This window comes from Lysinibacillus sp. NPDC048646, assembly GCF_050272295.1.
GTDB lineage: Bacteria > Bacillota > Bacilli > Bacillales_A > Planococcaceae > Lysinibacillus.
In genome coordinates this window covers 1-115,343 of the sequence record NZ_JBNNLZ010000008.1, presented here as the reverse complement: position 1 = coordinate 115,343, position 115,343 = coordinate 1, and the positions used below count along the sequence as shown (strand labels likewise).

General features: G+C 36.6%; 107 protein-coding genes, 6 pseudogenes and 1 riboswitch (1 of these 114 running past the window's edge). Of the genes and pseudogenes, 43 read left to right on the top strand and 70 right to left on the bottom strand.

What is annotated here, in order from left to right:
- The 7 genes from ACQKII_RS11350 to ACQKII_RS11320 form a co-directional block, all read right to left on the bottom strand.
- A protein-coding gene (locus ACQKII_RS11350) for a M48 family metallopeptidase (protein ID WP_427459374.1) crosses the window boundary here: on the bottom strand, positions 1 to 206 show its beginning. 1,105 nt of this gene lie to the left of the window's left edge; the window shows 206 of its 1,311 coding nt (coding positions 1–206); the start codon lies at positions 204 to 206; its stop codon lies beyond the left edge, outside the window.
- Positions 207 to 828: 622 nt separating this feature from the next.
- A complete protein-coding gene (locus ACQKII_RS11345; RefSeq protein ID WP_427459256.1) occupies positions 829 to 1,638 on the bottom strand; it encodes a hypothetical protein in 810 nt (269 codons plus the stop codon).
- A complete protein-coding gene (locus ACQKII_RS11340; RefSeq protein WP_427459254.1) occupies positions 1,622 to 2,293 on the bottom strand; it encodes a hypothetical protein in 672 nt (223 codons plus the stop codon). Before ACQKII_RS11340 ends, ACQKII_RS11345 begins: the two co-directional genes overlap by 17 nt.
- Before the next feature lie 149 nt (positions 2,294 to 2,442).
- A complete protein-coding gene (locus tag ACQKII_RS11335; protein ID WP_427459252.1) occupies positions 2,443 to 2,724 on the bottom strand; it encodes an MBL fold metallo-hydrolase in 282 nt (93 codons plus the stop codon).
- The gene (locus tag ACQKII_RS11330) at positions 2,717 to 4,378 is read right to left on the bottom strand and encodes an ABC transporter permease (RefSeq protein WP_427459250.1); all 1,662 of its coding nucleotides are present in this window, start codon (positions 4,376 to 4,378) and stop codon (positions 2,717 to 2,719) included. The genes ACQKII_RS11335 and ACQKII_RS11330 overlap by 8 nt, the downstream gene beginning before the upstream one ends.
- Before the next feature lie 245 nt (positions 4,379 to 4,623).
- Positions 4,624 to 5,655, bottom strand: coding sequence for an ABC transporter substrate-binding protein (locus tag ACQKII_RS11325; protein ID WP_427459248.1), 1,032 nt, complete (start codon positions 5,653 to 5,655; stop codon positions 4,624 to 4,626).
- On the bottom strand, positions 5,652 to 6,617 hold the full coding sequence (locus ACQKII_RS11320) for an ABC transporter ATP-binding protein (protein ID WP_427459373.1): 966 nt from the start codon (positions 6,615 to 6,617) through the stop codon (positions 5,652 to 5,654). Before ACQKII_RS11320 ends, ACQKII_RS11325 begins: the two co-directional genes overlap by 4 nt.
- Positions 6,618 to 6,754: 137 nt before the next feature.
- Here ACQKII_RS11320 and ACQKII_RS11315 point away from each other — a divergent pair, with 137 nt between their 5' ends.
- The 4 genes from ACQKII_RS11315 to ACQKII_RS11300 all read left to right on the top strand — a co-directional run bounded on the left by ACQKII_RS11315 (position 6,755) and on the right by ACQKII_RS11300 (position 10,034).
- On the top strand, positions 6,755 to 7,660 hold the full coding sequence (locus ACQKII_RS11315) for a LysR family transcriptional regulator (protein ID WP_427459246.1): 906 nt from the start codon (positions 6,755 to 6,757) through the stop codon (positions 7,658 to 7,660).
- Between the two features lie 246 nt (positions 7,661 to 7,906).
- Positions 7,907 to 8,362, top strand: a complete 456-nt coding sequence (locus tag ACQKII_RS11310) for a PTS sugar transporter subunit IIA (protein WP_143997951.1) — start codon at positions 7,907 to 7,909, stop codon at positions 8,360 to 8,362.
- Positions 8,362 to 8,625 carry a PTS sugar transporter subunit IIB gene (locus ACQKII_RS11305; protein ID WP_427459372.1) on the top strand — a complete coding sequence of 88 codons (264 nt, stop codon included), beginning with the start codon at positions 8,362 to 8,364 and terminating at the stop codon, positions 8,623 to 8,625. Before ACQKII_RS11310 ends, ACQKII_RS11305 begins: the two co-directional genes overlap by 1 nt.
- A 140-nt stretch (positions 8,626 to 8,765) precedes the next feature.
- The gene (locus ACQKII_RS11300; RefSeq protein WP_427459244.1) at positions 8,766 to 10,034 is read left to right on the top strand and encodes a PTS ascorbate transporter subunit IIC; all 1,269 of its coding nucleotides are present in this window, start codon (positions 8,766 to 8,768) and stop codon (positions 10,032 to 10,034) included.
- An 85-nt stretch (positions 10,035 to 10,119) separates the two neighbouring features.
- On the opposite strand, the gene ACQKII_RS11295 is transcribed toward ACQKII_RS11300, so the two are convergent.
- Together ACQKII_RS11295 and ACQKII_RS11290 are read right to left on the bottom strand one after the other, a co-directional pair.
- Positions 10,120 to 10,272, bottom strand: coding sequence for a hypothetical protein (locus ACQKII_RS11295; protein WP_427459243.1), 153 nt, complete (start codon positions 10,270 to 10,272; stop codon positions 10,120 to 10,122).
- A 204-nt stretch (positions 10,273 to 10,476) separates the two neighbouring features.
- Entirely contained in the window at positions 10,477 to 11,817 is a 1,341-nt protein-coding gene (locus ACQKII_RS11290; RefSeq protein WP_427459242.1) for an NAD(P)/FAD-dependent oxidoreductase, read from the bottom strand.
- Positions 11,818 to 11,945: 128 nt separating this feature from the next.
- Here ACQKII_RS11290 and ACQKII_RS11285 point away from each other — a divergent pair, with 128 nt between their 5' ends.
- A complete protein-coding gene (locus ACQKII_RS11285; RefSeq protein WP_427459240.1) occupies positions 11,946 to 12,083 on the top strand; it encodes an ORF6N domain-containing protein in 138 nt (45 codons plus the stop codon).
- Positions 12,084 to 12,197: 114 nt separating this feature from the next.
- Here ACQKII_RS11285 and ACQKII_RS11280 read toward each other — a convergent pair whose 3' ends face one another.
- From ACQKII_RS11280 to ACQKII_RS11265, 4 genes and pseudogenes are all read right to left on the bottom strand, one after another.
- Positions 12,198 to 16,172 carry a S8 family serine peptidase gene (locus ACQKII_RS11280; protein ID WP_427459238.1) on the bottom strand — a complete coding sequence of 1,325 codons (3,975 nt, stop codon included), beginning with the start codon at positions 16,170 to 16,172 and terminating at the stop codon, positions 12,198 to 12,200.
- Positions 16,173 to 16,619: 447 nt separating this feature from the next.
- A pseudogene (locus tag ACQKII_RS11275) lies at positions 16,620 to 16,858 on the bottom strand (response regulator); the annotation flags it as partial.
- A 17-nt stretch (positions 16,859 to 16,875) separates the two neighbouring features.
- The gene (locus ACQKII_RS11270; RefSeq protein ID WP_427459236.1) at positions 16,876 to 17,445 is read right to left on the bottom strand and encodes a glycoside hydrolase family 73 protein; all 570 of its coding nucleotides are present in this window, start codon (positions 17,443 to 17,445) and stop codon (positions 16,876 to 16,878) included.
- Positions 17,446 to 17,911: 466 nt separating this feature from the next.
- On the bottom strand, positions 17,912 to 18,790 hold the full coding sequence (locus ACQKII_RS11265) for a LysR substrate-binding domain-containing protein (protein ID WP_427459234.1): 879 nt from the start codon (positions 18,788 to 18,790) through the stop codon (positions 17,912 to 17,914).
- A gap of 104 nt (positions 18,791 to 18,894) precedes the next feature.
- On the opposite strand from ACQKII_RS11265, the gene ACQKII_RS11260 reads away from it, so the two are divergent.
- Positions 18,895 to 19,662 carry a sulfite exporter TauE/SafE family protein gene (locus tag ACQKII_RS11260; protein WP_427459232.1) on the top strand — a complete coding sequence of 256 codons (768 nt, stop codon included), beginning with the start codon at positions 18,895 to 18,897 and terminating at the stop codon, positions 19,660 to 19,662.
- A gap of 504 nt (positions 19,663 to 20,166) precedes the next feature.
- On the opposite strand, the gene ACQKII_RS11255 is transcribed toward ACQKII_RS11260, so the two are convergent.
- Positions 20,167 to 20,535, bottom strand: a complete 369-nt coding sequence (locus ACQKII_RS11255) for a hypothetical protein (RefSeq protein WP_427459230.1) — start codon at positions 20,533 to 20,535, stop codon at positions 20,167 to 20,169.
- A gap of 382 nt (positions 20,536 to 20,917) precedes the next feature.
- On the opposite strand from ACQKII_RS11255, the gene ACQKII_RS11250 reads away from it, so the two are divergent.
- Positions 20,918 to 21,706: a hypothetical protein gene (locus ACQKII_RS11250; RefSeq protein ID WP_427459228.1), complete on the top strand. Its 789-nt coding sequence runs from the start codon at positions 20,918 to 20,920 to the stop codon at positions 21,704 to 21,706.
- Between the two features lie 729 nt (positions 21,707 to 22,435).
- Here ACQKII_RS11250 and ACQKII_RS11245 read toward each other — a convergent pair.
- From ACQKII_RS11245 to ACQKII_RS11225, 5 genes are all read right to left on the bottom strand, one after another.
- Entirely contained in the window at positions 22,436 to 23,188 is a 753-nt protein-coding gene (locus ACQKII_RS11245) for an ABC transporter ATP-binding protein (RefSeq protein ID WP_427459226.1), read from the bottom strand.
- Entirely contained in the window at positions 23,185 to 24,249 is a 1,065-nt protein-coding gene (locus ACQKII_RS11240) for an iron chelate uptake ABC transporter family permease subunit (RefSeq protein WP_427459224.1), read from the bottom strand. Before ACQKII_RS11240 ends, ACQKII_RS11245 begins: the two co-directional genes overlap by 4 nt.
- The gene (locus tag ACQKII_RS11235) at positions 24,246 to 25,262 is read right to left on the bottom strand and encodes an ABC transporter permease (protein WP_427459222.1); all 1,017 of its coding nucleotides are present in this window, start codon (positions 25,260 to 25,262) and stop codon (positions 24,246 to 24,248) included. The genes ACQKII_RS11240 and ACQKII_RS11235 overlap by 4 nt, the downstream gene beginning before the upstream one ends.
- 19 nt (positions 25,263 to 25,281) lie before the next feature.
- The gene (locus ACQKII_RS11230) at positions 25,282 to 26,313 is read right to left on the bottom strand and encodes a siderophore ABC transporter substrate-binding protein (RefSeq protein WP_427459220.1); all 1,032 of its coding nucleotides are present in this window, start codon (positions 26,311 to 26,313) and stop codon (positions 25,282 to 25,284) included.
- Positions 26,314 to 26,715: 402 nt separating this feature from the next.
- Entirely contained in the window at positions 26,716 to 27,396 is a 681-nt protein-coding gene (locus ACQKII_RS11225) for a response regulator transcription factor (RefSeq protein WP_427459218.1), read from the bottom strand.
- Positions 27,397 to 27,844: 448 nt separating this feature from the next.
- Between ACQKII_RS11225 and ACQKII_RS11220 the strand changes: the two genes are divergently transcribed.
- Positions 27,845 to 29,242: a hypothetical protein gene (locus tag ACQKII_RS11220; protein ID WP_427459216.1), complete on the top strand. Its 1,398-nt coding sequence runs from the start codon at positions 27,845 to 27,847 to the stop codon at positions 29,240 to 29,242.
- 115 nt (positions 29,243 to 29,357) lie between these two features.
- Here ACQKII_RS11220 and ACQKII_RS11215 read toward each other — a convergent pair whose 3' ends face one another.
- The 7 genes from ACQKII_RS11215 to ACQKII_RS11185 all read right to left on the bottom strand — a co-directional run bounded on the left by ACQKII_RS11215 (position 29,358) and on the right by ACQKII_RS11185 (position 35,634).
- Positions 29,358 to 30,689: an arsenic transporter gene (locus ACQKII_RS11215; protein ID WP_427459371.1), complete on the bottom strand. Its 1,332-nt coding sequence runs from the start codon at positions 30,687 to 30,689 to the stop codon at positions 29,358 to 29,360.
- Between the two features lie 327 nt (positions 30,690 to 31,016).
- Positions 31,017 to 31,370, bottom strand: a complete 354-nt coding sequence (locus ACQKII_RS11210) for a GntR family transcriptional regulator (protein WP_427459214.1) — start codon at positions 31,368 to 31,370, stop codon at positions 31,017 to 31,019.
- Between the two features lie 36 nt (positions 31,371 to 31,406).
- Positions 31,407 to 33,005, bottom strand: coding sequence for a hypothetical protein (locus tag ACQKII_RS11205; RefSeq protein ID WP_427459212.1), 1,599 nt, complete (start codon positions 33,003 to 33,005; stop codon positions 31,407 to 31,409).
- Complete coding sequence (locus ACQKII_RS11200) at positions 32,995 to 33,696, bottom strand: ABC transporter ATP-binding protein (protein ID WP_427459210.1); 702 nt, start codon at positions 33,694 to 33,696, stop codon at positions 32,995 to 32,997. Before ACQKII_RS11200 ends, ACQKII_RS11205 begins: the two co-directional genes overlap by 11 nt.
- Positions 33,697 to 33,714: 18 nt before the next feature.
- Entirely contained in the window at positions 33,715 to 34,494 is a 780-nt protein-coding gene (locus ACQKII_RS11195; RefSeq protein ID WP_427459208.1) for an ABC transporter permease, read from the bottom strand.
- The gene (locus ACQKII_RS11190) at positions 34,491 to 35,399 is read right to left on the bottom strand and encodes an ABC transporter ATP-binding protein (RefSeq protein ID WP_427459206.1); all 909 of its coding nucleotides are present in this window, start codon (positions 35,397 to 35,399) and stop codon (positions 34,491 to 34,493) included. Before ACQKII_RS11190 ends, ACQKII_RS11195 begins: the two co-directional genes overlap by 4 nt.
- A complete protein-coding gene (locus ACQKII_RS11185) occupies positions 35,380 to 35,634 on the bottom strand; it encodes a PLDc N-terminal domain-containing protein (protein ID WP_427459204.1) in 255 nt (84 codons plus the stop codon). Before ACQKII_RS11185 ends, ACQKII_RS11190 begins: the two co-directional genes overlap by 20 nt.
- A gap of 186 nt (positions 35,635 to 35,820) precedes the next feature.
- Between ACQKII_RS11185 and ACQKII_RS11180 the strand changes: the two genes are divergently transcribed.
- The 4 genes from ACQKII_RS11180 to ACQKII_RS11165 all read left to right on the top strand — a co-directional run bounded on the left by ACQKII_RS11180 (position 35,821) and on the right by ACQKII_RS11165 (position 38,117).
- Positions 35,821 to 36,360, top strand: a complete 540-nt coding sequence (locus ACQKII_RS11180) for a helix-turn-helix domain-containing protein (protein ID WP_427459202.1) — start codon at positions 35,821 to 35,823, stop codon at positions 36,358 to 36,360.
- Positions 36,361 to 36,463: 103 nt separating this feature from the next.
- Positions 36,464 to 37,324: a YitT family protein gene (locus tag ACQKII_RS11175; RefSeq protein WP_427459200.1), complete on the top strand. Its 861-nt coding sequence runs from the start codon at positions 36,464 to 36,466 to the stop codon at positions 37,322 to 37,324.
- An 87-nt stretch (positions 37,325 to 37,411) separates the two neighbouring features.
- Positions 37,412 to 37,708 (top strand): LysR substrate-binding domain-containing protein, encoded by a 297-nt coding sequence (locus tag ACQKII_RS11170; protein WP_427459198.1) that lies wholly within the window; start codon positions 37,412 to 37,414, stop codon positions 37,706 to 37,708.
- Positions 37,709 to 37,814: 106 nt separating this feature from the next.
- The gene (locus tag ACQKII_RS11165; RefSeq protein WP_427459196.1) at positions 37,815 to 38,117 is read left to right on the top strand and encodes a hypothetical protein; all 303 of its coding nucleotides are present in this window, start codon (positions 37,815 to 37,817) and stop codon (positions 38,115 to 38,117) included.
- A 259-nt stretch (positions 38,118 to 38,376) separates the two neighbouring features.
- Here ACQKII_RS11165 and ACQKII_RS11160 read toward each other — a convergent pair whose 3' ends face one another.
- From ACQKII_RS11160 to ACQKII_RS11145, 4 genes are read right to left on the bottom strand one after another with little or no spacing between them, the layout of a single operon-like run.
- Entirely contained in the window at positions 38,377 to 39,897 is a 1,521-nt protein-coding gene (locus ACQKII_RS11160) for an ATP-binding protein (protein ID WP_427459194.1), read from the bottom strand.
- Positions 39,881 to 40,582, bottom strand: coding sequence for a response regulator transcription factor (locus ACQKII_RS11155; protein ID WP_427459192.1), 702 nt, complete (start codon positions 40,580 to 40,582; stop codon positions 39,881 to 39,883). Before ACQKII_RS11155 ends, ACQKII_RS11160 begins: the two co-directional genes overlap by 17 nt.
- A 35-nt stretch (positions 40,583 to 40,617) precedes the next feature.
- Positions 40,618 to 41,232 (bottom strand): DedA family protein, encoded by a 615-nt coding sequence (locus ACQKII_RS11150; protein WP_427459190.1) that lies wholly within the window; start codon positions 41,230 to 41,232, stop codon positions 40,618 to 40,620.
- Entirely contained in the window at positions 41,232 to 41,810 is a 579-nt protein-coding gene (locus ACQKII_RS11145) for a class I SAM-dependent methyltransferase (RefSeq protein WP_427459188.1), read from the bottom strand. The genes ACQKII_RS11150 and ACQKII_RS11145 overlap by 1 nt, the downstream gene beginning before the upstream one ends.
- Before the next feature lie 297 nt (positions 41,811 to 42,107).
- Here ACQKII_RS11145 and ACQKII_RS11140 point away from each other — a divergent pair, with 297 nt between their 5' ends.
- From ACQKII_RS11140 to ACQKII_RS11110, 7 genes are all read left to right on the top strand, one after another.
- On the top strand, positions 42,108 to 43,010 hold the full coding sequence (locus ACQKII_RS11140; RefSeq protein ID WP_427459186.1) for a hypothetical protein: 903 nt from the start codon (positions 42,108 to 42,110) through the stop codon (positions 43,008 to 43,010).
- 91 nt (positions 43,011 to 43,101) lie between these two features.
- Positions 43,102 to 43,545 carry an ABC transporter permease gene (locus ACQKII_RS11135; RefSeq protein ID WP_427459370.1) on the top strand — a complete coding sequence of 148 codons (444 nt, stop codon included), beginning with the start codon at positions 43,102 to 43,104 and terminating at the stop codon, positions 43,543 to 43,545.
- A gap of 213 nt (positions 43,546 to 43,758) precedes the next feature.
- Positions 43,759 to 44,637, top strand: coding sequence for an ABC transporter ATP-binding protein (locus ACQKII_RS11130; RefSeq protein WP_427459184.1), 879 nt, complete (start codon positions 43,759 to 43,761; stop codon positions 44,635 to 44,637).
- Between the two features lie 23 nt (positions 44,638 to 44,660).
- A complete protein-coding gene (locus tag ACQKII_RS11125) occupies positions 44,661 to 45,371 on the top strand; it encodes an ABC transporter permease (RefSeq protein WP_427459182.1) in 711 nt (236 codons plus the stop codon).
- A gap of 61 nt (positions 45,372 to 45,432) precedes the next feature.
- Positions 45,433 to 45,876 carry a response regulator transcription factor gene (locus ACQKII_RS11120; protein ID WP_427459180.1) on the top strand — a complete coding sequence of 148 codons (444 nt, stop codon included), beginning with the start codon at positions 45,433 to 45,435 and terminating at the stop codon, positions 45,874 to 45,876.
- A 61-nt stretch (positions 45,877 to 45,937) separates the two neighbouring features.
- Positions 45,938 to 46,339, top strand: coding sequence for a hypothetical protein (locus tag ACQKII_RS11115; RefSeq protein ID WP_427459178.1), 402 nt, complete (start codon positions 45,938 to 45,940; stop codon positions 46,337 to 46,339).
- Positions 46,336 to 46,611, top strand: coding sequence for an FtsX-like permease family protein (locus ACQKII_RS11110; RefSeq protein WP_427459176.1), 276 nt, complete (start codon positions 46,336 to 46,338; stop codon positions 46,609 to 46,611). The genes ACQKII_RS11115 and ACQKII_RS11110 overlap by 4 nt, the downstream gene beginning before the upstream one ends.
- 107 nt (positions 46,612 to 46,718) lie before the next feature.
- Here the strand turns inward: ACQKII_RS11110 and ACQKII_RS11105 are convergent, their stop codons facing one another.
- The 6 genes from ACQKII_RS11105 to ACQKII_RS11080 form a co-directional block, all read right to left on the bottom strand.
- The gene (locus tag ACQKII_RS11105; protein ID WP_427459174.1) at positions 46,719 to 47,831 is read right to left on the bottom strand and encodes an HBL/NHE enterotoxin family protein; all 1,113 of its coding nucleotides are present in this window, start codon (positions 47,829 to 47,831) and stop codon (positions 46,719 to 46,721) included.
- Between the two features lie 22 nt (positions 47,832 to 47,853).
- Positions 47,854 to 49,098 carry an HBL/NHE enterotoxin family protein gene (locus ACQKII_RS11100; protein ID WP_427459172.1) on the bottom strand — a complete coding sequence of 415 codons (1,245 nt, stop codon included), beginning with the start codon at positions 49,096 to 49,098 and terminating at the stop codon, positions 47,854 to 47,856.
- Between the two features lie 57 nt (positions 49,099 to 49,155).
- Positions 49,156 to 50,475, bottom strand: coding sequence for an alpha-helical pore-forming toxin family protein (locus ACQKII_RS11095; RefSeq protein ID WP_427459170.1), 1,320 nt, complete (start codon positions 50,473 to 50,475; stop codon positions 49,156 to 49,158).
- Between the two features lie 1,052 nt (positions 50,476 to 51,527).
- Positions 51,528 to 52,571, bottom strand: coding sequence for a Fic family protein (locus ACQKII_RS11090; protein ID WP_427459168.1), 1,044 nt, complete (start codon positions 52,569 to 52,571; stop codon positions 51,528 to 51,530).
- Positions 52,572 to 53,016: 445 nt separating this feature from the next.
- Positions 53,017 to 53,481 carry a DUF523 domain-containing protein gene (locus tag ACQKII_RS11085; protein ID WP_427459167.1) on the bottom strand — a complete coding sequence of 155 codons (465 nt, stop codon included), beginning with the start codon at positions 53,479 to 53,481 and terminating at the stop codon, positions 53,017 to 53,019.
- A gap of 961 nt (positions 53,482 to 54,442) precedes the next feature.
- Positions 54,443 to 55,645 carry a YbfB/YjiJ family MFS transporter gene (locus ACQKII_RS11080; RefSeq protein ID WP_427459165.1) on the bottom strand — a complete coding sequence of 401 codons (1,203 nt, stop codon included), beginning with the start codon at positions 55,643 to 55,645 and terminating at the stop codon, positions 54,443 to 54,445.
- 114 nt (positions 55,646 to 55,759) lie between these two features.
- Here ACQKII_RS11080 and ACQKII_RS11075 point away from each other — a divergent pair, with 114 nt between their 5' ends.
- The 3 genes from ACQKII_RS11075 to ACQKII_RS11065 all read left to right on the top strand — a co-directional run bounded on the left by ACQKII_RS11075 (position 55,760) and on the right by ACQKII_RS11065 (position 58,753).
- Positions 55,760 to 56,650 carry a LysR family transcriptional regulator gene (locus ACQKII_RS11075; protein ID WP_427459163.1) on the top strand — a complete coding sequence of 297 codons (891 nt, stop codon included), beginning with the start codon at positions 55,760 to 55,762 and terminating at the stop codon, positions 56,648 to 56,650.
- A gap of 259 nt (positions 56,651 to 56,909) precedes the next feature.
- Positions 56,910 to 57,221, top strand: coding sequence for an ArsR/SmtB family transcription factor (locus tag ACQKII_RS11070; RefSeq protein WP_427459369.1), 312 nt, complete (start codon positions 56,910 to 56,912; stop codon positions 57,219 to 57,221).
- A 365-nt stretch (positions 57,222 to 57,586) separates the two neighbouring features.
- Complete coding sequence (locus ACQKII_RS11065) at positions 57,587 to 58,753, top strand: MFS transporter (protein WP_427459161.1); 1,167 nt, start codon at positions 57,587 to 57,589, stop codon at positions 58,751 to 58,753.
- A gap of 107 nt (positions 58,754 to 58,860) precedes the next feature.
- Here the strand turns inward: ACQKII_RS11065 and ACQKII_RS11060 are convergent, their stop codons facing one another.
- The gene (locus ACQKII_RS11060) at positions 58,861 to 59,199 is read right to left on the bottom strand and encodes a winged helix-turn-helix transcriptional regulator (protein ID WP_427459159.1); all 339 of its coding nucleotides are present in this window, start codon (positions 59,197 to 59,199) and stop codon (positions 58,861 to 58,863) included.
- 132 nt (positions 59,200 to 59,331) lie between these two features.
- On the opposite strand from ACQKII_RS11060, the gene ACQKII_RS11055 reads away from it, so the two are divergent.
- Positions 59,332 to 59,964, top strand: coding sequence for a nitroreductase family protein (locus ACQKII_RS11055; protein WP_427459157.1), 633 nt, complete (start codon positions 59,332 to 59,334; stop codon positions 59,962 to 59,964).
- Positions 59,965 to 60,125: 161 nt separating this feature from the next.
- On the opposite strand, the pseudogene ACQKII_RS11050 reads toward ACQKII_RS11055, so the two are convergent.
- Positions 60,126 to 60,317, bottom strand: a pseudogene (locus ACQKII_RS11050) (transposase); the annotation flags it as partial.
- 348 nt (positions 60,318 to 60,665) lie between these two features.
- Here ACQKII_RS11050 and solA point away from each other — a divergent pair.
- Entirely contained in the window at positions 60,666 to 61,784 is a 1,119-nt protein-coding gene (gene solA / locus ACQKII_RS11045) for an N-methyl-L-tryptophan oxidase (protein WP_427459368.1), read from the top strand.
- 197 nt (positions 61,785 to 61,981) lie between these two features.
- Here the strand turns inward: solA and ACQKII_RS11040 are convergent, their stop codons facing one another.
- The 8 genes from ACQKII_RS11040 to rpoN form a co-directional block, all read right to left on the bottom strand.
- Positions 61,982 to 63,961 carry a hydantoinase B/oxoprolinase family protein gene (locus ACQKII_RS11040; protein WP_427459155.1) on the bottom strand — a complete coding sequence of 660 codons (1,980 nt, stop codon included), beginning with the start codon at positions 63,959 to 63,961 and terminating at the stop codon, positions 61,982 to 61,984.
- Positions 63,962 to 63,985: 24 nt separating this feature from the next.
- Entirely contained in the window at positions 63,986 to 66,010 is a 2,025-nt protein-coding gene (locus ACQKII_RS11035; protein WP_427459153.1) for a hydantoinase/oxoprolinase family protein, read from the bottom strand.
- A 549-nt stretch (positions 66,011 to 66,559) separates the two neighbouring features.
- Positions 66,560 to 67,957: an aldehyde dehydrogenase family protein gene (locus ACQKII_RS11030; RefSeq protein ID WP_427459151.1), complete on the bottom strand. Its 1,398-nt coding sequence runs from the start codon at positions 67,955 to 67,957 to the stop codon at positions 66,560 to 66,562.
- Between the two features lie 11 nt (positions 67,958 to 67,968).
- A complete protein-coding gene (gene ald, locus ACQKII_RS11025; protein WP_427459149.1) occupies positions 67,969 to 69,096 on the bottom strand; it encodes an alanine dehydrogenase in 1,128 nt (375 codons plus the stop codon).
- Positions 69,097 to 69,099: 3 nt separating this feature from the next.
- Positions 69,100 to 70,431, bottom strand: a complete 1,332-nt coding sequence (locus ACQKII_RS11020; RefSeq protein ID WP_427459147.1) for an aspartate aminotransferase family protein — start codon at positions 70,429 to 70,431, stop codon at positions 69,100 to 69,102.
- Positions 70,432 to 70,684: 253 nt separating this feature from the next.
- Entirely contained in the window at positions 70,685 to 72,331 is a 1,647-nt protein-coding gene (locus ACQKII_RS11015; protein ID WP_427459145.1) for a sigma-54 interaction domain-containing protein, read from the bottom strand.
- Between the two features lie 295 nt (positions 72,332 to 72,626).
- Positions 72,627 to 74,045: an amino acid permease gene (locus ACQKII_RS11010; protein ID WP_427459143.1), complete on the bottom strand. Its 1,419-nt coding sequence runs from the start codon at positions 74,043 to 74,045 to the stop codon at positions 72,627 to 72,629.
- A gap of 445 nt (positions 74,046 to 74,490) precedes the next feature.
- Complete coding sequence (gene rpoN, locus ACQKII_RS11005; protein ID WP_427459141.1) at positions 74,491 to 75,828, bottom strand: RNA polymerase factor sigma-54; 1,338 nt, start codon at positions 75,826 to 75,828, stop codon at positions 74,491 to 74,493.
- Positions 75,829 to 76,140: 312 nt separating this feature from the next.
- On the opposite strand from rpoN, the gene ACQKII_RS11000 reads away from it, so the two are divergent.
- The 5 genes from ACQKII_RS11000 (at position 76,141) to ACQKII_RS10980 (ending at position 81,388) form a co-directional block, all read left to right on the top strand.
- Positions 76,141 to 77,295 (top strand): acyl-CoA dehydrogenase family protein, encoded by a 1,155-nt coding sequence (locus ACQKII_RS11000; protein WP_427459139.1) that lies wholly within the window; start codon positions 76,141 to 76,143, stop codon positions 77,293 to 77,295.
- Positions 77,292 to 78,374, top strand: coding sequence for an acyl-CoA dehydrogenase family protein (locus ACQKII_RS10995; protein WP_427459137.1), 1,083 nt, complete (start codon positions 77,292 to 77,294; stop codon positions 78,372 to 78,374). The genes ACQKII_RS11000 and ACQKII_RS10995 overlap by 4 nt, the downstream gene beginning before the upstream one ends.
- On the top strand, positions 78,367 to 79,173 hold the full coding sequence (locus ACQKII_RS10990; protein WP_427459135.1) for an enoyl-CoA hydratase/isomerase family protein: 807 nt from the start codon (positions 78,367 to 78,369) through the stop codon (positions 79,171 to 79,173). The genes ACQKII_RS10995 and ACQKII_RS10990 overlap by 8 nt, the downstream gene beginning before the upstream one ends.
- A gap of 259 nt (positions 79,174 to 79,432) precedes the next feature.
- Positions 79,433 to 80,575, top strand: a complete 1,143-nt coding sequence (locus ACQKII_RS10985) for a CaiB/BaiF CoA transferase family protein (RefSeq protein WP_427459133.1) — start codon at positions 79,433 to 79,435, stop codon at positions 80,573 to 80,575.
- A 45-nt stretch (positions 80,576 to 80,620) separates the two neighbouring features.
- A complete protein-coding gene (locus ACQKII_RS10980) occupies positions 80,621 to 81,388 on the top strand; it encodes an IclR family transcriptional regulator (RefSeq protein WP_427459131.1) in 768 nt (255 codons plus the stop codon).
- Positions 81,389 to 81,662: 274 nt separating this feature from the next.
- Here the strand turns inward: ACQKII_RS10980 and ACQKII_RS10975 are convergent, their stop codons facing one another.
- The 4 genes from ACQKII_RS10975 to ACQKII_RS10960 are packed head-to-tail and all read right to left on the bottom strand — an operon-like array spanning position 81,663 to position 85,181.
- Entirely contained in the window at positions 81,663 to 82,226 is a 564-nt protein-coding gene (locus ACQKII_RS10975) for a 5' nucleotidase, NT5C type (RefSeq protein ID WP_427459129.1), read from the bottom strand.
- A gap of 15 nt (positions 82,227 to 82,241) precedes the next feature.
- Positions 82,242 to 83,327, bottom strand: coding sequence for an FAD-dependent monooxygenase (locus ACQKII_RS10970; RefSeq protein ID WP_427459127.1), 1,086 nt, complete (start codon positions 83,325 to 83,327; stop codon positions 82,242 to 82,244).
- On the bottom strand, positions 83,324 to 84,433 hold the full coding sequence (gene ribD, locus ACQKII_RS10965; protein WP_427459125.1) for a bifunctional diaminohydroxyphosphoribosylaminopyrimidine deaminase/5-amino-6-(5-phosphoribosylamino)uracil reductase RibD: 1,110 nt from the start codon (positions 84,431 to 84,433) through the stop codon (positions 83,324 to 83,326). The genes ACQKII_RS10970 and ribD overlap by 4 nt, the downstream gene beginning before the upstream one ends.
- Positions 84,434 to 84,449: 16 nt before the next feature.
- Positions 84,450 to 85,181 (bottom strand): GTP cyclohydrolase II, encoded by a 732-nt coding sequence (locus ACQKII_RS10960; RefSeq protein WP_427459123.1) that lies wholly within the window; start codon positions 85,179 to 85,181, stop codon positions 84,450 to 84,452.
- Between the two features lie 274 nt (positions 85,182 to 85,455).
- On the opposite strand from ACQKII_RS10960, the gene ACQKII_RS10955 reads away from it, so the two are divergent.
- The 4 genes from ACQKII_RS10955 (at position 85,456) to ACQKII_RS10940 (ending at position 89,471) form a co-directional block, all read left to right on the top strand.
- Positions 85,456 to 86,091 (top strand): TrkA C-terminal domain-containing protein, encoded by a 636-nt coding sequence (locus ACQKII_RS10955; RefSeq protein WP_427459121.1) that lies wholly within the window; start codon positions 85,456 to 85,458, stop codon positions 86,089 to 86,091.
- 322 nt (positions 86,092 to 86,413) lie between these two features.
- Positions 86,414 to 87,613 (top strand): quaternary amine ABC transporter ATP-binding protein, encoded by a 1,200-nt coding sequence (locus ACQKII_RS10950; RefSeq protein ID WP_427459119.1) that lies wholly within the window; start codon positions 86,414 to 86,416, stop codon positions 87,611 to 87,613.
- A complete protein-coding gene (locus ACQKII_RS10945; RefSeq protein WP_427459117.1) occupies positions 87,606 to 88,460 on the top strand; it encodes an ABC transporter permease in 855 nt (284 codons plus the stop codon). Before ACQKII_RS10950 ends, ACQKII_RS10945 begins: the two co-directional genes overlap by 8 nt.
- 138 nt (positions 88,461 to 88,598) lie before the next feature.
- Positions 88,599 to 89,471, top strand: coding sequence for a glycine betaine ABC transporter substrate-binding protein (locus tag ACQKII_RS10940; RefSeq protein ID WP_427459115.1), 873 nt, complete (start codon positions 88,599 to 88,601; stop codon positions 89,469 to 89,471).
- A 50-nt stretch (positions 89,472 to 89,521) separates the two neighbouring features.
- Here the strand turns inward: ACQKII_RS10940 and ACQKII_RS10935 are convergent, their stop codons facing one another.
- From ACQKII_RS10935 to ACQKII_RS10925, 3 genes are all read right to left on the bottom strand, one after another.
- Positions 89,522 to 89,836 carry a DMT family transporter gene (locus ACQKII_RS10935; protein WP_427459113.1) on the bottom strand — a complete coding sequence of 105 codons (315 nt, stop codon included), beginning with the start codon at positions 89,834 to 89,836 and terminating at the stop codon, positions 89,522 to 89,524.
- Positions 89,836 to 90,177, bottom strand: coding sequence for a DMT family transporter (locus ACQKII_RS10930; protein ID WP_143997889.1), 342 nt, complete (start codon positions 90,175 to 90,177; stop codon positions 89,836 to 89,838). The genes ACQKII_RS10935 and ACQKII_RS10930 overlap by 1 nt, the downstream gene beginning before the upstream one ends.
- Positions 90,178 to 90,743: 566 nt before the next feature.
- Positions 90,744 to 90,841: riboswitch (guanidine-I (ykkC/yxkD leader) on the bottom strand.
- 30 nt (positions 90,842 to 90,871) lie between these two features.
- Entirely contained in the window at positions 90,872 to 92,011 is a 1,140-nt protein-coding gene (locus tag ACQKII_RS10925; RefSeq protein WP_427459110.1) for a PstS family phosphate ABC transporter substrate-binding protein, read from the bottom strand.
- A 135-nt stretch (positions 92,012 to 92,146) separates the two neighbouring features.
- On the opposite strand from ACQKII_RS10925, the gene ACQKII_RS10920 reads away from it, so the two are divergent.
- On the top strand, positions 92,147 to 92,620 hold the full coding sequence (locus ACQKII_RS10920; protein WP_427459109.1) for a YbaK/EbsC family protein: 474 nt from the start codon (positions 92,147 to 92,149) through the stop codon (positions 92,618 to 92,620).
- 349 nt (positions 92,621 to 92,969) lie between these two features.
- On the opposite strand, the gene ACQKII_RS10915 is transcribed toward ACQKII_RS10920, so the two are convergent.
- The 4 genes from ACQKII_RS10915 to ACQKII_RS10900 form a co-directional block, all read right to left on the bottom strand.
- Positions 92,970 to 93,920: a rhodanese-related sulfurtransferase gene (locus ACQKII_RS10915; RefSeq protein ID WP_427459107.1), complete on the bottom strand. Its 951-nt coding sequence runs from the start codon at positions 93,918 to 93,920 to the stop codon at positions 92,970 to 92,972.
- Positions 93,921 to 94,049: 129 nt separating this feature from the next.
- On the bottom strand, positions 94,050 to 94,286 hold the full coding sequence (locus tag ACQKII_RS10910) for a 4Fe-4S dicluster domain-containing protein (RefSeq protein WP_427459105.1): 237 nt from the start codon (positions 94,284 to 94,286) through the stop codon (positions 94,050 to 94,052).
- On the bottom strand, positions 94,286 to 94,798 hold the full coding sequence (locus ACQKII_RS10905; RefSeq protein WP_427459103.1) for a YwhD family protein: 513 nt from the start codon (positions 94,796 to 94,798) through the stop codon (positions 94,286 to 94,288). Before ACQKII_RS10905 ends, ACQKII_RS10910 begins: the two co-directional genes overlap by 1 nt.
- A 546-nt stretch (positions 94,799 to 95,344) precedes the next feature.
- Positions 95,345 to 96,388, bottom strand: a complete 1,044-nt coding sequence (locus ACQKII_RS10900) for a DUF418 domain-containing protein (RefSeq protein ID WP_427459101.1) — start codon at positions 96,386 to 96,388, stop codon at positions 95,345 to 95,347.
- A 373-nt stretch (positions 96,389 to 96,761) separates the two neighbouring features.
- On the opposite strand from ACQKII_RS10900, the gene ACQKII_RS10895 reads away from it, so the two are divergent.
- From ACQKII_RS10895 to ACQKII_RS10885, 3 genes and pseudogenes are all read left to right on the top strand, one after another.
- On the top strand, positions 96,762 to 96,944 hold the full coding sequence (locus ACQKII_RS10895; RefSeq protein WP_427459099.1) for a hypothetical protein: 183 nt from the start codon (positions 96,762 to 96,764) through the stop codon (positions 96,942 to 96,944).
- Between the two features lie 36 nt (positions 96,945 to 96,980).
- Complete coding sequence (gene tnpB / locus ACQKII_RS10890) at positions 96,981 to 97,304, top strand: IS66 family insertion sequence element accessory protein TnpB (protein ID WP_427459367.1); 324 nt, start codon at positions 96,981 to 96,983, stop codon at positions 97,302 to 97,304.
- Positions 97,305 to 97,328: 24 nt separating this feature from the next.
- Positions 97,329 to 98,340: pseudogene (locus ACQKII_RS10885) on the top strand (IS66 family transposase).
- 428 nt (positions 98,341 to 98,768) lie between these two features.
- On the opposite strand, the gene ACQKII_RS10880 reads toward ACQKII_RS10885, so the two are convergent.
- The 5 genes from ACQKII_RS10880 to ACQKII_RS10860 form a co-directional block, all read right to left on the bottom strand.
- Positions 98,769 to 99,020: a hypothetical protein gene (locus ACQKII_RS10880; protein WP_427459097.1), complete on the bottom strand. Its 252-nt coding sequence runs from the start codon at positions 99,018 to 99,020 to the stop codon at positions 98,769 to 98,771.
- A gap of 16 nt (positions 99,021 to 99,036) precedes the next feature.
- Entirely contained in the window at positions 99,037 to 99,831 is a 795-nt protein-coding gene (locus ACQKII_RS10875; RefSeq protein WP_427459096.1) for an SAR2788 family putative toxin, read from the bottom strand.
- 10 nt (positions 99,832 to 99,841) lie between these two features.
- Positions 99,842 to 100,600, bottom strand: a complete 759-nt coding sequence (locus tag ACQKII_RS10870; protein ID WP_427459095.1) for a S8 family serine peptidase — start codon at positions 100,598 to 100,600, stop codon at positions 99,842 to 99,844.
- A gap of 620 nt (positions 100,601 to 101,220) precedes the next feature.
- The gene (locus ACQKII_RS10865) at positions 101,221 to 101,448 is read right to left on the bottom strand and encodes a hypothetical protein (RefSeq protein ID WP_427459093.1); all 228 of its coding nucleotides are present in this window, start codon (positions 101,446 to 101,448) and stop codon (positions 101,221 to 101,223) included.
- Positions 101,449 to 101,848: 400 nt separating this feature from the next.
- Entirely contained in the window at positions 101,849 to 102,157 is a 309-nt protein-coding gene (locus ACQKII_RS10860) for a holin (protein ID WP_427459091.1), read from the bottom strand.
- A gap of 198 nt (positions 102,158 to 102,355) precedes the next feature.
- On the opposite strand from ACQKII_RS10860, the gene ACQKII_RS10855 reads away from it, so the two are divergent.
- Together ACQKII_RS10855 and ACQKII_RS10850 are read left to right on the top strand one after the other, a co-directional pair.
- On the top strand, positions 102,356 to 102,658 hold the full coding sequence (locus ACQKII_RS10855; RefSeq protein WP_427459089.1) for a PadR family transcriptional regulator: 303 nt from the start codon (positions 102,356 to 102,358) through the stop codon (positions 102,656 to 102,658).
- Positions 102,655 to 103,098 (top strand): hypothetical protein, encoded by a 444-nt coding sequence (locus ACQKII_RS10850; protein WP_427459087.1) that lies wholly within the window; start codon positions 102,655 to 102,657, stop codon positions 103,096 to 103,098. Before ACQKII_RS10855 ends, ACQKII_RS10850 begins: the two co-directional genes overlap by 4 nt.
- Positions 103,099 to 103,562: 464 nt before the next feature.
- On the opposite strand, the pseudogene ACQKII_RS10845 reads toward ACQKII_RS10850, so the two are convergent.
- The 3 genes and pseudogenes from ACQKII_RS10845 to ACQKII_RS10835 form a co-directional block, all read right to left on the bottom strand.
- A pseudogene (locus ACQKII_RS10845) lies at positions 103,563 to 104,626 on the bottom strand (transposase).
- A 147-nt stretch (positions 104,627 to 104,773) separates the two neighbouring features.
- Positions 104,774 to 105,115 (bottom strand): DMT family transporter, encoded by a 342-nt coding sequence (locus ACQKII_RS10840; RefSeq protein ID WP_427459085.1) that lies wholly within the window; start codon positions 105,113 to 105,115, stop codon positions 104,774 to 104,776.
- Positions 105,116 to 105,151: 36 nt separating this feature from the next.
- Positions 105,152 to 105,472 (bottom strand): DMT family transporter, encoded by a 321-nt coding sequence (locus tag ACQKII_RS10835; protein WP_427459083.1) that lies wholly within the window; start codon positions 105,470 to 105,472, stop codon positions 105,152 to 105,154.
- Positions 105,473 to 105,586: 114 nt separating this feature from the next.
- Here ACQKII_RS10835 and ACQKII_RS10830 point away from each other — a divergent pair, with 114 nt between their 5' ends.
- Positions 105,587 to 106,438 carry a LysR family transcriptional regulator gene (locus tag ACQKII_RS10830; protein WP_427459081.1) on the top strand — a complete coding sequence of 284 codons (852 nt, stop codon included), beginning with the start codon at positions 105,587 to 105,589 and terminating at the stop codon, positions 106,436 to 106,438.
- Between the two features lie 496 nt (positions 106,439 to 106,934).
- On the opposite strand, the pseudogene ACQKII_RS10825 reads toward ACQKII_RS10830, so the two are convergent.
- Together ACQKII_RS10825 and ACQKII_RS10820 are read right to left on the bottom strand one after the other, a co-directional pair.
- Positions 106,935 to 107,350, bottom strand: a pseudogene (locus ACQKII_RS10825) (MFS transporter); the annotation flags it as partial.
- A gap of 120 nt (positions 107,351 to 107,470) precedes the next feature.
- Complete coding sequence (locus tag ACQKII_RS10820; protein ID WP_427459079.1) at positions 107,471 to 108,247, bottom strand: class I SAM-dependent methyltransferase; 777 nt, start codon at positions 108,245 to 108,247, stop codon at positions 107,471 to 107,473.
- A 275-nt stretch (positions 108,248 to 108,522) separates the two neighbouring features.
- Here ACQKII_RS10820 and ACQKII_RS10815 point away from each other — a divergent pair, with 275 nt between their 5' ends.
- Positions 108,523 to 111,741 (top strand): collagenase, encoded by a 3,219-nt coding sequence (locus ACQKII_RS10815; RefSeq protein ID WP_427459077.1) that lies wholly within the window; start codon positions 108,523 to 108,525, stop codon positions 111,739 to 111,741.
- 381 nt (positions 111,742 to 112,122) lie between these two features.
- Positions 112,123 to 112,389: a Parvovirus coat protein VP1-like protein gene (locus ACQKII_RS10810; RefSeq protein WP_427459075.1), complete on the top strand. Its 267-nt coding sequence runs from the start codon at positions 112,123 to 112,125 to the stop codon at positions 112,387 to 112,389.
- Positions 112,390 to 112,468: 79 nt separating this feature from the next.
- Here ACQKII_RS10810 and ACQKII_RS10805 read toward each other — a convergent pair.
- Positions 112,469 to 112,963: pseudogene (locus ACQKII_RS10805) on the bottom strand (GrpB family protein).
- Positions 112,964 to 113,166: 203 nt separating this feature from the next.
- Here ACQKII_RS10805 and ACQKII_RS10800 point away from each other — a divergent pair.
- Positions 113,167 to 113,697 carry a GNAT family N-acetyltransferase gene (locus ACQKII_RS10800; RefSeq protein WP_427459073.1) on the top strand — a complete coding sequence of 177 codons (531 nt, stop codon included), beginning with the start codon at positions 113,167 to 113,169 and terminating at the stop codon, positions 113,695 to 113,697.
- A gap of 102 nt (positions 113,698 to 113,799) precedes the next feature.
- Here ACQKII_RS10800 and ACQKII_RS10795 read toward each other — a convergent pair whose 3' ends face one another.
- Both ACQKII_RS10795 and ACQKII_RS10790 read right to left on the bottom strand, forming a co-directional pair.
- The gene (locus ACQKII_RS10795) at positions 113,800 to 114,663 is read right to left on the bottom strand and encodes an AraC family transcriptional regulator (protein ID WP_427459365.1); all 864 of its coding nucleotides are present in this window, start codon (positions 114,661 to 114,663) and stop codon (positions 113,800 to 113,802) included.
- A 230-nt stretch (positions 114,664 to 114,893) separates the two neighbouring features.
- On the bottom strand, positions 114,894 to 115,196 hold the full coding sequence (locus tag ACQKII_RS10790; protein ID WP_427459071.1) for a hypothetical protein: 303 nt from the start codon (positions 115,194 to 115,196) through the stop codon (positions 114,894 to 114,896).
- Positions 115,197 to 115,343: the final 147 nt, after the last annotated feature.

The following is a 115,343-nucleotide window of genomic DNA, read 5'->3' as shown; positions in this document are numbered from 1 at the left end:
GCCACAAAGAATAGGAAATTTCGTATTTTCGAATATTCACCACTTAAGTATAGTTCTCGCTCAGACATAAACATTGCTGGATCCGCAACTGTTCCTTTTAATGCTTGTGGTATTGTGCCATCACCGCCATGAAAAATATACCAATACATACAAAGAACATACACTCCAAATAGTAATAGCGCGACAATGCCCATTTTTTTCGCTATGTCATTTCCTCCTTGCTCCATGCTAAGTTCGTCCTATAGTAAGTGTAAGCTAAATTGAAAAAGTTAGAACAAATTTTTCCCGTGTTTTTATTTCCCTCATACACCATGCCACAATTTTATTGCTAGGAATGTTTATAGTCTCTCTTTACGACATCAGATTTATTACGGGACAAGTGATACTTTTAAATGAACCCGTTGATTTCCGCTGCGGCGGACGCTTTTCGCAGGCATAGCTTCAGTCGCCTCGTCGCTACGCTCCAACATAGGCTCGGGTCAGCTGCCATAACGCTCGGCTACAAGCAACTTTCGCTCGGGTCAGCTGCCATGAATTTGAAGAAATTCGCTACTTGGACATTGGCGAAATTACAAACAGTGTAAGCAGTGCTCATAAAAGACACTGACTTTACAAACGAATACGTCATTTGAATGAAATTTACAGAAAAAATCAAGAGGTTACGGGAATGATCAGCATTCCCGTAACCTTTTGTCTTCAATTCAGAAAGGAGCTTTATAAAAAGCTCCCTCGTCAATTCCCTTGGAGAAAATGCTAAAAATAAATTCATAAAAAATCGTTTTGTTCAGAGCATTTACAGTCATTCCCATTGAGAAAGCTCTACATGCTTTACTTGTCCATTACAAATGCAGTTTTCCCACGCTGATCGGCACTTAAATAGCCTGCCGCTAGTAAATGATCATGCCATACTTTTTCAATGATAGCAGCTTTGGAAGCATCGTTTTCTTTCGTAGATAGTTCCACCATGACTTCTCCTTGATAGTTCCAAACTTCAATATCTGCCTCATAGCCTGCATAGCTGCCTTTATACGTTGTCGCTTTTGCAGGACCATAAACGACAGCCTGTGATAATGTGTTGGTATACCATGCTTCCGAATCCCAATTTAAAATTTTCTTCGGAACATTTTCTAAAACTAATTTCTTAGCAGCACTTGTATCCACTGTCTCGTATGAAACTTTAGACGTTGCCTTTAACGATTCTTTTCGACTTATTGCGAACGTACGATTGCCACCCTTAATATCCATTTCAAATTTGTAGTTAGACTCCGTGCCCGTAAATCCATGATTTGCTGTGATGGCAAGTGCCTCTTCAAGCGATGTATTTAGAAATCTTTTTTTATACGTAATATCCATTTTATTGCTATCCTTATAGACACGTAAGCGGTTGTTATAGTCTGCACTTAAAAAATCCTTATTCGGTGTATCGAAGTAGTAAATTTTCACTTCATCTTTTTTAGTCGCAGTGAAAGTATTGAAGATGTTAGATTCATTGAATAGCTCCGATTTAATATTATATTTAATCTCATGACCAGGTTCGATTGCTGCTTTCGCCTGTGTGACACCCATCACGCCAATGCTGAGTAATACCACACCGATTAGGCTTAGTTGCAGGGCCAATTTCTTAACAAGATTCATCATACATGTCATCCTCATTTCCTATGATTGTTAAAAGTGTCGTTTCTTTCGTTGTTAACTGACTGTGAAAATAGATGATTCTATGCGCGTTTATTTTCTTTGAAAGCGCTATGATATCATGATAATCAGGATGTGTTTTGTAAAAAAACTGCATCGCTCGATCTTGCGCTAATTGTTGAACATAACTGCCTTTCTTACAGTAGCCAGTAAAGATGACAATGGCTGTTGGCAATTCGAAAAGTAGCTTCGATATTGCTGATTCGTCACGCTCGGGGATAAAATAGATAGCATTATCACCCACTGCCTTGTTCTGCAAGCAATCGTTCTTAAATGATTTCAAGATTGTGTTATACGAAGAAGACAACACATTTTCCGGCGCATCGTTATAATCTTCAAAAAAGGATAAGAATTCATTGTCTACACGCACTTCTCTTGCCGTATGCTGAAAAAGATAAACAGCAATATCCGCGGTTTTCCCTGAAAAAGAAGAGGGAAAAATAATTGAGCAACTTTGATTGGCATTGATAAAATCAGTTATTTGCTGCAACACTGCTACATTTTTTATCCGTTTCTCAATATGTCCGCTATCTATAAATGCTACATCATACGCCATCCCATCCTCTTTAGGAAGAGTAGCCTTTACTAGATAGGAATCCACAACATAATCTCCTGAGAAAAATATCACCTCCTCTAAAAATCGAATTTTGTACCACACACTCCCTATTAGATGACCACTATAACCCCATTGAAAGGAAAGACTATCGCTAATCGTTATCCAATTGCCAATGGACTCTGGCTGAAAAATTATTATATTCTCATAAGTTGTTGCGCTGTCATTTTACTCATGAATAACTGTCCGGTATAGCCCCACTTCTCAAGTAATGGGAGAGCACCCACATGATCAATATGTGAATGAGAGATAAACACAGCTTCTAGCTTGGCCACATGGGCTTGAGTTAAATCAGGGGAAGATTTTTCATGATTATTCATCACACCACAATCGAGTAGAATGGCACGCCCCTCTTTTTCGAGATAAAAGCAGTTGCGCCCATACTCCCCAACTCCCCCTAAAATTTCTACTTTAAGCACTTGCCTGTCCTCCCCGTTTTTGAAGCCAATCTAATACAAACATGAAAATGACGGTCATAGCGACTGTAATCACTGCAACAGCCATTCCTACGCCAACGTTTCCTTGCTCAAATTGACTGTAGATAAATGTTGCCCCCGTCTCAACTGAGGGTGGTAAAATGAGTAACCCTGCTACTAGCTCACGCATCGAAATTATAAAGGTCATCATCATGCCAGTAAGTATTCCCTGCATTAATAATGGGATTAAGATAAAGCGATACATATTCCAACTGCTACGCCCAAAAATAGCGGCCGATTGAAAAATAGATTGATCTAACTGTGATAAAGACGATTTTGTATACTGCACAGAATAGGGTAAGAAAAGCACACAATACGTCACAACTACCATTGCCTTCGTATTATAAATAGTCGCTGGTAACCAAGGTGCATTCCAGAACATAATTAAACCGACGACAAAGACAATTCCTGGTATGATATTCGGCATTAGACTAAAGAAATCTAACACTTGCTGCTTTTTCGTTTCTCCCTTTTTAATATACAGCGCGATAAATAATCCAAGAATCGCCGTAACGATAGCTGTCAGTATTGAGAAAACAATACTATTTAGAAATGCTGATAATCCCGCGCTTCCACTTGTAAACACCGCCTGATAGGACGCAAAACTGAAATTGCCTGCACTCAAACCATTCCCTCGAACTTTTTGCAATGATGTCACAATAATGGAAAAGTACGGAATAGCAATCGAAAATAGCAGCACCATTCCTACAAATAGCCATGACCCTAGCTTGATATACCACTTATCTTTAATCTCGCGAACAGCAGGGGTTTTACCAGAAAGCACGCTATATGTATACTTGCGTCCTATGAGATTTTGAAAATACCAGATAACTAGACACACGGAAAGTAAAAACAAAGAAAGTGATGTCGCCATACTTATATCTACCGGCCATCTTGAAAGGTAAGAGTGGATTTCTGTCGTAAAAACTTGAAAACCAATGCGACTTCCAAATGTTGCGGGCGTCCCAAATTCCGCTAAGGTTTTGATGAAAATCAGCAATATTCCTAGAACATAACTGGAAACCAGTAAAGGCAAGACAACCTTTGTCCAATTTCGCCAAGGGTTACGTCCGAAAATAAGTGCAGCCTCTAAAAACGAACCATTGATTCTTAGTAATGTATTTTTCAACATTAAATATAAAAAAGGAAACAGATGTAGACTCATAATCATGACCATTCCAAATAAGGAGAAAAAGGTATTGGACATCCATGTTGCACTCGGCATTAACTGCTGTAAAAAGCCATTATTCTGCATAAACAGTATCCATCCCATAGAGCCAATATAAGGTGGTGTCATAAAAGGAATCGTTAGGATAATATCTAACCAATCAAATTTATGTAAACTCGTTTTTGTGCGAATCAATGCCATTGGTAATGCTAGTATCGTCGTTCCCAAAATAACTAAAATACCTAATAATAAAGAATTGCCCAGAGTATGCCACAATCGATCATTGTCAAACATTCTATTAATCTGCGAAACATCTAAATGCCCATCATGGACAACTGTATAATAGACAATAGCTATTAATGGCGCGATAGCAAACGTTGCGACAATCGTCAGTAATGCTCCAAATGTGCGTCTGCCTTCCATTATCATTGTTGCGTCATTCCTTCCTCCATTCCTTGCAAGAGTATGCTATTAAAATTTTGCTACAAAAAATCCGCTCTCTTTCCACAGGCGATTCGCAAGCCTCCTCGATGTTATAGCTTCTGAGGGATATCGTATAGCCCGCTGTTCCGCAGGCGTATCGCGAATTTTTAAAAAAGATATAAAGCATACTTCTATTAGGAATACTTATACTTATTTTTCAATGATGCTTTTAGACACGCTCCATTGGCCTCTTATCGAAAAATATCATTAAATTTCGTTAAAATATCCAATTGCTTTGCTTCTGCACCTTTCCAGTTCACAGGTAATTGTGGAATTTCAGCTAATGCTGCACGGTCTTTTACAGGAATTTCGTTATTGCCGGGTAGTAAGTAAGCATCTGTGACAAGTTTTTGCCCTTCATCTGACAGTAAGAAATTCACGTAAGCTTTAGCACCTTCAGTATTCTTAGCCTCTTTCATAATGCCTACCGCTCGTGGACTTACAACTGTGCCACTTTGCGGATAAACAATTTCTACTGGCTCACCACTAGCTTTTGCTTTATAGGCCATATAATCAACACCTGAGATAGTTGCATTTTTGTCCCCCGTAATCACCGCATCTAGCGCTTCCTTATTTGCCCCATTGACTTGTAGACCATTCTTCTTCCATGATTGAATCGTATCCCAAGCAGATTTTTCTGCCTCCGCATAGCCGAAAAGGAAATCTACAGCAGAGCCTGACAAACTTGGGTCAGGGATATTAATCTTATCTTGCCATTCCGATTTTGCTAAATCCGCCCACTCTATCGGAGCTTCTTTCGTATTTTTCGTATTGTAAGCAATCCCTAATGCAGATGCACTATAGCCATAGTAATAGCCTTCCGCATCCGACCAATCGCGATTAATTTTAGTTGCATTTTCAGCATCTTTATAGCTCTGCAGCTGATCTGATTCTTTTAATCCGTCCATTGATGCAACAGAAGCTAGTACAACCACATCAGCCACAGGATTATTTTTTTCTGCTTCTAAGCGAGATAAAATTTTTCCAGTCGTTCCTTGAAACATTTCTATTTTCATGCCTGTTTTTTCTTCAAAGGCTTGCTGAATATTTGCAGCCAAACCATCTGGTCCAGCAGAATAGACCGTCAGCGTTTGAACTTCCTTCGGCTTTGCATTTGCCGCATCATTATTGACACTTTCCGTTGATTGATTATTTCCACAACCGGCTAATGTTAATGCCAAAAGAATTCCTGCAGTTGCTAGTAATTTGCAACGTATTTTCACTGTAAACCCTCCAATTGATAAATTTGTTTTTTATCTACAAAAACTTCAAGCTGCTTGCCATGTTCGAGCGGCATAGCTTCATAAAAACTCCATTGCATGCCTTCTACCTGTGCCTGCACTAAATAACGATCTCCAACAAAGGTACTTTTCACAATCATTGCTTGTTTTGCAATGGTTCCAGGGTGTTGTTGTCTCGATACCCCCTCTGGTCGCACAATGCAGCTACCTTTATCCAACCAATTTACTTTTCCAATAAAATCCGCAACATACGGTGTTGCTGGAGCATGATAGATTTCCTCCGGAGAACCAATTTGCGCAATTCTTCCTGACTCCATCACAATTATTTGATCTGACATCGTCATTGCCTCTGTTTGATCGTGTGTCACAAAAATCGCCTGGCAATCTAGTTCATGAATAATATGCATAATTTCATCTTGCATTTTCTCTCGTAGCACTGCGTCTAAAGCGGATAATGGTTCATCAAATAGAATTAGCTTTGGATTTGTGGCCAGTGCTCGTGCCAATGCTACCCGTTGCTGTTGTCCACCTGATAATTCTCCCGGTTTACGTTTTTCAAAACCCTCCATGTTCACCAATCGCATGACATATGCTACCCGCTCTGGGATTTCTATTTTTGACACGATGCCCTTTAAACCAAAAGCGATGTTCTGGAAAATGGTCATATGCGGCCACAGGGCAAAATCTTGAAAAACCATGGCGATATTGCGCTTATTGGGTTTCACATTTTTACGTAGCTTAGAAGAATAAATGATTGTGTCATCAAATGCGATTTCACCATTTGTTGGTTTTTCAAGACCTGCTAGTATTTTTAATAATGTTGTCTTTCCACAACCTGATTGTCCTAATATGGTAATGAACTTACTGTCTAATTCCACATTAATGGGCCACAGTGCTTGAGACTGTCCATATTTTTTCTCTATATTTGTCATTGAGATTTTCATCATATCCTCCTCGTCTATCTCTACTATAAATTCCAGATATTTAGAAAATATTAACCTACTATTAATATGTCGTTAAAAAAAATCTAATAAACTAAAGCAAATGCAATACTTTATCTAATTTACTTTAGGAGGCTAAAATGAAACATCTAAAATTACAGGCATTTTGCTTACTCGTAGATTTAAAAAAACTAGCACCTGTCGCTAAAGAGCTTGGGATCACGCCACCCACAGTATCCTTTCATATTCGCTCGATTGAAGATGAATACGGCGTGCGCTTATTTCGTACAAATGCTGGCGGCTATCGCTTAACAGAAGCGGGTGAAGGGCTCTATCACTATGCACGCCAAATTGTGCAATTACAAAATGATATGGATCGCTTTGTTGAAAATCTATTGGCTGGCAATATTGGCTCCATCCGACTAGGTGCAAGCGGACTACCTGCGCATATTTTTATGCCTGAAATCATCCACCATATTTCCACCGCTTATCCTGATATACGAATTTCTCTAGAGGTAAAAACAGCACCTGAGATCGAAAATATGGTGGCTCTTCAGGAGCTCGATTTTGGTTTAATAATGGAAACCAAACAACAAAATCCATCCCTCTTCTATGAAACGATTGGCGAAGATTCACTCGTATTGGCATTAAGCCCGACCCATGAGCTTGCAGCAAAAAAAGACATCTCAAAATCAGATGTCCTTCAAAACAAAGTATTGTTGCACACTTCATCCAGTTCAACTAATCATTTTATCGAAAAATGGATGAATCCTTTTCAGCCATCCTTCTATACGATTGAACTCGATTCCGTCAGTACTATTAAAAAGATGCTTACCTTTGGCAAAACCATTGCTTTTCTATCCGTTGCTCTCATAGAGGATGAACTAAAGTCAGGCCTATTAATGAAGAAGGATTTACATGACATGACGCTTACACGAAAAATTCAGCTCATCTATCCTAAATCCCGATTAGACAGTAAGATCGATGAATTTGTAAAAAAATCGATCTACGATTTAGCAAGTAAAATTAATGCGATTAAATCATGACTCCCCTCACTCATGGTCGAACCACCAAACTCGCAGACGCTTTAGTATCTGCGAGGTCTCACCTTGCTCGTTATAAGTTGCAAATAAATCATACTGCTATTTGGGGAGTTACCCTTATTTTGGACACGCCCTCCGGCATTCAACAATTTCACTAAAAATATTCCCCTTCATGACATAATTACCTAGCTTGCATTAATAACATGAATAGAAGCTCTATTGATTCCAGTGGAAAGGAGGTATTACGATTTGCTTTCCGAGTTATTAAATAAGGATACGATTCAAATTGCTAACGAGGTAAACAACTGGCAGGATGCGATTCGCTTAGCTTCATTGCCATTACTGCAGCAACATAAAATAGAAAAGCGCTATATAGAAGCGATGATACATTCAATTGAAGTACACGGTCCCTATGCCGTGCTAACACCTAAAGTTGCAATCCCCCATGCGCGTCCAACTGAAGGAGTAAAGGAATTATCAATGAGCTTATTAAGCTTACAAAACCCTGTACAATTCGGACCAGATAAACCCGTTTACTTAATCATTGTCTTAGCGGCTATAGATGATGCATCCCATCTACGGGCTTTAGTCGATTTAACGCAAGTTTTACAGGAGCCTACACAAATAGACAGTATTATCGCTTGCCAGCTTCCTGAAGACATTGTTGAAAAAATAAAACAGTACGCTACAAAGGAGCGATTATGATGAAGATTTTAGTCGTGTGTGGCAATGGATTAGGCAGTAGCTTCATGATGGCGCTAACTGTTAAAAAGGCACTAGCTGAACTCGGGAAAGAAGCAGAGGTAACGCATACTGATTTAACAACCGCTACGTCAGAGAAAGCAGATGTGTATATTGGTGCAGGAGATATTGTCGATCAATTAGATAATGGTATGAGGAAAATTGTGCGTATCGTCAATATGATGAGTATTGCAGAAATCAAATCAAAACTTGAATCGTTGTTTTAATGTAAAAATTTTTCTATGGTTTTTACTTCAAAATTGAGATTGCCTCTACTTTACATTTCATTTTTTCATGTTGAAGTAGAGTGCTTGGCAACAGTTAGTACGGGATATTAAAAAATATTCGGATAGGATGAGGTGTTGGTATGTTAGATGTTATGATGAATGACATTTTAGGTACACCAGCAATACTAGTCGGCCTTTTCGCATTTGTCGGCTTACTAATCCAAAAGAAATCCGCTTCAACCGTTCTTTCAGGTACGTTAAAAACAATTATGGGCTTTGTTATTCTTGGCGCTGGAGCAGCCGTGTTAATTGGCTCTTTAAATCATTTTAGTAAAATGTTCGATTTTGCTTTTAATGTGCAAGGGGTAATACCAAATAACGAAGCCATTGTTGCAGCTGCTCAAACGAATTTTGGCACGTCCACAGCAATGATTATGGTGTTCGGTATGGTCATGAACTTATTGTTAGCGCGATTTACGCCTTTAAAATATATATTTTTAACTGGGCATCATACATTATTTATGGCGTGTTTAATCGCAGCTTCACTTTCTGTCGGTGGCATGAGTGGCGCCCCGCTCATTATTGTTGGCTCAATACTATTAGGTATATGTATGGTGGTGTTCCCGGCCATTTTACAACCAACTGTACGCCAAATTACGGGCAGTGATGACTTTGCGGTCGGTCACTTTGGTAGCATTGGCTATTATATATCCGCTAAAATCGGTAAGCTCTTTGGAAATAAAGCGAAATCAACTGAAGAAATTAAAGTACCTAAATCTCTAGGCTTTTTAAGAGATACGTCGGTTGCAGTTTCTTTAACAATGAGCTTATTTTTCATCATTGTGGCATTGTTTGCTGGTCAATCTTTTATTGAGACAGAACTATCTGGCGGCTCTAATTTCATCGTCTTCGCCATTATTCAAGCCATCACTTTTGCTGCAGGCGTATACATTATTTTGGCAGGTGTGCGGATGCTCATTGCGGAAATTATCCCTGCATTTAAAGGCATCGCAGATAAGGTTGTTCCAAATACAAAACCTGCATTGGATTGCCCAACGATTTTTCCGTTTGCTCCAAATGCAGTAATTATCGGCTTTTTATTCAGCTTCCTAGCTGGGCTTTTGTCCATGTTTGCGCTCCCACTCATTGGACTAAAAGTGATTGTGCCTGGTCTCGTACCACATTTCTTCACAGGTGCAGCAGCCGGGGTGTTTGGCAATGCAACGGGTGGTCGAATTGGCGCCATGGCAGGTGCCTTTGCCAATGGCATAATTATCAGCTTTATTCCAGCCATTCTCCTGATATTTATGGGTGATATCGGTTACGAAGGCACAACTTTCGGCGATTCAGACTTCGGTGTAGTAGGTATTATCATTATTAATATTATGAAATTATTCGGTGCAGTGTAAATGAATTGTTAGGAAAACTAACAAAATTTTTCCGCATCAAATCTTATTCGTTACAATAGTCAAAGGGGCCATAGTAGCCCCTTTTTTAGTCTGTAGAAATCGCTAGTAAGAATAGTATCATGTTCGGTTGTAGCGTTGTGTAGAATCGTCCTTGTACTAATGTCCAATCACTTAATGCAAATACGTTATTGATATTGATTGTTACATTTGCTTCTGCAACTTGTTTCTCCCAGATCATCTCATCTAAATTTTTAGATTTTTTAGCTTTATGACATTTGCAATGATTACTTTTTCAACTGTTCCGCTTACTAATTTGAGGAAATTCTTCTAAATTATATTTATCGATTTTAGTGAAAATTATTGACTTCCTATTAGCTGGTTTAGTTAAATAAGTCAAATCGTTTTAAAAATTTTTTACAATAAAGCAATTAATTTCTTAACACTAACCATTATTAGCTAAATATTTACCTACTAAAATACCACTAGCTGCTGCTTGTGATAAGGAATGTGTAACTCCTGAGCAATCTCCAATTACATATAATCCTTGAATATTCGTTTGGAATTTTTCGTCAGTTTCTATTATTGGCGAATAAAACTTTCCGTCCATACCATAAAGCAATGTATCCTCATCAATTGCTTCACCAATAAATTTTTCCAAATGGTTTAAAAATCCCTGCAAGATTTGAATATATAGTAAAGGAATTTCTTTAGTTAAGTCCCCAAATTCAGCTTTTAACGAAGGCTGAATTCGATTATTATACATATTTTCTTTTGTTGTAGACTGTCCCTCCCTTAAATCTCCAAAACGTTGTACTACAATACGATCTGTCCCTTTATTTATTTCACCTATAACCTTATGTGCATACATATTTGCTTCTTTAAGAGTAGAAAAATACGTTGGAGTGAACAAAGTAAAATTCAAGTTAGAAGTTCCATTCTTTTGCTCTCGAAAGTTTTGACCATCTGGCATGACTAAACCTTCTTGATATTTACGAATGATTCTTCCTTTAGGATTCATGCAATAAGTACTTGAAATGATATCTTCATGTGCATAAGCAAGTTTTGTTTCAAAGGTATCTTCCAAAATTAAACGTAGCTGTTGTTCTGCCATTTCAACTCTAATACCCAAATCTAAACGAGTTTTGCCTTGCTTAACTCCAAGACTAGAACATTGTTTTTTTAACCAATCTGTTCCAGATCGACCTGTTGCAAACACTACTTGCTGAGATTGGATATTACCTTTATTTGTAATTAAAGTAAAAGAATTATTATTTTTTTTTATATCTTGTACATCCACCTCAAATTGAATATCTATCTTGCTTGATAAAACTTTATAAATTTGTTGGAAAATTTTTGTTGAAAGTGACGTACCTAGGTGCCTCACCTCAGTAGTTAACATCTGTAAGTTACATAATTGGGCTCTTCTTGAGAGTTCTGTATTAGCTGTGGAATATTTTATAACCGAGTCTCCACCAAAACGGCATAAAATTTCGTCAACTTCATTCATTAATTGTAGAAGGTTCTCTCTACCTACTTTTTGCTCTAATTCGCCGCCAAATTCACTTGTATAATTAAACTTTCCTTCTGATTTACCCAAACCAGCAAAACCAAAATATTTCTCGCATACATTACAATTGCATGTTTCGCCTCGATCTAAAGGACAATTTCTCTCCTCTATAGATTTTCCTTTTTCAAGTATTAGTATCTTTTGATTACTTTGAGATAAGGTATAGGCTAAAAAAACACTACTTACACCTGAACCGATAACTGTAATATCATACATCCATTTACACCTTCTTTAATTAATAAATAATAATTTCTATATGAGCATTTTACAATAATGCGGATTGTCAACACAAAACTAAACAACTCTTTTAAGGTGTACAAGTTTTAACCATTGAGGGGAAAAGGATGAATGAAGTACAAGTAATCGTACATAAAAATCAACGCGTATTAACAACAGGGCAGCTAGCTGAAATTTACTGGACGGATAGTAAACGTATTTCTAATAACTTTAATGAGAAAAAATTCGTTATAGGGAAGGTTTGAAGAACGGGCACTTATGATTCACCGTTTTTACACGTAATGGATGAGCATTGCTTTATAATAAATACCAAAAAGAGAAATTGCGCTGTGCAATTTCTCTTTTTGCTTGAACTGAAATTAATTATAAATCATCCTCGGTAACTTCATTATTATTTCATTTCCATTTCCGTTGCCATTTCCATTTCCATTTCCGTTTCCGTTGCCATTTCCATTTCCATTTCCATTTCCGTTGCCGTTTCCGTTTCCGTTGCCATTGCCATTTCCGTTGCCATTTCCATTGCCGTTTCCGTTCCCATTTCCATTGCCGTTTCCGTTCCCATTTCCGTTGCCATTTCCATTTCCGTTTCCATTTCCGTTTCCATTTCCGTTTCCATTTCCGTTTCCATTTCCGTTTCCATTTCCGTTTCCATTTCCGTTTCCATTTCCGTTGCCATTTCCGTTTCCATTTCCGTTGCCGTTGCCATTTCCGTTGCCATTACCATTTCCGTTGTCATCACCTTGCTTTACAAACACATCAAATGTTAGTGTGTGCTCACCATACGTTACCGTAATCGTCGTATTACCTTGACCTTTTCCTTTTACCACCCCTGCTTTTACAGTAGCTATTTTATCATTCGCTACTTCGTAGGTTGCAAGCTTTGTAACATCCTTTTCTGTTGTTTTCCCATCAAAAGTAGTTACTTCAGTAATCTTAACTGGAACTTCCTTACCTATACTAGTTTCAACCTGAGCTTGGTCAATTTCTAGTGTTACTATTGGTACTTCTACAACAGGTGCTTTAACTGTAACATTTACAGCAACTTTATTATCACCATATGAAATAGTAATGGTAGTCGTGCCCTCACCTACTGCAGTTACTAATCCATTTACTACTGTTGCAATATTTTCATCTCCAACAACATAAGTAGCTTTTGAAGTTACGTCTTCCTCTGTTGCATCACCTTCTGCAGGCGTTGACATTTCTGTTACCATAAGTTGTGCAGTTTCTCCAGCTGTTAGGTCTAGCTCAGTTGGATTTACAGAAAGTGCTACTACTTCTTTTTCATAGATCATTGCTTCACTAACATTCCCGGCAGCGTCTTTAATTATTACTGATACAGCATTAGTTTCTGCTGTTACTGGGAATGTGAAGCTACCGTCTTGATTTAATTCAAAAGCAACTGGTGCTTGTACTTCACCATTTACCGTCAAAATATAGGAAGCTTTTAATTTATCATTTAAATTGTAATTTAAATCGTATAAATATAACTCTTCATTGTAGTCGATATACTTATCTGTTACCTGTCCTGTAGCGACACCATCAGCTACTGAACCATTAATTTCTGGTTTAGTCGTTTTCACGACAATTGGGCCAACATAATCGGAAACTGCTCCTGATGCTGCAAGACCAGTGAAGTCAATTGTATACAGGCCATCTGGAATCGTTGTGGCAGGTTCTGTTCCCCATGGTTTGTACTGTCCACCAACATTCAGCGTATAAGAGCCTTTTCCAAGTGCGGTACCCGCATGTAGATAACCAATGTAGCCGTCTCCGTATTCACCACCTTCAGGATTCATAATATCCCAAAGCTCGATATAGTTAGTTGTTACATCTCCAGTTAATGTGAATGAAAGTACAGCTGAGTCTTTCACTCCATCTCCGTTAAAGGATAGGTCTGTTTCTGTAATCTTATAATCTTTAATTTCCGTTACTGCCTCGCCGCCTAAGTCAGCTGCGAATGGTAATGAAATTTCTGTAGATCCTCCATTGATGGAAATATACCCTAGTATTTCAGAGCCGTTTGGTGCCGTAGCTTGTGAAGCAGTTAATGTAATATTTAAAACTTGCTCACCAACTAGATTAAATGTCGGCTGATCTACTGTAACAGTTGCATCACCAAATGTTTTTGTCACATCAATTGATACGTTATAATTGCCGCCGTTCCCTTTCATATCTTTTACTAAAACTTGTTTCGTTACAGAAATATCCTGATCTTTAAGTGATTGTGGACCGAAAGTAACTGTCCCTTTCAAGTTTTCTGTAACTGCACCAGTTCCATCCAAAGTTGCGCTATCAAGTGCATAGGCAAGAATTTCTGGATGAGCTGCTGCATAAGCATTTACACGCCCTGCACCCTGAGAAAACACATCGTATTTTGTTTTATCTAAAACCTGTGCTGTATTAGAAAGCGCCACTTTTACATCGAAGGCGTTCCAACCAGGATTCGCTTGTTTAACTAATGCAACAATACCTGCAATATGCGGTGTTGCCATAGATGTTCCTGTTTTACGCCCATAAGCTTCCCCATAATCTGCATCAGGGAAATCTTTTTTATACATTGGAATCGTTGACATAATGTTTGTTCCAGGTGCACTTACATCTGGTTTAATATCAAAGTTTGGTGTAGATGGTCCGCGTGAACTGGAAGAGTTTACATCATCCCCCAGTGACTTTGCGGAAGCGAATTTACTAAAGCTTACTTTTCCAGTTCCGCCTGCTAATGCAGCGCGAATTGCATTGCCTTCCGTTTGGGACATATCAAATGTTGGCAGAAAATCAAATGAATCACCAAGGAATGTGCCTGAAATGTTCGGTGCATTCGTTCCGCCAGCAAAGTTATGAATAATTGTTGCAACTGCTCCATTTGCCTTTGCATTCGCAATTTTATCAACGAATGCATTACTGCCACGAGAAATCAATGCCACTTTACCTTCTACATCAATTCCTTCAAAGTCTTTTACTTCTCCGTTTCCAGGAACAGCAACTAGGTCAAATTCTCCTTGAAGCTGTGTTGCTAAATCTTTCCCAAAAGTCGTTCCCATTAATGGCAGCTGTTTTGTTAAGTTGTAGTTGCCAACTGTAACACTCACTTCCCCGTTATACATTGTTTCAGGATTTGTTGTGTTACCAACAGCAATTCCTAAACGAGCGGTTGCAGGCGTGCCCATTGTTCCGCGATTTGGACCTTCGTTCCCTGTTGCAATTACTCCGATTGTTCCAGCTATCATTGCATTATTAATAGCAAATGAACCCGCATCCGTTTCAGAGTTAGCTCCCCCGCCAAGTGAAAGGTTGATAACGTCCATTTTTTCTATTACAGCAGTTTCAATTGCTTTAACAATACCAGATGTAGCTCCACTTCCGTATGCCCCAAGAACACGGTATGCATAAAGGTCTACTTTTGGCGCAATTCCTTTAATACCGAATTCGTTAGCTCCGATTGCTGCAATTGTTCCAGCAACATGTGTACCGTGAGAAGTATAGAACGAGCTTCCTTTTTCATTAAATTCAGGTGTCCCGACTGGACGCTCCGAAGGCAATGTTTCCGATGCATCGTTATCTGCCCGATGCTTCGTGTAAGTCGCTGAATTTGGAATGAAGTTTTTTCCACCTTTATAAACCCCTGCAAACTCAGGGTGATCTGCATCAATACCAGTATCTAATACTGCTACTTTTATTCCTTGTCCTTCAATTCCTTCCTTCCAAAGCTGTTCGATTCCAAGGAAAGAATTACTTGTATTCATTTGAGCTTCTAATGGATCTTCCTTCATAAGTTCCGATGATTTCATCGTATTATCTTCTGATGCGTAAACAATTGCATCAGGTTCGATTAATGTAATTCCTTCTACTGTAAGCAGTTTCGGGAGATCATTTGCTTTCACAGTTGCCGCAAAACCGTTTAAAACGGTATCAAATGTGTATCCTTGAGTCATCTGAACATTTTTTATAGCTAACTCTTTTTTAACTTCTGCTTGTTGTACTTTTACATTGGAACGAACTTCTTTTGCTTGGGCATTAGAGAATTTTTGGCCTTTGACTTGGCTTATTCCTTGCTCTAGTGCAACAGGCTTTTCAGATAAATGAACGATGACTGCAACCTCTTGATTGCCTGATACATTTTGTAAGCTTTCGTGGAGAGTTGGACCATCTTTAGCCAAGCTTAGCTGTTCAGCAATAGCCGCCTTTAGTTGAATTATACTTTCGCTTTGACTATCCTGTTTGAATGGTTTCGATTCTTCAGCACTAGCACTCGACAATGGAACCAATAGAGAAAGCACCATAACAAAAACTAGAATACTACTTAAGAACTTCATAAACTTAAAATTTTTCAAATTTCATTTCCTCCTCTTCCTTTAATTGTCACACTTTTCAGTATAGTGTGATATTTCCAATTTATCACAATTTAACTAATTCGAGAATCGGAATATTTGAATATTCTAAATATTGATATTTAGTATCAATTTATGAAATATGAATTAAATCTATATTCCTAGTAATTGAATAAAAAAGTAGAACTTTCAAACTAGAAATGACTTACAGTAATTCATTAATTTTTTCAATTAATCCTATCAAGGCAGCAGTTGTAGGTACAGTCAGTGGTGTAGTTGCTTATAGAAAATTAGGAGGGCAGTAAAAGGAGGGATTGGAAAGATCGGTTTATATGTGATCCGGGAAATTAAAATAACCGGCGATTATTTTAAAAAAACCGCCAGCTAATAGGTTGTGGTGAATCCTATCAAAAGCGAATAGTGTTATTGTTAATAAATGATACAGGTGTCTCTAGCCGTTAGGATTAATATTTTAATGTTTTGCGTCTCCTTCATTTCACGACAAACTGTAATGCCATCTTTTCCAGGCATCATCCAATCCAAAATTGCTAAGTCAATTTTTCATGATAGAAAATATCCAGGGCCTTTACTCCATTTGTAGCAGTAAATACCGTAAATCCTTCCTTTTGAAAATAGCTCTGCAATATCTTTAACATGTCTAGTTCATCATCTGCAATTAGTACATTCATTTTCGCTAGCTCCTATCCTACTTATCATATTTCCCTAAATTATATTGTTCGATAATAGTGATTAATTTTTCAGGATACAAAGGGTCTGTGGAATAGTGGCAATTCTTCAATGCATAGGCAGCCTCTTGATAATTTGTTGCAGCAAGAACTTCATAATATTGATGTTCATTCCAACTCGTTCCCTCTAAAATTAATTTACTATGGTCAATTAACGCATTTTTCCAATCTGGATAAGCTCTAAATTCAGCTTCTATTGTATAACTTTTATTATTCTTGTATTCAATAGTAGGCATTTTTACAGACTTTCCTTGATACCGTCCTTTTATGCCAAAAAGGTTATTTGCATTTACAGCCAATTCACTTTTGCCAAAACCCGATTCTAAAATAGCCTGAGCTATCGTTACACTGGGTAACATGCCACCTGTTTGTTGGTTTAATTCCACAGATACTGATGCAATTTCATCTATAAAATGAAGTTCTTCTCTACTATCTTTGAATAAAACTCTCCCCAAGCAAAAGACAGATAGTATACCTAAAATGACTACTAGTAAAATTATTGATGTTTTTTTAAATTTAATTCTGCTCATTGTTGAACCTCGTTTCAAATGATTTAATTTCTTGTATCTGAAAACAAGAATGTTACATTCATTTGACAAAATTTTTTCTGGAATAAGTTTTTTAAATGTTTTATAGAGAATGAAAGTCAAATAAAGGGAAAAACGTGTAGTTCGAATATTTGCAGAAAATCAACCGATAACATCAATTATTCAAACCATTAGAAATCTATTAGACTCGCAGACTGTTGGAAATGATCTGTGGTTGTCAATCGGTTGGATGGTGTTATTGATTTCATATGTTTTTGGATTGAAGGTTTATAGAAGAGTCTAAAGAGTCATTGCTGCAAAAAAGTCATTACTTTTTTGAGATTTTCACAATATGTTTATTAATAAGTTGAAGCTACATGTGAAGAATAAATTTATATGAAAAAATCGAGAATAAGCATGTCTAATGCTTGGTCCCGATTTTGGTTCTATTACTTCTAGATTGGTTCATTTATACCTTTAAATGATTTTTTAAATACTGAATAAATGGATGCTCTTCAATATCTGATTTGCGTGTACATATAAATAAACTTTGCTGAATATGTGCCTGTTCAACATACACCCGAGCTAGTTTCCCATTTGTTATACCTTCTGTCACACTATGGGATGGTGCTAAAGTCATACCGTACCCCGCTTCCACTACTTTAATCGATTCATGTAAGCCCTGCATTTGAAGTCCTAATTTAGGTAATGGACCGTTAAAAGTGTAAAAAAACGCCTCCAATAAATCAAGTGTCGAGCTACCACGTTCCCGATAAATAAAGTCCTCATTCGATAATTCGTTAATGGAGACAGTTTGATTTGCTAAGGAATGTGATGGGTGAGCAACAAACCAAAACGGGATATCTACTATTTTTTCAAACTGTAAATCAGGGTGACCGATTTTATTTTGCACGACAAAACCAAAATCTACTTCATAATTCAGAACTTGCTCTTCCACAGATTTTACATTGCCTAACGACACAAAAAATTCAATGTGAGGATTCGCAAGCTTATACCCTGCTATAATAGGCGGGAGTATATAGTTTGTGGGTATATAGGAAGAAGCAATATGTATTTTTTCTTCCTTCGCTAAAAATTTACCGAGCTTCTCATCAATTTGTGCTTCTAAATAAAATAAACGCATTCCCTGCTCATACAAAAACTTCCCCTCAGGTGTTAATTGAATGCCACGTCCTTTTCCTTCAATCAATTTTGTCCCTATTTCGCTCTCTAATTTCCGAATTTGAATAGTGACAGCTGGTTGGCTAAGAAGCATTTTATTCGCTGCTGCAGTAATTCCTCCAAGCTTTGCTACATTCGTAAAAATCCTTAATGCATGCAGATTCATGTCATTCACACCTTTCTATCCATAAATTTAATTTATGAATAAGCAATTATTATATATTTGTTTTATGTATAGTTTAGCAGTAATTTAGGTGTAGAGGTGATTTGATGGAAATTTTACTACACGAATGGTTATCAGTAAATGGATTTTTTTTATTTACAATTGGCTTACTCGCAGCAGTTATTGGTGTTCTTTTCGGTGCTGCAGGCTTTATTTTGTTACCTGCAATGTTACTTGTTGGCATTCCGATTCATACAACCGTAGCCGTTAATAAATTTGCGACAGGAATTTCAGCTCTATCAAATGTCGTATCGTTTGTCATTAAAGGACATTTATCGTTAAAAAAATTCACATCTTTAATGATGATTTCTAGTTTAGGAGGTGTATTTGGCGCATTTTTAGCCATTTTATTATCGGAACGAGTCATGAATATTGTAGCTTGTGTATGCTTAATTTTTGTATTTTTTATTGTACTTGGCAGTAATAAATTTATGGTAAAAGACATAAAAGAAACACAGGAACAACCAATAAATAAACTCATTCCGTTTGCGATTTCAATATATGATGGTGGTTTTGGACCAGGCTCAGCTCTTATGAATATAGCCTATTACCTAAAAAAGCAATATATCTATATAAAAGCAGTTGAGTTAACAAGAATTATTACGTTTTCAAGTTGTACAGGTGCCTTTCTTTTTTACTACTTTACTGGCATTGTTAATTGGGGAATCGCCATTCCTGTTTCAATTGGCTCTATTGTTGGCTCGTTCTTAGGTTTAAAGATAATTCCTTATATCAAAACAAAGTGGATTCAGATATTATTACCGATCATTTTTTTCTTGCTGATTGTTCAGGTCGTATCAGATTTATTGACATAAATCACTCTATCTGTTCCTCACTAAATGGTTAAGCCGTATACCCTAAAATAGTTAATAAAAAAGGAACATTCCAATAGTTGCAACTATATATTGCTGATGAGATAATTGTTATATTAAGAAGAAACAAATATAAAAATCTCATCCAAAGACTTCTGGATTTTTAATGCGCTTGTTGTGACAACGATTGTTGCGGTGTTTTTGATTTTAATTAAAGATAAATAAAAACTTCTGTAATTGATGCTTATAAGAGATTACAAATTAAAAACGAGGCTGGGACATAACTAGTCAATAAGATAGAAAAGGAGAAATCGAACGACATCGATTTCTCTTTTTTCTTGTTTGGCCAAGCCACTCTGTTTTCTTTACTGTCTTTCTCTGTTAATAGCCATATTTTTCAAAAGATTCACTACCATTAATAAAAGCCCATTTCGTTTTCAACTTTAGTTTTTCCACAGACAGAAAATCGAACTAAACGTTGAACATATCTTATTTAGAATTATCTGTTTATTTCACTTTTAAAGGTATCGTTTCTGATTGGTTATCCCATTTTATTTTTATCTCAACCTCTGTACCTTCAACTGCATTTGAACATCCTTTGGCCATTGTAAAAACGCCATTTTTATCTAACGAATCCAATCCAGAAGTTTCTAAATCGTGATCAATAGTATATTCAATTTGTTTAGGAATAGGTTTATCACCTATATATCGAATATAACCACTCGTAGCACCGCATTTATCATTTTTAATTTTGTCGTAAGATACCTCAAACTGTACTTCCCAGTTCTCATTTTCCCCTGAAAAAGTCATGACTTTAGGCATACAACCAGATAAGAACATAATACAAAATAAAATGGTAAAAATTTTAAACTTCATCTTTTACACCCTTTCTAAATGTATTAGTTTTAGGTTATCACTAAATAACCAAAATAGTTAATAAAAGTATATACTAAATAATTGGTCATTAAAATACTACGAATTTAGTAGTATTTTAATGACCTTTGTAAAAACAATTTTTTAGGTATTTAGATAGATTACTAGTTTGAGTATTCGATTAGATTCCACAAAAAGAGATTGAATATTATAAATATTGACATTATTTACAATAGATATTATAATTATAACTGGATATAGTTGATAGTTATTATAAATATTACAAAAATAGTTAGTATAGATACATATTTTGTATTCATACTTTTTTTGATTATTGATAACTGAAATCATGATATCCAAATTAAAATAAAAGGAGTGTAAGTGTATGAAAGGTTCAAAAATCCTGGTTATGTTACTTAGCACCATCTTTATTTTAGTAATTGGCAGTTTAAGCAATAATGCTCTGGCTACTGAAATTGCAAAGAAATCTTTTGTGAAAAATTTTGAAATGATTCAATTATCAAATGATGTAATACTTGAAAAAGCATTGAAAGGCGAGTTAGTCAACAATGAGCATACACAAGTAATTGTTACTGATGATATAGAACAACATGTAAAAAAGGTTTTGATTGATAAAATTCTTACTGAAGAAACACTTTCAAACGGAGATATAATTACTAAAAATTCATCAGAATTATCAATATTCGTTATTGATCCGGAGAAGGCAACAAATGAACAAACTGAATCAGCCGCTATCACACCTTTAGATACGACTGACACACAAGGACCTACTGGCTCAACTGTTGCAATGAAAATAATTTTAAACTATGACTCGATGTATTTGGGAGGATATAATACACGTAAATTGACTAAATATACAGTAACACCTCTTCAATTCGATTCACAATGGCACATGACTTATTTCGAACATAAGGCAGGAAATTATGGAACTGGATGGAAATCAGACGGGACAATGTATATTGCTACTGAAACAACAAACCTTATTCCAGTTACAACTATTGTTTATAATTCGAGTAATACTGTCACTACGAACTTTTCGAAATATACAGCTCTTAACAGTGATATTATTGGAGGGTCAAAAGTTTTAGGTGAGTTTAAATATAGACGAGGTACAGGGACAATTAGCACATATGAATTTGATTTTGGTTGGTAAATTTCATTAATCAAATACGCCCTCCAAATAGGTTTACTTTTAAATAGTGACTTTTAGGAGGGCATTTTGATTTATTCTGTTTAGTAAACTTTTCTTCATAGAAGGAACAATTTATGTGGATACAGCTGAAAGTCAAGCGTAATTAAAGGTAGTCTTTTTATTTTCGGTATCTGTTTTATAACTTGGAACAGTTTTGCAACCCCAATCTTACGAAAATATATTAGTAGAATTAGCTGTTGTCTATATAAATCTTGATGACAAAGAAGTTGCATTAAAACTATTTGAAGACTTTAGGGTTCAAGGTAATACAACAAGCACAAATGTCTTCTCCCATAATCAGTTGCACTTAAATCATTCGATATTCCTTAACAAGAACATTTATTTTGCATAAATTACAAAACTAACGTTCTTGTTTGTAAAAAAATGCCCATGCTCAATTAAATAAAATAATATACTACCTACCCAATTCCATAAAAAAAAAGAATCTTGGGGACATACTTAAATCAATCTCATCAAAAATAAAAAAGAAGAAATCTAACTGAATGCTTTTTTACTTCTTTTCATTTAGGCAATGGCATTTAAAAAAGCTGCCGCCTGTAAAATACAGACAGCAACTTCAACTAGAGTAGCTGTTGTGATCTGTGCAAGCTACAGTAAATAATTTAATTTTCTATTAGTTTTTTTGGCATACTCATTTTTTGATATGCTTCTTTTTTAAAAATTTTGTCACTAATAAACAGCGATTGGCCCATAAGGACCTTCGATAATTTCTATTTTTGTTTCGAAAATATCTGTCAAAATTTTTGAGTCCATAACCTCTTCTACTGTTCCAAAAGCGGCAATTTGTCCATCTTTCATAGCACAAATTCTATCAGAATATTTGGCTGCAAAATTTATATCATGCATAACAGTCAGAATTGTTATTCCGAATTCATTAGCCGCACGTCTCAAATGCTCCATCATTTGAACAGAACGAGCAACATCAAGGTTGTTCAGAGGCTCGTCCAAAAGTACATATTCAGTCTCTTGGCACAAAACCATCGCTACATATGCCCTTTGTCTTTGACCACCAGAAAGCTCATCTAAATATCTATTCTCTAAATCAGTTAAGTCTAAAAAATCGATATATTTAGAAATAATAACCTCATCCTCTTTAGTTAATCTTCCCTTTGAATAAGGAAAGCGTCCAAATCCAACTAGTTGTCTAATAGTAAGCCTAGTTACAAAATGATTTTCTTGTCGCAATATAGTCAAAATTTTTGCTAAGTCTTTTGATTTGGATTCAGAAACATCCATATTTGCCACCTGAATTTGACCTTCTTCCATGTCCAAGAGTCTGCCAATCATCAAAAGTGTCGTAGACTTTCCAGCGCCATTTGGTCCAATTAAAGAAGTAAAACCCGCTTTTGGTACTTCAATATTCAAAGGTCCTATTTTTACCTTATCAGTATAGAACTTTTTAACATTATCAATTTTTATCATAAAGTCCTCTTCCTTAAAACTACAGTTAAAAATATTATTCCGCCAAATAATTCGATAATAACTGAAACTACACCTTGAGCATGGAATACATGATACATCAAAAAGTATGCACTCGTTAATGTCAAAAATCCTATAGCAAGAGCCATTGGAAAAATATATCTATGATCATAAGTTGACGCCGCCTGATAGCTCAAAGTTGCTACTAAAAAGCCATAGAAAGTAAGTGGTCCAATCAAAGCTGTTGAAATTGACATCAAAATAGCAACTAATACAAGCGTATAAATTACACTAAATTGATATTTAACTCCAAAAGAAGTAGAAACATCCTTTCCTAGTGACAATATATTTAGATTCTTAGAATGAGCAAGAAGTAATATTGCTACAATTATTACCATAGGAATTACAATAGGAAAATATGCAGAATCTGCATTATTAACAGAACCAAACAATCTTGCCTGTAAAATATCAAATTCCGAAGGCGCAAGTAGTCTTCTCATGAAAGTTGACACAGAATTTAGCCCAGTGCCAATAATAATTCCAACTAAAAGCATAAGTTGTAAATTCCCGTATTTACCAGAAAGTAACCATCCATAAAGAATCAAACTCATCAAGACCATAACAACAACTTGAAATAAAAATGATCCAATCCCAGTAAAATTTATCAATGCACTAGCACCAAAGAAAAATATTGTACTAGTATGAATTGTTGAGTAAAGCGATTCGAAACCTAAAAGCGAAGGAGTGATAATCCTATTATTCGTAATCGATTGGAAAGCAACCGTCGACAAGCTCTGACAAACTGCAGCAATAATCATTGCAACAAGAGCTACTATCCTTCTCATAACAACTGGGATAAAAGAAGGTGAATCTAACGGAACTGGATTGTTATAAACTAAAAGTCCATATGAAGAAAGGATGCCCAAAGCAATCAATGTTATTAGCAAAATCCAATAACGTCTTTCTTCCTTCTTAGAACGAAAAGCCCTTGCTGATCTATTTTCATTATGAAGGCTAGAATCGATTTCGACATTTTCTTTATTTCTATATTCCAATGTGTTCATCGGTGCCTCCTTGGCTTTCTTTGTCTCAATAAAATAGTAATAAACACGACTGACCCCACTGTTCCAAGTATTAAAGAAACAGGTACTTCAAAAGGCATTATAATTGTTCGTGAAATTATGTCACAGGCAGTTACAGTCCCCATTCCTATCAAACATACCCAAGGTAAATTACTCCTAAGATCATCGCCTCTAAACATTGAAACAATGTTTGGGACAATTAAACCCAAGAAAGGTAAGTTTCCAATAACAGCTGCAACAATTCCAACTGCAAGAGAAATAAGGGCAGTCCCCACAAGAACAATCCTATTGTAATTAACGCCAAGGCTTGTTGCGACATCTTCTCCTAGTCCAGCTAAAGTCAATCTATTAGCATAAATAAAAATAAACAAAGTAACAATAACAATTAGCCATAAATATTCATATCTTCCCACCTGAACAGGCGCAAAAGAACCTACAAACCAAGTTTCAATACTTTGTGTCATTTGAAAAAGGAGTCCCATAAAAGTAGACACTGCAGAAATAACTGCTCCAAGCATCAATCCAATAATCGGGACAATTAAAGACGAACGAAGTTTAACTCTTCTTAAAAATAAAAAGAAAATCATAGTTCCTATAAAAGAAAAAATGATTGCACCAGTCATTCTTAGAACTAAAGTCGGGGCAGGAAATAATAAATAAACAAAAAGCAGCCCTAAACCTGACCATTCAATAGTCCCTGTTGTAGTAGGTTCAACAAAACGATTCTGTGTAATCAGTTGCATTACGAGTCCTGCCATTGACATTGCAGCTCCAGTAAGCATTAATGCAACTGTTCTTGGAACACGAGTTATGAAAAACATCTCCATTCCATCCTCTTGTCCACGTATATCATAAACTCCAGTAAACAGTGATATAATGCCTAAAATAATAACAACTATAATCGCTAATATAAAAGGTCTTGTCCATATTTTATTGTAGTTATAAAACTGGGGTTGAGAATTTACCTCAACCCTAGAAGTTACATTTTTCAGCACTATTTTATGCTCCTTTACACTACTTAGCTAAAGTATTTGCAAGGTTTTCAAACAACTCTATATAAGTCTGAATTGATTCATTTGTGTAAGTATCTGCAGGTGCATAAATAATATGTTTTTTAGAAACAGCAGTTGTTTTTTGAAGAGCAGGTGCGTTAGCAATAACATCCTGAGCAGGAACTGCATTTTCCTCACCAGATATTGCAGCATCACGATCTAATACGAAAAGCCAATCAGGATTACTTTGCGCAATAGCTTCAACAGAAACTTCATCACCTTTATGATCTGAAGTAGAGTCGGCAACTTCTAATGCTGGTGCCCAACCGAAAATTTCATACATTGGTCCCCAAACACGTCCAGAATGAGGAGCTGAAAAACCAATATCCCCACCACCAACGATAACACTCATCACTTTATCTGTTCCATTATAAGCAGATTTAGCATTTTCGATAACTTTATCAAAATCAGCTACCACTTGTTTAGCTTCTTCATTTTTATCGAAAATTTGTCCTAAAGCAATTGTAGAATTTTTAAGTCCATTTACTAAGTTTTCTCCAGGCGTAGCAGTTTCCTCAGAAACATCTACATTAAGATCAATAACGACAGCATTTGGCACTAATTTTTTGATCTCTTCGTAATAGTCTGCAAATCTTTGACCGACGATTACAAGTTCAGGGTTTGCAGCTGCTATAATTTCAAGATTTGGTTCACGGTGATTTCCAATATTTTTAACTAAATCGTCCTTTACATACGGCGAATCTGCAGGCATTACATCCTTCGGAACAGCTACTAATTCAATTTTCCAATCAGCTAAAGTTTCAAAAGTTCTATTATCCAAAGCAACTACATTCTTTGGATTTACAGGAACAGTAACAGTTCCGTGGGCATCAGTGATTTCAACTGTCGCAGGTTTAGCAACCTCTTTACTTCCATTATCTTCATTAGACTTTGACTCTTGATTAGATTTATTACTTGAATCTGAACAAGCTACTAACATCAATGTCAAAACTGCGATAATACCAACAAATTTTAAAAACATAGATTTCTTCATACACATGCTCCTTATTATGTAATTTATTTCGAAAATGATGAAGTCTATAGATTGAAATGGATAGTAATTGCTAGCCATCCTAATTGCTATTGATAATCATTTTCATTTAACCGTTCTGTGAATCAGTATAGTCTTTAATTCTGTGAAAATCTTGTGAAAAATGTAAGATGATAAATAAAGTTAATTTTTCACATTAAGTATTGGATACAAGAAAGTAATGCGTGAAATATTCTTTTTATAGTTTCCTTCTCTTCAATATCTTCTAGAAACTGCTTGGTTATCACATTTAATAGAACAAAAAAAAACGAGCAAAACTGGTTGAAACTGTTTTTACTCGTGTTTTTTCAATTATGTTTAATATTGATTACTGTGACAAACTGTACTTTACCTAGTATATTACTTTTACCATTCAATCATTGAATAACCCCTGCCATGTATTGTTTGAATATATCTGTCTTTCTTCTCGCACTTTAGCTTTTTTCTTAAATATCCAATATATAAATCCACTACATTTGGATTTACTGCTACGTCATATCCCCAAACCTGGTTCAAAAGCATTTCACGGCTCAATATTGTATTTTTATTCTTAATTAAAAATACAAGTAGGTCATACTCACGCTTAGTAAGCAGGAAATTCTCTCCATCTTTTGTCACAATATTGCGGGATGCATCCACGAAGATATCTTTAAACCGAAAGAAATTAGTCTCGTTTGTCTGGATACCTTCCCCCCTTCTTAAAACAACTTCTATCCTTGCTACTAATTCTTCTTTCACAAATGGTTTTCTTATATAATCATCTGCTCCTGCTTGTAATCCTGCTATGCAGTCCTTGCTGGACACATTATCGGTCACAATGATTATCGGTGTCGTTTTAACTACCCGTATTTGTTTACAAATTTCCGGTCCAGATATACTTAACGAATCCCAATCCAATACGATAATATCCCAATCTTGCTCATATACTATATTTAAACCTTTGTTTTCATTGTGAAGTGTTAAAATGAAATAGCCTTCTTGCTTTAGACCGCTTACGATTTTCTTTGCTAAAGAGCGTTCATTCTTAATTACCAACACCTGCTTCACCTATGGTTCACCTCTACTTCATTACATAAAATAATTTATCAAAAAAAGAATATTGGATTTATAACTTTAAATTTCTAAAAAACTATTATAACAACTTATCAGGGTAAATTTGGCGAATTTACAATAAATATGTATAAAATACTAAATATAAAAAAATATCTCGCTTTCTCAGTCTATTAAGTAAGTATAATTCCAAAATCTGTAAAAGTTTTGTAAAGGATTAGTTGGAGGGCACTGAAAAAGTCCGTTGTGTTCATTTAGCTGTTGAAAATTTGATTCAATCGAACTTTCAACAGCTTTTTCCTTTATAGTAAATGTAAGTGATCTAATTTTTCAATTATCAATTCATATTACCAGTCAACTTAAGGCGAAATTTTTCAAATCCATCACCAACTTTTTTTCCCCTTCATATTCTATAAAATCAGACCGAATTTTGAGGGGGAAAATTATGGGGATTGAACTAACTGCTCTCCATTGGATTTATATTGTATTCATTGTATTGATTATAGGATTTATGGTTAAACGTCGGGACACCACCCTCATTTGTATACTTGGCATTTTCATGCTAGCCATGGTTGCTACCGGCGATTTAACTTCATCTATAAGTGGTGTTTTTAACAGTTTTATCTTTGCAATTACTGAGCTTCTGTCTACAATCCTCATTATTTCCATTATTGTGGCCATGAGTCGTGTGTTAATGACATCTGGTATTAATGAAGTCATGGTTGCACCATTTACAAAAATCATTAAAACTCCGACGCTCGCTTATTGGACAATTGGGATTTTAATGATGATTATTTCTTGGTTTTTCTGGCCATCTCCTGCCGTGGCACTGTTAGGGGCAGTTTTGTTACCCGTTGCTCTACGTGCAGGCTTACCAGCTCTCGGTGTTGCAATGGCTATGAACTTATTTGGTCATGGAATTGCGCTATCCAGTGATTTTGTTATACAAGGTGCCCCGAAGCTCACTGCAGATGCTGCCGGTATTCCAGTGGGTGATGTTGTTTCTGCCAGTATCCCACTTGTGATTACGATGGGCTTGGTCACAACGATTGTCGCTTTTTTCTTATTACGACGTGATATGAAACGGGGTACGCTTGATTTAAAGGGAACTACTGAAACAGATGATGGGTTAGAGCGAGTAACTGCTGAGAACTTGCTAACACGCGGACAAAAACGATTTTTTGCGATACTCATTCCCATCGCATTTTTACTCGATGTCATCGCCATGTCGGTTTTAAAACTACAGGGCGGTGATGCAACTGCTTTAATTGGAGGAACAGCGGTCTTTATTTTACTCGTGCTCTGCGTTGTCGCGCACAAAAAAGAAGGACTGGAGAAATCGACAAGTTATTTAATTCAAGGGTTCCAATTTGGTTTTAAAGTATTTGGACCCGTAATCCCAATCGCAGCTTTCTTCTATCTCGGTGACTCAGGATTCAAGCAAATAATTGGTGATTTTTTACCGGCTGCTTCACATGGTATTGTCAATGATCTAGGTGTTGGCTTAGCTGCAGTTGTGCCGTTAACGAAGGAAATAGCTGTGATAACGTTAGCTGTCGTTGGCGCCATTACAGGATTAGACGGTTCTGGCTTCTCCGGCATTTCTTTGACTGGATCTGTCGGTAATTTGTTTGGCAATGCCATCGGTGGCGGAACGGCTACGCTAACGGCTCTCGGACAAATTACAGCAATTTGGATCGGCGGCGGTACACTAATTCCCTGGGCATTAATTCCAGCTGCCGCTATTTGTAACGTCAGCCCATTCGAGCTTGCACGGCGCAATCTACTGCCTGTACTCATAGGACTTGTCGTCACGACTATCGTGGCAATGTTTTTGATTTAACTAAGATGACAAAAACCGAGTGTATATAAACAAATTTATATACATTCGGTCTTATGTTGGCTATTTTTCTAAATTCAACATGCTAGATTCGTCTTACAATATCTAATTATGCATATTAAAATAGCCAAGTAACCCAGTAGTAAAGCATGACTAATGTAAATAATACTGTAGGCGGTATAACCACAGCAGTGACTTTTATATATTCCCACCAAGTAATCTTTACTTTCCCTCGTCGAACAATATGCATCCACATCAGTGTAGCTAACGTTCCCATAGGAATTAATAATGCACCCATGTCACTTCCAATAACATTTGCTAAATAAGATACTTTCAAGGACAGTAAATCTAGATCCATATTCATGAGCGTGAGTGTTCCGATCATAAGTGCTGGGTGATTATTGAAGATATTGGAGAGTACTGATAATAGTAGCCCCATCATCACACTGGAATGGAGTAGGCTTCCTGAAACTAACGGTCGCATAAATTCAATTAACCATTCTGTTAAGCCGATGTTATTTAATCCATAAATAATGACGTACATACTGAATGCGAAAATGATGATATACCATGGTGTTTTTTTCAGCATATCGCCAGGTGGTATTTTTAAATACATCCATCTCCATCCTAAAAGAACAAGAGAACCAATTACCGCCATTACTGAAACTGGTATGGAAACAAATGATGCGAAAAAGAGGCTAATCCGAACTGCGAAAACAAATAACAGGATATTACGCATAAATTTCGAACGGTCTTTCCCTGTAACATACATGGAACTTTGCTTGAGCGGGTGATAAGAAGGAAGCGATAATCCAGTTACTTTAGTAGGTATCACTTTAGGTAAATCTTTTTTAAACCTTAAAAATAGGAGCCCAACGAGAAGTAGTAATCCAAGAGTTGCTGGAACAAACATCATGGCTGTATGTGCGTACAAGCTCATATTTACAATTTTCAGGGCGATCAAATTAACGATATTACTTACACCAATTGGAGCACTTGAAGCAGTTGCGATTAAGCCTCCAGATAATAAGTAGGGAATTTTTTGATGATTTTTTAAATCCATGTTATTTAATAACATGACCAAAATAGGCGTCGTGATTAAAATACTACCATCATTATTAAAAAATAGAGTCATGAGAAAGCATAACAAATTGACATACCAAAACAATCGAATACCTGAGCCTTTTGCCTTTTCAGCTAGCTTTTCAGCGACCCAGTTAAAAAAACCAAAGCTTTCTAAGACTATTGCCATAACAATCGTTGCCATGATGGTTATAGCTGCCCCACTAATGGTCTGCATAATAGTTCCAAGTTCGGTAAGTGAGACACTTCCACTTATTAATACTACGATTGCCCCAATTGTAGCAGGAATAGCTTCATTGATCCCCCTAGGTCTCCATAAAATAAATACAAGAGTAACCAGAAATGCTAAAATAGTTATCCAAGCCATCGGTTGCATAGTGTTTTCCCTCCTCTCCGGCTTGCATTTAGAAACATGTATCGAGATGTTGGCCCTCTTTACAAAAGTCTAATCTTGTCACCCCTCTCACCCATGCTTTTACTATTGCCATATACTATTAATATGTAAGTGATGAAAACTCATTTGGCTTTGTACCCATTTTTCTTAAAAATCATAGTCATTTTACTAACATTTGCCTATTAAGGCTCTACATAAAATTAAGAGAGATGTTTTATATAAATGCTAAAGAGATGACATCATAGTTGATGTCATCTCTTTTAGTAGCTTGAATTTGGAATTGTCTAATGACAAGTTCGATTACAAAAATGAATACTTTTGTGAGATATTACTTAGTAGTTGCTGTAATTGATTTTTCCTCAGTCCCAACACATAGGCTTCTACTAACACTTGCTCAAGTTCTATTGAAATTTGTTGCACATCCATATTGTTTAAAGGTGATGCATGTTGCATGATGATGAAGGCTTTTGAGTTTGGTTTTCTTTTTAAAAGTCCCTTCATTTGTAATTCTTTGTAGCTCTTATGCACGGTATGTAGATTGAGCTCCGTTTGCATGGCCATCTCACGGATAGAAGGCATGGGCTCACCATACTTCAACGTGCCTTTTGCTATTTCTACAATCAGTTGCTGAACTAACTGCTTATAGAGTGGCACTGCACTATTTGTATTTAATGATATTTCTACTATTTTTCACACATCCTCACATTTTCTTAATTTACTTTGACTTTTCCCTATTCTAGTGAGTAAAATCGTCATGCTTGCCATCGTTAAAATCCCCATTATACTTATTGCCACCCACTGTGAAACACCCATCGTAAGTAGACTAAAATGGCTGATACAAATAAATACGAGTAATGGAAAACCATAAAGTAGACTCATTAAAACGTTAGGATTTGTCTTAACCGCTTCGGATGGATTTTTCCATGTCAGTAATGGATGTCGCCTATCATAAATCGGCGTTAACAAATTGTAATTAATAATTAAGCCCAAGGTAATAATCAAATATAGTATGTCAAAAGTACTGATTTCACGAAATAAGAAATAAATTCCATAACTGAATAGCACGGATATTGCGCTCATGACAGAAGAGATGGTGACTTTTGCTAAAAATACTTTCCTTCGATTTAACGGTAGCATCCTGCTCGTTGTAAAATGTACGCCCTCTCTTGAATAGGGTGTTCCACTCATATTGTTTACACAGCTTATACATAAAATCATATAGACAAAAATGGGAATATCTTTACTCAAATAAAATTGCATTCCCGTCCAATCTGTTTGACTAAAAGCGAGATAGATACACGTAAAGATTGGGGATAATAGCAAACCTAGGAGTACTTGCATCATAAAATAAGGTTCTGCTTGGATAACCCAATACTCACGCTGCAAATACAACCCCCAACTACTTTTTATAGGATACAACCGAACAGTAGACTTATGTTCTACGCTATTTCCGAATAAAACATTCTTATAATAATTGGATGTTAAATTCTTTACAGTTGCTCTATATAAAAGATAACAAACACTTAGTAATAACAAGAAAGAACTCATACTACTTTCCATGGCATAGGGCATCACAATTACCTTGATTAATAACTGTTGCGTGGCAAAGCTATATCCTATGTCCAGGAAATCTACTAAGAAAGCAGCTAAACTTGATAGTGTTAAAACATCTAAGTTGCTTATAATAAATGTCATGTCCTCATACTTATAGATGAAAAAGTACACGAAAGGAGCTAATCCAATCAATAAAACAATGCCAATCCTTGTAGATAAGTACAAAATTGCATTTGAAAATCGGCTTCGGAATCGATTTAGGATGGATAGTACAGACAGAAGGAATATCGCTACAAAGATATTCATCAACGGTAAAAATGCTAAAAAATTAAACGCTTCATGCAGTTTATAATTTAATAGCACAAGTATAATTGTTGGAATGTGGAGAATAGCACCGACTATCAAAGGGTATGCTAGGCCACTTATTAGTTTAGCTATGACGATTTCTTTTGATGAAATTGGTAGCCCTGCTAGTATCGAAAAGTCACGCTGACTATATACAATTGCTATTGCAAAATAAGCTGTCAATACATAAATAACCACGTTTGACAGAATGACATTATAAAATAAATACGTCTCAGCAGTTCCAAAAAAATAAATCATGACATTAAGCCCTAGATACTGAATAGCTAAATAAAATATAGCGATGACTAACATCACTTGTAGCATCGGTTGCTGCGGTCTTGTATAGATCGATGTCAAAAAAATCTTTACGAGCTGAAAATTAAGCTTCATATGCTTGCTTCTCCATGAAAACCATTTCTAAGTTTCCTTCTTGTAAAAGCTTCTCTAGAGACTCATGTAATTCAATCTCTCCACCTTTTAAGAAGGCAATCGATTTGCAGATTTTTTCAGCAACATCTAATAGATGCGTAGAGAAAAGTACAGTTCCGCCACTCTCTACGTATGCTTTCAAATATTTTTTAAATGTGACAACAGCGAGAGGATCTAACCCATTTAATGGCTCATCCATAATGAGAATAGGTGGACTAATCGTAAAAGCCGTAATAAGAGCCATTTTATGAAGCATCCCATAAGAATACGTCCCCATTGATTTATAAATACTGTTCTCCATCCCAAACGCCTTTATCAAGCTGTCTAGCTTTTCTTTGTTTTCTTTTTCATATAATGCTAAAACATAATTTATCCAGGTATATGCTGAGATATTTTTAAATACTTGAATTGTATCTGGTATAAAATAAAACTGCTTTTTATAAGTAATTTCATGAGATTTCGGAACATGATTAATCGTTATCTGTCCATCATCTTGCTCTACTAATCCCGTAATACAATGGAGTGTAGTTGTTTTACCCGCTCCATTCGCTCCAACAAATCCTACAACATCACCTTGTTTAATGTGTAATTCTACGCCCTTTAATACTTCATGTTGCCCATACATTTTCTGTAAATTACGTATAGTTAACACGCTCTCACCTACTATCTATTAAAATTTCTTTTTCGCTATCCAATAATGCATCGTCAATATCATGCCAAAAATAAGAAGAAGCGTAACGATTACATTGATTTCCCACCAAGCACCTACACTACCTGTCATTAGAAAACTCGATGCACGCAAACTGAAACCCGCTGGATTAAATATGTCTAAGACCGGATGCAAACCAGCAATTAAGCGACATAGTAGTAATACAACAATACTTACTAACGCAATCACAGCCTGGCTATTAAAAAATGTACTTAACATCGTCACGAATGTAATGATGAATAGCAACCATAGACAATACAGGGCAAATGCTAAGATGACCTGCGCAATAGGTATAGATGAAAATAAATACAGTGTATAGCCATACGACGCAATATAGCCAATCGCCAAACTAAAAACCACCAACAAATAATGCGTGCCGATTTTACTACCTAAATAAGCTGAAATCGATACGGGTCTTGTTAAAATAAATGCTAACATCCCATTTGCTTTTTCTGCTTGAATGACACTCATGACAGCAACGATCACGATGATGATACCTAACTGATCAAACTGTGAATTTAATGTCGAAGCTAATACTTCGCTCCCCTCTGGTTTGGCCATTGTTGGATCAATCATAATGCCTCCGACTCCGCCAAGTGACTCTAATATCATGGGCAGATAATACATCATGATTGGTTGCGTAATACCTAGTAACATAAAAACAATGGGCAACCAAAGTATCTTATATTCTTTTACCATTTGACTAAATTCTTTTTTACTTAATATCGCAAAAGTATTCATACATCCACCACCAATGCCAAAAATGTATCTTCTAGGCTCTCTTTAACGCCTATTTCAAACTTTGTAATCGCTATTTTTTGATCCATAGCATTTTGTAATAATTGATATCCATCTACATGAAGTTGATTGACATGTATTTTAAAACCCTCTTCATAGTTCTCAACTTTCTTGACATAAGGTAAATGCTCAACTTTTTCGAGCCATTTGAAATCATCTTTCTGTACTACTAAATAAACAGCAGATTCTTGATTTCGATGGAGCAATTGCTCTTTAGTAGCGTCTTCAATTTTCTGTCCATCTTTGATGACAACGAAACGTTCACAGATTTCTTCTGCATCACCCAATATATGGGTAGACAATAAAATCGTCGTTTCACTTTTTATCTCTTTGAGTAAATTTAACACTTCTCTTCGTCCTATTGGATCTAAGGCAGATACAGGTTCATCCATGATAATTAAGGTTGGCTTGTGGAGCAAAGCTTGTGCAATGCCCAAGCGCTGCTTCATGCCACCTGAAAATGCGCCGACTTTTGACTGCGCTTCTTTCGCTAACCCTACCTTTTTTAAGATTAGCGGAATATCTTTCTGCAATTGTTTTTTTGTAATACCGGACAGTGTGCCCATAAAGAGTAATGTGTCATATGCTGTCATCCAAGAGTAGAAATTAGGGTATTGAGGTAAATAGCCAATTTGATTTTTCTTCATGGCTATATTTTGCCCATCAAGAACAATACTCCCCTCATCCGCATTTAGAATATCTGCAATGATTTGAATTAACGTTGACTTCCCTGCCCCATTTGGTCCGATTAACCCCACACACTCATTCTCTTCAATGACCATCGAAAAATGATTGACAGCCGTTTTATGCTTAAATTTTTTCGTTACATTATTGATTTCTAAGCGCACGTTCATTTACATCCTTTCTGCCTATCGTAAAATATAAAATCGGTCCAATTGTATTAAATAACACAATCACAATTGTCCACATAAGTACGTTCTCTCTTACTTTTCGATAACGGTATAAATCAATTAGGGCAATTAAAATCAATAAAAATCCAACAAGCAAAAACGGAATCAAGATGGGTAGAATACTTGCCCAATCAATGTGACTTATTTCATCGAAACCATAGTGTAACTTCATAGCTGTTCACCTCATTCATTATCATTATCAATAATGATAACAAAAGGATTTAATAATTGCATTACTTTTTTACACTATACATTTGAATTAATTTATATTATATTTTTTGATAACATTCGCAACTTTTATAATTAAGTTTCATTTTTCTTAATTTTACAGCGTTCATGCTTATTGGAGGAGTTAAATATGCGTAATAAAGCAGAAGTTTTAATGCATCCTGTGAGAATGAAAATCTTACAGGCGCTCATGCAACACAAAGAAGATGGTTTAAGTACGTTAGAGATGAATAAAATTATCAAAGATGTTCCTCAAGCAACTCTTTACCGACATATCCAAATTTTAGCGGATGAAAGTATTATTAAGATTGTCAAGGAAAGAAAAGTGCGTTCAGTTGTTGAGAAATTTTATGCTTTAAATGAGGATGCAGCCCGACTGAATCATGAGGACTTGAAGAATTTATCGCAGGAGCAAAAGTTAAACTTTATTTCCTACTATCAATTATTCTTACTAACGCAATACCAAAATTATCTATCCTCGATTGCTGAAACCGAACATGTTGAAGACACCTCGACATTTTCATTAGTAGATTTAACATTATCAAACGAGCAATTTGATCATTTTCAAGAAGATCTAAATAATTTAATGACAAAATATTATAAAATGGGCACCCTAGATGCAGAGACAGAAACTAAAACGATTGCTTTCAACATTATTCCAAAGCCTTAGGGGCAATATCCAAATTGCTTTCATTTTACCCAGAAAATATATTACAATAGTAAAACACTCTGTTAAGAAATAACATATTGCTAAGAAGAATTGGAGAAGATTTATGAAAAAAGGAAAGTTATTGCAAAACATTCGTAAAATTATCATGATTGTCATCGGTGCAGTCATCGCAGCCTACGGACTTGAGGCTGTGTTAATTCCCAATAATGTGATCGATGGTGGTGTCACAGGGATTAGTATTATGGGCGCGCATCTATTTGAAATACCTTTAGGTGTGTTACTCTTTGTATTAAATATTCCATTTGTCTATTTAGGCTATAAACAAGTAGGGAAAACATTTGCCTTAATGAGTATTGTCGGAATTGCGGCGTTATCCATTTCAACTGTACTTTTACACGATGTCAAGACTATTTTAGGACCTAATGATCCCTTATTAATCGTATTATCTGGTGGTTTATTGCTAGGTGTAGGGATTGGGATTGTTTTACGTAATGGTGGCGCTTTAGATGGCTCTGAGGTTTTAGCAGTCTTACTATCGCGTAATATTCCATTCTCAGTCGGTGATATTATTTTATTTATCAATGCCTTTATTTTTATCGGCGCAAGTTTTATTTTCGGACTTGAAAGTGCCTTATACTCTGCTTTAACTTATTACATTGCGAAAAATGTGATTGATATTATTCAAGTCGGTTTGGAGAAATCGAAATCTGTTCGTGTTGTTAGTGCCAAATCAGAAGAGATTGGAGACGCTATTCAATCTCGCTTAGGACGTGGCGTTACCTATACACAAGGACGAGGCGGTTTTTCGAACGAGTCTACTGAAATTTTAAACTGCGTGATTAACCGTATGGAAGAAAATAAGCTTGTATCGATTATTAAAGATATCGATGAAGGGGCTTTTGTCGTCATTTCAGACGTTTCTGAAGTACGCGGCGGTAACTTTAAAAAACGCGATATTCACTAATACAACAAGTAAGCAGCTCCCTCAGTGGTCTGCTTACTTGTTTTTGATTCCTCTTTTTGTAATTAGATTTTCATCCAATTTACAAGGATGGAGTTTGGCACACTCGATGGCATCATTGGTTGTGTTGCAGCAGGGCTTGGTGTTAGCTTACTTCCTTGTGCGATTGCCGAAAAGTACATGACGACACAATCACTGGCTTTTCATGTCTTAGCAACCAAGCAAGCTCAAATCCCTACTTGGTTTATTTATTACAATGAAAGGGTTCTATCCGCCGATTTGACGATTCTATCCTTCACTTTAGCGATTCTATCCGCCACTTTGACGATTCTATCCGTCACTTTGACTGATTCTATCCGCCACTTTGACGATTCTATCCGTCCGTAGCAATGCCACTATTCTTGATTTAATAAGTTAACGTCATTTATGATAGTAAGAACCAGTTGATTTTATTGTTCCATCAACGGTAACGTCTAGCGATAAGGAGTACTAAATGGATATATTTATAGCAAGTAATCATCAGTTACCCATACGTTATTATGTCAATGAAGCGATTTGGATTCGTCGCGGTTGCTCCTCCCTTCCTCAGTTAACACTTCCGTTTTTTGTAGAGGTAGAAGTCAAGAACACATTGAATTTACAAATAATCACCGAATACGTGTCGGAACTTCAAAGACAATATAAGCAAACCGAAATACAAATTCTTATTAAGGACACAACAATATTCGTAGAAATGTTAGAAAACATCCCCTTGGGTATATCACCAAATCACCTTCTAAAAATCGAAAAACTATAGCAGAAGTCGGTACTTCTATTTCCTTACAACATTCTAAATTACCGACTTCATCTCTTTAACGATACAACGTTTTGACCTACTAATTCCCACTTGATGCTTGCTTTTATACATAGTCAATGCCTTTTAAAATTATCTTCAGAGGGACCTCATAGACTTGATTGCATAAAGCATAGTAATCAACAATATGCATGAAAGAATAATGTACAATCTCTGCGCTAAAAAATACATAATGTGATTGGCCCTTCCACAATTTAATTGTTTAGCACTTTGCTGCAATTGGCAACAGGATTGTAAACTGTAACATGCCATCTTCATAATTTGCTCGAATTTCCCCCATATGAAGTTCAACAATACTTTTGGCGATGGCAAGCCCAAGACCTGAACCCTCAGATGCACTTGTTCTCGCTTGATCTTTTTTATAAAATCGTTCAAATAAGTTCCCTAATTCTTCGTTCGTAAACTGTTCACTCTGATTGGCTACGCAGATTTGAAGGCTATTATATTGTTTCTTTAAAGAAACTTTTATTGCTCGGCCACTCGTACTATATTTGATAGCATTCATTAATAAATTATCAAAAACACGCACAATCTTTTCCGAATCGACAGAGGCGTCTATGCGTTCTTCGGGGAAATTTTTTTCAAATACAAGGCCACGCTCTTCAGCTTGTGGAACCAATTCTTCTATTAGTTGATCAAGTAGCTCATTGATACATACCTTGTGTTGGTTTAATACGATATTTTCGTTCGTTAGTTTCGTGTACTCAAATAAATCATCAATTAAATTCTTTAATTGCTCTGACTTTGAAAAAGCAATCTTTATGTACTCCTCATATTGCTCTCTATTGTCATATCTCCCTTCTCTTAATAAACGTAAATACCCCATAATTGACGTTAAGGGTGTCCGCAAATCATGCGATACATTGGTAATTAATTCATTTTTTTGTTTTTCAATGCTTCGTTCCTTTTCTATATTTGTCATAATTGCTTCAGCCATATGATTTACATTCTCTGTTAATAATGCAATTTCATCTATCCCTTTCTTTTTTATTCGATAGGCTAAGTTCCCTTTTGCTATTTCCATAACCCCCTTTGCCAACTCCTCAATTTGATTCATTTTTCGTTTCGTTATATAGAAAAATGAAAAGGTAAAAACAGCAATTGCAATAAATAAAGGGATAAGGCCCTCTGTCGAACTTGCAATTACCATCCCCTCTGGAATACCATTGACAAATAAATATAAGTTTTTACCTTCTATAGTTAATGGATAAAAAGCAATAAATTCTTGCGCCGATTGCTCGATTGCCGGTATCTCATACTCATAGAGTGGATGGTTAGTTGCAAAATCCATAACATGACGAATTGTATTATGCAAATTGATTTGCTGCTCTTCCATTTGTTGTGTTTTATATAAAATCTTGCCGCTCTCATCAGTAACAAACACTTTCAACGCACTCTGTTTCATGTCAAGCTTTACATTTTCTGCTTCAATCATTTGCTGTAAAGATTCTACACTATTTTCATTGATAGCCAAATCTGCCGCACGCTGCGCCTGAAAATTTATTTGCTGCATTCCCTGACCATAGTCAATTGTAGCTGTTTGATTTATATTCAAAATGAATGGAAGTGTTGCTCTAGCTGCAAGTACACCTAAAAAAGCACAAAGAATAAAAGTCGTTAATAGTTGAATTCTAATGCTTTGTCTAATTTTTTTTATAGCATTTACAATGAACTTTTTTAGTTTGTTGCATATGTAATGCACTAGCTTAAAGATCTTTTTCAATTTTGTAACCTACTCCCCAAACTGTTTTGATATACTGAGGATTTCTCGGATTATTCTCGATTCGCTCCCTTATTTTCCTTATATGTACCATCACGGTATTTTCTGATTGAAATGCTTCCTCTTGCCATACTCTTTCATAAATTTGTTGTGCACTCATGACCATTCCTTGATGTCGTGCGAGTAATTCCAAAATCGAAAATTCCCTCGGTGTTAACTTTATCTTCTGCTCAGCTACGATTACTTCATGTGTCGCTATATTAATGCGCATATCACCAATCTCTATTTCATGGACATCCTTGCCTTCCGCACTACTCATTTTCAAATACCTTCGAAGCTGCGATTTTACACGCGCAATTAGTTCCAATGGATTAAAGGGTTTTGTTACATAATCGTCGGCACCCATTGTTAAACCAACAATTTTATCCATATCTTGTGTTTTTGCCGACAACATAATAATCGGCATCTCAGCTATTTCTCTTACTTTCCTACACATCTGTATACCGTCTACTTGAGGCATCATGATATCTAAAACAATTAAATGAACTTTGTGTTGCTTTAGCAGCAATAGACCTTCTTCTCCATCACTAGCTTGTACTACTTCATAACCCTCATTTTTTAAATAAATGGTGATAAGATCCCTAATTTCCTTCTCATCATCCACTACCAGTATCGTTTCTTTATTCATACTATCCCACCATTTTTTAGATTAATAATTTATAGTTAACCATTACTTCTCTTTATTTTTAACATTTTCGCTAATTTTCGTTTATAACAATAATACATAATCCACAAAACCATAACGGTGACCCCAAAATATAAACCATATTGCGTGGCAAGTTTTCCAATGTGTTCGATATGTTTGCCAAAGAAAAAACCAAGCGTAAAATAAATCATTGTCCATACAAAGCCTGCTGTGTACGAATACAAAGCATAAATTTTAAATGACATGTTATTCATGCCAACTAAATAAGGAATAATGTGCCTAATTACTGGAATAAAATAACTTATCACTAAAGCAAAATGCCCATACTTATTAATGATGTCTTTTGATTGTAAAAGGTATTTTGCTTTGTTCTTTTTCACCAATTTATCAAGAACTTTAAGACCAAACACCTTGCCAAGGATATAGCCTAACGAAAGCCCTGAAACAACGCCTAAATAAGTTAAGATAAAAGCAGGAATCAAACCCATTTTTTCTAAAGATGATAAAAATCCACCACTCATGACAATCATCTCATCAGGAATGGGCATGCCGACGATGCCAAGCCATAGACTAAAAAATAACGCAAAGTAACCATAATGTTCGATAAATGCCATCAAATCCTGTAGTTCCATTACTTACTTATCCTCTGACTTCCTTTTTTGCAACTTAACACATAAGCAGGCGGAAGATTCACCCAAACCTTTTTCAATGAAATGTCGTCAAAAAATTTTTCGATAAAGGATTTCCTAACGAGTGAATATTGAAAAGTAATAAATGCTCCATTTTCTTCTAAGGTCTCGTTTACATTATTTAATATTCTAGATGAAAGTGCTGGTTCCAAAGATGTAAAAGGTAAGCCCGATAATATATAGTCAATTTTTTGAATATGTAATGATTTCACATACGTACGCAAATGTTCGGCTGATCCATGTATGACAATGACACTTGAATCATCTTGATATTTTTTCTTTAATGCAGTAGAAAACACTTCATTATTCTCAATTAGCACGAGTTTCGTTTGTTGTCCTTTTCTCTTGATAATTTCTTTTGTAAAAGAACCTGTTCCCGGACCTAATTCAACAATACATTGTGCTTGTTCACAATTAATGGATTCCACCATTTTTTTCGCTAGTATTTTCGAACTCGGTGAAATCGCTCCTGTATTTTTTGGATGTTTAATAAATTCGGTAAGGAATGTTATAAATTGCATGTAAAATCTCCCCGTCTTAGGTTTTGTAAGTTAACTCTTACTATAGGGAGCATTTCTTAATAAATTGCATGGACATTTCTTAAGTTTTTCTTAAGTGACAAAAATAACAAATTTTTGTAATCATAAACAGGTCATTTTATCTATACACTTTATGGAAATGAATTATTTATATTTTTTAAAAAGCTAGTAATTATTTCCCTCTTAAAATAGGCATACAATTGCATCCAATTGAATAGAAACCTATATAGGGAAGTAATGCCAATCTAGCTAAAGAATAATAAAGTGGGGTGTAAAGGAATGCTTGAAATAAGTAATGCAAAAGAGATGGTACTTGAAATTGTGCAACATGATCCACTTTTTGTCGTTATACAACATACGCCATTAGAAGAACAACTTTATAGTGATGTTTATTTATCGCACATTCATGAAAAAGAGCACTACTCCATTTCGGAGGTTGCCAATTGGTTTGAAATTACTGATACAATGCTCCGTTATTACATTAAACCATTTGAACAATATATTTTTGATAACACCACGATAAACCCAATCACTAATATTCGTTTAACTCTCTCTGCCATATTAAGGCTACGCATGATTCTTCTCTTGAAGGACGAATACCGAGTGAAAGGCTTAAAACATCTTTTAGGTATTGATGAAGATGGACAGCTCCTCAAACATCAAATAACGGCCACAACACTGGCTTCTACCGATGAATTAGCCAATAAAGTCGATGTGCTAGGGAATGTTTTGCAGCAAATGATACAAACAGGACTTTTTGATATGCAAACAAGTGATAAACAAGGCATCTTTCAAATTTCGATTAACCAAGATTTTCTCGCACAAAATATGCAATCACTTTCCCCTGAATCAAATCATCAAATTACGGAAATTCAAAAAGAAACAGCAGAACTTAAAGATGAAAATGAAAATCTGCAAAAGCAAATACTAGAGCTACAAGAGGGTAGTGTGAAAGATATTGTCAAAAAAATCCGTGAACGTCATATAGAAAATGAAATTGTTTCAACATTACGTACAGAAGCCTTACAGCAATTTTCAGCGCAAAATAAGGCTGGCTTTTTCGCAAAAGTTTTTCGCTCTGCGCAAATTGAGTTGGAAAAAGAGAAATTTGTGGTAGACTATATATCGCAGCATTTAGAAGAACGATTAGAAAAGGCATTAAGTGCATACTATGAAACATAAACCATAACCAGCAACCTCTCCACCTACTTTCAATGGAGAATTGCTGGTTTTATTTCGGTGCCAGGCACCCAAACAATTTCCATACAATTAAATTAACATTTTTTGTCATTCTGTTTATTGTATTTGCGTATTTGCTAACGTAAACTTTGGCATCTATGTACTAGATATTGTTCATGTGGGCTCTATCTGGCTTGTCCTTCTAATTAATAGTTTAGTTGCCTTGGTATCTTTATCATTAGGGGCTCTGTTATCAAGCTTTGCTGCATCAGAGTTTCAAATGATGCAATTCATCCCCCTTGTCATTGTGCCGCAAGTATTCTTTTCTGGCATCTTTCCGCTCGATAGTATGGTCGAGTGGTTACAAAATATTGGTCGTATCATGCCCCTTTATTATGCAGCCGATGCATTGAATGGCGTGATGTACAAAGGATATACCTTTAGTGAAATTCTAGTAGATTTATTGAAACTTGCAGGCTTTGCGCTTGTGTTTATCGTGTTAAATATTATTAGCTTAAAAAAATATCGTTCCTTATAATAATTCTCTACAGGTCCTGCCAGTAAACACTGAGCAGGATCTTTTTGTAGTTATTCCAATAGTAACAACAGACAAAAATAGAAAATTGCCCCACTTTTTAAAAGCAATTAAGTGAACATTAATTTATAATAATCTTATACGTGAATCAAAAACAACTAGCAAAAAAATCTCCATGTAAGCATAAAGGTCCATCATTAAAGAAGGGGTGTAAAAATGAAACGTATTTTGGAAGTACAGAACATCACTAAACAATATAAAGGCAAGAAAGTTTTAGAGAATGTTTCATTGTCTATTTATGCTCAACAGATCGTGGCACTTGTAGGAAAGAATGGCTCCGGCAAGAGTACTTTACTAAAAATTATCGGCAACTTAGTGGATCCAGACAGCGGTGTTATTGACAAACGACATCAATCTCTAAAAATTGGCTACGTGCCAGAAGTAACCCCTTCTCAAATTTTATTTACCCCACATGAGTATCTTTATCATATGGGCAGTATTAGTGGCATGCCTAAAAAGCCATTACAACAACGAATAGATTACTTACTGGCTATTTTTAATATGCAAGAGGCTCGCCATACAAGGATTGTCCATTTTTCTAAAGGCATGAAGCAAAAAGTCATGATTATGCAGGCAATGCTCGAAGAAACGGATCTCCTTATATTGGACGAGCCATTATCGGGTCTTGACCCTAAAGCACAAAGTGACTTAGAAGATACACTGGCCTCCCTAAAAGACAATGGCCTAAGTATCGTTTTAACTTGTCATGAAACAAAATTACTAGAAAATCTCGTAGATCAGGTTTTTGTCATTCAAGATGGTCAAGTCAGTCCAACGGATTCATTACATGATACAGAAAATCAAAGCAATAGAGTGATTTTTGAAATTTCCAGTCAACAATCACTGGAAGAGTTATTACCTTTTATTGAAATTCAACATCAACGCTCCTTGCATAATGATGTCAATGAACTAATAGTAACAGTGAATCAACAGCATACAGACAAAATCCTATTGGCATTACTTCATCAAAATGCCTCCATTAAACAACTACTGCCTACAAATCGGAAGAAGGAAGAATTCTATAGCCATTTCTAGATAAGGGGGAACTATAAACCGAGATGAAAAATTTATTGCGCTATCAATGTATCAATTATTTAAGAACTAAAAACTATATTCCACCTTTTTCAATTTTCATTTTGTTTATTGTCGTGAATTATACATTTGTGCCTAATCCCATATTAGACAGTTATTCTTTTACATCGATCATGCTGTTCTTTCTCATGGGGTGGTTTACAATAACCGTATTTCATGCTGAGGACGAAGGGCAAAAAGTCATTACCATACTCCATTCTAAAGGGCAAAGTGCGTATAACAGGGCACTTTTTACTATTTGTATAGCTATCGGTTTTTGTCTAAGCACGGTGTCAGTGATTTACCCTATTCTGATTGGTGCGTTTAGTGAACAGCCAAGCGTATTACATCTAATAATGGGTTTTCTATCTCACTTTAGTCTTGCTGTACTTGCTATTGCACTATCTGCCATTTTCACGAGAGAACTCGTCAAGAATAGGCAAAATACTTGGTGGGGCGTTCTTAGTATCCTCATCCTATCTGTTGCAATTGCCACGTTAAAAAGTGTAATTCTACAAGTGAAAGGACTTATTTGGCTGTTTCCCCCTCTTCATCTAGCTTTAGAAATGATGAGCTCAGATGATAACCTAAAAAATATATCCTACATATTTTACTGGCAATTTGCTTGGATTTTTATTTATAGCCTGCTATTGATAGGTTTATTCTTTTTCACCTTGAAACACAAACGTAAATTGTAATGGCGTAAAAATCCTCACTTTTTATAATTGGAAAATTTTACTACAAAGGACTGAACGAACCATGCTTAAGAAAGCCAAAGTTTTAATTGTTGAAGATGAACATGATATTGCGAATATCGTTAAAGATTATCTCTATGTTCATCATTTCGAGCCTTCCCTAGCGCGAACTGGCGAAGAAGCTATTCGCTTTATGGAAAAAGAAATCCCTGATTTCATTATTCTTGATCTTACGCTTCCTGATTGTGACGGCATCCAGTTATGCCGTCAAATTCGTGAGAAAAGTAATGTTGCGATTCTTATATTAAGTGCGAGGGGCAGTGACACAGATAAAGTACTTGGATTAGGTTTCGGTGCTGACGATTATATGACAAAACCCTTCTCCTTAAGTGAACTCGTAGCAAGGATAAATGCACACTTACGTAAACAGGATAGATTATTACAGAAACATACGAAGAAAAAAGAAATACTTCAAATCGACAATATGGAAATCAATAAAACAGAATGAGATTGCTATCGGTGTAAATGTTGCAAGAACTTTTAATAAAAGTCTAGGTGATGTGATAGACGTGTATATTCAAGGTCATGAACATAGCTTAATCATTACCGGCATTTATCAATCCATAGCCAATATGTCCATCTCTGCAAGAATTACAGCTGACGTCGTCAAGGTTCATCAAGCAGACTACTCAGCGTCCCTACTCAGTATGATTAATTTACACAATGAAACGTTGGCAGACCAAGTAGTAGATGAATTAAACCAAAAATTCGCAGGCTCAATCTCAGCTGTAACGCAACAGACGTTATTAGACTCCTTTTTCAAAGTGGCAATTGCCGTTTTATTCATCCCGCTATCGTTTATGGGGATAGTATTAATGACCATTACTTGTATAATTATTTTCAGTGTTTCTCGTATTAATGTGTTAGAAAAGAAAGCGGCACTTACGGTATTTATAAAGCCCTCGGAATGACTTCTAATAATATTAGATGGTCCATTACTTTTAGTGTTTTTATCCTGTCGGTACTAGGGGCTTTACTCGGTATTTTTTTCGGTATAAAGTTAATACCGCTTGCGCTAAAAAACATTATTTTGGAATATGGATTAACCGAGTTACCACTTGTTATAAATTGGCCTCTAAGTATTGCAATAGCTTTCCTAAGCATTGTTGCTGCTTGTATTTGCTGCTGGCTATCAACCAAAGTTATCGCTAGAACCTCTCCTCGTATCTTGCTTGTAGAATAAAAAAGTGCCTCCTCACTACAAAGTGAGGGGGCACTTTAATCATGTGTAATCCGATTATAATAAAGCTAAAAAATAGTGCAGACGCTCCTATTCTGTGTGGCAACAGGTTACATTTTCAATTCTTTTATCCCTTCTTTTAATGTGTTTGCATCTATTTTCAATGTTTTCCAGCTGTCTTTAGCTGCATTCAAGTTAGGTAGTAAAAATTTAAATTTATTTTGATCGGCTTTTTCAGCTGCATTCTCAATATGTCTCAGCACGCCCGTATATTGAGAGTCTAAGTCATTCCATTGCGCAGACATATAAGTAAGGGCATTAATAGCATCATCGAGTGCATTATACATCTCACTAATACTATTATGTGCAACTCCAACTACACGATTTAATGTTATTTTATAATCAACTGTCTGTTGTAATTGTTTTAATAAAGGCTCTAATTGACTTAGATTCTCTTTTGCTATCCCCAGCATAATACCTCCGGCAATCAATGTAGGTATAGTAGGTACAGCTATTGTTATGATGCCATCAGATTCTAATTTTTTATAATAGTTTACTGATTCTAAAACTTCATTTAGGCGCTTTTGATCGTCCTCAACCGCAGCCCCTTGGTTTTTTAAAATCGTCTGTAAGAGATCTTTATTATTTCCAAATGCTCTAACATCTTGGCCAATAGCGTCCCTTAATTTAATTAATTCTGCTATTAATTGTTGTGCATATTTTTGATTTAGTTGAATTTCACCTTGTAAATCAGAAATTCCTTCTATTAAAGTCTCTCCATCTGTTGTATTAATTGCCTCTACAATTATGTCATAATAATTTTCAAATTTTGTATCGTATTCAATAATACCTGTCAATGTATCTATCAGCTGTTTTTTTACTTTTGTATCCCATGTAAGGGCGTGTGCTCTTGCATCTTTTTGATCTTGTACAATTTTACCGGGTAAATCTGGATATCCATTAATATTAATGCCTTCAAAGTTCACATCTGGATTCTTAATTAACATATAAGAATAGGCATTCATAGATTTCGCAAAAAGTCCTGCCTTTTGCAAGGTTTCTTTCATCTTCACTTCGTTTGCCGAAAGAGACGTATCATCATTGTTAGTTTGCTCAATTTTGCTTGTAACTGCAAAAGCTGCTACTGGTGAGACTACAGAAGATGTTGTCAAGGTTAAAGCCGCAGATACAGCGAGTAGTTTGTAAAGAAGTTTATTATTCATTTTAAATTCCTCCTATCTATTTTTAATTCATTAGTTCTTGTGTAAAAGCAATGTCTTTTGCAATAAACTCTGCATCTTTATGGATATCATTCCAGCTTTGTTTGGCTGCTTTTAAATCATCAGGTATTAAAGAGAGCTTATGGTCTTGCATTTGATCGATATTATCATATAAATCTTTATAATTTGCCCCCATTGTATGCCATTGAAGTTGAATATTTGTTAGAGACATTATCGCTTGATCTACTGTCTGATACAGATATGTCAGAGTGTCTTTTGTGTTAGTAAGTGAAATAACTGCTTGATTAGCAAGATCGGCTTTCATACTTAATTCTCCGATTTTATGTGAAATTTCGTTATAAGAGTTCATGTGACTAGACGCCACAACACCAGCTGCTGTACCTAAACCAATGCCCGCTGCACCGAGAGCTGTAAGGCCACCCACAACAAGCGGTGTCGCTGTGCCGCCAGTCACAACAATTACGACCCCTCCTGCAATAGTGCCAATAACTAAAATGGCTGCTCCCAATCCACCACCAATTGACCATGCTAATACATTGTCAAAATGTGCTTGCTGAGTAGAACGTAGATGCTCAATTTCAGCTTGAAGTTGTGGAACCAGTGCCTGTTTTCCTGCTAATATTGCGGTTAATCCCCCCTTGCCATCTGGACCACCCACATTATTTTTAAAATCTATCGTATTTGTATACAGTTTTGTTTTGAAAGCTTCTAACATCTTAATGACTTCTGTAACTTCTTTTGAATTTATATCAATTGTACTGACTAAATCACTTATGCCTTCTTTTAGGCCTTCCTTATCTTTCTTTTGTGCAAAATCTACTAATGTGTCGTAATAATTCTGAAATTGTTCATCGTAATTAACAATATTACGTGCTGTCTTTTGAATCTTTGGTTTCGCTGTATCTAACCAATAATTCGCATTGATTCGAGACAGGTCCTGATTAAGGTGAATATTTTTGATTAATTCTCCCCCTTCTGAACCTAAATCAATATTGGATAGGTTTACATTCGGTTGTTTAATCATTGTTTTTGCGTACAAATCCATTACAAGAATATGAGATCCTGTTTCAGCCAACGCTTTCTTCAGTCCTTCAGGTCCTAGTTCATAATTCCCTATTTTCTGTACTTGAGCAATCTGTTCTTGAACGTTCTGTTCTTGTGCAAGTGCATGAATAGCACTACTGTTAGTAGCAGTTATAACCGTTGCCAAAGTAACCACAGTCAACACTTTATATGGAAATTTTTTCATATTTATTTCCCTCCCAATTTTTCGATAGGTTAATATAGTTTTCTCAAATGCTAACTATTAAAATTTATTAACCTGTTCCTCAAGTTGACTTATGACATTTTTTAATCGTCTTAATGTATCTTTTTGAGACTGATTGTTAGCAGTATCAACATCCGTATATAAAGTTGTGATGCTATTTTTTATTAGATTCAAATCTTCTTTATAGCGTTTCATTAGATCAAGTTCTACATCCACTTGGCTAGCAAATATATGCAAATCATGTTGCATAAGAAGAAGCATTGATTGTTGTAAATCTGCTATTGTTAGTTTTGTTGTTAAATCATATAATTTTTGGTTTTGCTTCTCTAAATCATCTAAATATGCACGCTGTTCTGCCATTAGTTTATTTACTTCAGCGAAGGTACTATATGTTTTTTTGATTTTTTCTGGGTCAATTGCTTTCATCAGGTCATACTCTTTTGTTTTTGTAGCTGCAGCTGCAGCAATTTCACCTTGTTTGTCTTTCTCAATTGCTTCACGAGCTTCTTTTTTGGCAGCTTCAATCTCTAGAGCAGACATACCCTTGTCTTTTGCTTCTTGCTCTGCTTTTTTCTCTGCTTGTAAAATAGCGTTGTTAATTTCTTTTCCTTTGTTATATGCTGCTGCAGCTGTTTGAGCGGCTGGTTCAAGGATATCTTTTGAAAGACTATAAATCTCTTGGAATATATTAAGTCCTTGTTCATTTAAAGCTCCTGGTACCAATGCTATTTGCTGTAAATTATGTTGAATGGATTTTTGAGTATCTAGTAATTCACCTTTAAGCTTGTCTATTTTCCCTGTTCCCTCTGAACTTAGTATTCCCTGCGCTTTTATCACATCAGTATCAAGGTCTTTAAGTTTTTTATCGAGCTGTGATTTTAGATCTGTTAACTCATTAATTTGAAGTTGCGCGTTATCTTGATTTGTCATCGCCATTTCTTGAAGGACTTCCAGTCTATCCAAGAAACCTTCCTTATCTTCCTTATTGTCTACAAATTCTTTTAATGTTGGATAATAGCTATGAAATTTAGTGACAAATCCTTTACTTTTTGAATTTAGTAGCATTAATTTTGGATAAAGTTCTGATGACCATTCTTTCATATCTTGTTTTATGAGGAATTGCTCCGTATTTAAAGCTGGTACTTCCTCTAACTGCACATTAGGACTCATTAAAGCTTGGTCTATATACATTTGAATCAATTTAGATTGTGCACCTAATTTTCTTAATGATGAGGAAAGAGCCATGTTCTCTTCTTGAATCTCCGCTTGAACTATAGGCGTTGCAAAAGTATGAATAGGAAGAACTCCCGTAGCAACTATGGATGTAACCATCAATCCTGTAATTATTTTCTTTTTCATTCTGTTTACCTCCTCTGTATGATCTTTATTCACAATAATTTAGTCGATTTCTTACACATTTTGAGCACCCCAATATACTTATAGTTTTAGGAAAGAGCCTTGCCTAGAATAACGTTTTCCTATGATGTAAATTTTAGATATATTCACATTTTTTGGCAAATAATAGTTAAAATAATCTATTTTATGTGCAAAATAGATGATTTCCACTGTTATTTTGATTTTAAAATAGATTAATAGGAACAAAATCAATATAAATATGTCACAATATGGGGAAAATCAGCAGATAGATGGTTGAAAAATGACATATTTTTAGTTCTAGTGCAAAATCACTAGGGAAACTGTAGAAATCTGATACAAGTCACGCTAGACAGGACATATTGGGCAGAAAAACAAATCCTATCCATTAAAAATATTATCAACCTGATAATAACAGCTATATGGTTGGGTCCTTCAGTATGGAGCAGAATAGCGAGAAGAGTTGAAGAAACATAAATGAAAGTTAAAGATAAGTTGGAATGATTTTTATATAAAAACAAGCGTTCATAACATTGCAAAGCACTTTCTAAAAATCGATGTTGTTTTTGCAGTTTCAGAGCGTCATTAATCAATGAAAAGCTTTCCATAACTTACTTCGATAGAAACAAAAGAACCAATTGCCGATTAAAGTCTGACAATTGGTTCTTAGTTTTTTGGTTTATTTAGTAGGTCCTGATTAGCCCCCGAAATAATTAACACAGGTATTACTTTTTTATAATTTCAAACAATGGTTTGGTACTTGAATCTGCGGCGACATGTTCTGGAAAAATAAAACGTTTTTGATCACGTTGAAATTCAATCTCTAATTGCTACTATTTTCGTAATTGTCAAGATAGTGAGAAAGTGGAATTGCTCTGACACCGTCGTCTTCAACACTTATACCTACATCAGAAACTCATAACAGTCCATTCTGCACACTCTCAAAGCAACCGAGTAGATCCTCTTAAATTTTCTGTGTTTTTCAAAGAAATTACATGCAAAAGGCTATTCTCACTGAATTGTGCGGTCCTCCCACTTCAAGATTGGACTTTCATCCAGCGCGCATTTCTCCCTTTTGAAATAAGTTTAATTTCACCTACTAATTGCAAATCAGTTAAAGCTTTACTAATTGTACTTTCGGCTATATCTGGATAAATGCTTCGAATGCATTCTTTTGTAAAAGGTTGTTTTTGATTATGAATAAAATTCTGAATTCGCTCTATCTTAGTATGTCTGCATATAGAATCCAGTACTCTGTTATGTAGATCTTTATAAACCTCTAAAATAATAGTTAAGAAATTTTTTAACCAGAAGCTAATATTATGCCCATTACAGTACCAATTAACCGATGATTTATAGATGGCTTCATAGTATTCTGACTCGCTTTTCTTTATATATTCATCTAAACAAACATATTTTACAAATGTATGTCCGCTTTTTACTAATAATAATTGCATTAACATAAGTGTTAATCTACCATTACCTTGACTAAAAGGGATTATGCAATAAAGATTCAATATAAAACGAGCTATCAATAAAAGTGTAGGTAACTCTTTTTTACGGTTTAATAAATTGTACTGGTTGCATAATTGTTCTACAGCCATTGGAATATTTTCAGGTGGAAGAGGACGATAAAAAATCGTGTGCATTCCTTTTTCAGGAATTCCTGGGATAGAAAATGGCTTTTGGCGCCATTTTGCACTGTCAGAGGTATTAAAATGAATTAATTGAAAATGCAATTCTTGTATAGTATCTGGACTAATAGAAAAAGTACAAGATTTTTTATGTACAAGAGTCAGCGTTTCATAATAACAAAATATCGCATCTTCCGAAATTGATTGGGGTATCATATCATCTAAAATAAGTTCTTTTAATCGCTTATTTGAAACTTTTATATCCTCGTAAACTGAAATATAGTTTTTTATGTATTGTAGGGGTATAGCTTTTTCAAGGCTAGTGAATATATCAGGTCTTTGCTCTTGATAAGCGGTCAACTTTCCTTTATATTCACTAATTTCACTAACTAAGTTGATTAGTTGTTGCTCAATATTTATGTACTGGTCTTCGAAAAAATTTCTCATTTTGTTCCTCCTTTCTTGGAAATCATTTTGCTTTTCCTTTGTTACAATCATACATATTATTATTTTCAAATGCGAATCTTCAATAAATTAAACAAAAATACCAAAAATAACATCGTTTATTATTCTGTATTTGTTAATTCAGGGTATAAATGTAGCACAATTGTAAGATAATTACGCATAATTCTTATCGGCAAATTCGTTTGAATATAAAAATGTCACAATAAATAATAAATAGACCTATACATTTTAAAATTGTGATTATTCCCTTAAAGTAATATGAAAAAAGACAAAAGTTATAGTCAATTCAGACTGTATGCCGTCAGCTACACTCGCCGCCTGCGCTCCAATCAACCTTACGAGTCTATAGGGTATTCGAAGTAGTCCCCATCCGAGCTATTAAGGATATACAACTGTAGAGATTTTTTAAGCATGCATCAAATATGGCTTATTGTTTTTTCAAAAAATCAGTATAATTTTCTTCCGACAGCACAGTTATATTATTTCTTCTAAGTAAGGCAGTTGTAACACCTACTCCAACTAATTTTGTGCCACTAAAATCACCATTGTAAATCACAGCACTACCACAGGAGGGGCTAAACTCTTTTAATATGACTGTAGAAGCGCCTACTTCTATTGCTTTCTGTAATGTCGCGTAGGCACCTTTTACGTACAGCTCTGTGACATCCCGACCAGATTTTTCTAACACAAACGCTTTACCGTTTAGGACATCTTCGCCGTCTCCTCCAACAATTTCAGCTGGTTCTCGTGGTGTAGAAAAGCCGCCCATTAATTCGGGACACACTGTCACAGCCTCATTTTCATTCACAAGTTGTTGGATTTTTTCATCCAAGCTATCGGTCCCATTATACCGAACCTTTAACCCTGCTAAACAAGCACTTATTAAAATCATACATGTACCTCATTTCCTTATCATCCCAGTTATGTAGTACGTTTAATATACTTTAAATAAAAAATCCGTCAACAGCTTGTTTTCACAAAATTTCTATATTGGTCTGGATGCTTACTTGCCCAACTCTTCTATTAACGATTAAGATATTTAAACAATTAATTGTAGAAATACTTTAGTTGGGTTCACTAGAGAATGTTTTATTTCGGAAAAATTAATTTACCTGATGAGTCAATTACAAACTATATTAATAGCATAACTATTTATCGGCTTGTTCTACTATTTTGTTAAATTAGTGCTAACGAAACCAAAATATAGTATAGACCCTTCGAACTAAGTGAAGCTTTACATCGCATTGGCTATGGAAACTTCTTTAGTTTAACTACATAAAATGAAAAGGTGGAAAAATAACATGGCTGAATATAGGTGACTTGAACAGACGGAAGCAACTATTTAAGCGGTATGTATGCTTTTATTGCAGAGTTACCGGAATCATACCCATACAATACACCTATTAAAGTTGATGAAGAATTCTTGATTGGAAGGATATATCATGGATACTACACCCCAACAATTTAGGCATAGCCGATTTAAAATATTATTTACCAATTATGCTGAATGAGTCAGCAAACTATGAATACAAGTTTACCTATAAATAAAACAAATTGATAGGGTTTGCAACAGCTCCATTAGAACACCCCGTTACTATTTAGTTCAGAAAAAACAGCAAGAAAGGAACTGTCTAAAAAGTTCTTCAAACCATAACGCCTTCTTCTTAGATGGTAAAAAAATAGCATAATAGACTACTTCAAAGCTTATTGTTATTACTTTTTGGGACAGCCTCTTGGTTTGCAATACTAGCACTGGCTATAAAATTCACCAATTTTAAAATCAAGCCAGAAATCCATAATCGGATTTCTGGCTTTTCAAATTGGTCTAAATATATGAATTTTCCACTAGTAAACTAAGGACTAGATTGTGATTCAACAGCAATTACATTCTCTAATGTAACCTGACGTTTACCTGTTATCCATCTTCCAAATAATATTACAAACAATGCAACAAATATAATGACTCCTGCAAAAATGAGTGCTGCTTTATAGCTACTAAATACTGCAACCAGCTTGCCAGCGATTATTGGTCCGATAATTTGTCCAAATGCATAGTACGTTGTTAGTAATGAAACAACCGGTCCGCTTTGAGTTGGAAATAGCTGACGTGCATGAGCAGTTGTTAACGTCACAATGCCAACAAATGTTAAACCGAATAAAAACGACGACAATAATACGCTCCAAACTGTTTGTGAAAACACAGGCAACAAGATGCCAAATACTTGTAATATGTAAGCCACATACAAAATTTTAATGGCTGAAAACTTCTCTAATAATACTGTCCAAACAGGTGCTGAAGGGATTGCTGCTACACCGACTATGACCCAGCTATAGGAAGAATAGGCTTGCAGCGAAGGGATATTGTGAATAATATCCACCAAAAAAGTACCGGTGATGATATAGCCAAGCCCCTCAAAGCCATATGCAGCAATGAGCCATGGCATAAAACCTTGCGACATTTTTGTTTCTGATGATTTCTTGACTTTCGTGCCATCGTGAACTTGTAAGCTTCTCCATAGCACGAACGTAATGACTAAAAATAAAGCAGATAAAATGCCTAAGCCAATCCAAGTACCCTGCCAAGCAAAACGCGCTTCAAAATAAGGCACTAGCAAACCTGAAATCGCAATGCCTAGTCCGATACCGCTAAATAAATAGCCCGACCAACGTGTTAACGATTGCTTCGCCAAATAATCCATAATAATGCTTGATGTTAAGACGAAAATAAGGCCCCCTGTTATGCCTGCAATCAAACGAAGTACGAGCCATACCATGTATATTTCAATCATCCCCATTAGCACAATGGAAAGCACATTCAAGACGACACTCAACAGTAAAATATTCTTTCTTTGTCGATACATGAATCCAGCCCATAAGGCGCCAATAAAATAGCCAATATAATTACTCGATGCTAAAAATCCTGCCACTTCAAATGAAAAACCTACATCATGGCGCATAAACGGTAGAATAGGCGTGAAAGCAAATCGACTTATCCCCATTGCGACAACTAGTAATAGCACCCCACCAAATAAAATTCCTATATGCTGACGATTCAACTTAGTCCCCTCCTACTATTTTGCTGTTACTAAAAGGATACTTAGTGTAAATTAATAAATCTAATATATAATTTATATAAAACTATAAATTTTTTTTATATCAGGAGGATCATTATGAATTTACACGCACTCCGATTATTCACAAAAGTAGCAGAACTCAAAAGCGTATCAAAAGCTGCTCAATCACTAATGATTAGTCAGCCTGCTGTCACGATACAAGTCCGTAATTTAGAGAAAGAAGTAGGTTTGACACTACTCGAATCGAAAGGAAGAGGGATTACCTTAACCCAAAATGGAGAATTTTTATTTATGCAGGCTCAGCGATTATTTGATTTAGAAATGGATATTGAAAGCAAGCTTGAACAGCTTAAAAACATGGGTATAGAGGAGTTACAAATTGCTTCTACACATGTGCCATCGCATTTTTTATTACCAAAATGGTTAGCGACTTATAAGCAAGCTAACCCTGCTACAAATATCCATTTAAAAACTGCTAATTCACAGCAAGTCATTGAAGAATTACTCCATTATAAAGCGGACATGGCCTTTATCGTGAAAGAAGATGGCCACCATCCAGATGTCGATTACAAATTTCTGATGAATTTAGATTATTGGTTTATCGTGCCTGATGGACATGCATTTGCTGAACAGCAAGTGACATTAGCCGAATTAATGCAAGAACCATTTGTTTCAAGAGAGGATGGAAGTTCCACGAAAGAATTCTTAAATGCTTTATGTAAAATTCATAAAACACCCCCACCAAGAGTAGGTCTGCAACTAGATGGCATCAACGAATCCATTCATGCAATTGCAGCTGGTTATGGCGCAATGCTTGCACCTTCCATAGCCGCTTCAGGTTTTATTGAGCGTAAACAGATTGCTCGAGTATATGTAAAAGGTATGGATATTCAACGCCCCATTTACCTGTGTACAAGAAAAAACGAACATAATACACCTTCAACGTTCAATACCTTTATTGAATTCATCAATAAATCCATTTCATAAATACTATTTCAGACTACATTTAGATGCGTTTTACGATGAACTTGCCATCCTAATACATTTTCGTAACGAAATAAATGTAGTCTTGTAATGCTATTTGTTTTTGAGTCTGTATTTTCTTTTGCAGGAGGAAGTAAGAACGTTCAAGTCTGGAAAATGCCACGCTCTTTCCGAGGTCAAACCATTTAGCCTCCCTCTTCGCTTTCTTGCCCAATTCCTTTTTTATATTTACAAATCTAGAAAATTAGATATAATGATGTACATGGAACCTTTATTGATTTATAAAGCTTTGTCTAACGAAACTCGGAGCCAAATAATGTTATGGCTAAAAGACCCTAGTGAATACTTTGATGAAAAACCGTATTTAGAACAAAACCTCAATCTTAAAATTGGTGTATGCGTTGGCGATATTCAAGCGAAAGCGGGACTTGCCCAGTCTGTTATTTCCGGTTATTTGTTGACTATGCAAAAAGCTGGTTTGTTGGAATCTGAGCGTATTGGTAAGTGGACGTACTATCGTCGTAATGAAAAAACTATACAAGAATTTTCCGAGTACATCAAAAAGAAACTATAAAGTGGAACTTCAATTAGTGGGGGTTTTCTTCATCCCCCACAATAAATAGAGGAACACAAGCTAAAACCTTCACATCCTGTGAAAAAGCTTGTGTGACCAACATCCTGTTGCTGCCGCTTCGCTTTCACACATAAAACATCCTGTCGCTGCCGCTTCGCTTTCGCACATAAAACATCTGTTGCCCCGAACCAATCGGGCTTTTACGGTCAGTTAATCGACCACCCAGTTCACTCGTTCACATCTTTCAACTTGAGGTGGGCGGCTTACTGACCGTTAAAGCGGGATAAAAGGAAGGGAGGCTTTTTTTCGCCTTAACATATCTACAATTATAGATATGTATATATGAATGGAGGATTATATTTAAAATGAAAAAAATTAACCCGTTACTTATTAGTATTCTAGCTCTCGGCGTATTCGGCATTATTACTACAGAAATGGGGATTATAGGTGTTCTACCACAGGTTACTGAAAAATTTAATATATCGACTTCACAGGCCGGATTGCTTGTAAGCATATTTTCTTTAGTTGTTGCCATTTCAGGTCCATTCCTGACATTACTTGCTTCTGGTATTAACCGTAAAGTCATTCTATTAACGGCCGTTCTTATTTTTGGGATTTCCAATATTGTTTATGCTTATACAACTAAGTTTGACGTAATGTTAGTGTTCCGTATCATCCCTGCTATTTTTCACCCTGTCTTTTTTTCAGTTGCCCTCGTGACAGCAGCTAAACTTGTCTCTCCTGAAAAAAGTAGTAAGGCAGTGACCAAAGTTTTTTCTGGTATAACGGTCGGCTTTGCTTTTGGCGTCCCATTGACTTCTTATCTAGCGGAAAAGATTTCATTAGAAGCAGGTTTTCTATTTGGAGCTGTTGTAAGTGGAATTGCTTTTCTTGGCATACTCGCTTGGCTTCCCTCTATGCCTGTTACAGAAAAATTATCTTATGGCAAGCAGCTTGGCATATTGCGCAAACCACAATTATGGCTAAATATCGTGACCGTTATTTTTATCTTTGCAGCCATGTTTTCTGTGTACAGTTATTTTGCTGAATATCTAAGTCAGGTGACTAATATGAACGGGTCATGGATTAGTATGATGTTGATGGTCTTTGGTACAATCATGATTTTTGGGAATTTTTTATTTGGAGGTTTGTTACACAAAAGTATGACGAAGACCGTTATCATGTTCCCTTTGCTATTTGCCGTCGTGTACTTATTTACTTATTATGTGGGTTCTTATTTCATCCCGATGGTTGTTATCGTATTTATTTGGGGGGCTGTGCATTCTGGGGGGCTTATTGTCAGTCAAGTATGGTTAACGACTGAGGCAAGTGAAGCACCGGAATTCGGAAATAGCTTGTTTGTGTCATTTTCCAACCTTGGTATTGCCATTGGGGCTTCTGTCAGTGGTTGGTTTATCTCTCATTTCGGCATTAATAATTTAGTATGGGTTGGCATTATATTTTCACTGCTTGCTTTCTTACTAATCATATTAAAAATACAAATTTTCAAACCGAATGTACAAGCTCAGTAATAGATTAAGCACTCTCGTTTATAAACAATCGAAAATTCCCTGGTGAATAAATTTAAATTATTCCAAAATAAAAACTGGTTAGAAATTCTAACCAGTTTTTTTCGTTATTATTTTTTCGTTATCTTTTCAAAATCACATAAATCAATCCATTTTTGAATTGACCGAATGACTTCTTGGAACGCTAAGCCATTGGGTGTCAGCTCATATTCTACTTTTTTTATGGAGCAGTCAATGAATTTTTTGTTGATTAGTCCGGCATCTACAAGCTCATTTAAGCGCTCTGTTAACAAACGATCAGAAATCCCAGGGATAGCTGCGTGAATTTCATGATACCTTTTCGGCCCTGGTAACAAGGTATAAATAATCATACCCATCCAGCGTTTCCCTATAAATTCAATCGCTTGATGATAGCTACTGCAAATATGTGAACAATTCGGTTGAGTCATAAAATAACCTCCCGCCTGTGAAGTCTTTTTCCTCTATTGTAACATAAAAATATTTTTTATTTGACGTATAAACTTACTAATGGTAAGATTTAAAACATCAACTTACCATTAGTAAGTTTTAAGGAGGAAATTATGTCAACAACTAAAACGGATTCAAAATTATATACAATTATGCAAGAAAGAAAATCAGTTCGTGTCTATGACCCCACTTTCAAAATCCCCCAAGTAGAACTTGAAGAAATTCTAAAAGAAGCTACAAGTGCCCCTTCTTCTAGTAATCTTCAAGCTTGGAGATTTCTTGTGATTCAAGATGACGCAACAAAAACTGAGCTTCGTGCAATTGCCAACAATCAAGCACAGGTTGAAACTTCATCTGCCGTAATTGCTGTATTAGGTAATGCAGAGATGTATAAACAAGTTGAACAGATTTATACGCAAAATGTAGAGGAAGGGCATATGGATGAAGCGCAAAAGAATTTGATGATTCAAAATACACTTCATACTTACCCATCTGCCCCATTAGAGGTTAGAAAGAACATTGCAACATTTGATGCAGGTTTAATTTCCATGCAACTCATGCTGATTGCAAAAGAAAAAGGCTATGATACTGTGACAATGGGTGGATTTGATAAGGTACAATTTGCTGAAAGATTCGAACTACCAGCGCATATCTTCCCTGTCGTACTGATTGCTATCGGTAAAGCTGCAGCAACAGCATATGGCTCATCACGTTTGCCATTAGAAGATATTGCTCGTTTTATCTAATATTAATTAAGTAGACAAATACCCACAAATTTAATTTTGCGGGTTTCAGATTGCCGACAAAAGGTATTCGGAATGATGACATTCCGAATACCTTTTGTCATTTTATCAGAAATATACGTTACAAATAGCCTCTATTAACGAGTGTAGCACGCTACAAGCAACTATTCTGTCATTTTTGGACTTTGCCATGTCCAATTAGCTAGCTTCTTCAAATTCATGGCAGTAAAAATAAGCATCGCCTGCATGGACAATTTTTTAACCCCGCGTAAGGTTGTCCAACGCGTATCATGCTTTTCTTTCGCATCCGCAAATACACGTTCATTCGTTTCTTTTCGACGTACATAGATTTGTTTCATGTCACTTTGAATTTATAGACCTACACTAGTTGATTGGCGCGCAGGCGGCGAGTGTAGCTGACGGCATTCACCTTTCGCTACAGAGCAAAGCTTCCTGCGGGAATAGCATGAGCTGAGGGCCCCACAGGAGCGCAGCGACAGAAGACTGAAGCCGTGCTCGCGAAAAGCGTCCGCCTTAGCGGATATCAATGCGTTCATATAGATTTAAAAGAAAAAAGACTGTAAATTTAATTTTGCGGGTTTTACATATATTCTTTATATAATAAAACACTGTATTTTTCCAAAATTTCTGTCTTATCCTACAATTCTTTGTTATACTTGAGCAAAAAGGTAGGGATTTAGATGATGACTTATGATTGTATTATAATCGGTGCTGGTTCGATGGGAATGGCAACGGGCTATTATTTAGCGAAGGCTGGAAAAAACGTATTAATGATTGATACCTTTGATCCCCCACATGAAGAAGGTAGCCATCATGGTGAAACAAGAATTATTCGTTTTGCTTACGGCGAAGGTGCTAGCTATGTACCTTTTGTTAAACGGGCTGGCGAGCTATGGCGTGAACTAGAAGCACAAACAAATGAATCATTATTTTTACAAACAGGAGTTATGAATGTCGGCGAAATGAGCCATTCTTTTATTCAAAATGTCATAACAAGTGCCGATCTTTACGATTTACCATTACAACAATATTCAGCTATTGAAGCAATGGAAAAATGGCCTGGCTTAACATTACCGGAAAACTTCGTGGCTTGCTTTGAGCCTACTGCTGGTGTACTTCGTGTGGAAGCTTGTATTAACGCCTATAAAAAGTTAGCTTTAGCAGCAGGTGCATCATACCATCCGAACGAAAAAGTACAGTCGATTGAAGCCGGTGAGATTGTGCGTGTACATACGAAAAAAGGCATTTATGAGGCCAAGCAGCTGATTGTAACAGCAGGTGCTTGGGCAACAGAGTTACTTCAAACAATGGATATCTCCTTACCTGTTACGCCAACACGAAAAACATTTGCTTGGTTTGAAGCTGATGAAACCCTTTATGGTGATGATGTATTCCCTGCTTACTGTTTCGAATTTGCAGATTCTGCTTACTATGGTTTCCCAAGCATTAACGGTGCTGGCTTAAAGCTTGGCCGACATGATGGTGGTGAGCCTATCAATCCAAACGAACCGCTTCGTCCATACGACGAACAGGATACCGTGGATTTACAAAATTTCATCAATCGCTTTATGCCCAAGCATGGTGCACTTAAATTCGGAAAAACATGCAAATATTCCATGACACCAGATGAGGATTTCATTATTGATTTTTTACCTGAGCATCAAAATATTGTGATTGCAGCGGGCTTTTCAGGACATGGCTTTAAATTCAGTAGCGCGGTTGGTGAAGTATTAGCGGACCTTACCCTTCAAGGAAAAAGCAAACAAGATTTATCACTCTTTCAGCTCAGTCGATTTAGCTAAATAACCAACAAAATGACTTCGATGATGAAGAACAAATTATTTTTGTTATATACTATTATTTCGCAATAATACTTACATCTTTTTTGATTTTTTAGCTATGGTAATTGATGAACCTTGCTGTTTTAGCTCAATTTATTGAATCTAAAAAAGTGTTCATCTCTTGACAGATGGACACTTTTTCCATGCTATTTCTCTGACTACGACCAATAAGCTAAAGAGCGCTTTCTCATCGATTCTCTGTATTGCTTCGTTGAGATTGGCAATGCTTTATTCGTTTTGTAATCCATGATAACACCATAGCGGCGTACAACATCCATTTGATTAATTTCGCCTGTATTGTACAGTTGCTCCACTTCCAATAGATCTGTTTCTAACCATTGATAACGATTTTTGCGAATATAATCACGTTCGCTTACTGTAGCAGCAACATCAATTTCAAATGCATCGATATCGCGATCGATTTCATGGATAACTACGCCATAATCAAGCTTCGCACGTTCAAGCGAAACATATTCATCTATTACATCCTCTAAAACAGCGTTTATATCACGCTCTAATGGATCGCCTAAACCGCCCCCTCCTGCTGAAGGACGTGTAAAGGAATCTCCCTTTTTCACTTCAATATTTGAGAAAATCGTGCCTAAAAACTTCTCTCCCTCTTGATTTGGATTCAAAATAGCCCCTTGTGCAATAGAGGGTAACCCGCCCATGATTCCCCAAGTAATGGAACGAGAGCGATCACAGCAATAGGACATAACTGTCTGGTCTACGTCTGTTAAAAGGCCTCCCTTTTCAACACCACAGCCACCACGATATTTACCAGGACCTGCAGAATCTGTAATGATTTCATGCTTCGTCGTAATGACTGGCGACAAACGTTCTTGACCTTCACATGGCTGGACACTCAATCCTACCCCGAACACCGGTGAAGTAGCGTTCGCACCATCACGATCAATACGACCGCCGTGCCCCCCTGCCATCCAGTCATACCACATAAAGTACCCACTGCTATTTTGTCGTTGATCGTAGCCCCCAATTAGTAAGTACTCTAAGTTAAACGAACATGCAATGGCACGCTCAGGCATAATGTTCGACCATAACTCAAAGCACGCATTCATAATCTTTTCAAAAGAGCCTGAGCAATAGCCTGATACAGCTACCGGACTAGGAGCATTGACAACAGAGTTTTCTGGAAGATAAATTTTCACGACACGATAGAATCCTGAGTTCAATGGGATTTCTGGAAAGAAAGTTTTTGTCCCTGCATAAGTTCCCGAAAGTGCTGAACCGAATCCGGCATTTAAAAAACAACTAATAGCAGGATGAGAACCACTTAAATCATATAAGATTTCATCCTCTGTAATGGTCATTTTCACACGAATTGGAATCAAACCATCGCCTATTTGCGGGTCCATGTCAATATAATCTACTGTTTCCCATTGTCCCTGCGGCAATGTCTTAATTTTCGCTCTCGTTAAACGTTCTACGTAATTTTGTACTTCGTCGAAAGCTAATAACACTGTATCCATACCATACTTCTCAATCATCTCTTTTAGTTGCTTTTCACCAACTTTGGCTGCTTCTACTTGTGAACGTAAGTCCCCAATACGTTCTTGTGAAATACGCATATTCATCACAATGATATTCACGACATCTGTTAAATATTGACCTTTACTATAAATACGTACAGGTGGAATACGCAACCCTTCCCCGTAATGTTCTTTTGCCGTAATATCAAAGGATCCTGGGTTAGAACCGCCGACATCCGCCCAGTGTCCATTTGTTTGCATAAGCGCAATTAGCTTCTCTTCATGGAATACAGGAAGAATAACGCGAATGTCACTAAAATGTGTCCCACCACGATATGGATCGTTTATTAAAAATACATCGCCTGGATGAATATCATCTGCAAAATCCTCTAACACAGCTTTCGCAGTTAAATGCAATGTCCCAACATGAACGGAAATATCTTGCGTTCCTTGCATGACAGTATTTCCCTCCGCATCACATAACGCACAGCTAAAATCTCGGTTATAAATAACAAACGAATAACATGTACGTAACATTTGCTCGGCCATTTGATCGACCAAATTCACAAAGCCGTTTTTTAAAACTTCAAATGTTACAGGATCTAGATTTTGTACATTTCTATTGACTACTAACTTCGTTGTACTCATAGATTACTCCCCCCTTATCATGTATTAGTTCACCGTAATAATGATATTTTTATAAGCATCTACCTTAGCTGTAAACCCTGGTGGAATAACCGTTGTTGTATCTAATTGGTCAACAATTGCCGGACCAATTAATTGTGTGTGAACCGGAATCTTGTCACGATTATATACTATCGTTTCAACATATTGACCACCAAAATAAACGGGACGTGTTTCTTTATAAGCATCTTCCAGCGAACCTTCAGGTACATATTGCGGGAAATTAGGCTTAGGCACTGTTCCAATTGCTGTCACACGCAATCCATAAATTTCTACAGCCTGTTCCTTATCAGAAAAAGCAAATTCTCGTTCATGCTCCCGATGGAAAGCTGCTAATACATCTTCCAGCGATGTTATTTGATCTGAAATTGCAACAGCTAATGATCGCCACTGTCCCTTATAACGAAGATCCACGTAATTCATCAATGTAGAAGTATCATCTGAAATCCCTTCTTCTTCTAAGAGTATTTCCGCCTCTTTCCGTAGCTCAACAAATTGACTTGTCAGTTCCTCAGCAGATACATCGTTAACTTTTTTCACATAAGTTTTGGAAATATCATGTCGTACATCAACAAGTAAACATCCCATTGCAGCTGCTACTCCTGGATGAGTAGGAATAATGACTTTAGGGATGTTCAAATCTTTGGCTAAATATGCACCATGTAAAGGCCCTGCACCACCAAAGGCTACAAGAGCGAAATCACGCGGATCGTAGCCTCGACGCACAGAAATTAACCGAACTGCATCACTCATATTGGCATTGGCAACTTCTATTATGGCACTTGCAGCTTCTTCAATGGACTGATCAAATGCATCTGCAACTTTTCTTATAGCCTGAACTGCTGCATCTTTATCTAATTGCATCGTACCATCTAACAAATTTTCACCTAGTCGCCCTAAAACTAAATTAGCATCCGAGTTTGTTGGCTCTGTGCCACCCTGACCATAACACGCTGGACCTGGTAAGGCACCTGCACTTTGCGGACCATTACGTAAGGAGCCACCTTCATCTTTCCAAGCTAAGCTGCCACCACCTGCACCAATCGTTAAAATTTCTATACTTGGGAATCCGATTGGATAACCATATTCAATCGACCAATCCTTCGTTATACGAATATCCCCTTCATACATGAGTGAAATATCGGTACTCGTACCGCCCATATCCAAGCCAATTGCATTTTCAAATCCACATAATTTAGCAATATGTTTACTAGCAATTGCTCCAGCAGCTATTCCCGAACTCGCTAACCTGGCAGCATAGCGAGGGACTGTACTAGAAGTCATGACGCCACCACCAGAATGTAAAACTAAAATTTCCTCTTCATAGCCTTTTTTCTGCATTTCATCGCTCAATTTGCTAATATAATTACTCATAATTGGACCAAGAACTGCATTAATAATCGTTGTACTCATTCGTTCATGCTCGAAAATTTCTGGCAGCACCTCGCTTGAAATACATACATATACATCTGGTAGCTCCTCTTTCAAAATCCCTTTGACTATTGCTTCATTTTCGCCATTTACATACGAATTGAGGAAACAAACAGCAATAGATTCTGTCCCACGACGTTTTAATTTCTTTGCTAGTGCGCGAATTTCTTCTTCTTGAATAGCTTCAATAATATTTCCTTCATAATCGATACGTTCTGCTACTTCAAATCGATCACGCCGCTGAATATAAGGTTTTGCAGTATCTTTATACGTATCCCAAATATCTTCCTTCGTACCACGACGAATTTCGGTTACATCTCGGAAGCCTTTTGTCGTGATGAGTGCTGTTTTGGGCAGTTTCCGTTCAATTAATGCATTTGTTCCAACCGTTGTCCCATGAGAAAAAATCTTAATATCTTTTCCATTCAGTTTCGCCTTCTCAACCCCATGTAATATTCCCTGCTCTGGGTTCGATGGTGTAGACGATGTTTTCGTAACAAATACTTCTCCTGTTTCTTCATTAAAGACAAATACGTCAGTAAACGTACCACCGACATCAATTGCTAAGCGAGTTTGTGCCATAGAATACCTTCTTTCATTTTATAGTTTCAACTTCATTCAGCAGATGTTTTTTGCGCGAAAGCACAGCGACAGCGGCAGATGTTTTTTGCGCGAAAGCACTGCGACAGGTACAGAAATCCCCTTCTTCTCAAGGTGGGGATGAATGCTAAAGGTTTTACTATTCAGCGGGTAATATCAACTCCTGCTGAATAAAGTTAAGCTTCCGGCGGATGTCACGGATTATGAAAGGAGGCCTGCACGAGGGCCCGCACGATGTCGGTCATTTCGGTAATGCCATAGGACGTGGCGTTTTTACCGATGCAGGTCAGTTAACCGTTGTCACAGGAAGTGACGGTTTTAGGTGTACTTCCTACAAATAGCACAATTCAAAATCCGGACGTTAATGACACCGAGAAGTAATTAAATGACGCATGACAATCTATTAAATTATCAGAAATATCGTATTTAAGACTACTAACTTCCGTAGCAACCTTAAGTTTCTTTAAGTGATAGCCCTTACATTTTCACGTGCATGCTATACAGTAATATTTACACAAATCTTTAAGCTCTTTATATACTTTGTGTACCTATAGTAATCGTCTTAAATACTGTAAAAAACTCTTTCGCAGCTTGCCCTTGCTCACGGGCGCCTGTACTTGAGTTTTTCATTCCTCCGAATGGTGCTTGAGGCTCTGCTCCCCCAGTTTCATCATTTACTTGAACAAGCCCAACCTCACTACGCTCAATAAAATCAAATGCTTTTTGAATATTATTTGTATAAATAGAAGCACTCAATCCAAACTCAGAATCGTTCGATAATCGAATCGCTTCTTCATAATCTTTTACCTTCATTACTGCCAGAACAGGACCAAAAATTTCTTCGCGGGCAATCGCCATATTATGTGTTACATTTGTAAAAATCGTTGGATCAATATAGTACCCTTCAGATTTGTCTTTTGTCGGACAACCACCTAATACAAGTTCAGCACCATCAGATTTTGCTTGTTCAATCGCTGATAAAATAGCATCATATTGCCCTTTTGATGAAACAGGACCCATCGTAACACCAACTTCTATTTTTTTTGCTTCTATGATTAGATGTTCTAAAATCTCTTCATAAACAGCTTCCTCGACATATACTCGACTAGTTGCTGTACAACGTTGACCTGTTTGTTTCATCGCACCCTCGATCGTCAATCTAGCTGCTCTATTAATATTGGCGTCTGCTAAAATAATGGCAGCGTTTTTCCCTCCAAGCTCTAGTTGGATTTTTTTATTGGTAGGGCCAGCTGTGTTTAAAATGCTTTGCCCCACTCCATTCGAACCCGTGAACGTAATCGCTCTGACTTCAGGTGCTTCCAGTAAAACTTGCCCTACTTTTGAACCTCGCCCTTGCACAACATTTAAAACGTTTTTTGGCATACCTGCCTGTTCAAATAGTTCTCCAATTAACTTCCCTGTTAAAGCCGCTTCAATAGAAGGCTTCCAAACGACTGTATTACCATACACTAATGCTGGGGCAATTTTCCACAAAGGGATGGCCACAGGGAAATTCCACGGTGTAATAGCCGCCACAACACCAAGCGGCACACGTTTTGTGTACAATACTTTCGCTTCACTGGTAGAAGGTAATACTTCACCTGTTGCACGCATTCCTTCTTGTGCAAAATACCGCAAAATAGAAGCACCACGTTTCACTTCACCAAGCATTTCACCTTTCGTTTTACCCATTTCACGAGAAGCCATTTCTGCCACTTTCTCGCTATTTTGCTCAAGTAAGTCTGCCGTCACGCGTAAAATTTCACCACGTGCGATTGATGATGTATTTTTCCAACCTTCAAATGCTTTCTGAGCCCCAGCAACAACTGCTTTCGTTTCATCCAGTGTGAAAAGCTCAATTTGACCAATGCATTCAGACGGTTTTGCTGGATTAAATTGTTCTCGCATTTCTCGAATGATGGTTGTCATAAATTCCCTCCTTAAATTACGACTGTTTGTAACACATCGTTTAACGGTGTATACAAAATGTTATGGGCATTCGCTACAGCTTCGTAAGTTATTCTACCGTTTATTGAATTCACACCTTTCGCTAATGCTGCGTTTTCAATCACGGCCTTTTCATAACCTTTATTAGCAATTTGTAATGCATACGGTAACGTCACATTTGTTAGCGCAATCGTTGAAGTTCTTGCTACCGCTCCTGGGATATTTGCTACCGCATAATGTAATACCCCATGCTTTTCATATACTGGTTCGCTATGTGTCGTAATGCGATCAATCGTTTCAATTGAACCACCTTGATCGACTGCAACATCGATAATAACAGAACCTTTTGGCATTTCTTGCACCATGCTTTCGGTAACTAATCGTGGTGCACGTGCCCCAGGAATTAAGACAGCTCCTATCAATAAATCAGCTGAATGAATTTCAGCTGAAATATTAAATGCGGTGGACATGCTTGTTTTTAAACGTCCGGCAAATTGGTCATCTAATTGGCGTAATCTGTCGACATTCGTATCTAAAATAGTGACATCTGCTCCGGCACCAACAGCCATTTTTGCTGCATTTGTACCGACAATTCCTCCACCAATAATCACTACTTTGGCAGGTGAAACACCTGGAACACCTCCAAGTAACACACCTTTTCCACCTTCATGCTTTTCTAGAAAATGTGCGCCAAGCTGAACAGCCATACGTCCTGCAACTTCACTCATTGGCGTTAATAATGGTAGTGCACCATTTTGTAGCTGAACCGTCTCATAGGCAATCGCTAAGACTTCTTTTTCAACTAGCTGTTTCGTTAAAGTAGGTTCAGCTGCTAAATGTAAATAAGTAAACAGGATTAAATCTTTCTTAAAGTATTCATATTCTTGAGGTAATGGTTCTTTCACTTTGATGACCATGTCTACATCCCATGCTTCTTTCGCCGTAGCGACAATCTCCGCACCTACCTCTGTATACGCCTCGTCTGTAAATCCACTGCCTAATCCGGCACTCTTTTCTACTTTTACTAAATGACCATTTTTTTGCAGATCAAAAACTCCCCCTGGAGTCATCCCTACACGATTTTCATTATTTTTTATTTCTTTTGGAATCCCAATAATCATCGCTTACCCTTCTTTCTCAACGATCGTTTTACGTACATATTCAAATGTCTCATCTAAAATACGTAACATTTCGTCTAATTCTGCTTTCGATAAAATCAAGGGTGGCGAGAAGACAACTGTATCTTGATCGTACGTAACTGTTCGTAAGATTAATCCTCGTTTCATTGTTTCTTGTACGAAAATCGGGCTCAAATACGACTGGAAAAGCTCGCCGGTCTCACGGCTTTTTACTAATTCAATTGCTCCAAGTAATCCAATAGTACGAACGCGTCCGATAAAGCTATATTTTTCTTGAAGTGCTTTGAAGCCTTCTAACATCGCTTCACCCATGTGTGCTGCGTTTTCTACAAGCTTTTCACGTTCAAGTATTTCAATGTTTTTAAGCCCAACTTGACAAGCCAGTGCATGGCCGCTGTACGTATATCCGTGCATTAATGTGCCTTTGGAAAGTTCACAATAATCTTGATGGATTTTTTCGGAAATCACCACACCTCCAAGCTGCGCATAACCGCTAGAAACACCTTTAGCAAATGACATCATATCCGGTACTACGCCATAATGCTCCATACCAAAAAGTTTACCCGTACGACCGAAGCCCGTAATGACTTCATCTGCAATGAATAAAATACCGTACTCATCACAAATTTTTCGCACTTCTTTAAAGTAATCTTTTTGCGGAATATTGACGCCTCCGGCACCTTGTACAGGCTCAGAAATAAATGCGGCAACAGTTTCGGGCCCTAGTGTTTCAATCATTTCGCGTAAATGACGCACGGACTGATTGTATACATAGTGAAAATCAGGCGCATGTGAGTTCGTAAAATCGCGGAAAGCTTGTAAACCTGTCGCATTTGTAGCACCCATTGCGACACCATGGTACGACAGGGTACGTGAAATAATTTTTTGACGTTCTGGCTGCCCCTTTAATAACCAGTAATGGCGCGCTAATTTAATCGCTGTATCGTTCGATTCCGAACCACCTGAAGTGAAAAATACCGTATTTAAATCCCCAGGCGCTAATGAAGCAATTTTAGAAGCTAAACGAATGGCTGGTTCATTACTAAATGTAGCAAAGCAAGAACTAAATGCTAATGTAGCCATTTGTTCCTTCGCAACTTCAGCAATTTCTTCACGGCCATGCCCGACATTTACATTCCATAAAGAAGACATCCCATCAATGTAGGTATTGCCTTCCATGTCTTTCAAATAAATACCTTTCCCTTCTGTGAAAATGGCAGCAGGTCCTTGTGCTTGTTGTTGTTCGATGGACGTAGTTGGATGAAGGAAATGCTTCTGATCTAATGCCTTTAACTCTTCTTTTAGTTGAATTGTCATAAATCCCAACCTCTTTTCCCTTATTTTTTCATACACTTATATAACAGCAATTCCCATGCCAACCTCCAAAAAAAGAGGCAATTTTCTTTTTGAAAATGCCCCTTCTGTCACCCTAAATGTTTCAATAGATGATTTTATATTTTATTGCAAATCATTGTTGTTTTTTTCATGACCGTTGCAATACAACATGAGGAATCGTTGTTGTATTGCAACCTTTTATGCATAAATACAAATTTGATGTAAAAACGCATCGTTAATCTTTATAGGAAACATGACGAGTTAATTGAAATTTTTGTATTTTCCGTACTAATGTAGATTGATCGCAGCCGAGTGCTTTTGCTGCTTGTCGTATGCTTGGATGTTCAGACAATGCTTGCTTAATCATTTGCTTTTCAAACGCAGCTACTTGCTCCTTTAATGTGCCAGCAAACGGTGTAGTTGCAACATTCCCTTGACTATTTTGCTGTTGTGCTGTATTTTCTGTATCTCGCACAATAATGAGGTTACTATCTAACTCTTGTTGTACAGTGTTTGCCGTTATTTCCGGCTGGGTTGCTAATAAACAAATTCGTTCCACCATATTTTTGAGCTGCCGAACATTCCCTGGCCAATCATACCCCTCTAATATTTTCATAGCTGATGACTCAATCGTCCGATGGATACCATACTTTTCTCCAATTAAGGCTAAAAAATGATTGACCAGCGGAATTATATCTTTGCGACGATGCCTTAAAGGAGGAATTTCAATCGGGATGATGTTTAAACGATAATATAAATCCTCACGGAAACCGCCTTCCCTAACCATTTCCTGTAATTTTCGATTTGTCGCTGCAATTATGCGTACATCAATAGGAATAGGCTTTCCACTGCCAATACGCTGAACTTCAGATTCTTGTAGCACACGCAATAATTTCGCCTGAAGCAGCAAAGGCATTTCACCAATTTCATCTAAAAAAACTGTGCCCCCTGATGCAATTTCAAATAATCCAGCTTTCCCTCCTTTGACTGCCCCTGTAAATGACCCTGCCTCATAGCCAAAAAGCTCCGATTCTAGTAATGTTTCAGGTATGGTACTACAGTTAATCGTTAATATTTGCTTATGGCTACGTCTACTATAAGCGTGAATGAGCTTTGTGATTTCTTCTTTACCAACACCCGATTCACCTCCGATTAACACGGTAGAATCTACTTCTGCAACCCTCATAACACGCTTTACAACTTGCATCATGGCGGGAGACACTGTAATTAAACTACTTTTTCTTGATTCTTTATTATGTAAGGCTTGTAGTTTATTTTTAAAAGTTTCATTTTGAACTTCTAATTTTTCTACTTCTTGTTCTAACAATTTCAGCTGTGTCATATCACGTGTAATTGCTACAACGTATTGCAACTCGCCGTCTTCATCAAAAATTGGCTTACCAGAAACTAAAAAGCATTTTCCGTTAATGAACGTTTGCAAAATGGTTACTTTTTCTTTTGATTCGATTACTTTCATCGATATGGAATCACTCATTAACCCTTCGTCTATTACGTCTTTTGCGTATCTTCCCATTAGATTCATGCCGACAATTTCAATATCAATATCATTTTGAAATAATATTTTGCCGTTGCAGTCACAAATCGTAATGCCATCTGAAATGGAATTTAATACTTTATTTGAAAGAGGATTCATAAAATCAATGTCGCTAAATTGCTTCAATGACCTTACATTAAATAAATTGCCATTCGATGTTTCTAATACATGCACAAAATGACCTTCTGCCTCAAATGTACCTTTTCCTTTACAATATTCTTTTAGTATTTTTTCAAGGAGCTCTATTTGAATTTCACTTTTTACAATCACTTCATGGTTTTTCATAATAAAAAAATGTTCTGCATTATGAAGTTCTGTTATCGACATATAGACCACATCCTCCCCAAACTTGAAGAGGCTGGGACAAAAGAGAAAAAGTGTTGATGTCCGCTACGGCGGACGCTTTCCGGGGGGCGTGGCCTCTCAGGCGTCACGCTAATCCCCCAGGAGTCGCCGCCTCGCTACCATCAACTAGTACTCACTTCTGAATTTTATTTATTCCAAAAGGAAGAACGTCTAAATTTTTCTTCATTTTTAGATAGCAAAAATTTAATAACGCCTTTGCTCCTCTTTCTAAAAATTTAAAGTTATGTCCCAGCCTCTTCATCTTCAAGATAATATTCTACTCTGAAATTAATTTTTCCTCTATTTGTTCCACTGGTCGTCTTGAAGAGACTTTCCGCATAATAAAGAACAGCACAATAGAACCAATCAACACTAATGTGCTTAAGTAGAACTGAGGGCGTAAAGATTCAATGATCATTTGGCATAAATAGACAACTGTTAAAATACCGATTGTGACATATGATAAATATGGAAATAACCACATTTTAATGGATAATCGCTCGCCTGAAACATTATCATAATAACGCCGAAATCGAATTTGCGAAATCGCTATGAAAATATACACAACAATCATTAATCCCCCAACGCAGTTACCTAAAAAATAGAAGATGACTTCAGGAGAAATGAAGTATAGCATCGCACAAATATACGCTACAACTGTACTACCGATAATAGCTGGTACAGGTGCGCCGCGACGATTTTTAATGTACGAAAAAATTTTCGGCGCATTGCCTTGGCGCGCCATTTCAAGTAACATACGTGAACTCGTATAAAGTGCTGAATTTAATACAGAGATTAATGAAATGAAAATAACCACTTGAATAATTTGAGCAGCAATCGGAAGCCCAGCTATTGTTAAAATATTTGCATAAGGCGCTGCCAACAATTTTGAATCATTCCATGGTAAAATCATAATCATAATTGCTACTGAACCCACGAAAAATAAACCTAAACGGAATACGACATTTCGAATGGCACGAACAATATTTTTCGCAGGATTATCAGACTCTGCCGCTGCGATAGCTGCAACCTCAGCACCACATATGGAGAAAATCACGAATACGATCGCCGTTAGAATCGGTACAATACCATTTGGTGCAAAGCCGCCGTAACCAATTAAAATGCCAAGTCCCTTTGGTTCATAATTGGGCCATATGCCGAATATCATCGCTGTTCCAACAACTAAGAATACGATTATAGCCGTAACTTTAATGAATGATAACCAGTATTCAAATTCCCCAAATGATTTTACGGAATATATATTAATGATTGTCATTAATAATGTGACACCTACACTACCCACCCAAATCGGTATAACTGGAAACCAGTTATGCAACATGCCTCCAATTAACGCAGCTTCTAATCCTACAATAAATACCCAGCTTGCCCAATATAGCCAACCAACTGTAAAGCCTGCCCATGGACCAATATACTTCCCTGCATATGAAGCAAATGAACCTAACTCTACCGAACCACCAGATTTCTTTCCTAATACTATTTCTCCAGCTGCCATTTCACCAACCATCTGCATGACTAAGACAATGAGTAAACATGCAATCGCGTAAGAGACAACTGCTGCAGGACCTGTGCTTAAAATATTTTTTCCAGTACCAACGAATAACCCTGTGCCAATTACCCCACCGATAGAAATCATCGTAATATGCCGCGTCCTTAGTGATTTTTGCAAAGTTCCCATTAAACCACCCCTTAGTGTTTTTATGTAGACATTTACTAGCACCTTCTCTCTAATCCAATGTCTTCTGTTTAATGAGCAATTTTGATGCCAAAATCTACTTATCACAAAAAATAAGCTAAGCTTCGCTTTCGCACAGATAAATTGCCACAGGACGTGGCGTTCTTAGAATGAGTTCCTCTATTTCAGTGGGTGTTTGGACATCCACTGAAAAGGAACCACATCAGCTTTCATTTCACCCTTCAGAGGTGGGCGTCTTCTGTATCTGCCGCTACGCTTTCGATACAAAAAACATTTGCTGAATGAAGATAAAAAATGAGGAAACGATTCTACATCTCTAGAGTGTTTGATGTGAAAATAGTAAATTAGGATAATTTGATAATACATTCTATGGTAAATCCGAATTTTTGATGCGAAATCGCATCATTGATATTTTATTTACATCATATTATCCATAAGCTCGATTAAATGAGCTCATAATATTCATTTCCTCTCTATACTTCGCCACTGTACGTCTGGAAATTTGTATACCTTCTGTACATAATATATTTGTAATTTGTTGATCAGCTAATGGGTTTTGTTTGTCTTCTCTCTCAATAAGTTGTTTTAGCCGTTTCTTAATATACATAATAGAATCCATTTTTCCGGAAGTATTCATGAGACCTTTTGTAAACAAGGATTGTAATGCATAAATGCCATGAGGAACTTGTATATACTTCCCACGAATAGCTCGACTAATCGTCGACTCATGAACACCTAATACTCCTGCTACATCTTTTAAACGCATAGGCTTTATTGCTTCTAGACCGTCTATAAAAAAATCCTCCTGTAGTTGAACAAACCATCTTGCTAATTCGTAAAGTGTTTTATCTCGCTGTTCAATTCCTTGTAGTAACGCGAGTGCGTCTTTTATTGAATCCCGGTAGTAGGTTTTATAATTCAGATCATTTTTGAGTAAAGTTACGTAGCTTTCATCAATCGAAACGGAAGGTAAATAGTGCCGATTCAATTTGATAATCCATTCTTCCTCTATTTTCTTTACTTCTATATCTGGATTGACGTATGGAATCGTTTCCAATTTATCGCCTACAATTATCGGCTTTAATTTTTTTATATAGTGAACGGCTTTTTTCACTTCTTGCAGAGGTATATTGTATTTTTTGCTTAACTGTTTAAACGCCTGCGCTGCTACTAACTCTAGATCTGAACTTATAAATTGTGAAGCTATTATAGGGGCAAACTGGTCGTTGTCCAATTGAATGAGTAAGTATTCTTTATAACTTCGTGCGCCTACTCCAACTGGCTCAAAAGTTTGAAGTAAATCCAATATTGCTTCTACATGCGATAAGGTTGTTTTATATTTTTGAGCTACAATCTCTAACTCTACATCTAAAAATAAACGGTCATCTAAGGATTGAATTAAAAACTTTAAAATTCTCAAGTCAACAGACGATAGGTTTTTGTGCATAGGCACTTGTTCGAGCAAAAACTGCTCATAGCTTTCTTTTTCAGCAAGCTTCATCTCAATGATGTTAAATTGGTCATTTCTTGATACATCATATGGCAAAGAAAAGGTGTTAAAGGAACAGCTTGCTAACTGCATGATTTCCTCATATTGTCTTTTTGCTTCTGCGTCAGTTACAACTATCAGTGGATTTTCATTGGCTTTTTCATAAATGTATTGCTCTAGCTCATTAGCCGAATATTGCAGTATTTCTAAATGTTGCACAAGTTGTGCAGATAATACTTGTGTGACCTTTTGCGAAGTTTTGATAGTCATTTGCATACCACACACCCCCAAAACAGAATTTTCTACATCGTAACATGTTTATTCTGTTATTTTCCATTTTTTCATAAATTGAATATTTTTCACTGTTGTTTTTGAAAGGGATTTTATTTCAACTTCAGAATTCTACCCTTGCATAATAACAGTTACTGTTTCCCCTCCACTAAAAATCATATTCTTCAAAATAAATAAAATATAATTATAGAATTTTCTAATTATTCTAAAAAACAATTGACTTATTCTCATAACACCCCATAAAATACACATATAATGTAATAGTTATTACAATACGGTAAAAGGAGGAGTCGTAAAATGTTTCATTTACCAACTGTGCAATTTACAGAAGAGCAGGAACAATTTCGTTTAGAAGTTCGAGCGTTTTTACAGCAAGAACTAGCAAATGGCACCTTCACACCAAAGTGTGACTCATGGTTAAGCGGTGATGACCCTAAGTTTTCAAAATTAATCGGGAAAAAAGGATGGATTGGTATAACTTGGCCAAAAAAATATGGCGGTCAAGAACGCAGTACAATCGATCGCTACATTTTAACCGAGGAGTTTTTAGCTATCGGTGCACCTGTTGCAGCGCATTGGTTTGCCGATCGTCAAACTGGTCCCTTGCTTTTACGTTACGGGACTGAAGAACAACGTCAATTTTTCTTACCACAAATTGTGAATGGGGAATGCTACTTTGGGATTGGTTTAAGCGAACCAAATAGTGGCTCTGACTTAGCATCTGTAAGTACACGCGCTGAAAAAGTAGAAGGTGGTTGGATTGTAAATGGCCAAAAAATTTGGACGAGTAACGCTCATCTTTGTCATTATATGGTCACTTTAGTGCGAACGAGTTCATTTGATGGAAAAAATAAACATGCGGGAATGAGCCAACTTATTGTCGATTTACATGCAGATGGTATAACCGTTGTACCGATTAAGTTTTTGACAGGGGAACATCATTACAATGAAGTGTTCTTTGAAAATGTCTTTGTACCTGACAATATGGTTGTAGGGGCAATCGGTAATGGCTGGGCTCAGGGATTAGCAGAGCTCGCTTTTGAGCGCAGTGGCCCTGAACGTATTTTAAGCACTTTCCCACTCCTTGATGAACTTATTCAAGAACTGAAATGTCAAAACAATAGAGAAGGATTAAAACAAGCATCTAAAGTTGTGGCACGTCTATGGAGCTTGCGAAACCTTTCAATAGGTGTGGCACAGCTATTAGAATCCGGTGAAGGTGATGACGTGTCGATCCCTGCTGCCCTTGTAAAAGCTCTTGGGACGAAGTTCGAACAAAGTATTCCTGAAATTACACGCTTATTAGTGCAAACCTATCCAACACTTGACGCCCAACGTAAAATTGATCGCTTAATGGCGGAATCGATTTTACATGCGCCAGGCTTTACAATTCGCGGAGGAACTTCAGAAGTACTATACGGTGTGGTGGCGAAAGGGGTTGTAGCACAATGAGTGACATGAAAGACATGATTGTAGATGTTGTAGAACGCATGCTAAAAGAAAATGTAGATAAAGATTTGGTCGATACCATAGAACAAGGTAGATGGGCACCTGAAGTATGGAATATGTTTAAAGAAAACGGGATAACAGCGGTTGCCATTACGGAAGACAATGGCGGTGCAGGGGGCGATTTAGAGGATCTACTAAATATCGTTCGATTAACAGGGAAATATGCTGCTCCGATTCCATTTACTGAAACAACTTTAGCAAATTATTTATTGGAATTGACAAACTTACAGGTGAAAGATGATTTGGCGACGTATATGCTCTCTGCTGATCAAGCCTACACGCTAGTGAACGGAAAACTAACAGGTGAAGCGAGTCAGATTCCTTGGGCGCGTCATTCAAAATACTTGGTGACACTTGCGGAAAGCGTAGAAGGTATTCATCTAGTAGAAGTAGATTTAAAGCAAGCTGAAATTACACCAGGTACAAATTTAGCAAGTGAACCGCGTGATACAGTGAAATTTAATAACCTAGATATTTCACAAGTATCTGTTGTGTTATCCCCTGATCATATTCGCACTATGAAAACACTTGAAACAGCCTTTCAATTAGCACGGATGACGGGTGCTATCGACAAAATTAACGACTTAACGGTTCAATATACGAAAGAGCGTGAGCAATTTGGACGTCCAATTCACCGCTTCCAGCTCGTTCAGCAGCATATCGTACAATTAGCAGGTGAAACCGTTGTCGCTTTAGCGGCATTTAATAATGTAACAGATGCCCTTCTTGCGCATTGTCAAAATAATGAGACGGCTTATGCACGCATTCGTTTTGAAGAAATCATTCAAACCGTAGCGACCATTTCTCATCAAGTGCACGCTGCAATTGGTACGACACATGAACATAGCCTGCACCAATATACGCGTAGACTTTGGTCATGGCGTGATGAAGGAACTAACATCTCGTATTGGACTGATTTTGTTGCTACACAACTACTAGAAAATAGTGGTGATAGCTTATGGGCGTACTTAACTGAAACAAAAATACCCACGACAATAGAAGGAGTGATTTTTAATGGCTGATTTACTATTTGAAGTGAACGATCATATTGCAACGATTACGTTAAATCGACCTGAAGCATATAACGCCTTCAGCGAAGAAATGATTACGGAGTGGATTAAAGCACTTGAAAAGGTCCGTGATTCGGATGATATTCGTGTCGTAATCGTGAAAGGTAACGGAAAATCATTTTGTGCAGGAGGCGATATTAAAGCGATGCAAGCAGGGGCAGGATTTTTCCAAAGTGAAGAAGACCTCTCTTCTACAGGTTTAGCACGCAAAAATTCGCTTTGGAAAAAGATTCAACGGATTCCCCTTCTGCTTGAAGAAATTGATAAGCCCGTCATTGCACAAGTTCATGGCTTCGCAATGGGTGCAGGCCTGGATATGGCTTTAATGTGTGATATTCGTATTACCGCGAAATCAACAAAGATTTCAGAAAGCTATATAAACGTAGCAATTGTACCAGGCGATGGTGGCGCTTATTATTTACCGAAACTAATAGGCCTCGACCAAGCATTGGACATGTTCTGGACAGCTCGCATATTAACTGCTGATGAAGCAAAAGACAAAGGTGTTGTAACATTTGTTGTGGAAGACCATGAGCTCGAGGAATACACATTAAATTATGCTAAAGAATTAGCGAGTCGCCCAACCACTACCTTACAATTCATTAAACGCGCAGTATATCAAAGTCAAAAGATGGATTTGCGTACTTCTCTTGACTACATTTCATCACAGATGGCCATTGTAACAGAGCTCGATGACTTTAAAGAAGGTGTAAGTGCAGTCGTAGAAAAACGCAAGCCTATTTATAATTGAACTTATTCAGTGAGGGGCGACGCACAAATCGTGCTAGTGCAGACATTTATGACAGGACGTAACGTTCTTAGTGTCCTCCATCCCCCACTGATTAATAGTTAAGGCACGAATGATGTGGTGAAATTTAAATGTGTTCTTTTATCTGATACTCACGAATGCTTAATCTCTCACATAAAACTTCCTGCTTACTCTTTGTTTTGAAATAGGAGTCTTCGTGCCCGTTAGTACGGGATCAATGATGGTTATAGGAGGAAAAATGATGCAACCTCTTGAAAATATTCGAGTGTTAGATTTGTCACGTGTCTATGCTGCTCCTGCAGGCTCGATGATGCTGGCAGATTTAGGAGCAGAAGTAATTCGCGTAGAACATCCCAACGACTCAGATAGCATGCGTGACTGGGGCCCATTTTTGAATGATCAAAGCACGTATTATTTATGTGCCAATCGTAATAAAAAATCGATTACATTGGATTTAAAAACAAATGAAGGTAGGGAGAAATTTAAAGAGCTTGTCAAAGATGCAGATATCATACTCGAAAATTTTAAAACGGGAGATATGACTCGAATGGGGCTAAGCTATGAGGAGCTTAAAAAAGTGAATCCGAGGATAATACATTGTGCGGTAACTGGCTTCGGTCAAACAGGCCCCCTCGCTTACGAACCAGGCTTTGATCCGGTTATTCAAGCAATGAGCGGGTTAATGCATGTGACAGGTTCAACTGAAGGTGAAGCAACAAGAGTCGGTGTCCCTATTGCGGATATTTTAACTTCTCAGTATGTTGTCATTAGTATTCTAGCTGCTCTGCGGATGCGAGATCAAACGGATGAAGGACAATTTATTGATTTAGCTTTATTAGATGTGCAAATGAGTAGCTTAGCAAATGTGGCAAGTGCTTTTTTAAATACAGGCTTTGCTTCGGAGCGTCTAGGTAACCGTCATAATAATGTAGCGCCCTATCAAGTATTTAACTGTGCGGATGGTCCTCTCATGATTTGTGTTGGCACAGATGGACAGTTTCAAAAATTTTGCCTTATGATGGAACACGAGGAATGGGCAAAAGATGCACGCTTTATGACAAATACGATGAGGAAGCAAAATGAAACTGAACTTGTTAAAATGATTACTAACATGACCATGACCAAAACACGCGATGAATGGATTGTATTATTACATCAATACAAAATTCCAGGTGGCCGTGTAAATACGATTGCTGAAGCATTAGAACAACCGCAATTTATGGCACGCGACATGATTGGTGAAATAGAGCACGAACAATACGGTAAAATGAAGTTCGTCAAAAACCCGTTAAAGTTCTCAAGTTTAAACATTCAGTATAAATTAGCGCCTCCGACACTTGGAGAACATACAAATGAGTTCCAAAAGTCCTCTCTACCAAAATAAAATTACGCTATAATAGAAGTAATTTTTATATAAGTAGGTGATGAAATGAATCAGGAGACATTCGAAAAAAACTATACAATGTCGTCGCTCCATAAAGCGATTAAAGTGTTAAAAGCTTTTACGAAAGAAGAGCCAAATCTTTCTTTAACAGAGTTAAGTAAAAAGACTGGAATAAGTATTTCCAGTTTGCAACGTTTTGTTTCTACCTTTGTGTACGAGGGATTTCTTCATAAAGACGAGCGTACGAAACGCTACCAATTAGGTCACTCACTGCTGTACTTAGGAAACTTAGTTAAACAGGAATCTAGTCTAATTATTGTTGCAGAACCCATTTTAAAAAAGCTAAACGAAGACATGGGTGAAAGTGTTTCCATGAATATTATCGATGGATTGGAAAGACGCTGTATTTTAAACTATGATTCAACATATCCGCTATCAACGAAAATGTATGTTGGAGATACCTCGCCTCTTTATGCTGGTGCATCATCTAAAACATTGCTCGCATTTATGCCAAATGTTGAAGAATATGTAGAACATATATCTCTTGAACCCATCACGGATAGGACAATTCTTTCAAAAGACCTGCTGTTGGAGGAATTACAGCAAATCCGATCTCAGCGTTTTGCAAAAAGTAGTAGCGAGCGTGTACGCGGGGCATGTTCTGTATCAGCACCGATTTTAAATGCCTCTCATCATATCGTAGCTTCGGTGACACTGGTTATCCCAGAAGTACGATACAGTGATTATGATGAATATCAATTAATTGAAACCATTCAACACGTCGCAGTGGAAATTGAAAAGCAACTGAATTAAAAAAGGATGGGACAAAGCACTTTAAATTTTAAGAAAGAGGAGCAAAGGCGTTATTAAATTTTTGCTATCTAAAATGAAGGAACATTTAGAAGAGAACACTAGTTGATGGTAGCGAAAGCGGCGACTCCTGGGGGATTAGCGTGACGCCTGAGACTACAGGCTCAGGCCACGCCCCCGGAAAGCGTCCGCCGTAGCGGACATCAACGCTTACAGCAAAAAAGTGTTAGATCGACATCAGTCAATCTAACACTTTTTCTCTTTTGTTCCAGCCTCTTTATGCTTTAATAATATTGTCAAATTCGTGCCAATGATGCAATCGTGGCAATGTCACATGCTCATTGTAGGATTGATTTTTTAGAATCACTTTTGTCTCTACGTCTTGAAGTGTTTCAAGCACAGCTGGCTTATCATCTACATAAACATCTAAAGCTAACTTTTTTATAATAGCAACTTTCTCAGTATCTTGCATACCGCAGAAAAAGTGCCCCTCTTTGATAGGGAAGCCCTGTGCTTTCATCCATTGCTGCGATTGCGCACAATACTGCTTAGGACGTGACGTAATATAATAAATGTCATGCCCCTGCTGATTTAAGGCTTGAAGCGTTTCAAGTGCTCCCTTAAAAATAGGACAATTCGTAAAATAAATTTCCTCTAACGAATTATTCCACATAGCAGAACCTTGTGAATCAGTTAACCCAAAAAGCTCATGAATTTCAACTCTTTGCAATGCTTGAAAGGCTTCTATTGTTATGTTTTTCCCTAGTTTTTTATTATAAAGCGAAAAAGCATATGCGCGTAAATCAATGAGTGTATCATCTATATCAAAACCAAATTTCATCTTTTTTTCTTCCTTTCAAGAGGCCCAATCTACAAAGTTTGATGCAAAGGTTTGTTCTTTTTCAATTTGCTTGGCCAGTACTTCCTCAATGGCTTGCTCTCGCATTTGTTGAAAATCTTGTACGTTAAATTGTGCAATCGTTGCTTTTGTTAGCATCGACGCAAGACAATCTGCATCCTTTAGCGCACTATTTAAGCCAAATGCTCCAGTGGGTGTCATGGTGTGAACCGCATCTCCTAACAACACAAGTCCGTCTGTTCCCCAGCAGTCACTATGACTACTAAACACATCGAGCAGGACAAAATCTTGCCACGATTGAATATGGTGAGTTACTATTTCAGCTAACTCAGGAAACGCTTCAGTAAGCTGTTTAACAAACGGCGTAAACGCTTGTTTTCTGAGCTGCGGAAAACTACCTTGCTCAATGTTCCAGCCAATTTGAATAAAGCCCCCTACCTGCGTGAAAAGTGACAATTGTTTATCCCCGATTAACGCCATTTTAATGGAGGGCTCCCACCCTTGTGGTGCAGGAATTTTTGCCCATAGCAAATCAAAGCCATGTTTGTGCTTCTGAATGTCAATGTGTGCTTGCTTACGAATGGTAGAGTAACGCCCATCAGCTCCTATGATAAGCTGACTCACGATTTCAATTGTTTCGCCATCCTTTGTTGCCACAACACCGACATAACGTCCCGACTGATTAGTAATGAGTTTTGTCACTTTCGTATCTAATAAGCAAGTGAAGTGTGGAAATTGTTGTGTTTCTTGCAGTATCCCCTTTAGTAAATGTGCTTGTGGCACATGAATACCTAAATGACCAACAGCTTCATCTGGAAAAATCGTTTTAAATGCGCTGCCATTTGCATAATACTCTAACTTTTTCATACGTAAGATGCCAAGAGCTTCGACAGCTTTAAAAAGATGATGGCTTGTTAAAACTGCCTCGCCCTCTTCGTTTAAATGCTCGCCGCGAAATGCCTGCCCGAGCGCTGCGTTTTGTTCCAGTAGTATCACGGAAAGACCCTTCTTCGCTAGTAAATGCGACAGCAATGCACCACTTGGTCCAGCCCCTACGATACAAACATCCGCTTGATAGTTCACTTTTCCTCACCTTTCTTCGGGTAAGCGATAATACGTAAATCTTGGCCTATTTTGTCAAATGAAGCAAATTCCACATCCCATGCCTCATCCATAGATGTCGGACTATGACCCGCAATAGGCGTTAGTGATAGACGACCACCTAAAACCTTTGGCGCAACGTAAATGACATATTTGTTGATGGCACCACTTTGTAAGAATGAAGCATTTACAGCGCTTCCACCCTCAACTAAAATATCTGTCAAGCCTAGTAAGTAAAGCTTTTCAAGCATTTCGTCAATAACAAGACCTTCCCGCTCACGACGAACTGGTATGACGGTTACACCTTTATTTGCTAATGCTGTGATTTTTTCTTGCTCAACATCCTCACTGCATACAACAATCGTTTTTGCTTCTTCTACATTTAGTACATTGGCATGCATTGGTATTCGAAGTGTACTATCCATAATAATACGTGCAGGGTTTTTGCCGTATCCTTCTTTTAGTCTCGTTGTTAAGGAAGGGTTATCAGCGATAACTGTGCCAACCCCCACTAAGATGCCATCTACCTCATGACGAATATGGTGAACATCCTCACGTGCAGCCTCACCTGTTACCCATTTGGAATGGCCAGTATGTGCAGCAATTTTGCCATCCAAGGTCATCGCATATTTTGAAAGCACAAACGGACGTTTTGTCAGCATATTGTGAATGAAACGTTCGTTTAAACGACGTGATTGGTCTTCTAGGACACCAACCTCTACTTCAATACCTGCATCACGTAGCAATTTAATGCCTCGACCTGCTACAGATGGATTTGGATCTTGCATCGCTACAACCACACGACTCACTTGTGATTCTTTCACTAAATTCGCACACGGAGGCGTTTTACCGTAATGTGAACATGGCTCAAGCGTGACATAAAGTGTAGCGCCTTTTGCGTGCTCTCCGGCCATACGAAAAGCATGCACTTCCGCATGTGGCTCCCCCGCTTTTCGATGTAAACCCGTTCCCACAATGACGCCATCTTTCACAATGACAGCCCCTACAAGTGGGTTGGGATTTGTATTGCCTCTTGCACTCGCTGCTAAATCCAGTGCTAATTGCATATATTTTTCATCTGCTGTCATCCTTCGCACCCTCCTCTTACTTCGTTTCACGCATATGGCCAGATTTTGCTACTTTGGTATTTAAATAAAAGCTATTCGTCTCTGTTAAGCCACCCCATAATGGGACATGTCCTTCTGCAGCTACTCCGTGTGACTGTAATGCTGCCAGCTTCTTCGGATTATTTGTAATAAGCGTTACAGGCTTCGAACGAAGTGCAGCCAACACAGAAATAGCCTCTTCATAAGAACGTGTATCATCTGCGAAGCCAAGTGCATGGTTTGCTTCAACCGTATCTAATCCTTCCTCTTGTAATAAATAAGCAAGTGATTTTGAGAATAGACCGATACCACGCCCTTCATGATCTGCTAAATAGAAAATTGCACCGCAGCCATGCTCTACAATCATTTTCATGGATTCATGTAATTGATAGCCACAGTCACAGCGTTGGCTCCCAAAAATATCACCCGTATGGCAAATACTATGCATGCGGATTAAAGCATCATCTGCATGCGCAAAATCACCATAGACAAGAACTGATGATTGCTGCATAAATGCTAAATTTGCAGTGGATAGACCATCAATTATTTCTTCTTTTGATAGATTCGCCTCAACTTTTAACCAGTTATACCATTGAAATGTTGCTGAAAATTCACCTTGTTTAATCGGTAATTTCACTGGACCAACTAAACAAATATTAGCTGTTTCAGATTGCTTTACGATTGTCATTTTGTCTTTCACTATATCCATAACTTTAGTAGTAATTGTCATATTTTCTCCAACTTTCTATTGTAAACAGCTAGCCAAATTTGCTAACTGAGCGCTTGTATTTACACGTTACTTACATAACGTAACTTAGTTTATAATAATAACTGAAAACTGTCAAACATCAGCTTCTATTCTATGAAAAAACTTTCGATGAACCGAAAACTGTTAGAAGACGTTTCAATCATATACTAATAGCTTATGGAGATGCTATTTTTTCTGTGCAGGCTAGTCTATAATAAGCTGAGGTAAGTTGTTATGACACGAAAGGAAGTTTAGAATGAACTTAGAAAAAAATGTTCAGGTGAAGCAGCCAAAATACCAGCAAATCGCGGTGGACCTTGCATCAAAGATTGTAGAAAAAAAATATCAAATAGGCGATAAAATATACGCAAGATCTTCGCTTGCAAGCCAATATAATGTATCAGCTGAAACCGCAAGAAGAGCGATTGCTGTATTACAAGATTTAGAAATCGTGGAAGCTTCCAAAGGCAGTGGTGTCTTCATTAAATCATATGAAAAAGCAGCGCGATTTGTCCGGCAATTCCATGATGTTCAATCCGTTCACGAGCTCCAAAACGAGCTTTTAACGAGTATTCATAAGCAACAAAATGAACTGTTGAATTTACAGGAAAAAACAAAACAACTCATTAGTCGAACTGAACATTTCCGCTCCGTCAATCCTTTTATTCCTTATCAAATTGAAATGACAGCAGAAAGTCCATGCATTCACCAAACGCTGCAAGAATTAAATTTTTGGCAAAACACATCTGGCACAATTGTCGGTATTCGTCGCGGAAACGAATTATTACTATCACCCGGACCGTATCTTTCATTTGAAGATGCCGATATTATTTACTTTATCGGAAATGACGAAAGCTTAGCTCGTGTGCAGAGCTTTTTATATCCAAATTAAAAACCGCTTAAGCGCTGATATCACAGCGTTTAAGCGGTTTTTTTCTTGTTTGTCGATTTGACAAAAGTAACAACCTTTTGTTAATGTTAAGTTGTTACTTGTTCATTTTTGGATATCATTATCCTCAAATAGTATAAATTTTAACTTCCATCAGGGAGGTTTTTCTCTTATCTCATGATGTAGCAGAATGAAGATCACGTATACATGTGGTGTCGTTTTATCATACTTATAAGCAGAAGATGACCGTCTACCTACTTTACTTCTTAAGGTGAGTGTCTTACTGCTTGTTATTGTGAGATAAATTTACGAAAGGAATGGTTCTATGGAAAAAATAAAAATAGAACATGTTTCTAAGGTTTTTGGAAAACATATTCCTCAAGCATTAGAACTCGTCAAACAACAGAAGAGCAAGACAGATATTTTAAAAGAAACAGGTGCAACCGTGGGGGTTTATGACGCCAGTTTCACTGTGAATGAAGGTGAAATTTTCGTCATTATGGGCTTGTCAGGTAGTGGGAAATCAACACTTATTCGACTACTGAATCGTCTTATCGAACCAACAAGCGGAAATATTTTTATCGATGGAGAAAACATTTCAAAAATGGGAAAAGAAGCTTTACGAACCGTTCGACGTAATAAAATGAGCATGGTATTCCAAAACTTCGGTTTATTTCCTCACCGTACACTACTACAAAATACCGAATACGGTCTTGAAATTAGAGGCATCTCAAAAGAAGAGCGTAAAACTAAAGCAGAACAAGCTCTTTCCAATGCAGGCTTACTCGCCTATAAAGACCAGTATCCAAATCAATTATCTGGGGGAATGCAACAACGTGTTGGTTTAGCCCGCGCACTTGCAAATGATCCTGAAATATTACTAATGGATGAGGCATTCTCTGCTCTTGATCCTCTTATTCGAAAAGAAATGCAAGATGAGTTACTTGATCTTCAACAATCATTGAAAAAAACAATCTTGTTTATCACCCATGACTTGAATGAGGCACTTCGCATTGGTGACCGTATCGCCATTATGAAGGACGGCTCCATTATTCAAATTGGTACGGGTGAAGAAATTCTAACGAATCCAGCAAATGATTATGTCCGTACATTCGTCGAAGATGTCGATCGCTCTAAAGTATTAACTGCTGAAAACGCTATGGTTCGGCCTGTATATGTCAATGTCGATCTTGATGGACCTACAGTAGCGCTTAAAAGAATGCGTGAAGAGACTGTTAGTATACTAATGGCTGTAGATAAAAATCGTAAGTTAAAGGGTTATATTACCGCTGACGATGCACTAGCTGCTGCTAAAAGACATGAACAAACCGTACATTCTATTGTTCAGTCAGAAATTTTAACAGTTCCCCCGGACATGCTTTTACAGGATATATTAGGCATGATTTATAATTCCCCTACTCCAATTGCAGTAGTTAAAGATGAACGTTTACTCGGTGTTCTCATCCGAGGCGTAGTCATTGAAGCACTTTCTTCGTTCAATGAGGAGGCCGAAGTACATGAATAATTTTTTAGACAATATACCAACATTACCGCTTGCCCCTTGGGTAGAATCAGCTATGGACTGGTTGACGAGTAATTTTTCTGTATTCTTTAGTGCGATTCAAAAAACCGGAAAACTACTCATGAGTCAGGTCACTGATTTATTAATTGGCATTCCTGCCATTATTCTAATATTACTTGTTGTCATTTTTGCGTTTTTCGTAACTGGCAAAAAGTATGGGCTTGCTACATTTTCTTTAATAGGATTGCTATTTATTTACAATCAAGGCCTATGGACACATCTGATGGAAACCACTACACTCGTGCTGTTTTCAAGTATCATTTCAATAGTCATCGGGATTCCTTTAGGTATCCTCATGTCCAAATCAAGTGTTGCGGAAAGTATTATTAAACCGATTCTTGATTTCATGCAAACGATGCCTGGCTTCGTTTATTTAATTCCTGCCGTTGCCTTTTTCGGCATTGGCATCGTACCTGGCGTATTTGCGTCCGTTATTTTTGCCTTACCACCAACTGTACGTATGACGAATTTAGGGATTCGCCAAGTACCGAAAGAATTAGCCGAAGCTGCTGATTCCTATGGTAGTACATCAAGTCAAAAGCTATTTAAAGTAGAAATCCCCCTAGCTAAATCAACCATTATGGCAGGTATTAACCAAACTGTCATGCTATCACTTTCAATGGTCGTTATCGCCTCAATGATTGGTGCACCTGGCCTCGGCCGTGAAGTATTAACAGCACTGCAACGTACACAGGTTGGGAATGGTTTCGTTGCAGGTTTAGGACTCGTGATTTTCGCGATTATTATCGATCGCTTAACTCAAAGCTTTAATAAAAAGAAAGAACTGTAAGAAAAGTGCGTTTCGCCTGCATCATCAGTAAGCTTGTGAATCAGAGTCGAAGATAAATCAACTTTCGCATGAGAACAAAACGCAATCTGAATATGTTTGGCCGAATGTGATAATAATGAAAGAAGAAAGGAAGATTCGATGAAACTGAAAACTTTATCTAAATTAGGGATGGCATTAGGATTTGGCTTTATGCTCGCTGCTTGTAGTGGGGATGATTCTAGTAAGAATGGAGATTCAAAAGAGGTAAATTTAGCTTATGTTGAATGGGACACAGAAATCGCTTCCACACATGTCGTTGGTCAGGTTCTTGAGGACTTAGGCTATGATGTTTCGCTAACACCACTTGATAACGCTATTATGTGGGAAGCTGTTTCAAAAGGTGAAGCAGATGGCATGGTTGCTGCTTGGCTACCACATACACATGCTTCTCAGTATGAAAAATATAAAGACAATCTAGATGAGCTTGGAGAAAACCTTGCTGGTGCTAAAATCGGTCTAGTAGTACCAAGCTATATGAACGTCAACTCAATCGAGGATTTAAAAAATGAGGCAGACCACACAATTACGGGCATTGAGCCAGGTGCTGGCATAACTGCTGCAACTGAAAAAGCATTAGAAGAATATGATAACCTATCAGATTGGAATCTATTAACTTCTTCCTCTGGTGCAATGACTACCGCGCTTTCTAAAGCGATTAATAATAAAGAAGAAATTATCGTAACAGGCTGGTCACCACACTGGAAATTCGCCTCATATGACCTGAAATATTTAGAAGATCCAAAAGGTGTCTTTGGTGGAGAAGAAACAATTAACACATTCGTCCGTAAAGGTTTGAAAGAAGATCAACCAGATGTATATAAAGTACTGGATAACTTCCATTGGACATCGGAAGATTTAGAAAGTATTATGCTAGAAATTATGGATGGCAAAGATCCAAAAGAAGCGGCTAAAGACTGGGTTAAAGACAATGCAGACAAAGTAGCTGAATGGACGAAGGATGTAGAAAAATAAACACTAAAAATAGCACTGCTGTTTACTCAAACGGCAGTGCTATTTTAATATTAAGAGATCAGTTTTAAAGAAATTGCGGCACCTAAAACTAGAGCAATACACACAATACGTCGCCAATCTTTTGATTCGTTAAAAAACAACATGCCCAATAGTGCACCACCTGCTGCTCCTATACCTGTCCAGATGGCATATGCCGTGCCCATCGGTAATGTTTCCATCGCATACGCGAGCCCAGCAAAGCTGAGCGTAAATGTAACAATAAGTAACGTTAAATCTTTCACACTCTTGCTGCCATTGTATTTACTAATCATAAAAACACCCATCATTTCACAAAGTCCCGCGACAACTAATGCAATCCATGCCATTATGCCTTCACCTCTTTATCTTTTGGTTCACCCGTTAATAGCTTTAAGCCGACGACTCCAGCAAGTAAAACGACGATACATAAGATTTTGGCCAACTTCCATGGCTCTCCAAATAGCAAGCTATCAGCACACACCGTTCCTGCTGTTCCCAAGCCCACAAACACTGCATAGACCGTCCCAACCGGTAAAGTTTCTCCCGCCTTAATTAATAAATAAAAGCTAATAAAAATAGCAATAGCTGTACCCATCCATTCCAACACACTTCCTGCATGCTTTAGGCCGATTACCCAACCGACTTCAAAAAAAGCAGCTACAATAACACTTAACCATTGTTTATTCATGTCACATCTCTCCATTCTATTGTAATCACAGTTGGCATTGTGTAATAAATAGCCGTACCTGAGCGGTGGTGACGTTCACCCGAGCGGTTTTCCCTTGGACCTGAGCGGTAACGCGTGATACCTGAGCGATACTCCCTTGGACCCGAGCGCTAACACGTGATACCTGAGCGATACTCCCTTGGACCCGAGCGCTAACGCGTGATACCTGAGCGATACTCCCTTAGACCCGAGCGCTAACGCGTGATACCTGAGCGATACTCCCTTAGACCCGAGCGCTAACGCGTGATACCTGAGCGATACTCCTTAGACCCGAGCGCTAACGCGTGATACCTGAGCGATACTCCCTTAGACCCGAGCGCTAACGCGTGATACCTGAGCGGTAAACCCTTCCACCTGAGCGGTTCTTCCTTGGACCCGGGCGGTAAGCCCCTCCACCTACGTGACGCCCCCACTACCCAACGCAATCAATAAGTAACCAGAACACAAAACTTTCATTCCTCAGCGTTGGCAATACAGCCACTTTTTAGCCAAACAAAAAAGCCTGCAGAAACACTGTTAAAAACAGTATCTCCCAGGCTTTTATCCTTCCGTGTCACAAAAATAATTTTGTGGTTTTCTCTCGGACCTGTCTAGCAAACGCTACGGAACCCTAGAAAACTTTCTATCTGATTGTCATTTTAGTATAGCAAATAACTTAGAAATTTTCCACTGGTACATAGCCAACTTTGTCGACTAATGTCTGCCCTTCTTCAGATACAATCCAATCGACCAATTTCGTTACATGCGGATTGTCCGTTCCCACTGTCACAGCATAAAATTCCGACGTTAATGGGTATGTACCATTGCGAATATTTTCCTTCGTTGGTGCCACACCATCAATGGAAAGTAATTTTATTTCCTTATTCCCCACCATTTCCGTTGAATAATACCTGAAAGTGTAACCAATTGCGTTTTTATAATTGCGATATTTGGAGACTTCATGAATGATATCCCCCATTCCTGTCGCTACATCCTCTGTAGGAGCCTCCATGATAGGTGTATTCTCCATTATCTTTTCAAGCATCGTTTGACTTCCGCTATCCGCTGGGCGTTGAAATGCACGAATTGCATCATGATCCCCACCTACCTCACGCCAATTCGTAATTTCACCAGCAAAAATTTGTTTAACTTGCTCAAGGGTTAGATTATCGACACTATTTTTATGATGCACAAAAAAGACAAATGCTTCGCGTCCAATGGGCGTCAGATTCAATGTAAGACCTCTCATGTCCGCTCCTTTTTGCTGTGACGCTGACGGAGCTGCTGCAAAAATCAAGTCAACATCCCCATAAATTAAATTGTGGTAGGCCACTGGTGTACGGTTTACCATCACTTCACTTTCATAGGGCGGATAACTTTTTTTAGGATAGGTCGCTTCCACAAAAGCAGCATACAGTGGATACATTGCCGTAGCCCCATCTATACGAGGCAGAGGCTCCTGTAATTGTAATGATGCCTTGGACTTCACGACCATATTTCGTGCTACAAACGGTTCATAGGCAAAGACATCGATTTCGGCATCGACTGTTGGCGTATTCATTTTATAATGATATTGAACCGGTGCTATTGCAGCAATGATTAGAGCCACACCAATTATTCCAGCAAACCATACCTTGCGCTTCTTCGTCGTAAACCATTCAAATATCAGACAAGTAAACAGTAAAAACAGGCTAATTGGTACAACAAGGAGAAGGCCTTTATAATGCATCGAACCATTTAATAATGTGAAAAGAGCGACAATTCCTGTGAAAAATAGTAAACAAATAAACACAAATATAGTTTGCATAATTTTCATTTACTTTCCTCCTTTATACAATAGTGTAAATTTACACTACACTATTTAAAATAGATGATTTCAAGTAGAAAGGCAACTGCATATTCTGAAAATTATGTTAAAATAAAATTTAGTACTGATAGGAGGTATGTACATATGGCAATTGAAAAAGTACGCGAACATTTCGCTCAGTGGCATTTACAACACAAAATACAAGAGCTTAGCGAGAGCTCAGCAACTGTTGAAATGGCCGCACAAGCGCTCGGTTGTGAGCCTGAGCGTATTGCAAAAACGTTATCGTTTCTTGTCAATGACTGCACGATTTTAATCGTAGCCGCAGGTGATGCTAAAATTGACAATACTAAATACAAGTCCCTCTTTAGCACAAAAGCGAAAATGGTAGCAAAAGAAGAGGTCAATGAACGCATAGGACATGATATTGGAGGCGTTTGTCCATTCGGCATAAATGAAGGTGTCGCAGTTTACTTAGATGAATCGCTCAAACGTTTTACGACAGTATTCCCTGCTTGTGGTAGCAGTAACTCTGCTATCGAGTTGACTATTGATGAATTAGAAAAATATACGCCCTATAAGGAATGGATCGACGTCTGTAAAGGATGGAACGATTAATGTAAAAAAACAACAAGCCGCTTCAAGCTTGTTGTTCTTTTTGCATGAGGAAAAAAAGCCACTCGCAGTCCGTGGCGAATCCGCTGGTCTCCTGCTTCGCAACACTTTTTCGTTGGGGTCTAACTGGCTTGTTCTGCCACAGAGCTTTTTTTCTAGAATTTGAAGAGTCTAAGTATGTAATAGTCCCCCATTATGCATTGATCGTGGTGCGAGCGTAGTAGTTTGCCCGGTAGAGGCAATTGATCATGAAGATGAAGATAAACAGGCTAAATTATTAACAGAAAATCACTTTCGTTAGTAAGACCAGTAATTGTATAACTGCTCTTAAACTACGATTTTTCCCGTTATATTAACGCAATGATTGCTCCAATAAAGCTATTCGTTCAGCAGCCACTTCATTTGAAATGCCATGAACGTTTATATAGCGATTGCGTATATGCTTTGAGCATTCAATTGTACAGCCACCTAAATGTATTGCTTCATTCTCTTGTGAACTTAAAATCTGTTTATTACATTCAGGATTAGCACAATTAATGTAACGTTCACAAGGTGTGCCGTCAAAATGGTCCTTACCAACAATAGTTGGGCTTACTTGATTTATCGGGACAACCAGGCGTTCATCAAATACGTAACATTGCCCGTTCCAAAGCTGGCCTTTTGCAGCTGGATCTTTACCGTACGTTACAATTCCACCATGTAGTTGACCTACATCTTCATAACCTTCATTTATGAGCCAGCCAGAAAATTTTTCGCAACGTACACCACCTGTACAGTATGTTAAAATACGTTTACCTTCTAATAATTCCTTATTGTCTTTGATCCATTTTGGTAATTCACGAAATGTCTCAATCTCCGGACGAATCGCGCCTTCAAAATGACCAACATCAAATTCATATGTGTTTCGAGCATCGATAACAACTGTGTCATCTTGTTGCATTTGCTCATAAAAATCAGCGGGTGCAACGTAACGACCTGTCATTTCGAGCGGGTCAATATCATTCTCTAAGTTTAAATTCACCAGCTCAGGTTTTGGACGTACATGCATTTTTTTGAAGGCATGACCATCTACCTCATCAATTTTAAAGACAATGCCTTTGAATAACGGATTACTTTCCATCAATTCTATATAAGCATTTGTTTCTTCAATTGTTCCTGAAATTGTACCATTGATGCCCTCAGAAGCAACTAAAATACGACCTTTTAAGTTCATATTTTTACATAATTGTAAATGCTCCTCAGCGAAGTCTTCTGGTGATTGAATAGTTGTATAATGGTAATACAGTAAAACTCGATAGTTCAATTTATTTTCCACCTATCATTTATATTTGCAGGATATACCTGATAGCGCCTATCATCAAAAACTCAGTATGTTAAAAATACTATTGAAACTAGCATAAATAGTTAATCACAACAATAACCAAATTGCATTTTAGTTTCGATAATGATTAAGTGCGAGTAAGGTTGCTGATTGATACTCAGCGGGTAAATCGTCCTCGTGAAAAATTGCCTCTACCGGACAAACTACTTCACAAGCACCACAATCAATACATAAGTCAGGGTTAATGACATATTGTGTAGCTGTTAAATCAATGCAATTTACGGGACAGGCATCTAAACAGATGGCTGCTTTTTCATCTTTACATAATTCTGTAATTACAAAAGCCATTATAAATCCCCCAGTTGTTGTTTTATTTCCTCAGGTGATTGTTGCCAGTACTGCTCGTTAAAATTAGCTAAAAACTGATAAAGTAATCTTTTCGACTTTACATCGAGATGATTCAAAATAAATTTACCTTTAAGTGCCTTATCTAAATAATTTACTTGCTCTGGCAACGATTTGTAGCCTAGTTTTATACGGCGTTCTTGTTTTGATACGCGCACTTCACTTGCAGTACATCCCGCATAATAAGGTCCATTTTGAGCAATTTGAATAGCTACCCAAACAATCCAATAACGATGATAATCTGCACTAGCATGAGTTAAATCAGGGGAAAAACGAACTTTTTTTTCGATGGTACTTCGCCCATGTAAGGCTTCTAGGTCGATATACACATGTTCGTTTTCACAATCTATAATAAGCGGGGTAACATTATTTAAATCAAGGGTGCCGACTCCGTAACCCCCGTCGCCATCACTTGAATCGTTGCTTAAAATAGTAAAATGTAATTTTTCTTTCATGTAAAATCACCTCCACATCGAATTGGTTTTCTTGAGTAATATTTGGTTTCACTTGAGGATAAATCTTTACTAACATTCTTGTTATCCTACAAAGTATAGTTAATATAATGCATGAATTTTGACAGACATCAATAAACTTCAGCTAAAATCAGTCAATAGTCTGACGAATCACATCGCTTATTCAGCGCTAAAATAGCATCAAAAAACAGCATCGTACTCACAATGTACAAGATGCTGCAAACATAAAATCATAGAAAACTTAATCGTGTCCACATTACAAACACATTACGTATAGTATTTTACAAATTAATGTAATTTAACGTATTAGTAGTAGTTTTTAAACTATACGTAATGGTCTTTTAGAATTTCTTCTAATACCTTTATTAACTAAAAGTATAAATAAAATATACATTTTATAGTCATTTCCTGCCATCAGACTTAGGTCTGAACTATTATCGAATTATCATGTAGCTATAATGAAATAATTCAAAGACAACTAAAATCCCTAACAGCCTGATAATACAAGCTGCTAGGGATTAGAAAAAATTATTTATTCGTTACTGTTCTTCCATAAGTCATAAATCTCCATACCTTCTCTAATGGGCCCATTTTAAAGAACTTAAACCAAATAACACTATAGAAGATTTGAATCAAGAAAGTTAATGTCGCAATGATAACGACGTTATTGGGCGAAACAACTTCAAGTCCCATTAACGAAATAATGGCTAGACCGATAAAACTTTGAGCCCAATAATTTGTAAATGCCATTTGACCAACACGTCCGATGGGCTTAAGGAGCTTTGCAATTCGCTTATTTTCTAACAATAAAAACAAACTAGTTAAATAAAAATAAGTCGTTGGTATTACTCCTAACCCTAAAATAAATTGAAGATTTTGGTCATTACCTTGTGCTGCAAACCAGATCCAAATGGAGAAACCTATGAACAACGGGAGTGTAACGATTTGTATCCATTTTAGTTGTTTAGAAAATTCACTTACATGGCTAACCCAATCTGCCTTTGCTACTAAAAAGCCGGATAAAAACATAATAAAAATAGCCATCGTATCATTTCCTAGTAGACTAGCGATAATCGATAATACACCTGTGTTTGGCAGAAAAATTTGAATGAGTATCGCGATGACATGGACTGTTATAATACTAAACAACCATTTTCTAATTGTTGAAACTTTTGCATTATAGAATGGTAAAAGGAAGAAACCAATCACTGCATAAATGGCAAGAATGGAGCCCCAGAAAACAAAAAAGTGAACGATACCAATTAGTAATAATGCGCATAAACGTCTTGCAAAACGCAAACGCGGCTTGTCACCACGACTTTCAGCACGTGAAGCGAAAATATAAAACCCTACTCCAAATAAAAATGAAAAAATGGAAAAGAATTTTTTCTCGACAAAAATATCGATTAACGTATTAATAACACCATTTATTCCACTATAATCAGGCTTTGGTCCCCCTTCTATGATGACTTGGTACGCAGCGACATTTATAAACAAAATGCCAAATAACGCTAATCCTCTGATAATATCCAAGGAAACGATTCTTTCTTTTTGTGTAACGGATGGATTCATTGTTTAAAACTCCTTATCTTAAATACTTAATTTCTCTAGGATTATCTTAACTTTCCACCCTTACAGCTATTTAATTTAAAGCTTACATAAACCTTAAGGATTTGAATTATTTGTTTGTATTTTGATTTTTACGATAGTAAGTAGGTAAAGGTAGCGATATTAGTATTTTGGGTTGGGGTACAACTAGGGTACCGAAGTTTTTTTACTGGGTTACCTGGGGTACCAAATTATTTTGGACAGGTGCATACACAAAAATCAGATAACTGAATTTGTTGAATTGATGTATTTAAACAGTAAGCCCGTATTCAAATAACGCATATAAACACGCTGCACCTCCCGGTACTATAAAGGTATCAAAGGAGGTGCCTTTTAAATGCCACAGCAAAAATTAACGATTATCCCGGTCACATTATATCCCGAACTTAAAAATTCCTCTGTAGTCAACTCAACAGAAGATCCCCGCATTAATACATGTACGATTAAAATAGCAACGGTGGAAATTTCCTTCTATAATGGCGTAGATGAGCACATCATTCAAAGCGTGCTGGGGAGTTGAAACTTCTGTGAAACACGATTTTACTAGCGTAAAAATATCTACATCGTTTGTGGAAAGACGGATATGCGAAAAGGCATTGATGGCTTAGCTACACTGATTCAAGATTCTTGCGAACTTGATCCCTACAGCGATTCGGTTTTCCTGTTTTGCGGTCTGAGTAAAGATCGATACAAATGTTTGTATTTTGATGGGGATGGGTTCGCCTTACTTTATAAACGCTTAGATGGCGGAAAACTCCAATGGCCGAAAGATGAAAATGAAGTACGGAACCTTTCGCAACAAGAGCTTCGTTGGCTACTAGAAGGTTTATCATTACAGCAGCCAAAGGCAATTCAAAAAACACCAAAAGGTGTATTCTAAATTCACTATCTCAAATGGTATAATATGAAAATCTTATACGAACGGAAAGTAGTGAATGTTTTAGTGAACTCTTCTTCTAACAATGAGAAAGTAATTAAACTTCTTGAAGAACAACTTGATTATATGAAGCAACAAAACAAAGACTTATCTAAACAGATTGAAGCGCTAACTGAACAAGTACGTTATTTAACAAAACTTTTATACGGATCGAAAACCGAGAAATCAAAATACACTGCACCAGACGGGCAAGGATCATTATTTGATGATGATCCGTCTTTTAGTGATTCTGAGCACACAAAAGAACAAAGCACTCACATAATTTCCTATACAGTTGTACGTAAAATACATAAGAAAAAGCGCAATGATTCACTTCGTGATGGCCTAGAAATAGAAACGATTCACCATCATCCAGAAAGTACGAAGTGCGACTGTTGCCATGGACTAATGATTGAAATTGGCTCAACTATCGCACGTGAAGAAGCGAAATTCATTCCCGCAACAATGATGAAAGTTCAACACGTTGAACATGCTTACGAATGTAAAGGCTGCAAAAGCGATTCATCCCAAAAAGCGCAGATTAAACGTGGGAAAGCGCCACAACCTGCCATTCAACGTAGTATTGCAGGCCCAAGTGTTCTAGCAAAACTTATCTATGATAAATTTGTCCAATACTTACCTCTTTACCGTCAGGTAAAGGAATGGGAACGTCATGGCTTACATACGAATGATAAAAACCTTTCAAACTGGGTCATTCATGATGGGCGTATTGAAATCGATAATAATCCAGCTGAAAATTCCATTCGTCCCAACGTCATAGTGAAAAAAATTGGCTTTTCTCTGTCAGTGAAGCAGGTGCAAACCAAACGCCATCTGCTTGAGCATCGCAGAAACGGCCAAAGCAAATGGTGTGGACTTCTATCGATACCTGATGAAGTTAATGACGGATCTACCGAATCTGGATATCCACCGAAACCTAGAAATTTTAAATCAATACATGCCTTGGTCAAAAAACATCCAAGCTGCATGTGGAAAATAAAATAGCCGTATATCTGATAAAAAAATCAATGATATACGGCTATTCGTGATGCGTACCGAAAAGGTGCGCCTATTTTTTTATAATTCGGCTTACGGTTCTTCTCGTTTGTATACTGAAAAGACTTTGTGTTTATTTTCTTCTTTCGCTTCCATCAATGTGTTGGCAATTTCCTCAAGCTCAAATTCGTCACGGTCTAAATGTTTTTTCTCCTTTGGAGGTGTAGTTGGTGCTTTTTGTGGTTTATCTAATTTTTTCGGTTTTGAAACCTTTAGTTGGTTTCGGAACAGCTGTATAAGTTGTTATCAATGCTCCTAAAAACAAGAACTTTAGTTCTTATTTTTTCATTATAGAACAAACGTTCTTGAATTGGCAATAAAAAATGACCAGGCGCTCAATGAGTACCTGATCATTTTATCTTTATCTATAATTTAAATTAATTGTAAGTTTTTTAATTGTTCTCTATAATCCCATTTTTGTGGTTTCTTATCTTCATTAAACCATTCATGGTTGTTTTCAATCCAACTATTTCTAAATTCTTCATATGATTTACCTTCGCTCATATCATCGAAACCAAATTGAAAACCACAACATCCACATATTTCATAAGACGGATTAGAAAATTCATTGTACGGTGGTTCTATTAACTCATCATATCCACACACAGGACATATATTTACCATTCACCAAACCTCATTTCTATTGTCTATCATAATATTTTTTTCCATCTTTAGGTTTAAAGAAAGTTTTGAGATACCCATCACTACCTAAAACAGCAAATTCATTAGTAGATTTATTATAAAAAACTCTATCACCATCGCTTCTTTTTTTACTAAGAATATTATCACTGTCTGAACCAATCAAATCTTGCGCACGTTCTAAATACTCACTTTGAGAAATTTTACCGAACTCTTTGCCATGTTTTTTGTAATGCTCTTTTAAAAGATCTGTTGATTTAAAAGCTAACTTTTTGACTGCTGCTTTTATAGCTTCTTTTGATAACCATCTTAATGCAGCTCTAACACCTACGCTAATAATAGCTGCAATAACTACCGGTACTATAGACGCATGTAACTCAGTAGTATTAAGATCCATAGTTTCTCCAGTTTCTGAATCAATTAATGTTGCTATAAGTTTATCTTCATCATATTCATGAACATTTACAACATAACTCTTATTTATTTGTTCATTATTGTCATCTAAATAACTTACATCAACACTAACATTATTGTTATCTCTAGCTACAACCTCAGTATTAACAGTAGAAGATTCATTTTCAACTGTAAGATCTACTTTAACTTCACCTTCATTATATTCACCAACTACATTAACTTTCTCTACTAACTGTTGACCTAATTCTTTTCCAATAATTTCATTAGTGATTTCTTGAATTTCTACAGATTGGTCTGTATTTGCACTAGCAGTGGGACTATCCACAAATAGAGTCATAATTAAACAAAAAACCAAATAGAATAAAAAACCTTTTTTAACCAAAATTAACACCTCATTTTATTTTTAAAAAACCATAACCATAAGAAGAATCATAATCATTTTCTCCTAGATCAATTACTATATTTTCCCCAAGATTTTTATTAAAGGAATTTTCCTGTAATAGTTTCGATATTGCGCCTGTAATATAAGCAGCAGCAAATGAGGTTCCCGTAAAAGTAGAATATCCTCCTGCTTTATCAGTCGATAATACTTCAAAGCCTGGTGCAACAAAATCGATTTTACCTGAAGCAGATGAGTTTAATAGTTTTAAATCTTGATTAATACTATTAACAGAAATAACCCCTTCATATTTGGCAGGATACTCTACTCCAAGACCATAAGTATTTCCAGCGGCAGCAACTATTATAATGCTATAATCTAGAGCTCGTTTAATTACTTCTTTTAAACGCTCATTCTCAGTTTGGAAACCGAAACTTACATTTATAACATCTATCTCGTTTGTAATACACCACTCAACAGCTTTTATAAAGTCATCTATAGAACCCTTACCTTTTTCATCAAGGACTTTTAGGTCAAATATTTCTACATTAGGAGCTATTCCTTGGATTCCAAAATCATTATTTTGAGCAGCTATAATACCTGCAATTGCAGTACCATGACCAAAATCATCGATAACTTTTTTTTCAAGTTCTACAAAATTCACTGAATTTTCCTCTTGTATATTTAAATCTGGATGTGATTTATTAATGCCGCTATCCATTATTGCTACTTTCAATTGTTTGTGATTTGAATCATCTTTTTCCTGTGACATATCTACACCCAAAGCTTCTGATACTGATAGGCTAATTAAGTTTCTTTCATTGATAACATTCTTGCCTATTATTAAGAAAATGCAAATCAAAAGTAAAATACTTGTATAAACAACAAATCTATAAATTAATTATCTCTCCTCTTATATCTGAATTTACACATGCTGACTAGTCAGTTTTTATTATTTTATGATATTGCACTATTTAGCTAAATTAAGTTTTTCTCGCGAGCAAATATTATCCTATCATTACCAATACATCCATTACAATAATATATTCACGCCATTTTTTTGGCGGTGCGAACGCCATTTTTTGGCGTTACAAAACATTAATTCAATAAACAACGCCAAATCGCGCCAATTACACCGCCATCTTTTGGCGGTATCTTTGCTTTTTCCTAGTAAAATATATTCATTCACAGAATTTCTCAACCATATATTTGACATTTCGATTAAGATGACATTTTAAATCATTACTATTATAAAAATAACAATTTCACTAATTTGTCTATTGACACCTCAATCATATTATTATTTGTACAATAATAATATATTTTTGGTTGCTCATACAAAAAAAGATCAATGTAGCAAATTAAACTATCTTGGTCTTTTTCACTTCAATATTATAATGTTCGTTTAACCACTGAAATCAGCAATCCCAAAGCTTCGCCATCTGTCATACAATCCACTTTCTCACTATGGTCCACCTTTAAAATCCCTTGTTTATATGTTTCTTTTAATAATCCCTTCAAATCTTGTTTCGCTGTTGATGTTAGTGTGCTTGTCACCTTTGGTTCCTCCTTTTGTGGTGTTTGTGTAGATGGTTTCATGGCATCTTCAATTCGTTTCAAGAAGCTATTCCACCGGCCATCATCCCTAATGCGATGTGGGCAATTCTTTTTAGACCATCGTAGTGCTGTTTTACTCGGTCAATGACCCAACCATACTGTTTCAATAACATAGCGATGCACTGCATTTTCTTCAGCTATTGCATATCGAGCCCCACCACTTTTGCTGTAGCAAATTTCAATCCCGATTGATTTCATATTTCCTGTCCCTCTACCGTCTCCACAATGCAAGCGTTACGATTGAATGGAATACCCTGAATTACTTCTTTGTCATCCACAGCAATGTGATATGTGGTTATCGTTACTCAACATGCATTTAATTTCATTGGCTGAAGCATCGTTCGCTATGTTGTGTACCGTGATATACAGTGGTGTCATTGTGTATCGTGCTTTGATTCCGTACTTACTGGACGGTAATAAATTTTGTTTGAATGTGTAAGTCATTACAGTTCACCTTCTTTTTAGCTGCCTTTAATAAATCAAATGTGCCTGACGCTGTAAGCCCTGCTATAAATCCAGCCATCAACATGACGTAAACTGGATACTCTGATAACGGCCAAATTACCAGACCAATAAAAATACCAATCACTACCGATGTGATTGGCATGTATTGATTATTGATTTTGAATGTCTTTTTAATTGCCTCCGTCACTGCTAATACAATAGCGACAATTATCGCTGCAATCATAAAAATGTTTGCTAAATCCATCATTCATCATCCTTTTCTGATTTTTTTGTAAGTATACTTTTCCTAGAATAAGTGTTCTTTGTCGGAAATAAAAATGATTCTGTTCCAAAATATTCCGCATTTTAATGATCTAACTATTGCATTAATTCTATACAGAAGTTATTATTACGTTATACGTTATATCGCTAAACGTAATAAAGTTAAATAAAGGGGGTATATTGTATGAAAAAGGATAGATTTTCAGAGCCTTCATTGTTTATTTTGATTAGCCTGGCAGAAAAAGATTGTCATGGCTATGCAATTATGGAGGATATTGAAAAAAATTATAGTATTAAGTTAGGTGCTGGAACTTTATATGGTGCAATTACACGTTTAGAAAAAGCAGGTTATATTCAAGTGCTTGAATCAGATAATCGCAAAAAACCTTATAGGCTAACAGATGCAGGACGTGAATATTTGAGCAATCAAATTAAAGAAATCCAGGCAATAACTACACTCGGAGCAAAAAGGCTTGGGCTAATATGAAGTGGTTAATTTATTTGTATCCAAGAAGTTGGAGAAAACGATATGGCGACGAAATAATTGATCTATTAGAACAGAAAGATTGGACATTCTTTATGATTATCGATTTACTGAGGGGTATAGTTGATGCTTGGAAAATCGAAATAAATGAACGAGAAGTTTTTGGAATTCGTATGAGCAATGTATTATTGCTTGTCGGTTTGATTAATATACTTATTATTCTACAATACAGAACATCACAGGAGGTTATTTTAATGGAACAAATTACGTTAATCATTGCCATGGCATCGTTTTTCTTAGCAGTATCTATTTGCATCGTGAATCTTTTTAAAGAAGGTTTTCAAAAAGCTTTTTCGATCAGAACTAAATTATCAAAAATGAGTCTCGGATTTATGGGCATGTATGGATTGAGTTTTATAGCATTTTTAGTATTGGTAAATTAAATCAACTAAGATTGATTTTTTCAAAAAGGATTCTTTTTTATCAAACTTTAAATAAAATAAGACCAAGACGGCATTAAGCTAGATATTATCCCCTTTAATTAGACAATGTAAAAAGACTATAATTATCGTCAATTACATGTCCTATTTGGAGGGGGTTTTACTTTGAGCAGAAAAAATAAAGTCTATTCAACTAAAATTAAAATAAAAGTAGTACATGCCTATTTGAAATGGAGAAGGAGGCTATCAAACACTTACGAACCAATATGGTATTCGAAGTAGTACTCAATTGAAACAAAAAGCGAATGTATTTATCTCTCACATTTAGAGACAGATGAAGAAATGATACAAGCTGCCGAAGAATATATTTACTTTTAACAACTGAATCCATTTCATAATACGTATTTTAAAAAAATCATAGACGTGCAGAATATTGAATGATTTCTTAAAAAAACGAATGAAATACCTTATGATGCTGTAGATTCTTGAAGATTAGTATATCTAAGTCTATCCATCGCTAGTCTGGATGCATTGTATGCAATGTGTACTAAATCGAAATGAACTTTAGCTTTCTTCCCGGTACAATGGTAAATCTGATTCAATAGAAAGTAGCCTTTTAGATAGGCATTTACACGTTCAACGGCACTTCGCGCCTTATAGAGTTGATTCCATTTTTTCGAGCCTCTTGCTGGCGCCGTATATCGTCTAAGATCTTTTGTTATTTTCATTTTATATACCTTTTGACATAAACTATCGTGAGCCAATGGACAATCGTTACATTCATGAGGACGTGTATACTCTAGCGTCTCATGTTTAGCATCATAACTATCATATCGATAAGAATATTCCCGTGCACAAGTGGGAGCAAAATGATTATCAAAACCAATAGGTTCTGGTTCATTCTTTTTATTATAGGCAATGACAGAGTGTGTACCCATGCATGAGCAGCAATTGTCTTTTCATATAGTGGAAGATTCGCCTCTTCCTTTGCTTTTTCTAAAAGCCATTGTTCACGTTCTTCTTTCTTTTTACGGCCTCGTTTTTTCGGTTCTTTCACTAATTGTTCTTTCTTAGAAGGTGCGCAATCACGAGCTTCCACATGGGTTGCATCGATTGCGACTATTTCATTCGAGACGTAACCTTCATGAATAGCCTGTAGAAGTAAACGTTCTTGAACAATTTCCAATGCATTTGATTCACTGATTAATGTAATCATACGCGAATAAGAGGCTTCTGATGGGATTTCATCCGACACGAGGAAACCACAATCAACCTTGAAACGTAAATCTGTACGAAGGCGTGCTATCAAATCTTTGATAAATGGGATATGTTCAGTGATCCGAATGATTAATGAATAAATCATTGCTGGATAATTAAGCGTTTGTGGAGCGCCTAAATGGGACTTTTTCATGACCACATCAAGAATTGGGTGGATATCAATATCAGATAAAATAGAGTTAAAACGATGGGTAGGTTCTAAATCATATAAAATTTGCATATCAAACAGGCTTTCTTGTCGTATAATAGACATAGAGCATTTCTCCAATCTGTTAATTTGTGTGTAGTAACTCTCATTATACAGGATTTGGGGAGGTGCTCTATTTTCTTGTCATTTTAAGTTTAGAGCCGTAAGGTTTCAAAATTATGAAATTGACTCAAATACCAATAATATAAAATTTTATACTTTTGCAGTATCCTGCTGTTCTCCTGTAAGTTGAACAATAATGAGTCCAACGATAATCAATATAATTCCCGCAATTTGAATGAGTGAAAGGCTATCTCCCAGAGCAGTAACTCCAATTAGCGCTACAGACAGTACACCAATACCAGACCAGATGGCATAACCGAGACCGATATTCATTCCATGCTTTAAACTAAGTGAAAAGATAAAATAAGATGAAACAGCGAATAATACTGTTGTGGCTGTTGGTAATGGGACAGTGAAACCTTCTGTGTAACGGGTTACTATTGCTGCAACTATTTCAAGGAAAATGGCTATTAAAAGATAGAAATATGCCAACCTGAACCGCCTCCTGTTTCGTAATAAAGTAATTGCTTAACCTACACCAATCTGTAATGCTGCAACGCCTAATATGATTAAAGCAACACCAAAAATCTGTACTTTTGTCAGTGTCTCTTTAAAGAAAAGCAATCCAAAAACCGCAACGAGTACTACTCCAACTCCAGCCCATATAGCGTAACCAATACCGATATTTAATCCGTATTGAAGGCTGACAGCAAAGAAAAAGTAAGAAGCAATAATAACAATAATTGTTACAATGCTTGGAATAATCTTTTTAAACCCGTCTGAATAACGGCTAGTGATGGTACCAGTTACCTCAGCAAATATTGTGAACGCCAAGAACAAATAAGCCATGCTATAACCTCCTTTTTTATTGTGTACATTTAGTATAAGACGGCATAAGTATCATGTATAATGATTGTTAGTAATGTAGATATCAATTGCAATGATATAAGGAGGTGTATATAGATGGAATTAAGCGATTTAAGGATTTTTCAAGCGATTGCAGAAGAATCAAGTATTTCTGGAGCGGCTAAACGATTGGATTATGTTCAGTCAAATGTAACAACAAGGTTGCGCAAGCTGGAAGAAGAGTTAGGCGTTCTTCTTTTTTATAGAAATGTTAAAGGCATCATGATTACAGAAAAAGGCGCGCTTTTTAGGCAGTATGCCGATTCAATAATACAAATGGCTGATGAAGCAATCGCAGTATTGCAAGATCAAGATAAACCAACTGGGACACTTCGAATAGGCGTTGTTGAAACGGTCACATGTGGAAATTTTATGAACCTCATATCTACTTACCAAACTGAATATGAACAAGTGTCACTTCGTTTGGAAACGGGAACCCCTTTTGAGTTAATGGAGAAGGTGAAGAGTTACGAATTAGACGCTGCTTTTGTAACTGGGGATCTCTCTTCAACAGACTTTGTTCTCGATTATGCACAAACGGATGAAATTGTCCTTTTATCTCGAAAAGAATTAAGTATTTCTACATTACTAGAACAGAAATGGGCAATATCTCCAAAGGGATGTCCGTTTAGAAGGAAGTTAGATCAGTGGCTTCAAAATGAGGGATTAGCTTTAACGGATTTCATTGAAATAAGTTCACTTGAAACAATATTAAGTAGTGTAAGGGTAGGTATAACAGCTACTATCTTGCCGAAATCAGTGTTAACTGGGTCTTATGAGCAGCTACATGTTACTCCTGTTCCTGATCATTACAAATTTATAGAGACTGGCTTGATCAGAAGAAAAGATAAGTATTTGAGTTATGCATATAAAGCTTTTGCAGAATTAGTTAAAGAGCAAGGATTATAAATGGGGAACTCTAGATCCTGTTGAAGAACATATGTAAGGGATCGTCGAACTTTTTTCGTGATCTGTCTCCCCTTGGATAGACAGATTTTAAATTGTCTCTATATGGGAAGATATTTTATTAGACAAAACGTATAAGTATAAGAAGATTATTGTTGCAATAAATCCGTAGAGCCTCCCAGTTCTTTTTGACGTAACGAATAAATTTAATGTAAGATAAAAATCTATAAACTCGGACATATCTCTTCTTAATATCGCCGTGCATTTAAAAGAAGATCAATCCTAAAATATTTTAGAAATCTTTCTTTTGCAAATGGAAAACAGACTCTGATTTTTCTTTTTTTACTCGCATAGTACTTGTGAATTACTATCCATTTTATAAGAACATATTAATTTACTGTTTTTTGTTTACCATTCCTAAGAAAAATGAAAGCAGTACTACAAGTAAACTACTAATTCAACTCAAATTTGAACAAATAGTTGAAATAGACGATAGTTTCTAACATTTCTCCATCAATGTCTTGCTATTAGAGGTTCGTTCAAAAGCAACTAACATTAAGGTCATTAGTAAAGCCAGAACAACAGTAACGGCTCCGCCCCAACTCAGATTCAATACAGATGTGCCACTCATCACAAAACCTCCTAATCCCGATCCTAAGGCGAATCCAAATTGAATAAATGAAATGTTCACACTTAAGGCGATATCGGAAGACTTTGGTACGAGCGTAACTAAATATAGTTGCTGGGCTGGAGAAGTACTCCACGTAGCTATCATCCAAATCATGATAACGGCAATAATGACAACTAGATTCCCTCCAATCGTTGCCAGTAAAATCAGCATGAATATTTGTAATATTAATCCAGTAAAGATCGTAACTTTGGACCTTTTTTATCCGCCGCTATCCCTCCGATGGAAATCTTCGTCAAAACCTAGGAATTCACCTTCATTTCGAACATTATATGGAATGACTGCACTGTACGTATGGAGCTGTTGATAAATCGCTTCATAAGCGTAACGGCCTGTGGTGTTATGGATTATTTAACTGCCTTCCAAATTGTCCATCTGTCTTTTTCAACAATATTAGTATCTGTTGAAATTGACTCATCTATATGATTTATTAATATATTCAATTCTTTATCGTCTAATTCGTGTAGAATACTTCTCCCAGTTCTTTCCCCTAAATCTTTAAGTAACTGCTCTTTATTTTCATAGACTTTTCGTGTTTCCCATAACTTTACTTCTTTAATTTCTCTAAAACCAACTTCTTTAAGAGTCTCAACTACTAACTGACTATTGTGTCTGCGATTAGTTTCTTTTTCAATTAATCTTGGAAAGAGTTCAAAGAAATACCCTCTTATATAGGTATCATCACCTTTTAATATACAGTCTTCCGGGATACGGTCTTGAATAATATAGAACCCATTGTCCTCCAAAACTCTATATGCTTCTTTAAAACAAGCTTTTAAATCTTTGATATGATGAATCAAAGCTCTTTCTAACAATAAATTAAAACTGTTACTATCTAAGCCGGTATCCAAAGCATTACCGTACTTGAATGATATGTTTTTATATTCTTTACAGTTTTCTATTGCCCCTTCAATCATAGTTTCCGAAAAATCTACACCGGTAACAGAGGTCGCCCCCATATCTGATAGTGCCTTTGTATAAATTCCCCCACCACAACCAATATCTAAAGCCTTAGAAATATTCGCTATGGGGACAAGTTTTTTTATTGCTTCAATCCATGAGTTGTCAGCATTTCGGGTTGCATAAGTAATCCGATTTTTCTTATTGTGAAAATCCATTCCCATCTTCATCCCTCGCTTCATTTTATTGAAATCCAACTCTAATCTTATATCATTTTATACCATAAGAAAAATACACCTTTATTAAAATAGAACATAGAGGGTACTGGTTTTTATGGTCTAATTGTGTCTTATCGTTCAAATTATACAAGAAAATATTACTAAATATAACATTTTATATTGATATATTTACATAATATGCTATTTTTAAATAGGTAATATAGTACCAAATAATAAATATATTACCAAATAATAAACACAGTACTTTAGGAGGACTTGTTATGAAGAAAAAAATTAAATTCAATCAAGTGTTAATTGGGATTAGTACAATGGCACTTTCGTTAGGAGCGTTACAAGCAGAGGTATCAGCAGCAGAAAAAACGCCCTATAATGTATTACAAATGAAGCCTGTTGGCATAGAAACTCCGAAAGATGGAATTGTACATTCTACAAAGGCTGATGAAACATTATCATTTGAAAAACGTTTGGAAATTAGCGATTTTTCGCAACACCCAGCTCCAATTATAGAACATGCTGATACGAAGCAATTGCAGCAACAGTACTCGATGGCAGAGCTTAATAAAATGAGCGATAGTGAGCTCATTGATACGCTAGGAAATATTCGTTGGCATCAAATTACAGACTTATTCCAATTCAGTGAGGAAACAAAAGTTTTTTATCAAAATGAAGAGCGCATGCAAGTGATCATCAATGAGTTAGGGAAAAGAGGAAGTACTTTTACGAAAGATGATTCAAAGGGAATTGAAACATTTGTTGAGCTATTGCGTTCTGCCTTTTATGTAGCATTTTATAATAACGAACTAGGTTATTTAAACGAGAGAAGTTTTCACGATAAGTGTTTATCAGCATTAACGGAAATGGCTAAAAATCCAAACTTTAAACTTGGTACAGCTGAGCAAGATAAAGTGGTATCCGCCTATGGAAAATTAATAGGTAATGCCTCAAGTGATGCAGCAACAGTTCAGTATGCTGCGAAGATTTTAAAACAGTATAACGAAAATCTCTCTACATATGAAAGCGATCCTTTAAAAGGACAAGCTATCTATGATTTAATGCAAGGGATTGATTATGACTTGCAGTCGTATTTGAATGAGACACGTAAAGAAGCGAATACGACGATGTGGTACGGAAAGATTGATAGCTTCATAAATGAAGTCAATAATATTGCGCTTATCCAAAATGTAACAGATGACAATAGTTGGTTAATCAATAATGGCATTTATTATGCAGGACGTTTAGGAGTATTCCATAGTAATCCGGATAAAGGTTTAGAAGTTATTACACAAGCGATGCATATGTATCCTTATTTAAGTGAAGCTTATTTTGTAGCCGTAGAGCAGATTACAACAAATTATGGTGGAAAAGACTATAGTGGAAATACAGTAGATTTACAGAAAATACGGGATGAAGGTAAGAAGCAGTATTTACCGAAAACATATACATTTGATGATGGGTCAATTGTATTTAAGACGGGAGATAAAGTAACTGAAGACAAAATTCAAAGATTGTACTGGGCTGCAAAAGAAGTAAAAGCACAATATCACCGTGTAATTGGGAATGATAAAGCATTAGAACAAGGCAATGCTGACGATGTATTAACAGTTGTAATTTACGACTCTCCAGATCAATATCAATTAAACCGTCAATTGTATGGGTATGAAACAAATAATGGCGGTATTTATATTGAAGAGAAGGGAACATTTTTTACATATGAACGTACGCCGGAGCAAAGTATTTATAGTTTAGAAGAGTTGTTCCGCCATGAATTTACACATTATTTACAGGGTAGATACGAGGTTCCTGGTTTATTCGGAACAGGAGATATGTATCAAAATGAACGACTAACATGGTTCCAGGAAGGAAATGCAGAATTCTTTGCGGGATCAACACGTACAAATGATGTTGTGCCACGTAAGAGTATTATTAGTGGATTATCGGATGATCCATCACAACGCTATACAGCTGAACAAACCATGTTTGCAAAATATGGATCATCATGGGATTTTTATAACTATTCATTCGCACTACAGTCTTATATGTATAATCATCAATTTGATACATTTGATAGGATTCAAGATTTAATTCGTGCGAACGATGTGCAAAATTATGATGCGTATCGTGACGCTCTAAGTAAAGATCCACAACTGAATACGGAATACCAAGCCTATATGCAGCAATTGATTGATAATCAAGAAAAATACGAGGTGCCACAAGTATCCGAAGATTATTTAGTAGAACATAAACCAAAAGCGTTAAGTGAAGTGGAGCAAGAAATTGCCGATGTTGCTAACGTAAAAGATGCAAAAATCACAAAACATACATCTCAATTTTTTGATACATTTACAGTCGAAGGTACCTATGTAGGTAGTGAAACAAAAGGTGAATCTGAAGATTGGCAAACGATGAGTAAGCAAGTGAACCAAGTACTGGAGCAACTGTCGCAAAATGAGTGGAGCGGCTATAAAACAATGACAGCGTATTTTGTAAACTATCGTGTGAATGCTGCAAACCAGTTTGAATATGATCTTGTTTTCCACGGCGTTGCAACGGATAAGGGAGAAAACCAAGCACCTATTGTCAATATAAATGGTCCTTATGCTGGAATCGAAAATGAAAAAATCCAGTTCAAGAGCGATGGTTCAAAAGATGAGGATGGGGAAATAGTTTCTTACCTTTGGGATTTTGGTGATGGAAAAACAAGTGAAGAGGCAAACCCTACTCATGTATACGAAAAAGAAGGAACATACAATGTGACATTAACAGTGAAAAATGATAAGGGAATAGAAAGCAAAGATCAAGCAATTGTAACTGTACGGAAGGGAGCACATCATCCAGAAGAAGCGAATATAATTCCATTTAATATGCCCCTAAAAGGTAGTTTGATTGATGATAATACGGATGTATATCAATTCGATGTTACGTCTCCAGAAGAAATAGATATTTCTGTCTTAAATGAAAATCACATTGGCATGACATGGGTGCTTTATCATGAGTCTGATATGCAAAATTACGCAGCATATGGACAGGAAGATGGAAATACTATAAAAGGTAAATTTAATGCGGAACCAGGAAAGTATTATTTATATATTTATAAATTTGATAATGAAAACGGGACATATACAGTAACTGTACAGAAAGGAGCACAAACAGAAATAGAACCAAATAATCGTCCAGAAGAAGCGAATATGATTCCATTTAATATGCTCCTCAAAGGTAGTTTGATTGATGGTGATGAAACGGATGTATACACATTCGATGTTACGTCTCCAAAAGACATAGATATTTCAGTCGTAAATGAAAATCACATTGGCATGACATGGGTGCTTTTCCATGAATCTGATATGCAAAATCACGCAGCATATGGACAAGAAGATGGAAATATTATAAAAGCTAACTTTAAAGCGGAACCAGGAAAGTATTATTTATATATTTATAAATTTGATAATGAAAACGGGACATATACAGTAGAAGTACAATAATTATATGTTTAAGCGTATACGAAAGTTTTAGTTTCAATAGTAACAACTTTAAAGAGCCTAACTACAATAACATGTAGCAAGGCTCTTATATTTTTATATCCAAAATTAAATAACCTATGATCACTTTACATCTAAGTTGACTTATAAAACCTTTCCAACTCTCAAGATTGTTTTTATTCGCAGCATGTAAAAGAACGCTTCTGTTTGTATTCTTTACAGAGAATCTTTTGCTATAAAGGAATTTTGAAAGAAGCGGGAAATTTTAACATAAAGTTTCGCCACAGGGCAGATTTTTAAGCTTTTACTAGTTTTTAATCCCTTTTCAAAAGCCATAACTACATATTTTATAGTATCGAGAACATTTTAGAAAAGAGGAAAAAAATGATGAACAGACGTAGCAAACTAGGTTTTTGTTATCCCGGCTATAGATACTGCGGACCTGGATGTTCAGGACCTGGCGAACCAACTAATCCAGTTGATGCATGCTGTAAGTTACATGACGAATGTTATTCACAGCATGGACGAACAAAGTATTGTGATGGATTATTTCAAAAATGTTTATTACCAAAAATTAACCCTCATCATCGAATGGGCCGGGACGCTCGATTGTTCTACAATATTTTTGATTTACGTAAAAAGTTCTTTTAATTTAATTATGAGGAATCCTGTTTTTCAAGTAAACAAGGGAACCACTAAATTACGGGTTCCCTTGTACAAATTCTTCGTATCACCCAAGTGCTTTTTTCTCCATTTTTGAAACAAATGTTTTTTTAGCAGGACTATAATCGCGAGTTAAATAATACTTGTTAGCCAATTCTTCTTTAAACTGACTATACCTATTTGCTTCATCTGGATGTGCCAGAAGATACTCTCGAAATACTAAATGTCGTTCGATCTGTGGATTGTCAAACTGATAAAAATGAATATGATGTGTACGGTTGTCCCCACCTTTACGAAACAATCTTCTTCCCTCAATTCCTCAATCCCCCACTACTTCATATCCCAACGATTTCATTTGTTTGTTATATGTATCAACTTTTTCAATGTCATTGACAATACCCATCATGTCAATCACAGGTTTTGCTTTCATTCCTGGAATTGCGGTGCTACCGAAATGCTCAAACGATATAATTTCATCACCAAAAATGGTTCTTAATAGTTGCACTTCTTGCTCGAACATCAATTTCCAGTTTGCTGTATAGGCTGTTAATCTTACCTTCATTTCTCCACCCCCACCCTTTAAATTACAGTACTTTAATGAATTAAGATACATGCATGATTTGCAAATTTTCATAACTTACCTTAGCCTATTGTTTAAAGTTTTATTTTTTGTATAATAAATACATACAAACTAGAAGGGACTGAATTATGCGCAGATAACAATATTTTTCATCCAACTCAATAAATAATTTGGAGGTAAAAGTATTGATAGAACAACTAAGTACCAAAAGATTGCTATTAAGAAAAATGAAAGAATCTGACGCACTTGAGTTATTTAAAATTTGGTCTGATCCAGATGTTAGGAAATTCATGAATATTTCTAACTTTACACATGAGGATCAAGCAAAAGAGATGATTGAATTACTTGATGAATTAGCGCTGGATCATAAAGCGATTCGCTTCACTATTATTGAATTAGCTTCGAATGAAATCATTGGTTCTTGCGGATTTAATTCAATTGACTTTGAAAATGCTAGAGTTGAAATTGGCTATGATATTGCTAAAGCCTATTGGGGAAATGGTTATGCGCCTGAGGGAATTATGGCATTGGTAAATTATGCATTCACGACTTTAGCATTAAATAGGATTGAAGCGAAAGTTGAGCCAGAAAATTTGAATTCTATAAAAGTTTTAGAAAAACTCAATTTCACATTCGAAGGAACACTACGACAGTACGAAAAATCTAACGAAGTTTTTCAGGACATCAATAGCTATTCATTATTAAGAAGTGATTGATTCAATAAATAATAAATAGTTGCGGTACCGTTAATGGAACATAACAGGCTCATCAAAAGTTATTTCACTTTTGATGAGCCTTTACTTGTATCATACTATTTTTTATTTAATTGGAATCCAAATTTCTGAATATAAATCTGGACTAGATGGATCTTCATCCGTATACACTTCGAGTTCAGCCGAACCTGTAGGCTCATAAGGATTAGATGGGAACCATTCAGAGTAAATTTGCTTCCAAGTATTTTGCATAGCATCAGGCATCGGGCCATGTACTTCAAAAACTACCCATTTTGATGCTGGTACTTCCATGGTTAACAGGTTTTCTGGACCATCACCGGCATGATCAGTCGCAATCCAATAATCCATTAAGCTGTTTTCTTTATAGTTCTTATCTGGTACACAAACTCCGAGCACCCCCTTTATCTCCCCATTGTTCAATTTAGATAATGCATCGTCCATACCTTTGTTGTTCATTTCATCCCAGAATAGAGGAATACCTTGCGTATTCTCCCCATTTTGGCAATTATACGTTCTTTTCACACCAACGACTTGAAACTTTTCTTTTTCGACAATTTTATACTTCATTGGTTCTGCTCCCTTCAAGCTCACCTGAATGATCAGGCGGTTGTATGATTGTAATGATCCTTGCTGTTTTCTTGCTTCACTAGGCGTTACGTTATGTTGCTTGCGAAACGCTTTTGTAAAAGCCTCAGGAGAGTCGTAGCCATATTTGTAGGCGAGATCGATAATTTTGTGTTCTGTATTCATTAACTCTTGTGCAGCTAACGTTAATCTTCTTCGTCTCATATAATCTGCCATCGACATATCCGTTAAAATAGAAAATATCCGTTGAAAATGAAAGACGGAAGAATTCACCTCTTGTGCGATTTGATCCATAGTTAAATCATCTAATAAATTTTCTTCCATATAATTAATTGCTTTTTGAATCGACTCTATCCAACTCAGTGCCCTCACTCCTTGTTTATAGATTAAAGTATCCTGATTTTTTTATCCTGTCATTTTATGCTAACCTTGGACTGGTAAAATTGATGTAGGATGGTGCCAGGCACTCACACAATTCGCTACAATTAAAAAATGACATTAAGAAATATTCTTAAATGTCATCTTTTCGGAGATTTCAAATAAATCCCATCTCTCAAAAACAACTGTATGGTCTTTTAATGGGGAGGATTGGATTACACTTTTTGCAATGGATTCCATATCCTTTTTACGGAATTAAAATATTCTTCATTCCCTACTACTCTTATCGTTATTTCTTTCTTTGAAGTTGTTTTCACATCGACCCCCACGTATTTCTCATGCAGTTTTTCAGTTATCTTTTTCGATATAGATAGTTGGAGTTCTTCTTTAGTAACTAAAGGTTCTTGTTCCTCTTTCGTTGCATCAATAGTACCATATAATAAAGGCATATTAAATAGAATAACTGAGGCTATTCCGACCATAACTATTCCAGTAATAATCAATAACCTTCTTAACAAATAACCCCTCCTGTTAAGAAGGTATGTCCTCTATCCTTAAAAAATGTTAAGATGGATAGGCTACACTAAGTTGGACAGATAAAATAAGGGTTAGTAAACTTAGACTATAAACATAAGGGAGCGTGCTACTATGACACGTCAACGTCG

What these genes read in the sequence shown, in the direction of transcription:
- ACQKII_RS11345 (WP_427459256.1), bottom strand. Translation starts at nt 1,638, where the DNA reads ATGATGAATCTTGTTAAGAAATTGGCCCTGCAACTAAGCCTAATCGGT.
- ACQKII_RS11330 (WP_427459250.1), bottom strand. Translation starts at nt 4,378, where the DNA reads ATGATAATGGAAGGCAGACGCACATTTGGAGCATTACTGACGATTGTC.
- ACQKII_RS11320 (WP_427459373.1), bottom strand. Translation starts at nt 6,617, where the DNA reads ATGAAAATCTCAATGACAAATATAGAGAAAAAATATGGACAGTCTCAA.
- ACQKII_RS11315 (WP_427459246.1), top strand. Translation starts at nt 6,755, where the DNA reads ATGAAACATCTAAAATTACAGGCATTTTGCTTACTCGTAGATTTAAAA.
- ACQKII_RS11305 (WP_427459372.1), top strand. Translation starts at nt 8,362, where the DNA reads ATGAAGATTTTAGTCGTGTGTGGCAATGGATTAGGCAGTAGCTTCATG.
- ACQKII_RS11300 (WP_427459244.1), top strand. Translation starts at nt 8,766, where the DNA reads ATGTTAGATGTTATGATGAATGACATTTTAGGTACACCAGCAATACTA.
- ACQKII_RS11295 (WP_427459243.1), bottom strand. Translation starts at nt 10,272, where the DNA reads ATGATCTGGGAGAAACAAGTTGCAGAAGCAAATGTAACAATCAATATC.
- ACQKII_RS11290 (WP_427459242.1), bottom strand. Translation starts at nt 11,817, where the DNA reads ATGTATGATATTACAGTTATCGGTTCAGGTGTAAGTAGTGTTTTTTTA.
- ACQKII_RS11285 (WP_427459240.1), top strand. Translation starts at nt 11,946, where the DNA reads ATGAATGAAGTACAAGTAATCGTACATAAAAATCAACGCGTATTAACA.
- ACQKII_RS11270 (WP_427459236.1), bottom strand. Translation starts at nt 17,445, where the DNA reads ATGAGCAGAATTAAATTTAAAAAAACATCAATAATTTTACTAGTAGTC.
- ACQKII_RS11265 (WP_427459234.1), bottom strand. Translation starts at nt 18,790, where the DNA reads ATGAATCTGCATGCATTAAGGATTTTTACGAATGTAGCAAAGCTTGGA.
- ACQKII_RS11260 (WP_427459232.1), top strand. Translation starts at nt 18,895, where the DNA reads ATGGAAATTTTACTACACGAATGGTTATCAGTAAATGGATTTTTTTTA.
- ACQKII_RS11255 (WP_427459230.1), bottom strand. Translation starts at nt 20,535, where the DNA reads ATGAAGTTTAAAATTTTTACCATTTTATTTTGTATTATGTTCTTATCT.
- ACQKII_RS11250 (WP_427459228.1), top strand. Translation starts at nt 20,918, where the DNA reads ATGAAAGGTTCAAAAATCCTGGTTATGTTACTTAGCACCATCTTTATT.
- ACQKII_RS11245 (WP_427459226.1), bottom strand. Translation starts at nt 23,188, where the DNA reads ATGATAAAAATTGATAATGTTAAAAAGTTCTATACTGATAAGGTAAAA.
- ACQKII_RS11240 (WP_427459224.1), bottom strand. Translation starts at nt 24,249, where the DNA reads ATGAACACATTGGAATATAGAAATAAAGAAAATGTCGAAATCGATTCT.
- ACQKII_RS11230 (WP_427459220.1), bottom strand. Translation starts at nt 26,313, where the DNA reads ATGAAGAAATCTATGTTTTTAAAATTTGTTGGTATTATCGCAGTTTTG.
- ACQKII_RS11220 (WP_427459216.1), top strand. Translation starts at nt 27,845, where the DNA reads ATGGGGATTGAACTAACTGCTCTCCATTGGATTTATATTGTATTCATT.
- ACQKII_RS11215 (WP_427459371.1), bottom strand. Translation starts at nt 30,689, where the DNA reads ATGGCTTGGATAACTATTTTAGCATTTCTGGTTACTCTTGTATTTATT.
- ACQKII_RS11205 (WP_427459212.1), bottom strand. Translation starts at nt 33,005, where the DNA reads ATGAAGCTTAATTTTCAGCTCGTAAAGATTTTTTTGACATCGATCTAT.
- ACQKII_RS11195 (WP_427459208.1), bottom strand. Translation starts at nt 34,494, where the DNA reads ATGAATACTTTTGCGATATTAAGTAAAAAAGAATTTAGTCAAATGGTA.
- ACQKII_RS11185 (WP_427459204.1), bottom strand. Translation starts at nt 35,634, where the DNA reads ATGAAGTTACACTATGGTTTCGATGAAATAAGTCACATTGATTGGGCA.
- ACQKII_RS11180 (WP_427459202.1), top strand. Translation starts at nt 35,821, where the DNA reads ATGCGTAATAAAGCAGAAGTTTTAATGCATCCTGTGAGAATGAAAATC.
- ACQKII_RS11175 (WP_427459200.1), top strand. Translation starts at nt 36,464, where the DNA reads ATGAAAAAAGGAAAGTTATTGCAAAACATTCGTAAAATTATCATGATT.
- ACQKII_RS11170 (WP_427459198.1), top strand. Translation starts at nt 37,412, where the DNA reads ATGGAGTTTGGCACACTCGATGGCATCATTGGTTGTGTTGCAGCAGGG.
- ACQKII_RS11165 (WP_427459196.1), top strand. Translation starts at nt 37,815, where the DNA reads ATGGATATATTTATAGCAAGTAATCATCAGTTACCCATACGTTATTAT.
- ACQKII_RS11155 (WP_427459192.1), bottom strand. Translation starts at nt 40,582, where the DNA reads ATGAATAAAGAAACGATACTGGTAGTGGATGATGAGAAGGAAATTAGG.
- ACQKII_RS11150 (WP_427459190.1), bottom strand. Translation starts at nt 41,232, where the DNA reads ATGGAACTACAGGATTTGATGGCATTTATCGAACATTATGGTTACTTT.
- ACQKII_RS11145 (WP_427459188.1), bottom strand. Translation starts at nt 41,810, where the DNA reads ATGCAATTTATAACATTCCTTACCGAATTTATTAAACATCCAAAAAAT.
- ACQKII_RS11140 (WP_427459186.1), top strand. Translation starts at nt 42,108, where the DNA reads ATGCTTGAAATAAGTAATGCAAAAGAGATGGTACTTGAAATTGTGCAA.
- ACQKII_RS11130 (WP_427459184.1), top strand. Translation starts at nt 43,759, where the DNA reads ATGAAACGTATTTTGGAAGTACAGAACATCACTAAACAATATAAAGGC.
- ACQKII_RS11125 (WP_427459182.1), top strand. Translation starts at nt 44,661, where the DNA reads ATGAAAAATTTATTGCGCTATCAATGTATCAATTATTTAAGAACTAAA.
- ACQKII_RS11120 (WP_427459180.1), top strand. Translation starts at nt 45,433, where the DNA reads ATGCTTAAGAAAGCCAAAGTTTTAATTGTTGAAGATGAACATGATATT.
- ACQKII_RS11110 (WP_427459176.1), top strand. Translation starts at nt 46,336, where the DNA reads ATGACTTCTAATAATATTAGATGGTCCATTACTTTTAGTGTTTTTATC.
- ACQKII_RS11105 (WP_427459174.1), bottom strand. Translation starts at nt 47,831, where the DNA reads ATGAATAATAAACTTCTTTACAAACTACTCGCTGTATCTGCGGCTTTA.
- ACQKII_RS11100 (WP_427459172.1), bottom strand. Translation starts at nt 49,098, where the DNA reads ATGAAAAAATTTCCATATAAAGTGTTGACTGTGGTTACTTTGGCAACG.
- ACQKII_RS11095 (WP_427459170.1), bottom strand. Translation starts at nt 50,475, where the DNA reads ATGAAAAAGAAAATAATTACAGGATTGATGGTTACATCCATAGTTGCT.
- ACQKII_RS11090 (WP_427459168.1), bottom strand. Translation starts at nt 52,571, where the DNA reads ATGAGAAATTTTTTCGAAGACCAGTACATAAATATTGAGCAACAACTA.
- ACQKII_RS11085 (WP_427459167.1), bottom strand. Translation starts at nt 53,481, where the DNA reads ATGATTTTAATAAGTGCTTGTTTAGCAGGGTTAAAGGTTCGGTATAAT.
- ACQKII_RS11075 (WP_427459163.1), top strand. Translation starts at nt 55,760, where the DNA reads ATGAATTTACACGCACTCCGATTATTCACAAAAGTAGCAGAACTCAAA.
- ACQKII_RS11070 (WP_427459369.1), top strand. Translation starts at nt 56,910, where the DNA reads ATGGAACCTTTATTGATTTATAAAGCTTTGTCTAACGAAACTCGGAGC.
- ACQKII_RS11065 (WP_427459161.1), top strand. Translation starts at nt 57,587, where the DNA reads ATGAAAAAAATTAACCCGTTACTTATTAGTATTCTAGCTCTCGGCGTA.
- ACQKII_RS11060 (WP_427459159.1), bottom strand. Translation starts at nt 59,199, where the DNA reads ATGACTCAACCGAATTGTTCACATATTTGCAGTAGCTATCATCAAGCG.
- ACQKII_RS11055 (WP_427459157.1), top strand. Translation starts at nt 59,332, where the DNA reads ATGTCAACAACTAAAACGGATTCAAAATTATATACAATTATGCAAGAA.
- solA (WP_427459368.1), top strand. Translation starts at nt 60,666, where the DNA reads ATGACTTATGATTGTATTATAATCGGTGCTGGTTCGATGGGAATGGCA.
- ACQKII_RS11040 (WP_427459155.1), bottom strand. Translation starts at nt 63,961, where the DNA reads ATGAGTACAACGAAGTTAGTAGTCAATAGAAATGTACAAAATCTAGAT.
- ACQKII_RS11035 (WP_427459153.1), bottom strand. Translation starts at nt 66,010, where the DNA reads ATGGCACAAACTCGCTTAGCAATTGATGTCGGTGGTACGTTTACTGAC.
- ACQKII_RS11030 (WP_427459151.1), bottom strand. Translation starts at nt 67,957, where the DNA reads ATGACAACCATCATTCGAGAAATGCGAGAACAATTTAATCCAGCAAAA.
- ald (WP_427459149.1), bottom strand. Translation starts at nt 69,096, where the DNA reads ATGATTATTGGGATTCCAAAAGAAATAAAAAATAATGAAAATCGTGTA.
- ACQKII_RS11020 (WP_427459147.1), bottom strand. Translation starts at nt 70,431, where the DNA reads ATGACAATTCAACTAAAAGAAGAGTTAAAGGCATTAGATCAGAAGCAT.
- ACQKII_RS11015 (WP_427459145.1), bottom strand. Translation starts at nt 72,331, where the DNA reads ATGTCGATAACAGAACTTCATAATGCAGAACATTTTTTTATTATGAAA.
- ACQKII_RS11010 (WP_427459143.1), bottom strand. Translation starts at nt 74,045, where the DNA reads ATGGGAACTTTGCAAAAATCACTAAGGACGCGGCATATTACGATGATT.
- rpoN (WP_427459141.1), bottom strand. Translation starts at nt 75,828, where the DNA reads ATGCAAATGACTATCAAAACTTCGCAAAAGGTCACACAAGTATTATCT.
- ACQKII_RS11000 (WP_427459139.1), top strand. Translation starts at nt 76,141, where the DNA reads ATGTTTCATTTACCAACTGTGCAATTTACAGAAGAGCAGGAACAATTT.
- ACQKII_RS10995 (WP_427459137.1), top strand. Translation starts at nt 77,292, where the DNA reads ATGAGTGACATGAAAGACATGATTGTAGATGTTGTAGAACGCATGCTA.
- ACQKII_RS10990 (WP_427459135.1), top strand. Translation starts at nt 78,367, where the DNA reads ATGGCTGATTTACTATTTGAAGTGAACGATCATATTGCAACGATTACG.
- ACQKII_RS10985 (WP_427459133.1), top strand. Translation starts at nt 79,433, where the DNA reads ATGCAACCTCTTGAAAATATTCGAGTGTTAGATTTGTCACGTGTCTAT.
- ACQKII_RS10980 (WP_427459131.1), top strand. Translation starts at nt 80,621, where the DNA reads ATGAATCAGGAGACATTCGAAAAAAACTATACAATGTCGTCGCTCCAT.
- ACQKII_RS10975 (WP_427459129.1), bottom strand. Translation starts at nt 82,226, where the DNA reads ATGAAATTTGGTTTTGATATAGATGATACACTCATTGATTTACGCGCA.
- ribD (WP_427459125.1), bottom strand. Translation starts at nt 84,433, where the DNA reads ATGACAGCAGATGAAAAATATATGCAATTAGCACTGGATTTAGCAGCG.
- ACQKII_RS10960 (WP_427459123.1), bottom strand. Translation starts at nt 85,181, where the DNA reads ATGACAATTACTACTAAAGTTATGGATATAGTGAAAGACAAAATGACA.
- ACQKII_RS10955 (WP_427459121.1), top strand. Translation starts at nt 85,456, where the DNA reads ATGAACTTAGAAAAAAATGTTCAGGTGAAGCAGCCAAAATACCAGCAA.
- ACQKII_RS10950 (WP_427459119.1), top strand. Translation starts at nt 86,414, where the DNA reads ATGGAAAAAATAAAAATAGAACATGTTTCTAAGGTTTTTGGAAAACAT.
- ACQKII_RS10945 (WP_427459117.1), top strand. Translation starts at nt 87,606, where the DNA reads ATGAATAATTTTTTAGACAATATACCAACATTACCGCTTGCCCCTTGG.
- ACQKII_RS10940 (WP_427459115.1), top strand. Translation starts at nt 88,599, where the DNA reads ATGAAACTGAAAACTTTATCTAAATTAGGGATGGCATTAGGATTTGGC.
- ACQKII_RS10935 (WP_427459113.1), bottom strand. Translation starts at nt 89,836, where the DNA reads ATGGCATGGATTGCATTAGTTGTCGCGGGACTTTGTGAAATGATGGGT.
- ACQKII_RS10930 (WP_143997889.1), bottom strand. Translation starts at nt 90,177, where the DNA reads ATGAATAAACAATGGTTAAGTGTTATTGTAGCTGCTTTTTTTGAAGTC.
- ACQKII_RS10925 (WP_427459110.1), bottom strand. Translation starts at nt 92,011, where the DNA reads ATGAAAATTATGCAAACTATATTTGTGTTTATTTGTTTACTATTTTTC.
- ACQKII_RS10920 (WP_427459109.1), top strand. Translation starts at nt 92,147, where the DNA reads ATGGCAATTGAAAAAGTACGCGAACATTTCGCTCAGTGGCATTTACAA.
- ACQKII_RS10910 (WP_427459105.1), bottom strand. Translation starts at nt 94,286, where the DNA reads ATGGCTTTTGTAATTACAGAATTATGTAAAGATGAAAAAGCAGCCATC.
- ACQKII_RS10905 (WP_427459103.1), bottom strand. Translation starts at nt 94,798, where the DNA reads ATGAAAGAAAAATTACATTTTACTATTTTAAGCAACGATTCAAGTGAT.
- ACQKII_RS10900 (WP_427459101.1), bottom strand. Translation starts at nt 96,388, where the DNA reads ATGAATCCATCCGTTACACAAAAAGAAAGAATCGTTTCCTTGGATATT.
- ACQKII_RS10895 (WP_427459099.1), top strand. Translation starts at nt 96,762, where the DNA reads ATGCCACAGCAAAAATTAACGATTATCCCGGTCACATTATATCCCGAA.
- ACQKII_RS10880 (WP_427459097.1), bottom strand. Translation starts at nt 99,020, where the DNA reads ATGGTAAATATATGTCCTGTGTGTGGATATGATGAGTTAATAGAACCA.
- ACQKII_RS10870 (WP_427459095.1), bottom strand. Translation starts at nt 100,600, where the DNA reads ATGTCACAGGAAAAAGATGATTCAAATCACAAACAATTGAAAGTAGCA.
- ACQKII_RS10860 (WP_427459091.1), bottom strand. Translation starts at nt 102,157, where the DNA reads ATGATGGATTTAGCAAACATTTTTATGATTGCAGCGATAATTGTCGCT.
- ACQKII_RS10855 (WP_427459089.1), top strand. Translation starts at nt 102,356, where the DNA reads ATGAAAAAGGATAGATTTTCAGAGCCTTCATTGTTTATTTTGATTAGC.
- ACQKII_RS10850 (WP_427459087.1), top strand. Translation starts at nt 102,655, where the DNA reads ATGAAGTGGTTAATTTATTTGTATCCAAGAAGTTGGAGAAAACGATAT.
- ACQKII_RS10835 (WP_427459083.1), bottom strand. Translation starts at nt 105,472, where the DNA reads ATGGCTTATTTGTTCTTGGCGTTCACAATATTTGCTGAGGTAACTGGT.
- ACQKII_RS10830 (WP_427459081.1), top strand. Translation starts at nt 105,587, where the DNA reads ATGGAATTAAGCGATTTAAGGATTTTTCAAGCGATTGCAGAAGAATCA.
- ACQKII_RS10820 (WP_427459079.1), bottom strand. Translation starts at nt 108,247, where the DNA reads ATGGGAATGGATTTTCACAATAAGAAAAATCGGATTACTTATGCAACC.
- ACQKII_RS10815 (WP_427459077.1), top strand. Translation starts at nt 108,523, where the DNA reads ATGAAGAAAAAAATTAAATTCAATCAAGTGTTAATTGGGATTAGTACA.
- ACQKII_RS10810 (WP_427459075.1), top strand. Translation starts at nt 112,123, where the DNA reads ATGATGAACAGACGTAGCAAACTAGGTTTTTGTTATCCCGGCTATAGA.